The organism is Pseudomonas sp. S04, from assembly GCF_009834545.1.
GTDB lineage: Bacteria > Pseudomonadota > Gammaproteobacteria > Pseudomonadales > Pseudomonadaceae > Aquipseudomonas.
In genome coordinates, this window is the sequence record NZ_CP019427.1 from 572,092 (window position 1) to 686,972 (window position 114,881).

Consider the following 114,881-nt stretch of genomic DNA (forward strand, 5'->3'; position numbering starts at 1 on the left):
GCCGGCCTTGCGGTTCAGCACCAGGGTGTTTTTCCCGATCCAGCCCAGGCCGGCCTGCTCGGCGATGGCTTTTTCCAACACCGGTGCACTGTCGACGAAGGCGCGATAGCCGAACGGGCCGATCAGCGCCTGGATCTTTTCTGCCAGTTGCTGCACGCGCTTGCGGATCAGCTTGTGGTAGTCGCGGCCCAGGGCGTAGCGCGAGACGTAGGCTTTTTCCGGTTGGGCCAGTAGCTGCGCCATGTTGGTATCGCCTGGCAGGTAGTCCATGCGCAGCGAGACCACACGCAAGGTGCCCGGCACCAGCTCCTCGGGATGTGAGCGTTTGCTGCCGTGGGCGCCCATGTATTCCATTTCGCCGTGATAGCCAGCGGCAAGCCAGCGCTCCAGGTGCTGCTCATGCTCAGTCAGGTCCAGACCGCTGATGCCGACTTGTTGAAAGCCCAGTTCGCGGCCCCAGTCCTTGATCGATTGGGCGAGCGCGGGGAGGTCTGTAGTAATTGCAGGCATGAGACAAGAGAAACCGGAGCTGAGGTGCGTATAATTCTGCCAGACATCGGAGCCCGAAGACGCATGCCGCAGACAAATCACCCTTTACCCGACGTTCAGTCATTGGATCCCGGCCATTTGCCGAGACTTGCCGCACGTTCGGCGAACGCCCATAAAGGCCAGTTTGGCCATGTGTTGTTGATCGGCGGCGACCGCGGTTTTGGCGGCGCCATCCTGCTCAGTGCCCAGAGTGCCTTGCGCAGCGGGGCCGGGCTGGTCTCGCTGGCCACCCGCAGCGAACATGTGCCAGCGGCACTGGCCCGGTTGCCCGAAGCCATGGTGCTTGGCACCTCGTCGGCGAACCAGTTGATGGGGCTGCTGGAGCAGGCATCGGTGCTGGTGGTCGGTCCTGGGCTGGGGCAGGGCGCCTGGGGGCGCAGCCTGTTGTCGGCAGCGGCCAACGCAGCGCTGCCCCAGGTCTGGGATGCCGATGCGCTGAATCTGTTGGCCCGTGGTGGGGTCAGTCTGCCCAAGGACTGCGTGATCACCCCGCATCCAGGCGAGGCGGCACGACTATTGGGGATTTCGACAGCCGAGGTTCAGGCTGACCGGCTTAGCGTAGCGCGCGCGTTGAGCCAACGATTTGATGCAGTCACCGTATTGAAGGGCGCGGGCACTCTGATCGCCAGTCCCGATGGTCGTGTCTATCGTTGCGAGCGTGGTCATCCGGCCATGGCCACTGCAGGCCTGGGCGATGTCCTGGCCGGTTTGCTGGGGGCGTTGCTGGCCCAGGGGATGGCCGCGTTCGAGGCCGCAGCGCTGGCCGTATGGCTGCATGCCACGGCGGGCGAGCGTGAAGGTAAGTTGGGCCGAGGGCTGGCGGCCAGTGATCTGATTCCCGCCATTCGTCAGTTGCTGGAGGAGCAAGCACCGTGTCTGAAGTAACCCTGTATCTGGCCGATGAAGACGCCATGGTGGCGCTGGGCACCCGTATTGCCCAAGTGACCCAGGGGCATGGCATCGTATTTCTGGACGGCGACCTGGGGGCGGGTAAAACCACCCTGTCCCGGGGCATCATTCGCGGCCTGGGCCATGTAGGATCAGTAAAAAGCCCTACGTTCACATTGGTCGAACCCTACGAAATCGGTGAGATTCGTGCCTTCCACTTCGACCTGTACCGGCTGGTCGACCCGGAAGAGCTGGAGTACCTGGGTATTCGTGATTACCTCGAAGACGATGCGTTGTGCCTGATCGAATGGCCCCAGAAAGGTGCAGGCTTTTTGCCAAAGCCCGACCTGACCATTACCATTAGCCCGCATGACAGCGGACGTTCGCTGAGTTTGTTGCCCCAGAGCCCGCGTGGCGAGACCTGGTGTGCCGCTTTGGCATTGGAATTCAAATAAATGATGGGGTTAGGTATGCGCTTTCGCGCGTTGGTTGCTGTCGTAGGAATGCTGCTTACGGCACTGGCCGTTGACGCTGTGGCCGCGACCAAGGTCAACAGTGTTCGCCTGTGGCGGGCACCGGACAACACGCGACTGGTGTTTGACCTGTCTGGCACTGTCCAGCACAGCGTCTTTACCCTGACGGCCCCGGATCGCCTGGTGATCGACATCAACGGTGCCGTGCTCGGCGCGCCGCTGAACGTCGCCACCGCAAATACCCCGATTACCTCCATGCGTTCGGCCCAGCGTACGCCGACCGACCTGCGGGTGGTCATCGACCTGAAAAAGGCCGTGACCCCGAAAAGCTTCGTGCTACCGCCCAATGCGCAGTACGGCAACCGCCTGGTGGTCGATCTGTTCGACAACCCGGCCGACGCTGCACCGCCGCCGGCCCCGACGCCCAGCGTTGCGACCATTCCGGCGGTGCCGGTGACGCCGACGGCGCCGGCAATCAAGCTGCCACCCGCACCACCTGCGCCCCCCGGCAAGCGTGACATCATTGTGGTGATCGACGCCGGTCACGGCGGTGAAGACCCAGGCGCCTCGGGTTCACGCGGCCAGCGTGAGAAAGACGTGGTGTTGGCCATCGCCCGTGAACTGCAGCGTCAGGTCAACGGCATCAAGGGCTTTCGCGCTGAACTGACCCGCACCGGCGACTATTTCATTCCGTTGCGTGGACGTACCGAAATCGCCCGCAAGAAAGGCGCCGACCTGTTTGTCTCGATCCACGCCGACGCCGCGCCGTCGAAAGCGGCCTTCGGCGCTTCGGTATTCGCCCTGTCCGACCGTGGTGCGACTTCCGAGACCGCGCGCTGGTTGGCTGACAGCGAAAACCGTTCCGACTTGATCGGCGGTGCCGGCAACGTCAGCCTCGACGACAAGGACCGGATGCTCGCCGGGGTCCTGCTCGACCTGTCGATGACCGCGTCGCTGACCTCCAGTCTCAACGTTGGCCAGAAGGTCTTGAGCAACATCGGCCGGGTCACGCCGTTGCACAAGCAACGGGTCGAGCAGGCCGGGTTCATGGTGCTGAAATCCCCGGATATTCCGTCGATCCTGGTGGAAACCGGGTTTATCTCCAATGCCAACGAAGCCTCGAAACTGGCCGCCCCGAGCCACCAACAGGCACTTGCCCGCTCCATCAGCAGTGGCGTTCGGCAGTTCTTCCAGCAAAACCCGCCACCGGGTACCTACATTGCCTGGCTGCGCGATTCCGGGAAAATCGCCCAGGGCCCACGGGACCATACCGTGCGCCCGGGCGAGACCCTGGCGATGATAGCCGTGCGCTACCAGGTGTCTGCGGCCAGCTTGCGCAGCACCAACAACCTGCCATCCGATGAGCTGAAGATCGGCCAGCACCTGAACATTCCCGGCACCGAACTGGCGGCCAAGGAATGAACGACTCGGTGAACAGCGGCGCGCGCATCGAACTGCTCAGCCCGCGCCTGGCGAACCAGATCGCCGCTGGTGAAGTAGTCGAGCGCCCCGCCTCGGTAATCAAGGAGTTGCTGGAGAACAGCCTCGACTCCGGCGCCCGGCGCATTGATGTCGATGTCGAACAGGGTGGGGTCAAGCTGCTGCGGGTTCGCGACGATGGCCGGGGGATCCCGGCCGATGACCTGCCCCTGGCCCTGGCCCGTCACGCCACCAGCAAGATCCGCAACCTGGAAGACCTCGAGCAGGTGATGAGCCTGGGGTTTCGCGGTGAGGCCCTGGCCTCCATCAGTTCCGTGGCGCGCCTGACCCTGACGTCACGCACCCGGGATGCCGATCAGGCTTGGCAGGTCGAGACCGAAGGCCGTGACATGGCGCCCCGGGTCCAACCGGCGGCCCACCCGGTGGGCACCTCGGTGGAAGTGCGCGACCTGTTTTTCAACACCCCGGCGCGGCGCAAGTTTCTCAAGACTGAAAAGACCGAATTCGATCACCTGCAAGAAGTGATCAAGCGCTTGGCACTGGCGCGCTTTGATGTGGCCTTCCACCTGCGGCACAACGGCAAGACCATCCTCAGCCTGCACGAGGCCCATGATGATGCGGCCCGTGCGCGGCGGGTGGCAGCCATCTGCGGCTCGGGTTTCCTGGAGCAGGCATTGCCGATCGAGATCGAGCGCAATGGCTTGCATCTGTGGGGCTGGGTCGGGTTGCCGACGTTCAACCGCAGCCAGGCGGACATGCAGTATTTCTTCGTCAACGGCCGTGCGGTGCGCGACAAGCTGGTGGCCCATGCGGTGCGCCAGGCGTATCGCGACGTGCTGTTCAACGGGCGCCATCCGACTTTCGCGCTGTTTTTCGAAGTCGACCCGGCGGCGGTCGACGTCAACGTGCACCCGACCAAACACGAAGTGCGCTTTCGCGATGGGCGCATGGTTCACGACTTCCTGTATGGCACTCTGCACCGCGCCCTCGGCGATGTGCGTCCGGAAGACCAGTTGGCCGCGCCAGCGCCGGTCGCCGGCATGGTTCGTCCCACCGGGATCGAGGCCGGGGAGTTCGGTCCACAAGGGGAAATGCGTCTGGCGGCCAATGCGCTGCTTGAGCAACCCCAGGGCCAGCCGACATTCAATACCGGCGCTGCGCCGGGCTCGGGTGCCGGTGCCGGTTATCAGTACCAATACACGCCACGGCCCCAAGGTGCCGGCGTGCCGGTGGCTGAGGCCCAGGCGGCCTATCGCGAGTTTTTTGCACCCTTGCCCGAGGCGAATGCCGCGGCGTTGCCGGAGGGTCAGGACGACATTCCACCCTTGGGCTACGCCCTGGCGCAGCTCAAGGGTATCTACATTCTTGCGGAAAACGCTCAAGGCCTGGTCCTGGTGGACATGCACGCCGCCCACGAACGGATCATGTACGAGCGCCTGAAGGTGGCAATGGCCAGCGAAGGCCTGAGCGGCCAGCCGCTGCTGGTGCCCGAATCCCTGGCAGTCAGCCAGCGCGAAGCCGACTGTGCGGAAGAGCACGTCAGCTGGTTCCAGCGCCTGGGCTTCGAGCTGCAGCGCCTGGGCCCGGAAACCCTGGGTATCCGGCAGATCCCGGCGCTGCTCAAGCAGGCCGAGGCCAATCGCCTGGTGCAGGACGTTTTGGCGGACTTGATGGAGTACGGCACCAGCGACCGTATCCAGGCGCACCTCAACGAGTTGCTCGGGACCATGGCCTGCCACGGCGCGATCCGCGCCAACCGGCGCCTGGCCCTGCCGGAAATGAACGGTCTGCTGCGTGACATGGAAAACACCGAGCGCAGCGGTCAATGCAACCATGGCCGACCGACCTGGACCCAATTGGGCCTGGACGATCTGGACAAACTGTTCTTGCGCGGTCGTTGATGAGCCAGCTCCCTCCAGCGATTTTCCTGATGGGCCCGACCGCTGCGGGCAAGACCGATTTGGCCATCGAGCTGACCAAGGTGCTGCCCTGTGAGCTGATCAGCGTCGATTCGGCGCTGGTCTACCGGGGCATGGATATCGGCACGGCCAAGCCGTCAAAGGCCTTGCTGGCGGAGTTTCCCCACCGCCTGATCGATATTCTCGACCCGGCCGACGCCTATTCGGCCGCGGATTTCCGTCGCGATGCTCTCGAGGCCATGGCCGAGATCACCGCGCGCGGCAAGATCCCGCTGCTGGTGGGCGGCACCATGCTTTATTACAAGGCGTTGATCGACGGCCTGGCCGAGATGCCCGCTGCCGACCCGCAGATTCGTGCCGAGATCGAGGCAGAGGCGGCCCGCCTTGGCTGGCAGGCCCTGCACGATCAATTGGCGGTGATTGACCCCGTTTCCGCGGCCCGCATTCACCCCAACGATCCGCAGCGCCTGAGTCGGGCGCTGGAAGTCTATCGGGCCAGCGGCCAGAGCATGACCGAGCTGCGCGCACGACAATCTGCGCAAAGTACTGAAGCAGGCGCTTCGGGACGCCCACAATTGCCCTATACTGTCGCAAACTTGGCCATTGCCCCGGCAAATCGCCAGGTGCTGCATGAGCGAATTAAACAAAGATTCACACAAATGTTGGAACAGGGGTTCATTGACGAGGTCGTAGCCCTGCGTAAAAGAAGTGACCTGCATTCGGGGTTGCCGTCTATACGCGCTGTAGGCTACCGACAAGTCTGGGATTACCTGGATGGCAAGCTGACGTCAGCCGAGATGCAGGAGCGTGGAATCATTGCCACGCGCCAATTGGCGAAGCGCCAGTTCACCTGGCTGCGCAGTTGGGCTGATTTGCACTGGCTGGACAGCCTCGATTGCGACAATCTGCCACGCGCCTTGAAATACTTGGGATCGGTCTCCATATTGAGCTGAGTCCTTGCAATTGCCGTCTATCCTTGGGGGTGTGACGGCTGAAAGCTTTCTGCTTACCTATTTTTTTATTATTAAATCCTTAAAGGAGTGCGGCACATGTCAAAAGGGCATTCGCTACAAGACCCTTACTTGAATACTTTACGTAAAGAGAAAGTTGGGGTTTCCATCTACCTGGTCAACGGGATCAAACTGCAAGGCACGATCGAGTCGTTCGACCAGTTCGTCATCCTGCTGAAGAACACCGTCAGCCAGATGGTCTACAAGCACGCTATCTCTACAGTGGTACCGGTTCGTCCAATTCGTCTGCCTAGCGCAACCGAATCCGAACAGGGTGACGCTGAGCCAGGTAACGCCTGATAGGAGTCTCCTTTGTTCTTTGAGCGCCACGGTGGTGGTGAACGAGTGATCCTTGTTCACTTGGATGGACAGGACCCTGAGGCGCGCGAAGATCCGCAGGAGTTTCAGGAACTGGCTAATTCGGCGGGCGCCGAGACCGTTGCGTTTTTTAACGTGCCGCGTCATCGGCCAACCGCCAAATTCCTGATTGGCAGCGGCAAGGTCGAGGAGCTACGCGACCTGGTCCATGCCGAAAAGGCCGATCTGGTAATTTTCAATCACATCCTCACGCCCAGTCAGGAACGTAACCTCGAACGTGTTTTCGAGTGTCGCGTGATCGACCGTACCGGTCTGATTCTCGATATTTTCGCCCAGCGCGCCCGTACCCATGAAGGCAAGCTCCAGGTCGAACTGGCCCAGCTTGACCACATGAGCACCCGCCTGGTTCGTGGCTGGACTCACCTTGAGCGTCAGGGTGGCGGTATCGGCATGCGTGGCCCGGGTGAAACCCAGTTGGAAACCGACCGCCGCCTGCTGCGGGTTCGCCTGCGACAGATCAAGGGGCGGCTGGAAAAAGTGCGTAGCCAGCGCGAGCAATCGCGACGGGGTCGATCGCGTGCAGATATTCCTACCGTGTCTCTGGTGGGGTATACCAACGCCGGTAAATCCACGCTCTTCAACAACGTCACTAAATCCGACGTGTACGCGGCTGACCAGTTGTTTGCCACGCTGGACCCGACCTTGCGCCGTCTGGAACTGGACGACCTGGGGCCGATTGTCCTGGCGGACACTGTGGGTTTCATCCGCCACTTGCCGCACAAGCTGGTCGAGGCATTTCGGTCTACGCTCGAAGAGTCGAGCAACTCCGACTTGCTGTTGCACGTGATCGATGCGGCCGAACCGGATCGCATGTTGCAGATCGAGCAGGTGATGGTGGTGCTGGGCGAGATTGGGGCTCAGGACTTGCCGATCCTCGAGGTCTATAACAAACTCGATTTGCTTGAAGGCGTTGAGCCACAAATCCAGCGCGATGCCGATGGCAAGCCGCAACGGGTCTGGCTCTCGGCGCGTGATGGCAGTGGTCTGGAATTACTTGAGCAAGCGATTGCCGAGTTGCTGGGCAGTGAGTTGTTTGTGGGTACATTGCGTTTGCCGCAACGATTCGCTCGACTGCGCGCACAGTTCTTCGAGCTGGGCGCAGTACAGAAAGAAGAATACGACGAAGAAGGCATCAGTTTGCTGGACGTTCGTTTGCCACGGGTCGAACTCAATCGACTGGTGAGCCGCGAGGGAATGCAGCCGCTGGAATTCATCGAGCAACACACTTTGCAATAAAAGCCTGAAAAAGCGGTTGTGCCGCTATGACGGGCATTCTGTAGCATTGGTCGGCGCGCCGTGGGTGCGTCTTTGCTTTATCAGATGGAGAGCGCTATGGCTTGGAATGAGCCGGGTGGCAACTCGAATAATCAGGATCCTTGGGGTGGTAAGCGCCGCAATAATGGCGACCGCAAGGGGCCACCAGATCTCGACGAGGCCTTCCGAAAGCTGCAGGAAAGCCTGAATGGGTTGTTCGGTGGTGGTAAAAAACGTGGTGACGATGGCGGTAGTTCGAGCAAGGGCGGCGGTTATGGCCTGCTCGGCATCGGCCTCGTCGTGCTGGCGGCCGTGTGGCTGTACAGCGCGGTTTATGTGGTCGACGAGCAGGAGCAAGCCGTAGTGCTGCGCTTCGGCAAGTACTACGAGACCGTTGGCCCGGGCCTGAACATCTACCTCCCGCCGATCGACAAGAAGTACATGGAAAACGTCACGCGTGAGCGTGCCTATACCAAGCAGGGTCAAATGCTGACTGAAGACGAGAACATCGTCGAAGTGCCGCTGACCGTGCAGTACAAGATCAGCAACCTGCAGGACTTCGTGCTGAACGTCGATCAGCCGGAAATCAGCCTCCAGCACGCAACCGACAGTGCCCTGCGCCACGTGGTGGGTTCTACCGCCATGGACCAGGTGCTGACTGAAGGTCGTGAATTGATGGCCAGCGAAATCAAGGAGCGTCTGCAACGCTTCCTCGATACCTATCGCACCGGTATCACCGTGACCCAGGTCAACGTACAGAACGCAGCGGCACCGCGTGAAGTGCAGGAAGCCTTCGATGACGTGATCCGTGCCCGTGAAGACGAGCAGCGTTCGCGCAACCAGGCTGAAACCTATGCCAACGGCGTCGTGCCGGAAGCGCGTGGTCAGGCCCAACGCATCATCGAAGACGCCAACGGTTACCGTGACGAAACAGTCTCGCGCGCCAAGGGTGAGGCCGACCGCTTCACCAAGCTGGTGGCCGAGTACCGCAAGGCTCCGGAAGTCACTCGTGAGCGTCTGTACCTGGACACCATGCAGGAAGTCTTCAGCAACACCAGCAAGGTTCTCGTGACCGGCAACAAGAATGGCCAGAGCAATCTGCTGTACTTGCCGCTGGACAAGATGATCGACAGTGGCCGTCCTGCCAGCGCTCCGGCGACCGGTGCCGCGGCCAGCAGCAATGAAGCGAATGCGCGTGCGGCAGCAGATCTGCAGCAACAGGCACGTACCAGGGAGAGTCGCTGATGAGCAATAAATCGCTGATCGCCCTTATTGTCGGCGTTGTCGTGGCGATCGCTGCCTGGAACTGCTTCTACATCGTGGCTCAGACCGAGCGTGCGGTGTTGCTGCAGTTCGGCCGCGTGGTCCAGGCTGATGTCCAGCCAGGCCTGCATGTGAAAGTGCCCTACGTTAACCAGGTGCGTAAATTTGACGCACGCCTGATGACCCTGGATGCACCGACACAGCGTTTCCTGACGCTGGAAAAGAAAGCCGTGATGGTCGATGCGTACGCCAAGTGGCGAGTCAAGGATGCCGAGCGCTTCTACACTGCGACATCCGGCCTCAAGCAGATTGCCGACGAGCGTTTGTCCCGCCGTCTGGAATCGGGCCTGCGTGACCAGTTTGGTAAGCGCACCCTGCACGAGGTGGTGTCTGGTGAGCGTGATGCGCTGATGGCGGATATCACGGCTTCGTTGAACAAGATGGCGGAACAAGAGCTGGGCATCGAAGTTGTCGATGTTCGGGTCAAGACCATCGACCTGCCGAAGGAAGTGAACCGCAGCGTGTTCGAGCGTATGAGCACCGAGCGTGAGCGTGAAGCCCGTGAGCACCGTGCCAAGGGTAACGAGCTGGCAGAAGGCATCCGTGCCGACGCCGATCGTCAGCGCCGCGTACTGTTGGCTGAAGCCTATCGTGAATCCGAAGAGGTTCGCGGTGACGGTGATGCCCAGGCCGCTTCGATCTACTCCAAGGCCTACGGCCAGGACCAGGAGTTCTACGCGTTCTATCGTAGCCTGCGTGCCTACCGTGAAAGCTTCGCGAACAAATCCGACGTCATGGTCCTGGATCCAAGCAGCGACTTCTTCCGTTACCTGGAAAAAGCCAAGCCTTGATCCGACACTGATCCAAAAGGAACCCCGCCGGGCGGCTAAAGCCTCTCGCGGGGTGATCCTTTGGGAAAACGTGTGTATGATGCGGCAGCCGGGAAATTCCCGGCTTTTTTGCGTCTGCACGTTTGATTGCGTGCAGTCGGGTTGAACAACTCGACAGGTTTTTCGAGGAAAGTGTTTGGCGAGGCCGGATTCAGGCCGATCGCCACGTCGTCCATGCGCGTGAAATTCTGTGCATGGGCCAGACATTTTCTGCTTCACTCAAGGCCGGCCGAGGGTTGGCCGCCCGGATCAAAGGGGAATGGCGTAATGGCAACGGTAGACCGCTGGCTGCTGCCAGATGGCATCGAAGAAGTACTGCCACCAGAGGCGGCGCGCATTGAAGTGGCGCGCCGTCAGGTGTTGGATCTGTTCCAGAGCTGGGGTTACGAGTTTGTCGTGACTCCCCATATCGAGTACCTGGAATCCCTGCTGACCGGTGCGGGCCAGGACCTGGATCTGCGCACCTTCAAGGTCATCGACCCGCAGTCTGGCCGGCAGATGGGTTTTCGTGCCGACATCACGCCGCAAGTGGCGCGCATCGATGCGCACACCCTGCGCCGCGAAGGCCCGAGCCGCCTGTGCTACGCCGGCAGTGTGCTGCATGCGCAGCCCCGTGCCTTGTCGACTTCGCGCAGCCCGATCCAGCTGGGCGCCGAGTTGTACGGCGACGCCAGCCCGAGTAGCGACGTCGAAGTCATCAGCCTGATGCTGGCCATGCTGCAACTGGCCGATGTGCCGGATGTGCACATGGACCTGGGCCACGTCGGTATCTACCGCGGCCTGGCCCGTGCGGCCGGTTTGTCCGGTGAGGTCGAGCAACAGCTGTTCGACGCCTTGCAACGCAAGGCTATCGACGAGGTCATTACCTTGACCGAAGGCCTGCCTGCCGACCTGGCGGGCATGCTGCGGGCGCTGGTCGACCTGTGTGGCGGCCGTGAAGTGCTGGCTGCTGCCCGTGAGCGCCTGGCCCAGGCGCCGGCGCCGGTGCTGGCAGCGCTGGACGACTTGCTGGCGATTGCCGAGCGGCTGTCCGTGCGTTTCCCGCAGTTGCCGCTGTACTTCGACCTGGGTGAGCTGCGTGGCTACCACTACCACACCGGTGTGGTGTTCGCGGTATTCGTGCCGGGTGTTGGCCAGTCCATTGCCCAGGGCGGTCGTTACGACGACATCGGCGCCGACTTCGGTCGCGCTCGTCCGGCCACCGGCTTCTCCACCGATTTGAAAACCCTGGTGACCCTGGGGCGTGCTGAGATCGAGCTACCGTCTGGCGGTATCTGGATGCCTGACAGTACGGATGCGGCACTCTGGCAGCAGGTTTGCCAGTTGCGCAGTGAGGGTCAGCGTGTCGTCCAGGCATTGCCTGGGCAACCATTGGCCGCCGCCCGTGACGCGGACTGCGACCGGCAATTGATTCAGCAGAACGGGCTTTGGCAAGTATTGCCGCTGGCTTCTTGAGTTTTCCTGCCGGCCGCTGCCGGCACCAAGTTTGCGCGAATGAGGACAAGTGTTATGGGTAAGAATGTCGTAGTCCTGGGCACCCAATGGGGTGATGAGGGCAAAGGCAAGATCGTTGATCTGCTGACCGAACATGCTGCCGCCGTAGTGCGCTACCAAGGTGGCCACAACGCTGGCCACACGCTGGTGATCGATGGCGAAAAAACTGTCTTGCACCTGATCCCTTCGGGCGTACTGCGCGAAGGCGTGCAGTGCCTGATCGGCAACGGCGTGGTGGTTGCACCAGACGCCCTGCTGCGCGAGATCACCAAGCTGGAAGAGAAAGGCGTACCGGTGCGCGAGCGCCTGCGTGTCAGCCCTTCCTGCCCGCTGATCCTGTCGTATCACGTAGCGCTGGACCAGGCTCGTGAAAAGGCCCGTGGCGAGCTGAAGATCGGTACTACCGGTCGCGGTATCGGCCCGGCCTACGAAGACAAGGTTGCGCGTCGTGGCCTGCGTGTGGGCGACCTGCTCAACATGCCGCGCTTTGCAGACAAACTGCGTGAACTGGTGGATTACCACAACTTCATGCTGGTGGGTTACTACAAAGAGCCAGCCATCGACTTCGAAAAGACCCTGGCCGAGTGCAAGGAATACGCCGAGCTGCTCACCCCGCTGATGCTGGATGTGACTGCCGAGCTGCACGACCTGCGTCGCGCTGGCAAAGACATCATGTTCGAAGGCGCCCAGGGTTCGTTGCTGGACATCGACCACGGCACCTACCCGTACGTGACCAGCTCCAACACCACCGCTGGCGGCGTTGCTACCGGTTCGGGTGTTGGCCCGATGTTCCTGGACTACATCCTGGGCATCACCAAGGCCTACACCACGCGCGTGGGTTCGGGTCCATTCCCGACTGAGCTGTTCGACGAAGTCGGTGCGCACCTGGCCAAGCAAGGTCACGAGTTCGGCGCGACTACCGGTCGTGCTCGTCGTTGTGGCTGGTTCGACGCCGTTATCCTGCGTCGCGCTATCGATGTGAACAGCATCTCGGGTATCTGCCTGACCAAGCTGGACGTACTCGACGGTCTGGAGACCATCAATATCTGCGTCGGCTACAAAGATGCAGAAGGCAACGACATTGCTCCGACCGACGCCGACAGCTACCTGGGCCTGCAGCCTGTGTACGAAGAAGTGCCAGGTTGGACCGAATCGACCGTGGGTGCCAAAACCCTGGAAGAGCTGCCAGCCAATGCCCGTGCTTACATCAAGCGCGTTGAACAGCTGATCGGCGCGCCGATCGACATTATTTCGACCGGTCCGGACCGCAACGAAACTATCGTTCTGCGTCACCCGTTCGCTTAATAAGCTGTTGATGTAAAACACAAAGGGCCCCTGATGGGGCCCTTTGTCGTTTGTGCCTGCCGGGCGGCATGACCTTTGCTGTGAATATCCCTTCGAGCGTGCTATCAGTTTAATAGCATCCAAGTAGAGGGATTTTCTGTGTCGGCCGTTCTCTCACTGTTACAAAGCCGTTTGTTGCGGCCCGTATTCGTTACCCTTGGTATCGCCCTTTTGGTGCAGGTGCTGGTGGCGGTTGCCCTGACGCGGAGCACCGTGACCGCCCTGGAGGCGGATCTGGGCGCGCGTCTGGGCGCCGATAGCCAGAAGCTTTCGGGTGAACTGGAGCAGGCCGGACGCGAGGTCACTTCCAGTCTGGATAACCTCTCCACCAGTACCCGTCAGCGCCTGACGGCCGGTTTGTCTTCGCGACTCGAGGATGAGCAGGCACAACTGCGCGCCACCCTGGAAAAGGACCTCAAGGACTCGGCCAATGACATGGCCCAGCTCCTGGCATCGGTCGCACCGCGCGCCATGTGGGACAGCGATGTTCCGACCCTGTCCGAGTTCGCCCGGCGCGCCCAGCGCAATCCCAATGTGTTGTTTGTGGTGTACGACGATGCCACCGGCCAGCACCTGACCCGCTACCTGAACCGGGAAAACCCGATCAACAAGGCCCTTTTGGAGAAAGGCCAGGGCGAACGCGCCTTGGATAAAGTGCTGGATGCGGCGAAAAACGATCTGTCGGTGTTCTACGTCGAGGCATCGATCAACCCTAATGGCGTGGAAATCGGCAAGGTACTCATGGGGGTTTCCACGGCCTCGGTCGAGGCGGACCTGGCTGCACTCGACAAGCGCTTCTCGGCGCTGATCGCCAGCAGCGATCAGCTGGTCGGTGACAGCCTCAAGGGCGCCGCGGCTGACAGCGCTACAGCCATGCGCGCGCGCCTGCAGTCGGCGCAGGCCACTGCCAGCGAGATGCAGGCCAATACCACCGCTACCGTACAGGAAGCCGCGGCGACTCTGCGCTGGCGGATCGGCATGGCGTTGGCCCTGGTCGGCTGCGGTGTGTTGCTGCTGCTCGCGGTGGTGCTCGGGCGGCGAGTGGTCAATCGCCTGAAGTTACTGATTGCCGCGATGGATGACCTGGCGGCGGGCGAGGGCGACCTGACCAAGCGCGTGCAGATCAACAGCCAGGACGAAATCGGTGACATGGCGTCGGCGGTCAATCGGTTTGTGGATAAGTTGCAGCCGATCGTTCGCGAGGCCGGTGATGTGGCCCAGCGCACAGGTGTGGAAATCGGCGCCATGAGCCAACGTAACGCCGGGGCCGATGCCGCGGCGAAATCCCAGCGCGATGAAGTGGCAGAGAGCCTGCGGGCGCTGTCACAGATGGCGGACGAGGCGCAGGCTGAAAGTCATGCCATGCAGGCGGCCTTGCAGCAGGTGGTGGATATTCGCCAGGCGACCGATGAAAACACCCGTACCTCGGCTCAGGTCGGCAGCTTGATCGAAGCGCTGGCCGGGCAGGTGGATACGGGCGCCAAGGTGATCGAGCGGCTGGCCCAACAAAGCGAGCAGATCGAGGTGGTCCTGGAAGTGATCCACGGCATTGCCGAGCAGACCAATCTGCTGGCCCTTAATGCCGCGATCGAAGCGGCGCGGGCCGGTGAGACCGGGCGCGGTTTCGCGGTTGTGGCGGACGAAGTGCGGGCACTGGCGAGCAAGACACAAAGCTCCACCGGCGACATCCAGGCGCACATCGGTGCCCTGCAGCAGGGCGCGCGTGAAGCGGTTGCGGCGATCGGCCAGGCAGGGCGCCAGGCCAACGAAGGGTTGTTGGTATTACGCGACAATGCACGGCTGCAGCAGTCGGTGCAGGCCTCCGTCGAGCAAGTGCATGCGGCCATCGGCCTGGCGACCCAGGCGGCGGCGCACCAGGCCAAGGGCGCGCAAGCGGTGCGTGGGCGGGTCCAGACCATCCATGCCCAGGCCGAGAAGGCGGCCCAGGCGGTGGTTGAAACCACGGCCAGCGGCAAAGTGCTGGATGGCTTGGCGGCGCAGTTGAAGGCCAGCCTGGGGCAGTTCCGGGCGTAGGGCTTGCCCGCAATAGCCATCTCAGCGACTCAAATACATCCGGGTAGTCAACAGATACACCGGCAGCCCCGACACCAGAATCAGCAGCGCCGCATAGGGTGCTGCTGCCGCAAACTCGACATTCGCAGTGTGAGCCCAGACCTCGGTGGCCAGGGTGTTGAGCCCGGTCGGGCTGAGCAGCAGGGTCGCCGTCAGCTCTTTCATCGCATCGAGGAACACCAGGGCAAAGGCTGCGCCCAGCGCCGGAAAGATGATCGGCAGCGTCACTCGCACAAAGGCGCTGAACGAGGACGCGCCGAGGGTGCGGGCGGCCTCTTCGAGTTGCGGAGCGGCCTTGTTCAGGGCCGTGCGAATCGGTGCCTGGGCCAGCGGCAGGAATAGCAAGGCGTAGGCGATCAGCAGCAACCCCGAGGTCTGGTACAGCGCCGGCACATAGTGCAAGGCGAAGTAGACCAGCGTCAGGGCGATCACCAGGCCAGGCAGCGCGTGCAGTAAATACGGCAGGCGTTCAGCCCAGAGCGCCAGGCGGCCCTTGTAGCGCACCACCAGCAAGCCCACGGGCACCGCCAGCACCAGGCACAGCGCTGCGCCGCCCAGGGACAAGGCCAGCGATGACAGCAGCGCTTCGCCGATTGCCGCCATCGGGAAAGCTGCCGATGAGCCTACCGCCAGCCAGTACCCGAGCATGCCCAGGGGAATCCCGCTGCCGACAATCGCCAGCAACAGGCAGTAAAGCTGGCCTAGCGGTGCCAGGGCGCCCAGGCGAACCTGCTCGGCATGCCGCGCGGCACCCTGGCCGATCCGCACATGGCGGCCCTTGCCGCGCACCCGCAGCTCCAGCCACAACAGCACCAGGCACAGCGCCAGCAGGACGGCGGAGAGCATTGCCGCATTGGCGTTGCTGAACTCCAGTTCAAACTGTTGATAGATCGCCGTGGTGAAAGTTTGCAGGCCGATGATCGACAGGGCGCCGAATTCCACCAGCATGTGCAGGGCAATCAGCAGCGAGCCAGCCAGCAGCGAGGGCCAGAGCAGAGGCAGGGTGATCTTGAAGAACACGCCCCAGCGGTTCAGGCCCAGGGTGCGGGCCGACTCCTCCAGGGCGGGGTCGAGATTGCGCAGGGTCGCCGCCACCGGGAGGAAAATCAGCGGGTACTTGGACAGGCTCATCACCAGGATCGCCCCGCCCAGGCCTTCGAAGCTGGCACTCAGGGAGACCCAGGTGAAGCTGCTGACGAAAGCCGGGACGGCAAACGGCAAGCACAGAATCACTCCCCATACGCGCCGCCCCCGCAGGTTGCTGCGCTCCAGCAGCCAGGCCAGCGACAGGCCGACCAAGGCGCAGGCCAGCGTGACGCCGATCATCAGCAGCAGGGTGTTGCGCAGCAGGCCGAACACATAGGGCCGCCATAGCAGATGCACCGCCTGCGCCCAGCCGGCCTGCCAGGCTTTGAGGCCGACATACAGCAGTGGCAACAGGCTCAGGCAGACCAGCAGCAGCACCGGTAGCAGCAACCAGATCGAAGGCCGCTTGCGCCGGGGTACATAGGCTGCGCGCGAGGCGGAGGCGGGCAGGGAGGCGCTCATCAGTTCAAGCCAACTTCACGTTCCAGTTCCAGGGCTTCCTCGGCATTGCCCAGGTCGGCCGGGGTGACTTTCGGCGCTTGCAGTTCGTTGAACGGCTTGAGTCCGCGGTCCGACTCCATGCCTTTATGCAGCGGGTACTCGGCGGTGGTCTGGGTAATCACACGCTGGCCCTCTTCGCTGGCCATATAGGCGAGTAGTTGCTGGGCTTCTTGCGGGTGTTTGCTGGACTTGAGCACGGCGGCGCTGGAAACGGTGATCAGGCCGCCGACGTCGCCGTCGCTGAAGTAATACAGCTTCGAGTCGAGCTGGCCTTTTTCCCGTTGCAGGGCGAACCAGTAGTAGTTGTTCACCAGCACCGTGGCTACTTCACCGTTTTCCACGGCCTTGAGGGCGACCATGTTGTTGCTGTAGGTCTTGCCGAACGCCCGCAGGCCGGTCAGCCATTCTTCGGCCGCATCCATGCCGTGCACTTTGATGATCGCCACGGCCTGTTCCTGGAACGCGCCACTGGTGGGTACGAACCCGACCTTGCCTTGCCATTTCGGATCGGAGAACTCCATCACCGATTTTGGCAGGTCTTTTTCGTCGATCAGTTTCGGGTTGTAGGCCACCACGCGGACCCGGGCGGTGACGCCGATCCAGGTGCCATTGCTGGCCACGTAATCCTTGGGCAGCACTGCCAGAGTGGCATCGTCGGTCTTGGCCAGCAGGCCTTGTTCGCCCAGCTTGTTCAGTGGCGGCGACTCTTCGGTGTAGATCACGTCGGCGGGTGAGCGCTCGCCTTCCTCCACGACCTGGCTGGCAAGCTGGTTGCTGCTGCCTTTGCGTACGTTGACGTGAATCCCAGTCTTGGCTTCGAAGGCTTTGGCGACGGCATCGCCGACTTCCTTGTGCTGGCCGTTATAAAGCGTCAGGGAAACCGGATCGGCCGCCTGGGTGAGTGGGCAGGCCAGGGCCAGCCCTAGCAGCGTGAAGGTCAGGCCGCGGCGCAGGGTATTTCGAAACATCATTCGCAGGGTTCCTCACTGTCGCATTGCAAAAACTTGAAACAATGATAAACGATATTATTTCTCAAGTGCGGACGCTGATTCCTGTAGGAGCGAGCTTGCTCGCGATGGGCGTGAACGATGGCGCGTTCTGTCTGAGAACAAGTGCTGGTCTCGAGTGCATCGCGAGCAAGCTCGCTCCTACAGAAGAGGGTGGGGTGTTTTTCGGAGGCCGGAAACGCAAAAACCCGCTTTCGCGGGTTTTTGTGAGATTCAAGATCATCGACCTTGAATTTGAATTGGTGCCCAGAAGAAGACTCGAACTTCCACGACCTTGCGGTCACCAGCACCTGAAGCTGGCGTGTCTACCAATTTCACCATCTGGGCAGTATCGACAACGTTGCCGCTGTTGATGTGGCGCACTATACGGAGCGCTATTTGATCTGTAAACCCCTGATTTAATAAAATTAAATCAAACCGCTAAAATGCAAAAACCCGCTTTCGCGGGTTTTTGTGTGAGCCTTGAAATTGAACTAATCTCAAGCTCGTAATTGGTGCCCAGAAGAAGACTCGAACTTCCACGACCTTGCGGTCACCAGCACCTGAAGCTGGCGTGTCTACCAATTTCACCATCTGGGCAGTATCGGCAACGCTGTACGTCGTCGATGGCGCGCACTATACGGAGCGTCGTTTTAACTGTAAACCCCTGATATCAAAAAAACAGGGAAAACTTTACGAATGCTGCCAGGCGGTCGCATTCCGGCGGCAGGAAAGGGCATTTGGGGCCTTCAGTAGCCTGAAATTTCCCGTTTCATTACGCCTATGCCAAACTAACCCGCATATAGACAAGGTGAAAACTCTCTAATGGCCGATTGGCAGTCCCTCGATCCCGAGGCCGCTCGTGAAGCGGAAAAATATGAAAACCCTATTCCTAGCCGCGAACTGATCCTTCAGCACCTTGCTGATCGAGGTTCGCCTGCTAACCGCGAGCAACTGGTCGAAGAGTTTGGTCTGACCACAGAAGACCAGGTCGAAGCCCTGCGCCGCCGCCTGCGCGCCATGGAGCGCGACGCTCAACTGATCTACACCCGTCGTGGTACTTACGCACCGGTGGACAAGCTCGACCTGATCCTTGGCCGCATCAGCGGTCACCGTGACGGCTTCGGCTTCCTGGTGCCGGACGACGGCAGTGACGACCTGTTCATGAGCCCGGCGCAAATGCGCCTGGTGTTCGACGGCGACCGTGCCCTGGCGCGCGTGTCTGGCCTGGATCGTCGCGGGCGTCGCGAAGGCATGATCGTCGAAGTGGTGTCGCGTGCTCACGAAACCATCGTCGGCCGCTACTTCGAAGAAGGCGGCATCGGCTTTGTCGTCGCTGACAACCCGAAGATCCAGCAGGAAGTGCTGGTGACCCCGGGCCGCAACGCCAACGCGAAGGTCGGTCAATTCGTTGAAGTGAAGATTACCCATTGGCCAACCCCACGCTTCCAGCCGCAAGGCGACGTGGTCGAGGTAGTGGGTAACTACATGGCGCCGGGCATGGAAATCGATGTCGCCCTGCGCACCTACGACATTCCTCACGTCTGGCCGGAAGCGGTCCTCAAGGAAGCGGCCAAGCTCAAGCCGGAAGTCGAAGAGAAGGACAAAGAGAAGCGCATCGACCTGCGCCATCTGCCGTTCGTCACCATCGACGGCGAAGATGCCCGCGACTTCGATGACGCCGTCTACTGCGAGTCCAAGCCAGGCAAGCTGCGCCTGTTCTCCGGCGGCTGGAAGTTGTACGTGGCGATTGCCGACGTTTCCAGCTACGTGAAGATCGGCTCGGCCCTGGATAACGAGTCCCAGGTTCGCGGCAACTCGGTGTACTTCCCCGAGCGCGTGATCCCAATGCTGCCTGAGCAGCTGTCCAACGGCCTGTGCTCGCTGAATCCGCACGTCGATCGCCTGGCCATGGTTTGCGAGATGACCATCTCCAAGTCCGGCGAAATGACCGACTACTGCTTCTACGAAGCGGTGATCCACTCCCACGCCCGCCTGACCTACAACAAGGTCAGCGCGATGCTGGAAACGCCGAAACTCTCCGAGGCGCGTCAACTGCGCGGCGAGTACAACGACGTCCTGCCACACCTCAAGCAGCTCTACTCGCTGTACAAAGTGTTGCTGGCCGCTCGTCACGTGCGCGGTGCGATCGATTTCGAAACCCAGGAAACCCGGATCATCTTCGGTTCCGAGCGCAAGATCGCGGAAATTCGCCCGACTGTGCGTAACGACGCGCACAAGCTGATCGAGGAATGCATGCTGGCGGCCAACGTGGCCACCGCCGAGTTCCTCAAGAAGCACGAGATTCCTGCGTTGTATCGTGTTCACGATGGCCCGCCACCGGAGCGCCTGGAAAAACTGCGCGCCTTCCTCGGCGAGCTCGGCCTGTCCCTGCACAAAGGCAAGGATGGTCCGTCGCCGAAGGACTATCAGGCCTTGCTGGCCGGTATCAAGGATCGCCCGGATTTCCACCTGATCCAGACGGTCATGCTGCGTTCGTTGAGCCAGGCGGTGTACAGCGCGGACAATCAGGGCCACTTCGGCCTGAATTACGAAGCCTATACCCACTTCACCTCGCCGATCCGCCGCTACCCGGACCTGCTCACGCACCGGGCGATTCGCAGTGTCATCCATTCGAAGATGAACACCCCGCACGTCAAGCGTGCTGGCGCGATGAGTATTCCGAAGGCGCGTATCTATCCGTACGACGAAGCGACGCTGGAGCAACTCGGCGAGCAGTGCTCGATGAGCGAGCGCCGCGCCGACGAAGCCACTCGCGACGTGGTGAACTGGCTCAAGTGCGAGTTCATGAAAGATCGCGTGGGCGAGTCGTTCCCGGGTGTGATCACCGCCGTGACCGGTTTTGGCCTGTTCGTCGAGCTGACCGATATCTATGTCGAAGGCCTGGTCCATGTCACCGCGTTGCCGGGCGACTACTACCACTTCGACCCTGTGCACCACCGCCTGGCCGGTGAACGTACCGGCCGCAGCTTCCGCCTCGGCGACACCGTTGAAGTGCGCGTGATGCGGGTTGACCTGGACGAGCGCAAGATCGACTTCGAGATGGCGGAAAAAACCATCAGCGCACCGATCGGCCGCAAGAAGCGCGGCAGCGAAACCGCCGCTCCGGCTGCCAAGACCGCCGCAGAACCGGCGCCGGCGAAAACCGGTCGTCGTGGTCCTGCCAAGGAAAAGGCTGCCGAAGCCTACCGCCCAAGCGATGCCGCGGCGAAAAACGCCGAAGTGCGCAAGAGTCGGGAAATGAAACAGGCGTTGCTGGCCGAAGCGAAAAGCGGTGGTAAAGCGGCGTCTGGGGGAAAGACCGGACGGTCGGCGCCTGAAAAGGCCACCGGCGGCAAGCCAGCCAAACCGAGTAAACACCGTAAGGGTCCGCCAAAAGCGGGCTCGGCTCCAGCCAAAAGCGGCGGGGCACGTAAACCTAAGGCCAAGTCATGAGTCAGTTGGAAAAAATCTACGGCGTGCATGCGGTAGAAGCATTGCTGCGTCACCACCCGAAACGCGTCAAGCAGATCTGGCTGGCCGAAGGCCGCAGCGATCCGCGGGTGCAGACGCTGATCGAGCTGGCTAGCGAAAACCGCGTTGCGGTCGGCCAGGCCGAGCGTCGTGAGCTGGATGCCTGGGTCGAGGGCGTGCACCAGGGCGTGGTTGCGGATGTCAGTCCGAGCCAGGTCTGGGGTGAGGCCATGCTCGACGAGCTGTTGGACCGTACCGACGGCGCACCGCTGTTGCTGGTGCTCGACGGTGTGACCGACCCGCACAACCTCGGTGCCTGCCTGCGTTCGGCCGATGCGGCCGGTGCGCTGGCGGTGATCGTGCCGAAGGACAAGTCAGCGACCCTGACCCCGACTGTACGAAAAGTAGCCTGTGGCGCTGCGGAAGTGATTCCGTTGGTGGCCGTGACCAACCTGGCGCGCACCCTGGAAAAACTCAAGCAGCGTGGCTTGTGGGTGGTCGGAACGGCGGGCGAAGCCGAGCAGAGCCTGTATCAGCAGGACATGACCGGCCCGACGATCCTGATCATGGGCGCCGAAGGCAGCGGCATGCGTCGCCTGACCCGTGACCTGTGCGACTACCTGGTGCACTTGCCGATGACCGGCAGCGTCAGCAGCCTCAACGTGTCCGTGGCCACAGGTGTCTGCCTGTTCGAAGCCCAGCGTCAGCGCAGCGTAAAAGCTGCAGGGACCGGCAAAAAGTCCTGACCCGGTTGTGTTCCCTGTAGGAGCGAGCTTGCTCGCGATAGCGGTGCAACATTCGGCATCAATGTTGAATATTGCGCCCTCATCGCGAGCAAGCTCGCTCCTACAGGGGTTTGTGGTGTCGCGCAAATGCGCATGCGAACGAACTGTTCAAATATTCACCAATAACCTTGCACCTCTCCTGTCCCTTCTCTACAATTGCGCCCCTTGCTGTGACGGCAGGCACGCATGTGTCTATCGCAAGCAAGTCCATAAGTGTCATTCACTCCTTGTCTGACCGCTTTTGAGCGGCAGGCTACAACCCGTAAGGAGCATTCATGCGTCATTACGAAATCATCTTTTTGGTCCACCCGGATCAAAGCGAGCAAGTCGGCGGCATGGTTGAGCGTTACACCAAGCTGATCGAAGAAGACGGCGGCAAAATCCACCGTCTGGAAGATTGGGGCCGTCGTCAACTGGCCTACGCAATCAACAATGTTCACAAGGCTCACTACGTGATGCTGAACGTTGAGTGCACTGGCAAGGCCCTGGCCGAGCTGGAAGACAACTTCCGCTACAACGATGCAGTGATCCGTAACCTGGTCATCCGTCGCGAAGAAGCCGTTACCGGCCAATCCGAGATGCTCAAGGCTGAAGAAAACCGCAGTGAGCGCCGTGAGCGTCGCGACCGTCCTGAGCACGAAGGCGCCGAAAGCGCTGATAGTGATGACAGCGACAACAGCGATAACGCTGACGAGTAATCCACGGACCTTTTAAGGAGCCTATCAAATGGCACGTTTCTTCCGTCGTCGTAAATTCTGCCGCTTCACCGCTGAAGACGTGAAAGAGATCGATTACAAAGATCTCAACACTCTGAAAGCCTACGTATCCGAGACCGGCAAAATCGTTCCAAGCCGCATCACCGGTACCAAAGCACGTTATCAGCGTCAGCTGGCCACCGCTATCAAGCGCGCCCGCTTCCTGGCCCTGCTGGCCTACACCGACAGCCACGGCCGCTGAGACCGGGCAGTCGACACGTAGTAAGGGATTGAATGCATGCGTGCCATAGCTGAGTTCATCATGCGCGGCCGTATGCAGGCCACTCTCGTAGTGGCCGGATGCGCGGCATTGCCGTTGTTGTATTGGTTGGGTGCTGCCGCAGGGAGCCTGGTGCTGCTGCGGCGCGGATTGAAGGACGCCTTGGGCGTCCTTGCTCTGGGGATGCTGCCAGCCTTGATTTGGTGGCTGTATTCCGATGATCCACGGGCACTCATGGTGCTGCTGGGATCTTCGGGCCTTGCGTTGGTTTTACGCGCAAGTGAGTCCTGGAACCGCACGCTGCTGGTCAGCGTAGCGATGGGAGTGGTGTTTTCGGTGGTGCTGGGTGCGGTTTACCGTCCCCACATCGAGATGCTGGCACAGGAACTGGTCAAGATCCTGCCGCTGGCCCTCGGTGACCTCTACCAGCAATTGTCGGTAGAGGAGCGAGCGCGTCTCGCCGCCCTGATTGCACCGGTCCTGACTGGCCTGATAGCGGCCTTGTTGCAAATCGTCAGTGTGCTGAGCCTGATTGTCGGGCGCTACTGGCAGGCGTTGTTGTACAACCCCGGTGGTTTTGGTCGCGAGTTTCGCGCCATCCGAATCCCGCTGGGGCCGGCGATGTTGCTGCTGGCGTGCATGCTTCTGGGGCCGAACTTCGGTACCCAGATGGCCATGTTGACGCCGTTGTGCAGCGTACCGCTGGTGTTCGCCGGGCTGGCCTTGATTCATGGGCTGGTGGCTGAAAAGCGACTGGCCAAGTTTTGGCTGGTGGGGTTGTACGTAACGCTGTTGCTGTTTATGCAGCTGATCTATCCGTTGCTGGTGGTCCTGGCCATTGTCGACAGCCTGATTGATTTTCGCGGTCGTTTGACGCCGAAAGACGTCGATAACGCGAACGGTGAAGGTTAAAAGTTAAGAGGATTTTCACATGCAACTGATCCTTCTGGAAAAAGTCGCCAACCTGGGCAACCTGGGCGACAAAGTGAACGTTAAGGCTGGTTACGGCCGTAACTACCTGCTGCCTTACGGCAAAGCTACCGCTGCGACCGCTGCCAACCTGGCTGCGTTCGAAGAGCGTCGTGCTGAGCTGGAAAAACTGGCTGCAGACAAAAAAGCTTCGGCTGAAAGCCGCGCTGCCCAACTGGCTGAGCTGGAAGTGACTATCACTGCCACCGCCGGTGACGAAGGCAAGCTGTTCGGTTCGATCGGTACTCACGACATCGCTGATGCACTGACCGCCTCTGGCGTTGAAGTTGCAAAAAGCGAAGTTCGTCTGCCGAACGGCACCATCCGCAACGTAGGTGAATTCGACGTAGCCGTGCACCTGCACGCTGAAGTTGAAGCCACCGTACGCGTTGTCGTGGTAGCAGCTTAAGCAGCACCTAACTGACTGGCACCTCGCGTGTCAGCCAGTTAACATCGGGCACGATCCTGTTTACAGGTCGTGCCTTTTGTTTTTCTACGATCCCCTAATTCCAAGTGGCCATGAACGATATCTCCGCTCCTGAGCAATACGATCTGCAAACCGCCGCGTTGAAAGTGCCGCCCCATTCCATCGAGGCCGAACAGGCTGTACTCGGTGGTCTGATGCTGGACAACAACGCCTGGGAACGCGTGCTCGATCAGGTCTCGGACGGTGATTTCTATCGTCATGACCACCGCCTGATTTTCCGTGCGATTGCCAAGCTGGCGGACCAGAACTCACCGATCGACGTGGTGACTCTTGCCGAACAGCTCGACAAGGAAGGCCAGACCTCCCAGGTGGGCGGCCTCGGTTATCTGGGTGAGCTGGCGAAAAACACCCCGTCGGTCGCCAACATCAAGGCCTACGCCCAGATCGTTCGTGCCCGGGCAACATTGCGGCAGTTGATCGGTATCGCCACCGAAATTGCCGACAGCGCCTTCAATCCCGAAGGGCGTACGGCTGAAGAGATTCTCGACGAAGCCGAACGGCAGATCTTCCAGATCGCCGAGGCCCGGCCTAAAACCGGCGGCCCGGTGAGCGTGAATGACCTGCTGACCAAGGCCATCGATCGCATCGACACCCTGTTCAACACCGACAACGCGATCACCGGCCTGTCCACCGGCTACACCGACCTCGACGAGAAAACCAGCGGCCTGCAACCGGCTGACTTGATCATCGTCGCCGGCCGTCCGTCCATGGGTAAAACCACCTTTGCGATGAACCTGGTGGAAAACGCCGTGTTGCGCAGCGACAAGTGCGTACTGGTCTACTCCCTCGAGATGCCAGGCGAATCGCTGATCATGCGTATGTTGTCGTCCCTGGGCCGTATCGACCAGACCAAGGTCCGGGCCGGTCGCCTGGACGACGACGATTGGCCGCGCCTGACCTCGGCGGTCAACCTGCTCAACGACCGCAAGCTGTTCATCGACGATACGGCCGGTATCAGCCCTTCGGAAATGCGCGCGCGGACCCGCCGACTGGTGCGTGAGCACGGTGACGTCGCGCTGATCATGATCGACTACCTGCAGCTGATGCAGATCCCGGGGTCGGGTGGCGACAACCGGACCAACGAGATTTCCGAGATTTCCCGTTCCTTGAAGGCCCTGGCCAAGGAATTCAACTGCCCGGTAGTGGCGTTGTCCCAGCTCAACCGCTCCCTGGAGCAACGACCGAACAAACGGCCAATCAACTCCGACTTGCGGGAATCCGGAGCGATCGAGCAGGATGCCGACGTGATCATGTTCGTTTACCGAGACGAGGTGTATCACCCGGAAACCGAGCACAAGGGCATCGCCGAAATCATCATCGGCAAGCAGCGTAACGGCCCGATCGGCACCTCACGACTGGCGTTCATCGGCAAGTACACGCGCTTCGAAAACCTCGCGCCGGGCAGCTACAATTTCGACGACGAGTAAACTCTTCAGCGCCTGAGGGGCCCAATCGCGGGCAAGCCCGCTCCCACAGGGTTAGTGTGATCCCTGTGGGAGCGGGCTTGCCCGCGATTGGGTCGCCGTAATTTCCGACCATAACCGTCGGAATTGGTCAAAATTTGTGCTATATTCCGCGCCCGCGATTTTTCATCTCAACACCGGTCACCGTCATGCAAACAGCCAAGCCGTTATTTGACTATCCCAAGTACTGGGCCGAATGTTTCGGTCCTGCGCCATTCCTGCCGATGAGCAGGGAGGAGATGGATCAGCTTGGCTGGGATTCCTGCGACATCATCATCGTTACCGGTGATGCGTACGTCGACCACCCATCGTTCGGCATGGCCATCATCGGCCGGCTGCTGGAGTCCCAGGGCTTTCGCGTCGGGATCATTGCCCAGCCGAACTGGCAGTCCAAAGACGATTTCATGAAGCTCGGCGAGCCGAACCTGTTCTTCGGTGTCGCGGCCGGCAACATGGACTCGATGATCAACCGCTACACCGCCGACAAGAAGATCCGTTCCGACGACGCCTACACCCCAGGTGGCATGGCCGGCAAACGTCCGGATCGCGCAAGCCTGGTGTACAGCCAGCGCTGCAAGGAAGCCTACAAGAATGTGCCGATCGTGCTCGGTGGCATCGAAGCTTCCCTGCGCCGCATCGCCCACTACGATTACTGGCAGGACCGGGTGCGCAACTCGATCCTGATCGACGCCTGCGCCGACATCCTGCTGTACGGCAACGCCGAGCGGGCCATTGTCGAAGTCGCCCAGCGCCTGTCCTACGGACACAAGATCGAAGACATCACCGACGTGCGCGGTACTGCGTTCATTCGTCGTGACACGCCTGCAGGCTGGTACGAAGTCGATTCCACGCGCATCGACCGTCCGGGCAAGGTCGACAAGATCATCAACCCGTACGTCAACACCCAGGACACCCAAGCCTGCGCCATCGAGCAGGAAAAAGGGCCAGTCGAGGATCCGAGCGAAGCTAAAGTCGTGCAGATCCTGGCCAGCCCGCGCATGACCCGCGACAAGACCGTGATTCGCCTGCCATCGGTGGAAAAAGTCCGTGGTGACGCGGTGCTCTACGCCCACGCCAACCGGGTATTGCACCTGGAAACCAACCCGGGCAACGCCCGTGCGCTGGTGCAGAAGCATGGCGAAGTCGACGTCTGGTTCAACCCGCCGCCGATTCCGATGACCACCGAAGAAATGGACTACGTGTTCGGCATGCCCTACGCCCGTGTCCCGCACCCGGCGTACGGCAAGGAGAAGATCCCGGCCTACGACATGATCCGCTTCTCGGTCAACATCATGCGTGGCTGCTTCGGTGGCTGCACCTTCTGCTCGATTACCGAGCACGAAGGCCGGATCATCCAGAACCGTTCCGAAGAGTCGATCATTCGCGAAATCGAAGAGATCCGCGACAAAGTGCCAGGTTTCACCGGGGTCATTTCCGACCTTGGCGGGCCGACCGCGAACATGTACCGCATCGCCTGCAAGAGCCCGGAAATCGAATCCGCGTGCCGCAAACCATCCTGCGTGTTCCCGGGCATCTGCCCGAACCTCAATACCGACCACTCGTCGCTGATCCAGCTGTATCGCAGCGCACGCGCCTTGCCGGGCGTGAAGAAGATCCTGATCGCCTCGGGCCTGCGTTACGATCTGGCGGTCGAGTCGCCTGAGTACGTCAAGGAACTGGTGACCCACCACGTCGGTGGTTACCTGAAGATCGCCCCGGAACACACCGAGGAAGGTCCGCTCAATCAGATGATGAAACCGGGCATCGGCAGCTATGACAAGTTCAAGCGCATGTTCGAGAAGTACACCAAGGAAGCGGGCAAGGAGCAGTACCTGATTCCGTACTTCATCGCGGCCCACCCGGGCACCACCGACGAAGACATGATGAACCTGGCCCTGTGGCTCAAGGGCAACGGATTCCGCGCCGACCAGGTACAGGCGTTCTACCCGTCGCCGATGGCCACGGCCACCGCCATGTACCACTCGGGCAAGAACCCGCTGCGCAAGGTCACCTACAAGAGCGACGGCGTGACCATCGTCAAGAGCGAGGAGCAGCGTCGCCTGCACAAGGCGTTCTTGCGTTACCACGACCCGAAAGGCTGGCCAATGCTGCGTGAAGCGCTGACCCGCATGGGCCGCGCCGACCTGATCGGGCCGGGCAAGAACCAGTTGATCCCGCTGCACCAGCCGGCTAGCGACAGCTACCAGAGTGCCCGTCGCAAGAACTCGACGCCGGCTGGCAGCCATAAAGTGGCGGCGACGGAAAAGACCACCAAGATCCTCACCCAGCATACCGGCCTGCCGCCGCGTGCCAGTGATGGTGGCAATCCGTGGGACAAGCGTGAACAGGCCAAGGCTGCGGCGTTCGCCCGTAACCAGCAGGCGGCCAAGGAGCGTAAGGATGCGGCCAAAGGCAAGGGCCCGAAACCTGCGCGCAAGCCGGTTGTGCCGCGCTAAGCCGCGCCCCCGCTGAACAGAACGCCAACCTTCGGGTTGGCGTTCTGCATTTCAGGCTTGGGAAATGTACTGGAGCTGCTGGCCTCATCGCGGGCAAGCCCGCTTCCACAGTGTTGGAGGTTGTCTGCTTTATTGCATTCGCAGCGATCCTTGTGGGAGCGGGCTTGCCCGCGAAGAGGCCGGAACTGACAACCAATTTCTGACGGATCGCCACATTTACGTGCACCTGCGCCAAACCATTTTCCTGCAGCGCCCGATTTTGGTGCTGTACTGCCTCAAGCAACCGGAGAAAGCGCCAGCGCTGCTGTATGGCATAAGTCTTGCGCGGTGCCCGGTACGCTTTAGGCTCGCAGGAGGCACGCCGTGTCGATTCATGTCGCATTGCACCACGTCACGCACTACCGCTACGACCGCGCCGTCGAACTCGGCCCGCAGATCGTGCGCCTGCGCCCGGCGGCCCATAGCCGCACGCGGATCCTCTCTTATTCGCTGAAAGTGTTGCCCGAGCAGCACTTCATCAACTGGCAGCAAGACCCCCAGGGCAACTACCTGGCGCGCTTGGTGTTCCCGGAAAAGACTGAGCAACTGCGCATCGAAGTCGACTTGCTGGCCGAAATGGCGGTGTTCAACCCGTTCGATTTTTTCCTCGAGCCCTACGCCGAGCACATCCCGTTCGCCTACGCCGCGGATGAACGCAAGGAACTGGCGCCGTACCTCGAAACCCTGCCGCTGACCCCCAGGCTCAAGGCTTATCTGCAGGGTATCGAGCGCACACCGCTGCCGGCCGTGGATTTCCTGGTGGCCCTCAACCAGCGCCTGAGCGAAGACATCGGTTACCTGATTCGCATGGAGCCCGGGGTCCAGACCCCGGAATACACCCTGGAGCACGCATCCGGTTCATGCCGCGACTCGGCCTGGTTGCTGGTGCAGCTGCTGCGCAACCTCGGGCTGGCAGCGCGTTTTGTCTCGGGTTACCTGATCCAGCTCACGGCGGACGTGAAGAGCCTCGACGGGCCGTCCGGCACCGAAGTGGATTTCACCGACTTGCACGCCTGGTGCGAAGTCTACCTGCCGGGTGCGGGCTGGATCGGCCTGGACGCCACCTCTGGGCTGTTTGCCGGTGAAGGACATATTCCGTTGGCCTGTAGTCCCGATCCGTCCTCTGCGGCCCCAATCAGCGGCTTGGTTGAACCTTGTGAGTGTGAGTTCAGCCATGAAATGTCGGTGGAGCGGATCTGGGAAGCGCCCCGGGTCACCAAGCCCTACACCGAGGAGCAGTGGCAGGCCATCCAGACCCTGGGCCGGCAGATCGACGGCGACCTGCTGGCCGGCGATGTGCGGCTGACCATGGGCGGCGAGCCGACCTTCGTTTCGATCGACGACCCGGATGGCGCCGAATGGAACACCGCCGCGCTCGGCCCGGACAAACGTCGGCTATCTGCCGAGCTGTTCCAGCGCCTGCGCAAGCATTACGCGCCCAAAGGCCTGGTGCATTTCGGCCAGGGCAAATGGTACCCCGGCGAGCAACTGCCGCGCTGGTCGCTGAACTGCTACTGGCGGCGTGATGGCGTACCGGTCTGGCACAACAGTGCGTTGATCGCCGATGAGCAGCAGGACTACGGTGCGGATGGTGCGCTGGCCGGGCGTTTTCTGGCGAGTGTCGCCGAGCGCTTGAAATTGCCTGCGCGTTTTGTATTCCCGGCTTACGAAGATCATTTCTATTACCTGTGGCGCGAAGGCAACTTGCCGCTGAACGTCAGCGCCGAAGACCCGCGCCTGGACGAGCCGCTGGAGCGTGCGCGGCTGCGCAAGGTCTTCAGCCAGGGCCTGGACAAGGTGATTGGCCAGGTCCTGCCGCTGGCGCGCACCGCCCAGGGCGACCAGTGGCAAAGCGGGCGCTGGTACCTGCGCGATGAGCATTGCCGGTTGATTCCCGGCGATTCCCCCCTGGGCTATCGATTGCCACTGGGTTCCCAGCCTTGGGTAAAAGCCGCGGAGTATCCGTTCATTCACCCGCAGGACCCCAACCAGGACTTCCCAGCACTGCCGGGCACCGCGCAACTGGCGGTCCACGCTACGCCCGCAGAGGCCGAGGAGCGCGTGCCGGCACTCGACGAGTCGGCCGACTGGCTGACCCGCACCGCGTTCTGCGCCGAGGCTCGGGAAGGGCGCTTGTACCTGTTCATGCCGCCGCTTGCGCGGCTCGAGGATTACCTGGAGCTGGTCAGCGCCATCGAGGCCACCGCCCAGGAACTGCATTGCCCAGTGTTGCTGGAGGGTTATGAACCGCCCAGTGATCCGCGCCTGAGCAATTTCCGGGTGACCCCGGACCCAGGCGTGATCGAGGTCAACGTGCAGCCGTCCGCCACTTGGGATGAGCTGGTGGAGCGCACCGAGTTCCTTTACGAGGAAGCCCGCCAGACCCGCCTGACCAGCGAAAAATTCATGATCGACGGCCGCCACACCGGCACCGGCGGCGGTAACCATTTTGTACTGGGAGGCGCGACTCCGGCCGACTCACCCTTTCTGCGGCGTCCGGACCTGCTGCGCAGCCTGATCAGCTACTGGCACAACCACCCGTCCTTGTCCTACCTGTTTTCCGGCCTGTTCATCGGCCCGACGTCCCAGGCGCCGCGGGTCGACGAGGCGCGCAACGATGCCTTGTACGAGCTGGAAATCGCCTTCGCGCAAATGCCGCCGCCGGGTGAGGCCTGCGCTCCCTGGCTGGTGGATCGCCTGCTACGCAACCTGTTGATCGATGTCACCGGCAACACCCACCGCGCCGAGTTCTGTATCGACAAACTCTATTCGCCGGACGGTGCGACCGGGCGTTTGGGCCTGCTGGAGTTGCGGGCCTTCGAGATGCCGCCCCATGCGCGTATGAGCCTGGTCCAGCAACTGTTGCTGCGGGCCCTGGTGGCGCGCTTCTGGCGCGAGCCCTATGCGCCGGCCAAGCTGGCGCGCTGGGGGACGGAGCTGCATGACCGGTTCCTGCTGCCGCACTTTATCGAGCAGGACTTTGCCGATGTGCTGGTGGATCTCAACGCCGCCGGGTATGCGTTGCGCGCCGAATGGTTCGCCGCCCACCTGGAGTTCCGTTTTCCCAAGGTCGGCGATTATGCGGTCAGCGGCATCGAACTGGAGCTGCGCCAGGCGCTGGAGCCCTGGCATGTGCTGGGCGAGGAGGGCGCAACGGGAGGTACGGTGCGTTATGTCGACTCGTCCCTGGAACGCCTGCAGGTCAAGCTCACGGGGCTGGCTGCGCAGCGCTATGTGCTGACCTGCAATGGGGTTGCGGTGCCGCTGCAGCCGACCGGTCGGGTCGGCGAGTTTGTCGCCGGCGTGCGGTTCCGCGCCTGGCAGCCCGCCAACTGCCTGCAGCCAACCATCGGGGTGCATGCGCCCTTGGTGTTCGACCTGCTCGACACCTGGATGCAGCGCTCCCTGGGGGGCTGCCAATACCACGTTGCCCATCCGGGAGGGCGCAACTACGACAGCCTGCCGGTCAACGCCAACGAAGCCGAGAGCCGGCGCATGGCGCGGTTTTTCCGGCTTGGCCACAGCCCGGGACCCCTTCAGGTCCCGACCCTGACTATCAATGATGAGTTGCCCATGACCCTGGATTTGCGCCGGTTTGCGCAGGCCAGCCAATAACAGACCTGCCATAGTTATGCGCTAACCTGATTTTTTCCTGAGCCTGCCGAGCGTTCCATGCCTGACCTGCTAGACCGTTACCCGCTCACGGCGGGCACCTATCACGAACTGCTCGACGACAGCGGCGCCGTGCGCACGCATTGGCGGCGCCTGTTCGAGCAGGTGCAGCGCAGTTCGCCTGCACAATTGGTACAGCGCCAGGCGTTGCTGGCGCGACAGATCCAGGAAAACGGCGTCACTTACAATGTCTACGCCGACCCCAAGGGTGCCGACCGCCCCTGGGAGCTGGACCTGTTGCCCCACGTGATCGCCGCCGAGGAGTGGCAGCACCTGTCGGCCGGTATCGCCCAGCGTGCACGGCTGCTCAACGCGGTGCTGGCGGATCTGTATGGCCCGCAGCGCCTGATTGCCGAGGGCCTGCTGCCGGCGGAACTGGTGTTTGGCCATAACAATTTCCTGTGGCCGTGCCAGGGGATCCAGCCGCCTGCCGGCACCTTCCTGCACCTGTATGCAGTGGACCTGGCGCGCACCCCCGACGGGCGCTGGTGGGTCACCGCGGACCGCACCCAGGCACCGTCTGGCGCCGGTTATGCGCTGGAAAACCGCACCATCGTGTCCCGCGCGTTTCCCGAACTCTATCGCGACCTGCAGGTGCAACACCTGGCGGGGTTCTTCCGGACCCTGCAGGAAACCCTGGCCCGCCAGGCACCCAGCGCCGAGGAAGTGCCGCTGGTGGTGCTGTTGACCCCCGGGCGATTCAACGAGAGCTATTTCGAGCACCTGTACTTGGCCCGCCAACTGGGTTATCCACTGGTCGAAGGCGGTGACCTGACGGTGCGGGATGCCACCGTCTACCTCAAGACCCTGAGTGGCCTGCGCCGGGTCCACGCGATCATGCGCCGGCTCGATGATGACTTCTGCGACCCGTTGGAGCTGCGCACCGACTCGGCCCTCGGCGTTCCAGGATTGCTCGATGCGGTGCGCCAGGGCCGGGTGCTGGTGGCCAACGCCCTGGGCAGCGGTGTTTTGGAATCGCCAGGCCTGTTGGGGTTTCTACCGAAGATCAATCAATACCTGTTCGGTGAGGAACTGCTCCTGCCGTCCATTGCCACCTGGTGGTGCGGCGAACCACCGGTGCTGGAGCAAGCGCTGGCGAAACTCCCCGAGCTGCTGATCAAGCCGGCCTTTCCCTCACAGAGTTTTATCCCGGTGTTTGGCCGCGACTTGAGTGAAAAACAGCGCGTTGATCTGATACAGCGCATCCGTGCGCGACCCTATGCCTATGTGGCGCAAGAACTGGCCCAGCTGTCCCAGGCGCCAGTGTGGCAGGCCGAAACCGGCCAATTGCAGCCACGGGCCATCGGTATGCGGGTGTATGCGGTGGCCAGTCGCGACGGCTATCGGGTATTGCCCGGTGGCCTGACCCGGGTGGCCGCCGAGGCGGATGCCGAAGTGGTCTCGATGCAGCGTGGCGGTGCGAGCAAAGACACCTGGGTGCTGGGCGAGCGGGCCCCCGTCGGCGAACAATGGAAAGCCCAGCGAACCCTCGGCGTGCACGACCTGGTGCGGCGCGATCCGTACCTGCCGTCGCGGGTGGTGGAAAACCTGTTCTGGTTCGGCCGTTATTGCGAGCGCTGCGATGACAGCGCGCGTTTGCTGCGCATCATGCTTGCGCGTTATGTCGACGGCGACGATCCGCAGGCCCTGCAAGCGGCTGTCGAGCTGGGGGAAAGCCTGATGCTGCTGCCCGAGGAGGGCGAATTGCCCGAGCGCCTGCTCGCCGCCTTGCTCGGTGCCGACTGGTCGTTCAGCCTGCGCGCCAACCTGCAGCGCTTGCAGTGGGCAGCGTCCCAGGTGCGCGGCAAGCTGTCGCGCGAGAACTGGCAGGCGTTGGTGGAGTTGCAGCGCGAAGCCATGGCGCTTTCGACCGAGGCCGCGGATTTTGGCGAGTTGCTGGATTTTCTCAACCGCCTGGTGATGTCGCTGGCCGCGTTGTCAGGGTTTGCCCTGGACGACATGACCCGCGACGAAGGCTGGCGCTTCTTGATGATCGGCCGGCGCATCGAGCGTTTGCAGTTCTTGAGCAGCAGCCTTGCGGGCTTTCTGCGTGGCGCCGGGGCGTTCGATCAGGCGGGCCTGGAGTGGTTGCTCGAATTGGGTAACAGCAGCATCACCTACCGCTCCCGTTACCTGGCCGTGGCGCAGTTGATCCCGGTGCTGGACCTGTTGTTGCTCGATGAACAGAACCCCCATGCGGTGTTGTTCCAGTTGAAACTGGTGAGCCGCTCCCTGAAGCGCTTGAACCACGACTTCGCTGCGCCTGCCGAGGCGGCCTTGCCACTGTTGGTGGAGCGCCTGGCCGGGTTTGACCTTGGCTGCCTGGAAAACCCGCTTTTCGGTGACAGCAGTGTGCGCGCCGCCCTCGATGGCCTGGCGGACTTGCTGCAGGAGGTCGCCGATGTCAGCAACCAGGTGTCCGATCGCCTGGCCTTGCGGCATTTCGCCCATGTCGACGATGTCAGCCAACGTACGGTGTCCGTGTGAAAAGTGCCCGCTATCAGATTCTCCACGACACCCATTATCGCTACGACAGCCCGGTGTCCCTGGCCCAGCAGTTGGCCCATTTGTGGCCGCGGCCCTGTGCCTGGCAGCGCTGCACCGAGCAGCAGTTGTTGATCAGCCCATCACCGACGACCCGTCGCGATGAGCTGGACGTGTTCGGCAACCCGCTGACCCGCCTGGCATTCGAGCGACCCCACGATGAGTTGCAGGTCAATGCCCGGCTGACGGTCGAGGTGCTGGCCCGGGCATTGCCCGACTTCCAGCAGTCGCCGGCCTGGGAGGCGACCCGCAGCGCGCTGACCTACAGTGGCCAGTCAGTCGCCGACCAGGTGCTGCAGGCGTGTCGTTATCGCTTCGAGTCGCCGTATGTGCACTTGAAGAGCCCCTTCGTCGAATTCTCCGAAAGCTGTTTTGCGCCGGGGCGGCCGCTGATGCTGGGGGTACAGGCGTTGATGCAGAAGATCTTCAGCGAGTTCACCTTCGACGCCGAGGCCACGCAGGTCGCAACTCCGCTGGTGGAGGTGCTGGAGCGGCGGCGGGGGGTGTGCCAGGACTTTGCGCACCTGATGCTGGCGTGTGTGCGTTCCAGGGGATTGGCCGCGCGTTACGTCAGTGGCTATCTGCTGACGCAACCACCTCCCGGGCAGGCGCGGCTGATCGGCGCCGATGCGTCCCATGCCTGGGTGTCGGTGTTCTGTCCGGTAGTGGGGTGGGTGGATTTTGATCCGACCAACAATGTCCAGCCGGCGCTGGAGCACATCACCCTGGCCTGGGGCCGGGATTTTTCCGATGTGTCGCCGTTGCGTGGGGTGATTCTGGGGGGCGGCAGCCATGACCCGGAAGTGCGGGTGACGGTCTTGCCGATGGACTAGCGCGGTCCGCCGTAGGAGCTGGCTGGCCAGCTCCTACAGAAGATAGGCGGGACACTGTCCGGTGGGGCTCAGGCGTCTGGCGCCTGCTCTTTCGGTGTTTCTACAGCGTCTTCGGCAGTCACTTCGCCTTCTGCATCCTGGTTCAGTGCGCCGGCCTCTTCATCGGCAGCCGCTTTCTTGCGTTGCAACTTTTCCTCTTTCTTCTGCTCTTTGGCCAAGTCTCTTTGACGCTTGGCGAAGGAGTAATTAGGTTTAGCCATGGGCGATCCTCTGGGGTCGAAGGTGAGGTTGAGCGGCGCGTATTCTGCCTTTAAACCGGGACCAAGGGTTAATCGGGTTTTTGCCCGTCCCATTTGGGGCTGACCACCGGCTGCCAGGCATCCAGTGCATCCAGCAGATCCTGCGGCGATTCGCTCGTTTGCAGCATGTCACGGTGCTGGCCGCGAACGAAGCCTTCACCGACGACATGATCAAGAAATGCAGTGAGTTTGCTGTAGAAACCATTCACTTCCAGCAGACCCAGCGGTTTGCCGTGGTAGCCGAGCTGACCCCAGGTCCAGACTTCGAACAGTTCCTCGAAGGTGCCCAGGCCGCCGGGCAGGGCGATAAAGGCGTCGCTCAGTTCTGCCATGCGCGCCTTGCGGGCGTGCATGCCGTCGACCACTTCCAGGCGAGTCAGGCCGTTGTGGCCGATTTCCTTGTTTTTCAGGCTTTCGGGAATGATTCCGATCACTTCGCCACCGGCCGCCAGTGCGGCGTCGGCAACAATCCCCATCAAGCCGACCGCGCCACCGCCGTACACCAGCGTCAGCTTGCGCCGAGCCAGTTCCTGGCCCAGGGCAATCGCGGCCTCTCGATAGGCCGGGTCGGTACCGGTGCTGGCGCCGCAAAACACACAAACAGATGTTAAAGACATGCCTTCCTCCGTGATCAGTGACGAGCGCAGAGTAATGGCTGGCACCGGGTTGCTCCAAGATTAATCCGCGCGGCGGGCCTCATCAAATGTGCCACTGGCACCACAGGCGTAGGCGGCGAGCAAACTGCACAACAGGCTATTGAGGGACATGACGGACACTCCATTGGCGGCAACAATGGGCCGATCTTAGGCTGGCGCGGGCTGTCTGGCTGGTAGATTGTTTCGATGAGTGTCATAGCTCGAAAGTTGTATACAATTCTTGATTCAGGTCATAGGAACTTCCGGAAATTTCAGGCAGTCTTTACAAGATATGGATTTTTTAACCCTGCCTTGGAGATTCACCATGTTTGCCAAACTTGTTGCGGTATCCCTGCTGACACTGGCTAGCAGCCAACTGATGGCTGCCGAATGCAAGGTCACCGTTGATTCCACTGACCAGATGTCCTTCAACACCAAGGCCATTGAAATCGACAAGAGCTGCAAAACATTCACCGTCGAGCTGACCCACTCCGGCAGCCTGCCGAAGAACGTCATGGGCCACAACCTGGTGATCAGCACTGAAGCTGACATGCAACCGATCGCCACCGATGGCCTGGCTGCCGGCATCGACAAGAACTACCTCAAGGAAGGCGATACCCGCGTGATCGCCCACACCAAGATCATCGGTGCTGGCGAGAAAGACTCCGTGACCTTTGACGTGTCGAAACTCGACGCTGCGCAAAAATACGGCTTCTTCTGCTCGTTCCCTGGCCACATCTCGATGATGAAAGGCACCATTACCCTGAAGTAAGCCTTTTAAGCCGATAAAAAAGCGTCCCTCTGGCACTAATGCCGATCAGTTAAGCGACGCCGACCATTGTGGGAGCGAGCTTGCTCGCGATGAGCTTGAAAGCGCCGCGTGTTTATCCATTCACGCGTTATCGTTCACGTCCATCGCGAGCAAGCTCGCTCCCACATAGGTGGTCGTTTCTCCTTAACTGATCAGCATTACCCGGTGGGACGCTTTTTTTGTGCCTGGCGTTTGACCGCGCTACAGACCCTTGGTCAATCACGGAGCAAACGGCATCACCCGCTTGTGATGGGTCTTTCTATAGGTGTCACAAATGATCCGGAATGCTTCTTCACGCACCGGCTCACCGTGCAGGAAGGCATCGATCTCGGTGTAGGTGACGCCATGGGAGGCTTCGTCCGGTTTACCCGGCGACAGGTCCTCGAGGTCGGCGGTAGGGACTTTTTCCACCAGTGACTCAGGCGCGCCGAAGTGCCGGGCGATGGCCCGTACCTGGTTTTTCACCAGGCCGCTGAGGGGCGCGAGGTCACAGGCGCCGTCACCGAACTTGGTGAAAAAACCCATCACCGCTTCGGCGGCGTGGTCAGTGCCAATCACCAGGCCGTGGGCGGCACCGGCGATGGTGTACTGGGCGACCATGCGCATGCGCGCCTTGGTATTGCCCAGCACGAAATCCACCGACACCGCATGTTTGCCTTCAAAGGCCGCGACCTCACTGGCCAGTGCCTTGACTGCCGGACCGATGTTGACCGTGTGGCGCTCATCGGGCGCAATGAAGTCCACCGAAGCCTGGGCTTCGTGTTCATCGAACTGGGTTTCGTACGGCAGGCGCACGGCGATGAATTTGTAGCCCGCATCACCGCTGCGCTCGCGCAGTTCACGCATGGCGCGTTGGGCCAGCAGGCCTGCGGTCAGCGAGTCGACGCCACCACTGATGCCCAGCACCAGGCTCTTGAGCCCGGAATTGACCAGGCAGTCCTGGATGAAACCGATCCGCCGCACGATTTCCGCTTCCAGGGCAGCCTGGTCGGCGAAGGGCGGTTGGACCTTGAGCTGTTCAGCAATCTCACGCTGTACGGCTTGCATGAATTCACTCCTTGCTTGAATTGCCAGATAGGGCGGCAGGTACTTGAAACACATGTCGCAAATAGGCGACGAAATTCGGATCCTTGCAGTGGGTCTTGCCAGGCTCGTCGGAAATCTTGGCGACGGGCTGGCCGTTGCAGGCGGCCATTTTAAGCACGATGCTCATGGGTTCGACACCGGGAATGTCACAGGTCAGGTTGGTTCCGATGCCAAAGCTGACATTGATCCGCCCGCGCAACGCCCGGAAGATCTCCAGCGAGCGGGGCAGCGTCAGGCTGTCGGAGAACACCAGGGTCTTGCTCATCGGCTCGATGCCGAGCTTGTGATAGTGGGCGATGGCTTTTTCCGCCCACAGGATCGGGTCCCCGGAGTCGTGGCGCAGGCCGTCGAACAGCTTGGCGAAGTACAGGTCGAAATCGTTGAGGAATGCATCGGTGGTGATGCAGTCGGTCAGGGCAATGCCGAGCAGGCCACGGTATTCGCGGACCCAGCAATCGAGGGCGGCGCTCTGGCTGTCGATCAGCCTTGGGCCGAGTTGCTGGTGGGCCATGATCCACTCGTGGGCCATGGTGCCCAGCGGTTTCATGTCGATTTCCCGGGACAGGTGCACGTTGCTGGTGCCGACGAAGCGCCCCGGGAAGTCGTGCTTGAGCACGTTGACCACTTCTTCCTGGACCCGGTAGGAAAACCGGCGACGGGTGCCGAAATCCGCGACCTGCAACTCGGACAACTCCTCGCTGCTGGCGTTGGCACTCAGCCAGTCGAACTTGCGATACAGCTGCTCGCGGGCTTGCTCGAGCACCACTTCGCGGTAGCGATAGCGGTTGCGCACCTCGCTGACAATCGCCAGCAACGGCACCTCGAACAAAATCACATGCAGCCATGGCCCGCGCAGGCGGATGAACAATTCGCCCTGTTCGATGCCGGTGTGGATGTAGCGCAGATTGAAGCGGAACAGCCCGAGAAAACGCAGGAAGTCCGGCTTCATGAAGCTGATGCGCTCCAGGAAACCCAACTGGTCGGCACTCAGGCTCAACTCGGCCAGGCGCTCGATCTGAAAACGGATTTCCGCCAGGTAAGGGCGCAGGTCTTCGCTGTTGCGGCAGCGAAACTCCCATTCGACTTCAACGTTAGGGTAGTTGTGCAGCACCGCCTGCATCATGGTCAGCTTGTAGAAGTCGGTGTCGAGCAGGTTCTGCACGATGCGATCGGCAAACACACTCTCGCTCATAACGGGGATCTCCAGGCTGGCCGCAGCCTTTAACGCAGTTTCATTGAGTGGGCGTAGTGGCGCATATCGGCAGTGGTGATTGCCAGTGATTTTTTGGACGACGCCTATCCATTGTTGGAGCGGCCCTCATCAGTTGGCTGCCGGGGTATCGATCTGCTCCAGCATCCACTTCACAAAATCCCGGACCTTGGGCACCTCCGCCGAGTGTTCCGGGTAGGCCAGGTAATAGGCGTCACTGCTGGGCATTGCATGCTGCCAGGGAATGACCAGCTTGCCGTCGGCCAGTTCTTCTTCCACCAGGAAACGCGGCAACAGGGCCACGCCACAGCCGACTTGCGCGGCGCGGATGCACATGTAGAACGTCTCGAAGCGTGGCCCGTGGTAGCTGTGTTCGGTCTGGTAACCCTGGCTGTCGAACCAGTCGTGCCAGGCCTGGGGCCGCGAGGCATTTTGCAGCAACACCAGGTCGGTGAGCTGGGTCGGGTCCGTGAAGGGGTGCTCCGGCAGGCTGCCGGGCGCGCACACCGGGACCAGTTCTTCGCCGAACAGCTTCAGGCACTCAGTGCCCGGTCGAGAGCCCTGGCCGAAGTAGAACGCCAGGTCGGCACGGCCTTGCAGCAGGTCGTCGGCTTCCTGTTCGCTGCACAGGTCCAGATGAATCTGCGGATGGCGCAGGCGCCAACCCTTGAGGCGGGGCACCAGCCAGCGGGCACCAAAAGTAGGCGGGGTGGACACCCGCAAGACTTCTGTCTCGCCACCGTAGGAGCGCAGGTAGTGGGTCGACATTTCGACCTGGGTAAGGATTTTTCGGACTTCAACCAGGTACAGATCCCCAGCCGGGGTCATTTGCAGGCGTCGCCGGACCCGGCGAAACAGCAGGTGCTGCAACAGCTCTTCCAGTTGCGCCACCTGTTTGCTCACTGCGCTCTGAGTCAGGTTCAACTCTTCGGCGGCGCGGGTGAAGCTCAGGTGGCGGGTGACCGCTTCAAAGCACTGCAGGGCAGTGATCGATGGCAAGTGGCGTTTATTCAGCATGGGTGGTCCCTTTGTTCTTGTTGCAACGCGTTGCATGAATAAACGGAATGATATCTCGCCTAATCGTCGTTTGTTGGCTCGTCTGTGTAGCGCTACAACTACAGGCCTGATCAGCCGACTTGCTGCGGCTGCGAACTTTCCGTTTTTTGCTTGAGGAGTGACCCATGGTTGCCGCATTGCTTGATCGTTTGGGGGTAAACCCGGCCCTGTACCAGAATGGCAAACAGCCCGTGCATTCACCAGTCGATGGCAGCCAGATGGCCTCGGTGAACTGGGAAGGTGCCGCCGAAGTCGAGCAGCAGGTCAGTCGTGCCGAGCATGCATTCGAATTGTGGCGCAAGGTGCCAGCGCCGCGCCGCGGTGAGCTGGTGCGCCAGTTCGGTGAGGTCCTGCGTGAATACAAGGCCGACCTGGGCGAGCTGGTGTCCTGGGAAGCCGGCAAGATCACTCAGGAAGGTCTGGGTGAAGTGCAGGAAATGATCGACATCTGCGACTTCGCCGTCGGTTTGTCCCGCCAACTTTATGGCTTGACCATCGCCTCCGAGCGCCCGGGCCACCACATGCGTGAAACCTGGCATCCGCTGGGCGTGGTCGGGGTGATCAGTGCGTTCAACTTCCCGGTCGCGGTCTGGGCCTGGAACACCACGTTGGCGCTGGTGTGCGGCAACCCGGTGATCTGGAAGCCGTCGGAGAAAACCCCACTCACCGCACTGGCCTGCCAGGCGCTGTTCGAACGAGTGCTGAAGAATTTCAGTGATGCACCGCCCTACCTCAGCCAGGTGATCATCGGCGGCCGCGATGCCGGTGAAGCGCTGGTGGACGACCCGCGTGTAGCCCTGATCAGTGCCACCGGCAGTACCCGCATGGGCCGCGAAGTGGCGCCGAAGATCGCCGCCCGTTTCGCCCGCAGCATTCTCGAACTCGGTGGCAACAACGCGATGATCCTCGGCCCAAGCGCCGACCTGGACATGGCGGTCCGGGCCATCCTGTTCAGTGCCGTCGGCACTGCTGGCCAGCGCTGCACCACCTTGCGCCGGCTGATTGCCCACGAATCGGTCAAGGAAGAGATCGTCACCCGTCTCAAGGCCGCCTATTCCAAGGTGCGCATTGGCCATCCGCTGGAAGGCAACCTGGTCGGGCCACTGATCGACAAACACAGTTTCGACAACATGCAGGACGCCCTGGAGCAGGCCCTGAGTGAAGGCGGCCGAGTATTCGGCGGTAAGCGCCAGCTCGAGTCGCAGTTCCCCAACGCCTACTACGTCTCGCCAGCCATCGTCGAAATGCCCGAGCAAAGCGACGTGGTGTGCAGCGAAACCTTCGCGCCGATCCTCTACGTGGTCGGCTATAACGACTTCGCCGAAGCGCTGCGCCTCAACAACGCTGTACCGCAAGGCCTGTCGTCGTGCATCTTCACCACTGACGTACGTGAAGCCGAGCAGTTCATGTCGGCGGTGGGCAGCGATTGCGGGATCGCCAACGTCAACATCGGCCCGAGCGGTGCGGAAATCGGCGGCGCGTTTGGCGGCGAGAAAGAAACCGGCGGCGGCCGCGAGTCGGGCTCCGATGCGTGGCGCGGTTACATGCGACGTCAGACCAACACCGTCAACTACTCGCTGGAACTGCCGTTGGCCCAGGGCATTACGTTTGATTAAGCAGCGGCCAGCTACAAGCTGCGAGCTTCAAGCAAACTGGCTTGCGGCTTGTAGCTTGCGGCTCGTAGCTGCTCCGACAGGAGCTTGCAATGCCGTTACGCGAAGAATGCTTATGGGAAAAACTGACGCCGCAACGGCCTGACCGGGCGGCGCTCAAGGGCGAGGTGCGGGCCGATGTCTGCGTGATCGGCGCCGGCTTCACCGGCTTGTCGGCGGCCGTGCATTTGCTGGAACAGGGCAAGAGCGTCTGTGTACTTGAGGCTCAGCGCTGCGGCCAGGGCGGTTCGGGGCGCAACGTCGGGCTGGTGAACGCCGGCATGTGGATTCCCCCGGACGAGATTGAAGAGGGTTTTGGCGAAGTCGTCGGCAGCCAGCTCAATCGTATGCTCGGCGCGGCCCCCGCGCTGGTGTTCAGCCTGATCGACAAGTACCGCATCGACTGCCAGTTGCGCCGTGAGGGCACGCTGCACATGGCCCACAACCGTACTGGCGAAACCGATCTGCGCAGCCGCGAAGCGCAATGGAAACGTCGCGGCGCCCCGGTCGAACTGTTGACCGGAGCGGCCTGCGAGCAAGCCACCGGGACCAGGAAAATTGCCGCCGCGCTGCTTGATCGCCGCGCTGGCACACTCAATCCAATGGCCTACACCAGTGGCCTGGCCAAGGCCGCCGCCGACCTGGGAGGCCAGTTGTTCGACCACTCAGCGGTGACCCGGCTGGAGCGCCAGGGCCAGCTGTGGGCAGTACACACCGCCGAGGGCGCGGTTCTCGCCGAACAGGTAGTGATCGCTTCCAACGCTTACACCGAGGGTGACTGGACCGAGCTGCGGCGTAATTTTTTCCCGGGTTACTACTACCAGGTCGCCTCGGCGCCCCTGACCGAAGAAGCCGCGCAGCAGATCCTGCCAGGCGGCCAGGGCTCCTGGGACACCCGCCAGGTCCTGAGCAGCATTCGCCGTGACCAGGACGGTCGCCTGTTGCTCGGCAGCCTGGGCAATGGCAACCGCAAGCCCGCCTGGTTCCTCAAGGCCTGGGCCGATCGGGTGCAGCAACACTATTTCCCCTACCTCAAACCGGTGGACTGGGAGTGCACCTGGACCGGCTGCATCGCCTTTACCCCCGATCATCTGATGCGCCTGTTCGAGCCAGCACCCGGCCTGGTCGCCGTCACTGGCTACAACGGCCGTGGAGTGACCACCGGTACCGTGGTCGGCAAAGCCTTCGCCGACTACCTGTGCCACGGCGATCCGCAAGCCTTGCCGATTCCTTTCGCGCCCATGCAGCCAGTGCTGGGTGTGGGTTTGCGCAGTTGCCTGTACGAAACCGGGTTCTCCCTCTATCACGCGGGCCAGTGCCTGCGGATTGTCATTTAAACAAGGGAATTTGCCCTTGGGCGCGGCACTTTCGGCGGTAACGTCTAGCCTGTAATGGTGCGGGTTGTAGCAGTCCCGCACCAGCAGTGTGCAGTTCGGTGACGCGGGCTGTTACAGGTTGGTTGCACGTCGTTTCTGCTGACGGTTGCAATGGTGGCACGCGAAGGTTTCACCCTTAAAAAATAACGGTTTCACCTTCTGCGATCTAGACGGTTGCACGCCCAATGAAAATGGGCCCAAAACTGTCGAAAAAACAATAAGGCAACGACTTGCTCAAGAATAAAAAACCGATGGCACGGCCCTTGCTCTGAGCATTCAGTGAAGTTGCAGTGCCAACTAAAAAAAACCTTGGAGCACCACCTCATGTCCCAGACGTTTTACAAGAAAGGCTTTCTGGCTCTCGCAGTGGCTGCTGCGTTGGGTGTTTCTGCGTTTGCTCAGGCCGACCTCAAGATCGGTGTAGCGGGTCCGATGACGGGCGCCAACGCGGCATTTGGCGAGCAGTACATGAAGGGTGCACAGGCAGCGGCCGACGCCGTGAACGCCGCAGGCGGCGTGAATGGCGAGAAGATCGTGCTGGTCAAGGGCGATGACGCCTGCGAGCCAAAACAGGCGGTGACGGTCGCCAAGGACCTCACCAACCAGAAAGTTGCCGGCGTGGTCGGTCACTTCTGCTCCTCCTCGACCATTCCAGCCTCGGAAATCTACGACGAAGCCGGGATCATCGCGATCACCCCGGGTTCCACCAACCCACAGGTCACCGAGCGCGGCCTGAGCGCCATGTTCCGTATGTGCGGGCGTGACGACCAGCAAGGCATCGTGGCCGGCGACTACATCGTCGATGTGCTCAAGGGCAAAAAAGTCGTAGTGCTGCACGACAAGGACACCTACGGCCAGGGCCTGGCGGACGCAACCAAGGCCCAGTTGGTAAAGCGCGGCGTAACGCCGGTGCTGTATGAAGGCCTGACCCGTGGCGAAAAAGACTTCAGCGCCGTGGTCACCAAGATCCGCGCGGCCGGTGCCGACGTGGTGTATTTCGGCGGCCTGCACCCGGAAGCCGGTCCGCTGGTCAAGCAACTGCGTACCGAAGGCCTGAAAGACGTCAAGTTCATGTCCGATGACGGCATCGTCACCGACGAGTTGGTCACCACCGCTGGCGGCCCGCAATACGTCGACGGTGTGCTGATGACCTTCGGCGCCGACCCACGCATGCTGCCAGAGAGCAAGACGGTCGTGGATGCCTTCCGCAAGGCTGGCACCGAGCCTGAAGGCTACACCCTGTACGCCTACGCTTCGGTCCAGGCCCTGGCTGCAGGCTTCAACGGCGCCAAGTCGAACAAGGGCGAAGACGCCGCCAAGTGGCTCAAGGCCAACCCGGTCAAGACCGTGATGGGCGAGAAGACCTGGGACGCCAAGGGCGACCTGAAAGTCTCCGACTACGTGGTCTACCAGTGGGACAAGGACGGTAAATACCACCAGCTGGAAAAACAGAAATAACGGCACTTGATCAAGCGGACGCCACATTCCCTGTGGGAGCGGGCTTGCCCGCGATGACGGCCTGACAGTCGACAACTCTGTTGAATGATCTACCGCTATCGCTGGCAAGCCAGCTCCCACAAGGGGGCTGCGGTGGCCTGTCTGACATTACTGCGACGTAAATCTGTATTTTCCTTAGAAGAACCGCACCCCGACAAGGGTGCGGGTTCTCACTGCGTGAGATAGCGTTATGGATGGTATTTTCCTGCAGCAACTGGTCAATGGCCTGACCCTCGGGTCGGTCTATGGCCTGATCGCCATCGGCTACACAATGGTCTATGGCATCATTGGCATGATCAACTTCGCCCACGGCGAGGTTTACATGATTTCCGCTTACCTCGCGGCAATCAGTCTGGCACTGCTGGCTTACTTCGGTATCGAATCCTTCCCGCTGTTGATGCTCGGCACGTTGATCTTCACCATCATCGTTACCGGGGTGTATGGCTGGGTCATCGAGCGTGTCGCCTACAAACCGCTGCGCAACTCGACCCGCCTGGCACCGCTGATCAGTGCCATCGGTATTTCCCTGATCCTGCAAAACTATGCACAAATCAGCCAGGGCGCCCGCCAACAAGGGGTTCCGACACTGCTGACCGGTGCCTGGCGCGTGGACATCGGTGACGGGTTCGTGCAACTGACCTACACCAAGATCTTCATCCTGGTCGCGGCATTCGCCGGCATGGCGCTGCTGACCTACGTCATCAAGTACACCAAGCTCGGCCGCATGTGCCGTGCCACGCAGCAAGACCGCAAGATGGCCTCGATCCTGGGGATCAACACCGACCGGGTGATTTCCTACGTGTTCATCATCGGTGCAGCGATGGCGGCCCTGGCCGGCGTGCTGATCACCATGAACTACGGCACCTTCGACTTCTACGCAGGCTTCGTCATCGGCATCAAGGCCTTCACCGCAGCGGTCCTGGGCGGTATCGGCTCACTGCCCGGGGCGATGCTCGGCGGAATCATCCTGGGCATTTCCGAGTCGTTGTTCTCCGGTCTGGTCAACTCGGACTACAAGGACGTCTTCAGCTTCTCGCTGCTGGTACTTGTTCTGGTCTTTCGGCCCCAAGGCCTGCTCGGCCGTCCTCTTGTGTCGAAGGTGTAAGCGATGTCTTCAACCCATAAAAAATCCATTGATGTCAAAGAAAGTGTGGTCGACGCGATTCTTGCCGGCCTGATTGCCCTGATCGTCTTTGGCCCCATTGTCGGGGTCGTGCTGGATGGCTACAGCTTCAACCTGGAACCCAAGCGCGTTGCCTGGATCATTGCCGTGGTCATGGCCGGACGTTTCGCCCTGAGCCTGTTCCTGCAGTCGCCCAAGGGCCGGCGGATCCTCGAAGGTTTCGAGTCCACCGGCTCCGGCGTGCACGTGCTGGCGCCGGACTACAAGTCGCGGCTGCGCTGGATCATCCCGCTGTTGATCGTCATCGCCGTGGTCTTCCCGTTCTTCTCCAACTCCTACTTGCTGGGTGTAGTGATCCTGGGCCTGATCTACGTGCTGCTGGGCTTGGGCCTGAACATCGTGGTGGGCCTGGCTGGGCTGCTCGACCTGGGCTACGTGGCCTTCTACGCCATCGGTGCCTATGGCCTGGCGCTGGGTTATCAATACCTCGGGCTGGGTTTCTGGACGGTGCTGCCACTGGCGGCGATCACGGCCGCGTTGGCCGGCTGCATCCTCGGTTTCCCGGTGCTGCGCCTGCACGGCGACTACCTGGCCATCGTGACCCTGGGCTTTGGTGAAATCATCCGCCTGATCCTCAATAACTGGCTGTCGCTGACGGGCGGTCCGAACGGCATGGCTGCACCGCTGCCAACCTTCTTCGGCCTGGAGTTCGGCAAGCGCGCCAAAGAGGGCGGGGTGCCATTTCATGAGTTCTTCGGGATCGCCTACAACCCGGATGTGAAGTACTACTTCATCTACGCGGTGCTGTTCCTGGTGGTGCTGGCAGTGCTGTACATCAAGCATCGCCTGACCCGCATGCCGGTCGGCCGCGCCTGGGAGGCCTTGCGCGAAGATGAAATCGCCTGCCGCTCCATGGGCCTGAACCACGTGCTGGTGAAGCTCTCGGCGTTCACCATCGGTGCCTCGACCGCGGGCCTGGCCGGGGTGTTCTTTGCTACCTACCAGGGCTTCGTCAACCCGACCTCGTTCACCTTCTTTGAGTCGGCACTGATCCTGGCGATCGTGGTGCTCGGCGGCATGGGGTCGACCATCGGCGTGGTGATCGCCGCGTTCGTGCTGACCGTGGCCCCGGAGCTGCTGCGCGGCTTCGCCGAGTACCGGGTGCTGCTGTTCGGCATCCTGATGGTGTTGATGATGATCTGGCGACCGCGCGGCCTGATTCGGATCAGCCGTACCGGTGTGACTCCACGTAAAGGTGCCATTGCGTATGAAAGAGGGCAGCGCCATGAGTGAAGTCGTACTCTCGGTAGAAAAACTGATGATGCACTTCGGCGGCATCAAGGCCCTCAGTGACGTCAGCCTCAAGGTCCATCGCAATTCGATCTTTGCCCTGATCGGCCCCAACGGTGCCGGCAAGACCACCGTGTTCAACTGCCTGACCGGCTTCTACAAGGCCTCCGGCGGCAAGATCGAACTCAATACCCGTGGCCAGGCTACCAACGTCATCCAGTTGCTGGGCGAGTCCTTCAAGGCCAGCGATTTCGTCTCGCCGAAAAATTTCGCCAGCCGGCTGTACTACAAGATGTTCGGTGGCACTCACCTGGTGAACCGCGCCGGCTTGGCGCGTACGTTCCAGAACATTCGCCTGTTCAAGGAAATGTCAGTGCTGGAAAACCTGCTGGTGGCCCAGCACATGTGGGTCAACCGCAGCCTGCTGGCTGGGATCCTCAACACCAAGGGCTACCGCAAGGCCGAAAGCGATGCGCTGGACTGCGCGTTCTATTGGCTGGAAGTGGTTGACCTGGTGGACTGCGCCAACCGCTTGGCCGGTGAACTGTCCTACGGCCAGCAGCGCCGCCTGGAAATCGCCCGGGCCATGTGCACGCGGCCGCAGATCATCTGCCTCGACGAACCGGCCGCCGGTCTCAACCCTCAGGAAACCGAAGCGCTGAGCGCGATGATCCGGCTGCTGCGCGACGAGCACGATCTGACCGTGGTGCTGATTGAACACGACATGGGCATGGTAATGAGCATTTCCGACCACATCGTGGTGCTGGACCACGGCAACGTGATCGCCGAGGGCGGACCCGAAGCCATTCGCAACGACCCGAAAGTGATCGCCGCCTACCTGGGTGCCGATGAAGAGGAGCTGGTATGAGCCAACCGATTCTCGAACTCAAGGAGCTGGACGTGTTCTACGGGCCAATCCAGGCCCTGAAAAAAGTCTCGCTGCACATCAACGAAGGCGAAACCGTGAGCCTGATCGGGTCCAACGGTGCCGGTAAATCGACCCTGCTGATGTCGATCTTCGGCCAGCCCCGGGCCGCTGACGGGCAGATCATCTACCAGGGGGTGGATATCACCCACAAGTCGTCCCACTACATCGCCTCCAACGGCATCGCGCAGTCGCCGGAAGGACGGCGGGTATTCCCCGACATGACCGTCGAGGAAAACCTGCTGATGGGCACCATTCCCATCGGCGATAAGTACGCCAGCGAAGACATGCAGCGCATGTTCGAGCTGTTCCCGCGACTCAAGGAGCGTCGGACCCAGCGGGCCATGACCATGTCCGGTGGCGAGCAGCAGATGCTCGCCATTGCGCGTGCCTTGATGAGCCGGCCCAAGCTGTTGTTGCTCGATGAGCCGAGCCTGGGGCTGGCGCCGATCGTGGTGAAGCAGATCTTCGCCACCTTGCGCGAGCTGGCCAAGACCGGCATGACCATTTTCCTGGTCGAGCAGAACGCCAACCATGCCCTGCGCCTGTCGGACCGCGCCTATGTGATGGTCAACGGGCAGATCCGCCTGACCGGTACCGGCAAGGAGCTGCTGGTGAACGAAGAGGTGCGCAACGCTTACCTTGGCGGTCACTAGACCGGCAAGCGGCAAACCAACGCCCTGACGGCTCCGGCCCTCAGGGCGTTTTTTTTGTTGTTATGGAGGCTTGATCGTGGATTTTCGGGGTGAAACGGAAAATGTGGAAAACAATATTCAACAGCTGTCAAAGCGCGACATAAAGACGCTGCAAATGGCTGTTTTTCCACAGTTTTGACTTGTCCCCGTTTGCTGTGGAGCTGGCTGTGGGTAACGTGGGTGCAACTCGCTGCGGGCCTTTGTTTACGTGGCTTGCAAGCTTGTGGTTGATTTTTGTACAGCTGCTTTTGCATGGCCCTGAGCCTGGATTGTCAACCTTTTTATTGGCCGCCGGATGCAGGTGAAAATCGCCCTCGCAGCCTGTGGATAAGTCTGTGGTTAAACTCTGGAAAGACTTCGCAAAGCAGCGAATTTGCTGGCTTGAAGCCATCGCCAATTTGACCGGCCGGTCGGGTTCAACCCGGGAGGGCGACACGTGGGGCGGCCTCGGTCAAGCAAAAAACTTTTCAATCTGCCCGCAAAGCCTTGTGGATAGCGGTGCCCAGGCTTTTGCACTTGCCCCCAAAGATTGTGGACGGGGCTGTGGATAAGGTGCGTGCAGTTGGCTGCGGGCCGCGGTCCACAAGGGCTCGGCCGAGTTGGTTGTTTTTTGTCCAGAAAACCCGAGGTTGCCCCTCGGAACGTGGCCGGGCATGCTGCCGCTAGTTAATCGATTTCAAGGCTGTGGATCAGCCCAATCCAGGAGAGCACGATGTCCAACACCCTGTTTATTACCGGCGCCACATCCGGTTTTGGTGAAGCCTGCGCCCGTCGTTTTGCCGAGGCTGGCTGGAAACTGGTGCTGACGGGGCGTCGTGAAGAGCGTCTGAATGCCCTGTGCGCCGAATTGTCGAAGCAGACCGAGGTCCATGGCCTGGTGCTCGATGTGCGGGATCGCCAGGCGATGGAAGCGGCCATTGCCAACCTGCCGCCGTCCTTTGCCACGCTGCGCGGGCTGATCAACAACGCCGGCCTGGCCCTGGGCGTGGACCCGGCACCCAAGTGCGACCTCGACGATTGGGACACCATGGTCGACACCAACATCAAGGGCCTGATGTACAGCACGCGTCTGTTGTTGCCCCGCCTGATCGCCCACGGTCGTGGCGCCGGGATCATCAACCTGGGCTCCATCGCCGGCAACTACCCGTACCCGGGCAGCCACGTGTATGGCGCGAGCAAGGCTTTCGTCAAACAGTTCTCGTTGAACCTGCGGTGCGACCTGCAGGGCACTGGCGTGCGTGTCAGCAACATCGAGCCGGGCCTGTGCGAAAGCGAGTTCTCGCTGGTGCGCTTTGCTGGCGACCAGGCGCGCTACGACGCGACCTATGCCGGGGCTGAGCCGATCCAGCCGCAAGACATTGCCGACACCATCTTCTGGGTGCTCAACGCGCCGGCGCACATCAACATCAACCGCCTGGAACTGATGCCCGTGAGCCAGACCTGGGGTGGCTTTGCGATTGATCGTAACGCCAAGGGGTAAGACGCAGGCGCCGATTCGGCCAAAACAGGGCATAAGGTACACTCCTTGTTGAACCCCCACCGCATGTCGCGGTTGTCCGGGTTCACAAGGAGGCCATGTGAGTAACCGAGGTGAGCAGGCACTGCTCAAGCAATCGACCGTCCTGATGTTGGCCGTGGCGATCGCCGGGATCGTCACGGGTTTTGTTTCCGGGTCCCAATCCATCCTGTTCGATGGTTTCTTTTCGTTGATCGCGACCTTCATCAAGGTCCTGATGTTGATCACCGCCAAGCTGATCGCCAAGCAAAGCAATCAGCGTTTCCAGTTCGGTTTCTGGCACCTGGAGCCCATGGTGCTGTTGATTGAAGGCAGCTTCCTGCTGCTGATTGCGATCTACGCCTTTCTCAACGGTGTGTTCGGCATCATCAACGGTGGCCGCGAGATCGAGTTGGGCTTGGTGATCGTCTATGCGGCGGTGTTTACCGTTGTCGAGTTCGCCTATTTCTTCTACATCCGTCAGCGCAATCGCGCGCTCAAGTCCACGTTGATCCAGTTCGACAACATCAGCTGGCTGGTGGATGCAATGCTATCGGTGGGCTTGCTGGTGAGCTTTCTCACGGCGCTGCTGCTCAAGACCCAGGGGTATGGCCAGTGGGCGCTGTACGTCGACCCGCTGATCCTGATCCTGCTGGCCTTGAGCATGCTGGCTCCAGCCTGGAAGATCCTGCGCCCGGCGCTGCGCGATGTGCTGGGCATCGCCCCCGATCAACTGGATGACAAGGTGCGCCAGGTAATGGACGCGGCTAAGGCCGAGCACGGTTTTGCCGACTACGTCAGCTATGTGCAGAAACACGGGCGGGCGCGGTTTATCGAGATTCACGTGGTGTTGCCGGTGGATTACCGGCTGGAGGGCGTGGCGACGCTGGATGCCCTGCGTGAGCAGATTTCGGCGCAATTGGGCAAGCCGGATGCCGCGCGATGGCTGACCATCAGCTTTACCGCTGATCCGAAGTGGATTGCTGGCTGACGACCGAGGCGATTTGTCGCGAAAGCGGTGTTTAGCTCAACCCAGATACTCAGCCAACCCGCGATAACAGGTCGCCAGGTGGTAGGGCGTGGTCGACGGCATATCCTGGCGGCTGACGGTACCGCTGGCGTCCAGGCATTCGTGCCAGCCGCCGGCGTGCAGGAAACGTTGCTGCAAGGCTTGTAACTGGTGCAACAGCGCAGCCTGGCTGGCCGGGCGCAAGGTCAGGGCACGCAGGTATTCGGCCTGGGCCCAGATGCGCTGGGTGGCATCGCGCGGCTGTTGACCCTCCACCAGGTCGAGCATGGCGGCGACGGCCCCAGTCTGCGGCTCCACCCCCCGTTGTTCGGTGAAGGCGAAGGCGCGGTCCAGCGAAGCATGCAGCGCCGAGCCGCGCAGGGTCGGCGAGGCGTCCAGCAGGAAAAACCATTCGAACTGATGCCCCGGCTCAAACCAGTTATCCACAGCCCCCAGCGGCTTCTCCATCATCACCCCATGCTGCGGGTCGATGAAGTGCTGCTGCATGGCGGCGCACAACGCCTTGAGTGCCGCCTCGACGGCCAGGTCCTCGCGCACCGCCAGGGTGGCCAGGAAGGCTTCGGCCAGGTGCATCAGCGGGTTTTGCAGGGGGCCTGCGCCGAGTGACGACCAGTCGCGGTCCAGGCTCGCTTCGTACAGGCCGTTGCCAGTGGCGAAGTGCTGGGCCAGCACCTGCAGGGCGGCGTTGAGCACCGACTCCACCAGCGGCTCACGCACCTTGGCCCAGTAATGGGCGCAGGCGAAGAGGATGAAGGCGTGGGTGTAGAGGTCCTTGCGCTGATCCAGCGGTGCACCCTGGGGGTCGATGCTGTAGAACCAGCCGCCATGCTCGCTATCATGAAAGTGCTGTTGCAACGAACGGAACAGCGCCGCAGCCCGTTCCTCGGCCGCCGGCACTTCACCGATCAGGCTGGCGAACAGGTACAACTGGCGCGCGCAGGCCATGGCCCGATAGCGCTGGGGCGGCAATGGCTGGTGCCGGGCATCCAGGGCTTCGTAGGGCAATGCTATCTGCGCATTCCAGCCCGGACCCTGCCACAGAGGCACGATCACGCCGCGAAAATGCTGCTGCACAGTGGCAAACAGAGCGGTCAGTTCAGGCTGGGAGGCGGAGCGGGGAGCATCGGGCATTGGCTGGCGTCGTCACGGCAGGAGTGTTTGCGCGACATGGTAGCAGCTGCCCCCCTTACCCCGCGAGCAGCCAGGCCCCGGTCGCCGCCGATGCTGCACCGGCCAGGCGTACCAGCGGCGCGGCGGCTTGTGGCAACACGCGCACCAGGGCGTACCCGGCAGCATGCAGGCTGGCGGTGGCAATGACGAAGCCGCCGGCGTAGGTCCACGGGCTGGACATCTCGGGTAGCTCCAGGCCGTGGGCCACGCCGTGGAACAGGGCAAACAGGGCGGTCGCGCCAACGGCCAGGCTCAGGGCTGGTCGCACCGCGAGCGCCACCGCCAGGCCCAGCGCCAGCACCGAGGCCGCAATGCCGCTTTCCAGGGCCGGCAGGCTCAAGCCCTCGAACCCAAGAAATCCGCCCAGCAGCATGGTGCCGACGAACGTGCAGGGCAGTGCCCAGCGTGCGGCACCTTGTTGTTGCGCAGCCCACAAACCGACGGCGAGCATCGCCAGCAGGTGATCGAGGCCGCCGATGGGATGGCTGATGCCGGCCAGTAAGCCATTGTCGCCATGGCCCGGGTGAGCGAAAGCGAGGGCCGGGGTGAGCAGCAGGGCCGCGGCGGCAAATAGGCGTTTGAGTGTCATGGATAGGCTTCCTTTGCGAGTGTCTTGTGGATAACTGTCAGGCCGCGGTCAGCAGGCCCTGGCGTTCAATGAAGGCAATGATCTGTTCCAGGCCCTGGCCGGTTTTCTGATTGCTGAAGACAAAGGGTTTGCCGTTGCGCATGCGCTGGGTGTCGCTGTCCATCAGGCTCAAAGAGGCGCCCACCAGTGGGGCCAGGTCGATCTTGTTGATCACCAGCAGGTCGGACTTGCAGATCCCCGGCCCGCCCTTGCGCGGCAGCTTGTCACCCGCCGAAACATCGATCACGTAGATGGTCAGGTCGGACAGCTCGGGGCTGAAGGTCGCCGACAGGTTGTCGCCGCCGGACTCCACCAGGATCAGGTCCAGTCCCGGAAAGCGCCGGTTCAGTTGATCGACCGCCTCCAGGTTGATCGAGGCGTCTTCGCGAATCGCCGTGTGCGGGCAGCCACCGGTCTCCACGCCAATGATCCGCTCCGGGGCCAGCGCTTGGTTGCGCACCAGGAAATCGGCGTCTTCGCGGGTATAGATGTCGTTGGTCACCACCGCCAGGTTGTAGCGCTCACGCAGCGCCAGGCACAGGGCCAGGGTCAGGGCGGTTTTGCCGGAGCCGACCGGGCCGCCGATACCGACACGCAGAGGTTGTGTGTTCATGTGATTCTCCAAAATGACCGGCCCTAGGAACGGAACAGGCGGCTGTACTGGCGCTCATGGGCCATGCACGCCAGGGATAGACCGAACGCGGCGCTGCCGAGGTGTTCGGGATTGATTCGGCTGGCGTCCTGCTGCGCCTGTTGCAGCAGCGGCAGCAATTGGCTGGTCAGGCGCTGCGCCGCTTGCTGGCCCAGCGGCAGGGTTTTCATCAGCACCGCCAGCTGGTTTTCCAGCCAGCTCCACAGCCAGGCCGCCAGGGCGTCCTGCGGTGTGATGTGCCAAGCGCGGGCGGCCAGCGCCCAGCACAGGGCCAGATGGGGCTCGTGGCAGCGCTCGAGAAATGCTCGGGCAGGTGGGTCCAACTCCGGCAAGCCGCTGAGCAGTTGTTGCAGGGAGTAGCCCATCTGCCGGCTTTCCTGGTGCAGCTCGCGGGTTTCGCGGCTGGCGCGGTGCTGCTCACAGAGGCTCGACAACTGCGGCCAGTCTGCGCTGGCGGCAGCGTTGCAGTGGGCGAGCAGCAAGGGCGCCTCAAAGCGTGCGAGGTTGAGCAGCAACTGGTCGCTGATCCAGCGCCTGGCGGTCGACGGGTCGCTGACGCGGCCGTTGTCCACCGCCATTTCCAGGCCTTGGGAATAGCTGTAGCCGCCAATCGGCAACTGTGGACTGGCCAGGCGTAGCAGCGCCCAGGCGGGATTCACAGGCGTACGCCGAACTGATGCAGTTTGGGGGCGTAGTTGAAGTCTTCGTCGCCGTGGCGCGAATGGTGATGGCCGCCACCGTAGGCACCGTGCTCCGGCTGGAACGGCGCCTCGATACTGACGGTGCGGGCGCCTAACTGCTCGAGCATGGCCTTGAGCACATAGTCGTCGAGCAGGCGCAGCCAGCCATCGCCCACTTGCAGGGCGACGTGGCGATTGCCCAGGTGATAGGCCGCACGGGTCAGTTCAAAGGCGTTGGCGCAGGTGACGTGCAGCAGTTGTTCAGGGCGGGCGCAGACCCGCACGATGCGACCGTCCTCGGCCTCCAGGCATTCACCGTTGAACAGGGGGGGCTGGCCGCGCTCCAGAAACAAGCCGACATCTTCCCCCGCGGCACTAAAACAACGCAGGCGGCTTTTGCTGCGGGCCTCGAAGTTCAGGTGCAACTCGGCGGCCCAGAGGGGTTGAGGGTCGATTCTGCGATGAATCACCAGCATGGCAAACTTCCGGCAAAGGACAATGCAGGGTTTAGAGCAAGGGGCTTGCCAACAGGAATGGTTGCAGGAAATTTCCTCGGCTAGCCCGTGAATGCTAGAAAGTGGTGCGGGGCCAGGGGGGATGGTGTGGCGTGGTTTGGTGCGCGAGGGCGTGCGGACGCACCTTTTTGTCGCGCGATCAGGCGACGGGGCCCGGCGGGCTTATTCGGTGCTGCCCAGCCCCTGCCAATGCTTGAGGCCGATAAAGATGAAGCGCAATTGTTGGGTGATCTTCGCCTGCGGGGTCAGATGCTCGGGCAGTGCTTCGAGGGGAGGATCGATAATGTCGGGCAGGGTGGCGAATACACTCTTGACGATCAGGTCCGCCATCACCGACAGGCCGGCCAGGTCCAGGTGTTGCAGCTTGGGCATCAAGGCCAGGTCCGCTGCCAGGTCGGCACTGATGTTCTCGCGCAATTGGCCAATGGCCAGGCGCACCGGCAGGGAGCCACCGTACTGCTCGCGGGCCAGGAACAGGAATTGCGAGCGGTTGGCGGCCACCACGTCGAGGAAGATACGCACCGAGGCATCGATGATCCCGCCCATGACGAACTCGTTGTGGCGCACCAGGCGAATGGTCTCGCGGAAGGTCTGGCCAACTTCGCTGACCAGCACCAGGCCCAGTTGGTCCATATCGGCAAAATGCCGATAGAAGCCGGTGGGGACTATGCCGGCGGTTTTCGCTACTTCGCGCAGGCTCAGGCTGCCGAATCCTCGGCCGCACTCCATCAGGTGGCGGGCAGCGTCCATCAGGGCATTGCGGGTCTGTTGTTTCTGTTCGGCGCGGGGCAGCATCAGGCGGCTGACTTCTAATCAGGGACAGCGGCGCACTCTAGCAAATCAGCTTTGCTGGCGTCGAACTTCAGTGGCAGGAGACAGCAAGGGCGTAGCGGGGCGTTGCGGTTGACGCAAAGTCAAAGCCCGACTCCAGGGAATCGGGCTTTTTTCAGGGCCACCATGGGCTCAGCTCACTGCGCTATTGCGTTCGATGACACGGTCACCACCACCTTCGGCAACAACTTGGCCTTGTGGGGTACGGTCGTAGCCATCTTCAACCAGGCCTTTCTCTTCCAGGCGATCACGGCCGCCTTCGGCAACGGTCTGGCCTTGTGGGGTGCGGTCGTAGCCATCGGCGGCGATTTTGTTGCGTTCCAGCAGACGGTCGGAACCACCTTCGGCAACGGTCTGGCTGAACACCGAGTGTTCGGCTTTGGCTTGTGGGGTGGCTTGCTCGGCCGCTGGCAATGCAAAAGCGTTAGCGGCGAGGAGGGAAAGGGTCAGGCTCAGCAGTAATTGGCGTTTCATGGTCGGTTGCTCCGTGTGGGGGCGATAAAGTGGGTACGGAGCCAATGCTACTCTCGATAAGTCGATATAAAAGTTCATAAAGACAATGGTAATAATCAACAGAATTGATTGTTCTGCCGAGCGCCTCTAGAACGCGGGTTTGCGGGGAACGTTTCAGCAGCGGATTGGGTATTTTCGACCCGCTTGTGCGCCGTCAAAGTGCGACCCAGGTAACAGGATTCTGGCGAGTCGGTCAGGAAAAAAGCGGCTATTTAGCGCTGAATCGGGTTTTTGGTTAAACCTGCGGGCCATTTGCCAGTCGTAGTTTTCATAGTCGGTCGATTTATGGCCTAGGATTTTTATCGAGCGTCGCGGTCCGGGCGCCGAGCAGTCATCAGGAGCTTTGTGCAATGACGCGCACCCGTAAAATTCTCGCCTGGGTCTTTGCCAGTCTCGTGTTGTTGATCGCCGTGTTGGTGTTGGTCATCGCGTTCTTCGACTGGAACCGGATCAAGCCGCCGCTCAATGCCAAGGTCTCGGAGGAGTTGCATCGGCCCTTTGCGATCAATGGCAACCTGTCAGTGGTGTGGCAGCGCGAACTCGACGAGGGTGGCTGGCGCGCCTGGGTGCCATGGCCGCATGTGGTGGCCGAGGACCTGAGCCTGGGTAACCCGCACTGGTCCAAACAACCGCAGATGGTCAGCCTCAAGCGCGTCGAGCTGCGGATCTCGCCGCTGGCCCTGCTGGCGCAGCGCGTGGTGATTCCGCGCATCGATCTGACCGAGCCCAATGCCCAGCTGCAGCGCCTGGCGGATGGGCGCGCCAACTGGACCTTCACCTTCGACCCCAAGGACCCGAATGCCGAACCTTCCAGTTGGGTGGTGGATATCGGCGCGATCGGCTTCGACAAGGGCCACGTGACGCTGGACGATCAAAGCCTCAAGACCCGTCTCGACCTGCTGATCGACCCACTGGGCAAGCCAATTCCGTTCAGCGATATCGTCGGCGACAAGACCGCGAAAAAAGCCCAGGACCAGGGGGCGGCGCCGCAGGATTATGCGTTTGCCCTGCAGGTCAAAGGCCAGTACCACGGCCAGGCGCTGTCGGGCCAGGGCAAGATCGGCGGCCTGCTGGCTTTGCAGGACGCCGCCAAGCCCTTTCCACTGCAGGCCCAAGTGCGGATTGCCGATACTCGGGTCGAACTGGCCGGGACCCTGACCGATCCGCTGAACCTCGGCGCGCTGGACCTGCGCCTGAAACTGGCGGGCAGCAGCCTGGGCAACCTTTACCCATTGACCGGCATCACCCTGCCGGACTCCTCGCCCTATGCTACCGACGGTCATTTGATCGCCAACCTGCGGGCACCGGAGGGGGCGAAGTTCCGCTATGAAGACTTCAACGGCACCATCGGCGGCAGCGACATCCATGGCAACCTGGCCTACGTGGCCAGCCAGCCACGACCCAAGCTCAGCGGTGCACTGGTCTCCAATCAACTGCTGTTCGCCGACCTCGCGCCCCTGATCGGCGCCGACTCCAACGCCAAGCAAAAAGCCCGCGGCGGCGACAGCAAACAGCCGGCCGATAAGCTGCTGCCAGTGGAGGAGTTCCGCACTGAACGCTGGCGCGATATGGACGCTGATGTCGAATTCACCGGCAAGCGCATCGTCCACAGCGAGAAACTGCCATTCAATGACCTGTATGCCCACGTGATCCTCAATGACGGCCAGCTCAACCTGCAGCCACTGCGTTTTGGCGTGGCGGGCGGCAAGCTGGACGCACAGATCCGCCTCAACGGCCAGACCACGCCGCTGGAAGGCCGGGCCAAACTGAGCGCGCGGGGTTTCAAGCTCAAGCAGCTGTTCCCGACCTTTGAACCGATGAAAACCAGCTTCGGCGAACTCAATGGCGATGCCGACATAACCGGGCGGGGCAATTCGGTGGCAGCGTTGCTGGGCAGCGCCAATGGCGATCTGAAGATGCTGATCAACGACGGCGCGATCAGCCGTGAACTGATGGAGCTGGCCGGATTGAACGTGGGCAACTACCTGGTCGGCAAAATCTTTGGCGACAAGGAAGTGAAGATCAACTGTGCGGCTGCCGACTTCGGGATCAAGAGCGGTTTGGCGACCACGCGCCTGTTTGTGTTCGACACGGAGAACGCGATCATCTACATCGACGGCACGGCGAACATGGCCAGCGAACAACTGGACCTGACCATCACCCCCGAGTCCAAGGGCTGGCGGTTGATCTCCTTGCGTTCACCGCTGTACGTGCGCGGCAAGTTCATCAAGCCGGATGCCGGGGTCAAGGGCGTGCCGTTGATGCTGCGCGGCGCAGGGATGGTGGCGCTGGGGGTCATTGCCGGCCCGGCGGCCGGTTTGCTGGCGCTGGTGGCGCCCAGTGGTGGCGAACCGAATCAGTGTGCACCGTTGCTGGAGCAGATGAAGTCGGGCAAGGCGCCGAAGACCGTGAAGGACTGATCTGCGGGTTTGACGAGTGTTGGAGCCTTGTTGTGATTGGGCACAACAAGGCTGAATAGGCGAACCTACAAGTCCTTCAGCAAGTCCGCCATGTCGTCGGCATGTTCTTCTTCCTGGGCCAGGATATCTTCGAACAGGCGGCGGGTAGTGGGGTCCTTGTCACCGATGTACTGAATGATTTCGCGATAACTGTCGATGGCGATACGTTCGGCCACCAAGTCCTCGTAGACCATTTCCTTGAGGGTATTGCCGGCGATGTATTGCGCATGGGAGTTTTTCGATAGCAGGTCCGGATTGAATTCCGGTTCACCCCCCAGTTGCACGATACGCTCGGCAAGTTTGTCGGCGTGCTCGGCTTCCTGTGTGGCGTGTTCGAGGAACTCCTGGGCTGCCACCGCAGCCTTTAGGCCATCGGCCATGAAGTAGTGACGTTTGTAACGCAGCACGCAGACCAACTCAGTGGCCAACGACTCATTGAGCAGGCGCAGCACCTCCTCGCGGTCGGCGCTATAGCCTTCGGTCACGGCGCCGTTCTCGACGTGGGTGCGCGCCCGCTGGCGCAGGGTGTTGATATCAGACAACTGTTGCTCACTCATCTCTATCTCCTCGGGCGGATCACTCGGCATCACGCTCTGTTGGCGTGCTCCTTAGGTGTGAGTGATGGGCCGCGAGAAAAGTTTTATCGGATGTTGCGAGCCACGATGACGAGGTTGAGGCGGGCGCGGGGGAATGTCATAGAGTGGTCGTGAAGGCGTCATCCTGGCTGGCGATAGTCATGGCCAACGTCTTGCATCCCCTCCCGGGCTTTCCCATCGATCACAAGGATGTTTGCCCATGTCGCAAGACACTGCCACTCGCTACCCCTTGGTGCTGGTCCCGGGAATGCTCGGGTTTGTTCGCCTGGTGCTGTATCCATACTGGTACGCGATCATCCCGGCGCTGCGGCGGGGCGGGGCCAAGGTGATTGCGGTGCAGGTGTCGCCGGTCAACTCCAACGAGGTGCGCGGCGAAGAGTTGTTGCTGCAGATCGAGGCGATCCTGCGGGAAACCGGCGCCAGCAAGGTCAACCTGATCGGCCATAGCCAAGGCTCGTTGACCGCCCGCTACGCCGCCGCCAAACGCCCCGACCTGGTGGCCTCGGTGACCTCGGTGGCCGGTCCCAACCACGGCTCGGAGCTGGCGGACTACCTGCACCAGCACTACCCGCCCGAGAGCGCCAAGGGTCGGCTGCTGAGTGCCCTGTTACAAGGCGTCGCCTGGCTGATGGGATTGCTGGAGACCGGCCACCACGTGCGCCGATGGCCAGTGGATGTGCACGCCTCTCACAACTCGCTGACCAGCGCCGGGGTGGCACTGTTCAACCAATGCTATCCACAGGGCTTGCCGCAGACTTGGGGCGGGCAGGGGCCCGAGGAGGTCAATGGTGTGCGTTATTACTCGTGGTCGGGCACCCTGCAGCCGGGTATCACCGATCGTGGCGGCAACCTGATCGACGGCACCAACCGTAGTTGCCGTCTGTTTGCCCGTACCTTCGTCCGCGAGGCCGGGCACTGCGACGGCATGGTCGGGCGCTACAGCTCGCACCTGGGCACGGTCATCGGTGATGATTTCCCGCTGGATCACTTCGACATCGTCAACCAGTCGCTCGGGCTGGTGGGCAAGGGCGCGGACCCGGTGCGCCTGTTTGTCGAACATGCGCAGCGGTTGAAGGCGGCGGGCGTCTAGCCTCAGCCGATCATCTGCGGCCCAGCACCCGGGTCCAGCGTTCGCACACAATCACCCCGCCCAGGGTCAGCGCCCCACCCACCAGGTGGTACAGCGCCAGTTGTTCGTGCAGTACCACGGCGGCAATCAGTGCGGTGATCAACGGCAGCAGGTTGAAAAACTGCGTGGTCCGGCTTGGCCCCAGGCGCACCACGGCCTGCATCCAGGCCAGCGGCGCAACCATCGAGGCCAGCAGGCAGGCGTACAGCACCAGGGGCACATTGTGGAGGGTCAGGCCGGTTTTCGGCGAGGCGACGAACAGCGGAAACAGCACCACCACCGCCACCAGCACTTGCAGGTAGAGCAGCACCAGGGGCGGCAGGCGCAGTTGCCATTTTTTCAACAGGGTGCTGTAGATCGCATAGGCGAGGGTGGCGATCAGCATCATTGCATCCCCCAGGTTGAGCCCATGCTCCAGCAGCGTCGCCAGGCTACCGGACGATACCACCACCAGCACCCCGGAAAATGACAGCAGCGCTCCGACCAGCGCCCCGGCGGTCAGGCGCTGACCGAGGCTGATGATGGCCATGGCCAGTGACATCAGCGGCATCAGCGACAGGATGATGCCCATGTTGGTGGCCGAGGTCAGGCTCGCGGCGAAGTACGCCAGGCTTTGATACACCGCCATGCCGAGTACGCCGAGGACAAATATCTTGCCCAGGTTCGGGCGGATGAGCGGCCAATGCTGCAGCACTGGCTTGAGCATGAACGGGGTGAACAGCAGGCCGGCAAGCAGCCAGCGATAAAAGCCGATCTCGGCGGGGAAGATCGCCCCGGCCGACATTTTGGTGATTACGGTGTTGCCGGCCCAGATGAAAATGGCCAGCAGGGGATAAGCGTATTGCATGAGGACAACCAGAGCATTAATGAGGGGGGATTATCCGCCTGTCTGGATCAAGGCCTATACTTGCATTCAGACAACCTGCCCTTGAATCCGGACAGCATGAGCCGTAAACACATTGATCTGCTGGATTTCAGCGAACTGCCCGCCCCGGTGTACTTTCGTTATGCCGATTTCGACGCGCACCTGTATGCCGCCGCTCACCGCCACCCATGGGGCACGCTGGAGTATTCGGCCCATGGTGTGCTGCACATGGAAGTTGGCGGCAGCCGCTTCATGTCTCCGCCCCAGTATGCGATCTGGGTGCCGCCGCAGACCGAGCACAGTTTCTACAGTGATCAGCCAATCAACTATCGCGCGGTGTGCCTGGCGCCCCAGGTGTGTCGCGAGTTGCCGGCGCAGGCCTGCACGCTGGCGATCAGCGACATTCTCAAGGCGATCCTCAAGGATTTCGCCGCGCGCGATGTGAAAATCCCCGCCTTGGCTGCCGATCAGCGCCTGGCCGAAGTGCTGATAGATCAACTGCACCAGGCGCCGGTTCACAACGGCTATCTGCCCTACGCCCGCAGCGCGGCGTTGTCGGCAGTGCTTGAAGCGTTGCAGGCGGCCCCAGGTGACAACCGCACGCAGGCGCAATGGGCCGCGCACGTGCACATCAGCGAGCGGACGCTGGCGCGTCAATGTCTGCGGGAACTGGGCATGGGTTTCGGCGAGTGGCGCCAGCGCCTGCGCTTTCTGGCCTCGATCGAGGCGCTGGACAGTTCACGCAGCATCCAGGAAATCGCCTTCGATATGGGCTACAGCACGGCCTCGGCCTTTACCGCGATGTTTCAGCGCCAGGCCGGTTGTTCGCCGGAACACTATCGTCGAAACAAAGGGTTTTGAATTGTGCGATGGCGCGGGATTTAAAGATTGCGTGTTTACGCATTAGCCAGACGTTTCATACGCGTACGCGCGCGAAAGCCCCTTGGCCATAGAAAGACTCAGGCAAAGTATCGAGCTTTTACCCGAATTGAACGGGCTGTTGACGCCTGAACAGTTTTCCAGCGTGTTGGACAATGCGTTCAGCGAGCAACGAGGGGAACTGTCCGCTGCTCAGCGGGAGTTGGCCATGACCGCGCGTTATCTGAAGCAAACCGGGCGTGCCAGTGAGTACGATGCGCTGGCGCAGTCGACGACGGCCGAGGGAACTCGGTCAGATACCGCAGCAGACCTGTTTAGCTATGCGCAGCTTTTCGATCTGCCGGTGCAGCCAGGCAGAGTGATTGAAGTGGACGCGCCAACCATGGCCAATCTGCAGTTGGCACAACGAACCGTCGCCCGGAGCAAGGAGCTGCTGCCCCTGTCCGGCAATCAAAGGCCGAGCATCTGGGAAAAAGGCGGTTCGGCCATCGCCAAACTGAAAAACCTCAGGAAGATCGACCTGGCGACCGGCCAGGCCACCGCCGAACTGACCATCGGCGAGGCAGCTCAGGCCGCGATGAAAATCATGGGCGGCAACTGCTCGGAAAACTCCAAGGTGACCTTTTCGATTCTGGCCAGCCAGCCAAGATCTGCTGCGGTGCATATTGTCAGGGCCAGCGATTTTGACCACCAATACGTGCTCATCGGTGACCTGAGCAAGCCCGCCGAGTTGGTGGTCGCTGACTCCTGGCCAGAACTGCCCGCTGCACACCTGGCCCAGGAGGGTTGCTTCGGCTTTGATCCTGATCCCGTGATCAGCCTGGAGCCCGGGCCGGCGATTGCCGAGTACAGCTTTATCAATGACACGCCACCAGGTCCTCCGACGTTACCCGCGCGGGGCACCGATGACTCGACCTTGCGTTCAATCAAGGTTGCGAAGTTGCATCAGAAAGGCTCTTACGCCCAATGGACCTCATCGAATGCACTGGGCGCTACCTATCGTGAGCCCGGCGGGCAGCCGGTGTCTTTCGAACGCTTTCGCGCCGAGCTCATTGAGCGCCGAATAAAGGCTTATGAGGAATACGTACAGGCGATTGGCCCCGTCTGACGAGCTGCGAAGCCGGGACCGGGGTGGGTTAATCGCGCCCTGACGTTTGCTGCTCCTGGATGAACCTGTAACAGCTGTTGTCTACACTGCAGTTCAAGCTGCGCCCCTCGGCGCAGCAACCAGGAGAAGTCTCCATGAAGATGCTGCGTATCCCGTTGTTGATGGTCGGCTTGCTGCTCTGCTCCCAGGGTTTTGCCGCCACGGCGCAACAGAACAAAATGACCACCTGCAACGCCGACGCCACCACCAAGGCCCTCAAGGGCGACGAGCGCAAAGCCTTCATGAGCGATTGCCTCAAAGCGCAGCCGGCAGCCAATGACGCCAAGGCCCTGACCCCACAACAAGAGAAGATGAAAACCTGCAACGCCACCGCAGCCACCCAGGCGCTGACCGGCGAGGCACGTAAAACCTTCATGAGTGATTGCCTGAAGAAAAAATAAACTACCAGGGCAAATTGGCGGCCAGCGTTCAAGCCAGTGGTGCCGATCGATATCGGCCATCCGCTCGCTTCAAGGGCCGAACGCTGGCAGACTGCCAATCCTTTAACGCCGTTTGTTTTGAGGCTGTATGCCAACGTTTTCTCAGCGTCACGTGTTGCTGGTAGTCAGTTGGGTGATCATTTTTGGTGGTTTGCTGCTGGTCCTGCCCTTGCGGCTGTTGCCCAGCCTGCTGGCCGGGTTGCTGGTGTACGAACTGGTCAACATGCTCACCCCCCAACTGCAACGGCTGATCGAAGGGCGGCGTGCGCGCTGGTTGGCGGTGGCCTTGCTGGGTACGCTGGTGGTCAGTGTGCTGGCGTTGATCTTTGCCGGCGCCTTCAGCTTCCTGTTGCATGAAGCGGAAAATCCCGGGGCGTCGCTGGATAAATTCATGGGCGTGGTCGATAAGGCGCGCGGCCAGCTACCGCCGTTCGTCGACGCCTATTTGCCGGCCAGTGCCGCCGAATTCCGCGTGGCCATCGGTGAATGGCTGAGCAAACACCTGAGCGACCTGCAGCTGGTGGGCAAGGACGCGGCGCACATGTTCGTCACCTTGCTGATCGGTATGGTGCTGGGGGCAATCATTGCCCTGCAGCGGGTGCCGGACCTGACCAAGCGCAAACCCCTGGCTGCCGCGCTGTTCGACCGCCTGCACCTGCTGGTCCAGGCCTTTCGCAACATCGTTTTTGCGCAGATCAAGATTTCCCTGCTCAACACCTTCTTCACCGGGATCTTCCTGGCGGTGATCCTGCCGATGTTCGGCATTCACCTGCCGCTGACCAAGACCCTGATCGTGTTGACCTTCCTGCTTGGCTTGCTGCCGGTGATTGGCAACCTGATGTCCAACACCCTGATCACCATCGTCGGCTTATCGCTGTCGATCTGGGTGGCGATGGCGGCGCTGGGCTACCTGATTTTCATCCACAAGCTGGAGTACTTCCTCAACGCACGGATCGTCGGCGGGCAGATCAGTGCCAAGTCGTGGGAGTTGCTCCTGGCGATGCTGGTATTCGAAGCTGCGTTCGGCTTGCCGGGGGTGGTGGCAGGGCCGATTTACTACGCGTATCTCAAGAGTGAGTTGAAGCAGGCGGGGATGGTTTGATCTGCGAGATGTGGGGTGCCCGCGATGGGCATAGGTATCTACACCGCTGTGATGCGACGTTGCACCTGTGGAGTGAGAACCTGCTTGCGTAGTGACCTCGGGGCCGACCAGGAAGTAGGATTAGACCGAGTACATATCTATTCTTGCGGTAACGGCCTCCTATGGTTCCGCCTGACGGCGGCTCACTTTTGAGAAGCGCAAAAGTAAGCAAAACGCTCTTACCCCACCACTCGGTGCCTCGCTTAGGCTCGGCATGCCCGTACTCCGACATTGATTTGGGGGGCCGCCGCAATGGGCCTTCCCTGGCCCAGTGCGGCTAAACCGGCGTCCTGCCGGTTTACCCCCCAAATCAATATCGAAGTACGGCCAGCGTGGTTAACGGGGCGCCCAGGATCAAAAGCAAAGCGAGGCGGCCTTAAAGCCGACCTGATCGCTAGGGCATGCGCGGTGTGGCTTCTACTTCCTAAGACGCTGACGAAGTCAGCAATCTTTTGATCTGGCTCTGGCTCTGGCTTTTGATCCTGGGCGCCCGTTAACCACGCTGGCCGAACGCAGGCTTGAAGCCGTGGGTAACCCGGCAGGACGCCGGGTTAGCCGCCCCGCGCCATGGATGGCGCGTGGCGGCGGCCCACGGATTCAAGCCGGAGTGAGGGCACACCGAGCCCAAGCGAGGTGCCAAGTGGTGGGGCATGTACGGGACAACCACATGGGTTACAAAAAAGTACCTTTACATAGGTAACACTTTTATCGACACGTACCCGTTCTTTGCCTCTCTAGCATAGACCCGGCCTAGGATTACCGGACCGAATATCACCTCCCACACATCATCACTGATCATCTCCATTCCAATGGTCTGATGCTTAAGCACATTGGCTATATAAATCCGCAGACCTGCTCGATTAATGATTCCATTACTATCAGCCAGGTAACACTCCACGTGGCTCGCATACCCCATTTCAGGCAACTTTTCCGGGTAAGTCCGAGTCGAGGGTGAATAGCAGGAAGCAGGCGTTTTCTGGTCAAGCGCCTCGTGCCCCCGCTCATAATTGTAGTGCTGCATAAAGCGGTCAAACTGTCTCTGCTGAGCCTCCCAAGGAATGGCGGGCGGTTGAGGCAAGGTACTTTTCAGCGTTCGGTGCATGCGTTCGTGACGCCCATTCTGGTCCGGACGGCCAGGCTCAATTCGCTCAGGAATAATCCCTAGTCGCAGCCACCATATCGACAGCTGCGACAGCCCGGCACGGCCGGTACTGGCAAATGGCACACCATTGTCAGTTCGAATACGCTCCGGCAACCCGTACTCGCGGAAAACTCGCTCAAAGGTCTGTTGGGTCTCCTTCAGATTGGTACTGGACATACTCTGGCAGGCCAGTAGAAAACGGCTGGCGTGATCCATGATCGTCAGTGGATAGCACCAAACTCCGGCGCCCGTCAGAAACTGGCCCTTGTAGTCCGCGCTAAAGAGCTGATTAGGTTTTTCTGCCTTGCTCAAAGGTTTGGGATAGACCGCGACACGCCGTCGTACACGCTGCGGCGTAATTAAGTCGGCTGCTTTAAGGGTGTTGTAGATGGTCGTTTTTGACGGCGGATCCTGATCGGGAAAGCGCTTGAGCAAGTCATTTTGGATCTTCTTAGGCCCTGGAGTTGTTTCTCCGATAGACCGAAGCTCGATGATTGCCTGCCTAACAGCGACAGGCACCACGTAGCTCTGGTTGTGCCGGCAACGGCTGCGTTCCTCAAGCCCACTAGGCCCTTCAGCTTTGTATCGCTCGACCCATTTATAGCCAGTCTTTCGACTGATCTCGTAGTCACTGCACAGCTTGCTGAAGGTGTGTTTGTCCGCCAGATAGGCAGCGATGAACATCACTTTTCGATCCATAGGTTTCAGCTCTCTCCAGGGCATGGTCAGATCCTCGCGAAATCGACCCTGCTAGTTAAAAACTGTTACCTATGTGCGTGAACTGATTTGTAACCCATGTGGGTGAGTCATACCGGTAAAAGCGTTTTGCTTACTTTTGCGCTGTTCAAAAGTGAGCCGCCGTCAGGCGGAACCATAGGAGGCCGTTACCGCAAAAATGGATATGTACTCGACCTAATCCAACACCCCGGCCAGCCCACAGGCCGCTACAAAGTTGTGTAGATACCTATGCCGCGATGGGCGCAATGGGCGCGCCGCGGTATCGGATCAATCCATCGAACCGTAACGCTTCGCCGCTTCAATCGCCAGGCCGCTGCCGATGCTGCCAAAGATGTTGCCTTCGACATGGCGGGCGTTCGGCAGCATGGCCGAGACGCTGTTGCGCAGGGCCGGAATCCCGCTCGAACCGCCAGTGAAGAACACCGTGTCCACCTGGTCGACGCTGACATTGGCGTCCAGCAACAGTTGGCTGACACTGTTGCGCACGCGCTCCAGCAGCCCATCGATGGCTGACTCGAACAACGCTCGGCTCAGCTCCACGCTCAACCCCGGCTCGATGCGGTCCAGCGGCACGTGGCGGCTGTCGGCATGGGTCAGCTGGATCTTGGTTTCTTCCACTTCCATCGCCAGCCAGTGCCCGGCGCGCTGCTCGATCAGTTTGAACAGGCGGTCGATGCCACCGGTGTCCTCGATGTCATAGCGCATGCTGCCCAACGCCAGCTGGGATTTCTGCGAGTACACCGAGTTGATGGTGTGCCAGGTTGCCAGGTTCATGTGCTGGCTGGTGGGCATGTAGGCGCCGCTTTTCATCCGGCTGCCGTAGCCGAACAGCGGCATCACGCCTTGCAGGCTCAGTTGTTTGTCGAAGTCGGTCCCGCCGACGTGCACGCCGCCGGTGGCGAGGATGTCGTCCTGGCGCTGGTCCAGGCCTCGGCGCTCGGGTGACAGGCGCACCAGCGAGAAGTCGGAGGTACCGCCGCCGATGTCGACAATCAGCACCAGCTCTTCACGCTCGATGGTCGACTCATAGTCGAAGGCAGCCGCGATCGGCTCGTACTGGAACGACACTTCCTTGAAGCCAATGGCGCGTGCCACATCCACCAGGGTGTCTTCGGCTTCCTTGTCGGCCATCGGGTCGTCATCGACGAAGAACACCGGCCGGCCCAGCACCACTTCTTCGAATTCCCGACCGGCGGCGGTCTCGGCACGCAGCTTCAACTGGCCGATGAACAGGCCCAGCAGGTCCTTGAACGGCATCGCCGTGCCCAGGACGCTGGTGTCGTGCTTGATCAGCTTGGAACCCAGGAGGCTCTTGAGGGAACGCATCAGGCGCCCTTCGTAGCCTTCCAGGTACTCGTGCAGCGCCAGGCGGCCGTACACCGGGCGGCGTTCCTCGATGTTGAAGAACACCACCGAAGGCAGGGTGATCTTGTCGTCCTCCAGCGCGATGAGCGTTTCCATGCCAGGGCGCAGCCAGCCGACAGTGGAGTTGGACGTGCCGAAGTCGATACCGCAGGCACGAGCTGGAGATGCGTTTTTCATGTCTTTCTGGTTCCGGTTAAAAAACGGCCGCGCAGTGTATGTCAGTGCGACGCAGAATCGAAGGCCGACTATCCGCTAAATCTCAGCTTTAAGTGCCTTGAAAGACTATCCTTGCTCCCCAAACTTACAGGCATGGCTTGGCAGCCACTGCGCGATCAACGGATTCGCCCGGCTGCCGATAAACTTCTGCTGCGCTGTCCGGTCACAACCTTGAGATCGGTCAAGCCCGCTGCGCCCCGGTGGTGCATGCTGGCAGACGGCGCGATATCGATAACGGATGGTGATTCCCGCGATGGACTTCAAAGACTATTACAAGATTCTCGGTGTCGAACCGACCGCTGACGATAAGACGATCAAGGCCGCCTATCGCAAGCTGGCGCGTAAATATCACCCTGACGTCAGCAAGGAAAAAGACGCCGAAGCCAAATTCAAGGACGCCTCGGAAGCCTATGAAGCGCTGAAAAGTGCCGACAAGCGCGCCGAGTACGACGACTTGCGCCGTTATGGCCAGCATGGGCAGCCGTTCCAGGGGCCGCCTGGCTGGCAGAGCCGTGGCGGTTTTGGCGGCGCGCAGGACAGCGGCGACTTCTCGGACTTCTTCAGTTCGATCTTCGGTAACCGTGGCCCAGGCTTCGGTGGTGCACAGTCTGGCCGCAGCGCCGGTCGGCGAGGGCAGGACGTGGAAATGGAACTGGCGGTCTTTCTCGAAGAGACCCTGTCGAACGAGTCGAAGAAGATCAGCTTCCAGGTGCCGCAATACAACGCGGCTGGCCAGCACGTTAGCAACACGGCCAAGAGCCTCAACGTGAAGATCCCCGCCGGCGTGACCGACGGCGAGCGCATCCGCCTCAAGGGCCAGGGCGCACCGGGAATCGGTGGCGGCGCCAATGGCGACCTGTACCTGACGATTCGTTTTGCGCCGCACCCAAAATTCGACGTCGAAGGCGAGAACCTGATCATCACCTTGCCGCTAGCGCCGTGGGAGCTGGCCTTGGGTGCCGAAGTGGCGGTGCCGACCCTGACCGGCAAGATCAACCTCAAGGTCCCGGCCGGCAGCCAGAACGGCCAGCGCATGCGCGCCAAAGGCCATGGCCTGCTGAACAAGGCCGGCGAGCGCGGGTACCTGTTCGTGCAGCTCAAGGCCGTGATGCCCAAGACCTGCGACGAGGAGGTCAAGGCGCTGTGGCAGGAACTGGCGAGCAAAGCCGCGTTCAACCCGCGTGAGCACTTCTGATCGAGCACATTCGAGTTCCAGAACCTGGAGTAACTGACAATGAGCAGTCCCCTGATCGTTCAACTGGACATGGCGCAATTCTGTGAGGCGACCGATCTACCGGACGTCTACGTGATCGAAATCGTCGAGCACGGCATCCTCGAACCTCAGGGCGCCCAGCCCAAGGACTGGCGTTTCAACGACTATGAACTGGCGGTCGCCAAGCGCGCCGCCAAGTTGCGCCACGACCTGGAACTGGAGTGGGAAGGCGTCGCCCTGGCGCTCGACCTGCTCGAAGAAGTGCAGCAACTGCGCGCCGAAAACCAGATGCTCAAGCAACGCCTGGCGCGGTTGGTGGTGGAGTAAGTGTTCTATTCTCTTCGCGTTCTGATACTGCCTTGAATCATCGACAAACTGACTTTTTGCACACTGCGCTGCCTGGGGTTTCCGCTGAGGTCGTAAGTTACGGAATATTCGCGGGTGGCGCCACTTGGTAGTGTTCTCGGCGGCGGAACGGGTGCGAGTAGAGGCTCATAGGGGGGGCTGTTCCAGATCTGACGGGAACTACTAGGTTCTCCAGGTTGCTGGTCGGGACTAAGAATACCTACTTGCCCACCGGTATCATTAAAGCGGGGTAACTGTCTCTTTGGTGGAATCGGCGGAGGAGCTTCACTCCGAGTTGCGTGATCAGGAAAGTTGCGAGTGGTTTCACCCGAGTGCTTCCTGACCAATGGCGGCGTAGTTTCGGGCGCAGCCCCGCCAGGGAAGTTTGGATTGCTAATGCCCGTTTGCATTTGGTTGGCAGGTGAGGCGGGGGGAGTATCCGTAGAAGCTAGTAAAGGGGTTACGCTAGAGGTGCTGGAGGTCCTAGCCAGTGAGGTACGGCGGTTGGAGAGAAAATCCAGCAACTTAATATGCCCCGTCGGATCCGAAAAGTTCACCGGATCCCCCTCGCAATACGTATACGCATTCAACCCACCTCGTCCAAACGGGCTCCAACTGTCTGGGCTATGAAAACGCATCAGTATCGGGTTGTAAGCGCGGTAGCCATTGCCTAGCAAGTACCAGCCCAGTCGCGCTTCGCGCAGTTCACCGTTAAAACCCAGCCCCGTCGTAACTGCCTGTTGTCCGGACTGCTGGCCGTAAGGAGGGTAAGCGATAGGGTTGGTCCGATCCGCCGTAATCTCAGCGATGATCGAGCGCTTGTTATCGGTGGCCAGCAGCAGGGTTCGTGCCTGGCGCGAGCCGTCGCTACTGTCAGATCGAGAGTGGGTCATGACCGGCCTTCCTTGTGAAGAGGTGCGACGCGAATCAATTTTACCGATAACGCATAACGCGGGTAACTAGCAGAACTGCTAGTAAAGCGTCACCCTTGCCACCGAAATGCACCCGTCATATCAAATCGGACCGTTCGTCGAAGGTGCTCGACATGCAAATACTACCAGGGCACCACCTCAGAACAGGAAGTAATGCTGCGCCATTGATAATGGTATCTGTCGGCTTATTGCGCGGCGCATCCGGGCGGGTGGTATATAAGTACTTTCGGTATTCGGATAGTCGAAGATTAGCTCGTTGTTTGGCAGGTTTCCTTGCAGCTATTTGGTTTATTTATCGGCTCGGCTTTTTAGTAAGTTTGGTGCTCTTGAAAATAACGTGAGTGGATCAGACGATGGCTGAGTTAAATAAACCGTTTGCAAGTAGTGCTGAAACTGCGCTCGCTGAGGATAAAGGGCCTCACTATGATTATGTAAAGAATAAACTGCCTGCTTGGCTTTTGCAGGCAACACCACAAAGACGCAGGGAACTGCGCGATGCCGGGTTGGCTAGGCCCAGCCGGCACGAAGCTGCAACCCAGGATCACCAGGCTGCTTTCAAACGTAGCAGTCGGCAGAGTTACGCTACGCAAAATACGCTCGATCAGATGCTGGTCAACCTGCAGGACGTCAAGGCCTTTTCCCGCCCACTCCTGACGGCTGCAATTATGCAGAAGTTCAACGTCTCGGTGGATGTTGATAATACGCTGTTATCCTACGCGGTCTCGAACCCCGAACCCTTTGCCGACGATATTCGATTAACCAGCAGTCTGCTGGATGCGGCCCTGCATAACTTTACCGAGGCTGACGAAGATGACACTTATGCTGCAACGCGCAGCAGTAATAGTGTGCTGCTGCTTTCACCGCAAGGAAGGTTGCCATTTACCGTTGAACAATTTGCCGCGTTGTCTCGACAGTTGGACTTGGGTGCCAAGTATCAGGCGCATATCAAGAGCGCACTGGGTATCGCCGAGGTCGTGGCTGAAGGTGTCTTGAAGGCCAGGGTCATACTGAGTCAACAACATGCGTTCAGTGCGGCCATCGATCTTGCGCGAATGCAGGGTGATATCGACAGGGTCACACCCGATTCAACTATTTATGACCTGCTCATCCGGGTCCGGGACAACCCTCACGACCTGACTCTGGATGGCAAGCCTGTGCAATTCAACGGGCTGAAACTGCTCGGGGAAACCGGGTTGATCGGCGTGGTACTTATTGGGCCGGACCGCATTAGCAGTGAATCGGTGCAGCGCCTGGTTGTGTACATTCCGCATGACCCGATCAGCCCGATCAAGGAGTACCCATCGGCGCAGCATTTCCACAGCGAGTTGCGTGATCGATTGCGTGACCCTGGCTATCAGGAATTTTTCAGTCGGTTTGTCAGGCAGGAAGACAAGGCGCGTTTTTTCAGGCGGTTGAATGATCGGCTGACGCCGCTTAAACCGCAGCCCAACGGCCGTGTTTATATAAGAACTCCAGATCCTGAGGCCAGGATCCATATGGAGGAAACGCCGGTTTTAGGGGCGCTTTGGGTTTTTCTCTTCGACCAGCAACTGAACAAGCTCCTCAACGATGCAGCGTTTGTCGCAGTGTCCACGGCAGATGTTGATGCGCAGGCGCGTACTGACAAACTGCTCGGTTATCTGGGTACGGCGCTGGCGGTCCTCAATGTCGTTGCGTTGTTTGTCCCGCCCCTGGGTGTGGCGATGATGGCTGTGATGGCGACGCAACTGACCTATGAGGTGGTAGAAGGCGTCGAGGCATTGGCGCAGGGCGATACGGATGAGGGTTTTATCTATCTGATGGATGTTGCACAAAACCTCGCTCAGCTAGCGCTCCTGGCCGCGGTTGGTGCTGAGGGCGCAGAACCAGTTACCCCCCTCAAGCGCTCGCCGTTTGTCGATAGTTTGCAACAGGTCACCTTGCCGGATGGAGAGACTCGGTTGTGGAAACCCGATCTAAAACCCTACGAGCACACGGGAGCATTGCCGGCAGGTCTGAAGCCCGATGACTTGGGGTTGCTGCATCACGATGGCCAGGCGTTCCTGGTCCTGGGAGATAAGTGCTACAGGGTGAAAATGGACCCTGTCAGCGGCCAGTACCGGGTCGTGCATCCTGTCAGGGCAAATGCCTATGGGCCTGAACTCAACCACAACGGTTTCGGTGCCTGGAGCCATGAAGTGGAGCAGCCTCGGACCTGGCAGGGCCGCGAATTGATGCAGCGGATAGGGCATGGTGTCCGCGAGTTCAGTGACGCCGAGCTTGAACAGATTCGCCATGTCAGCGGCATCGATGAGGGCGTCTTGCGTCGAATGCACGTCGAGAACGAACCACCTGCACCGATGCTGGCCGATACGATCAGTCGATTTCAGGCGTACAGGCAGGTCGAGGAATTTATCGCCGATATGAAGAGCGCCTCATCCAGCGCTTCTGCAACCGATCATTCGATCAATCAGTTGCATGTCCTGACGCGGTATGGCACGTGGCCGGACACGGTATCGGTACGGATCATCGATGCGCAGGCGAAGACCCTCTGGGAATACGTCAATCCCCAGGGTGTACAGGGCAAAGTGCGGATCGTGCAGATCCATGATGCGCAGGTTCGAGGGGGGCGACTGCTGAAAACGCTCCTGGAAAGTCTCACTGAAAGTGAAACCGATGTTGTGCTTGGCCAAGCGCCTGGGGCCCCGCGGGAAGTTCTGGAAAAACGCATCGAGAGACTGCGCGAGCGCATTGCTCGTGTTGCCGAAAGCCATAAGGTCGAGTTCTTCAATGATATCTACAACGCCAGGACCGACAGCAGCGATCCACGGCTCAGTCTGATCAAGTCGCGCTTTTCCAACGTACCCACGAGCGTGATTGAACAGTTGCTGGCCGAAGCCAGCCCTGGTGAGCGTCAGCAAATGGCCAAATGGGACTTTGCCGACAAGTTGCAAACCAAGCCCATACCCCTGCGCCTGGCGGAAGAACTGCGCTGGATCCAGCGCGAGGTGCGTCTGTCACGAACCTACGAGGGTTTTTACCTGGACGATTTGATGGGGCAGGACGCAGAGACGCTGGTACTCAACTCACTGAAAAAGCTGCCAGGCTGGTCGGATGATTTGCGCATTGAGGTTCGAGACGGCTCGTTCAGCGGTGCGCTGCGGGCCAGTGTCGGTCCCCAGAGTGCTGAAAGCTCAAAGGTGCTGGTGCGTAATGACCAAGGGCGGTACGAGGCCCGAGATCAGAATAATGAGCATTTGCACGGGGCCGATGATCTTTATGCTGCTCTTCAGCATGCCTTGCCGGATACCCAGCGCAAAGCGCTAGGCTTGCCTCATGTGGGGCAGGGGCCAGAGTTGAAGGCGTTGATCAGGCAGCACCTACTGACGCGCGGTGAGTTGCGCTCGTTACTGGGGATGCAACCGATCAATCCCGGATTCAGGGCGCCCCAGCGCTGGATCGATGGCCGCCTGGGTTATCCACTGTCCGGGCGCGGGGCGGGTTTTCATCCCGTGCCGGTATCGGACGAGGCCAGAGTGCTCAAGCTGTTTCCCAGCTTCACTGATGGTCAGATTGAGGGTTTTCTGGAGTTGTTGGGAGCCGCGCGGGAAGTGTATCTGGTCAATTTTGAGGCGGAGCATCAACAGTTGCTGAGCTGGTCTGAGCAATGGCTGGCGACTCCGTCGACGCGTGTCTTGCCAGATGGCAGTGTTGTCGCCGTCGAGCAGTATGAAAAACAAGTGGTCGCTGAGTTGCTCAAGCGTAGCTGGCAAAGACAGTCACTCAAATACTCGCGCTATGGTGTTCGTCGGGGGTATGAACTGAGGCTGCGAGGTCGAGCGGTTGGGGCGCTGCCTGCTCTGGAAGTGGACTTTAGTCATGTGAATTTTCTGGACCTCAGTGGCATGGACCTGATGGCGGCTCCCAACGAGTTTCTCGAATCGTTTCCCTTGGTTCAACGCTTGGAACTGCAGGCCAACCGTCTTGTAGACATCCCCGCGCAACTGGATGAAATGCCCAGTCTTGCCTATTTGGACCTGTCCGGTAACCGCATCAGGTTAACCACCGGCGAAGCGGATTCACTGGCTCGGATGAGGGGGCTCAGAGAGCTGAATCTAAACCACAACCCGTTGGAGCGAGTGCCTGATCTAAGCCAGATGACAGAGTTGGGCGTGGTTCGCTTGCAGGGCACCGGAATCAGTCAATGGCCAGTCGGGCTGGCCGATCCACCCCGCCTGGGCATGGTCGATTTGCGCGATAACCAGCTCACCTCGTTTCCCGAATGGGCGGTGAATCCACCTGCGCAGCAGTCGGCGGCCATCAATCGGGTATTGCGAGTCACTGAACTGAATGGCAATCCTCTTTCCGACCAGGGCATCACGCAGTATGGGGAGATTCTGGCGCGTATCTACCTGGACAACGATGAGGCCGGATTAGCGCCGGTTCCCCCTGATTCGCCGGCTGATCGTGGTGCTGCCGGCGGCACCCTGGCGCCCTCGGCGCAGCGTGTAGAGCGCTGGATGCGCGATACGCCAGCGCTGGAGCAGAATGTCAGAAGGACGCAATGGGCACTCCTCGACAGTGAAGCCCTCGCTAGGGAAGCCGCCGCAGGAGAGGCTGGAGGGTCGGTCAGTGAAAGCGAGGAGTTTTTCCGCTTGCTGGAAAAACTGCATGCGACGGCCGAGTACAAAAAAGCCTACCCCGACCTCAAGGCTCGGGTTTGGGCGGTGCTGGATGCGGCCGAAGAAAACGCAGTGCTGCGTCGTGAACTGTTCCAGTTGGCAGGAGAGCCAGAAACCTGCAGCGATCGTGCTGCGCTGATGTTCAGCCAGCTGGAAATCAAGGTCCTGACTCACAAGGCCCTGGCGCGCGTCGGCGATAGCGGCGCAGGTCTTCAATTGCTCAAACTGGCCCAAGGCCTGTTTCGTCTGGATGAGGTGGAAGCGTTTGCGCTCAAGGACATTAACGAGCGTATCAAGACCATAGTCCGTTCCGATAAATCGACGCACGAAAAGGGCCGCCAGCTGTTGTTGATGGACCAAATCGAAGTGCGGCTTTCCTATCGGGTCAACCTCAGGGACAGGCTGGACCTGCCAGGGCAGCCTACGAAGGCAGAATACGCGGGTTCGCAATACGTGCCTCGCGCCAAGCTGCAGGAAGCAGAACAGTATGTGCACAGCCTCAAGGACTCGAAGGCCGAGATTGAATCGATCGCGCACCGTGATTTCTGGGGGCAGTACCTCAAAGAAAAATATCGCTCCAGGTTCGATCTGGCCTATGAGTCAATCCTTGAACGCCTGGAGCAATTGGACATCGCCCGCACTTCGATGACCAGTGATGCCTACAACACTCAGTCCAAGGCACTGGCCGTCGAGGCCAGGGTTGTCGAGCAACGGCTCATCGACCTGCTGACACCCGAGGAAATACTCAGCCTGGAAAATGGCGGTAATGCTGCTTAGCGGATAGCTCCAACCCCGAATGTTGCCTGCGGCAGCCTTCGGGGTTTTGCGTAGTCAGAACAGGAAATACCGCTGCGCCATCGGCAACACATCCGCCGGCTCACACCACAACAGTTCGCCATCGGCCTTGACCTGATAGGTCTGCGGATCGACGTCGATGCTGGGTAGGTAGTCGTTATGGATCAGGTCGGTCTTGCACACGCTGCGGCAACCCTTGACCACGGCGATGGTCTTCTTCAAGCCCAATGCCTGCGCCAGTCCTGCTTCCTCTGCGGCCTGGCTGATGAAGGTCAGGCTGGTGGCGTGCAACGAGCCACCGTAGCTTGCGAACATCGGGCGGTAGTGCACCGGTTGCGGCGTCGGAATCGAGGCGTTGGCGTCGCCCATGAGGCTGGCGGCAATCGCCCCACCCTTGAGAATCAGGCTGGGCTTGACCCCGAAAAACGCCGGGCGCCAGAGCACCAGGTCGGCCCATTTCCCCACTTCGATCGAACCCACTTCGTGGCTGATGCCGTGGGTGATCGCCGGGTTGATCGTATATTTGGCGAGGTAGCGCTTGGCGCGGAAGTTGTCGTTGCCCTCGCCATCGCCCGGCAGTGGGCCGCGCTGCTGCTTCATCTTGTCGGCGGTCTGCCAGGTTCGGATGATGACTTCGCCGACCCGGCCCATGGCCTGGCTGTCGGAGCTGATCATCGAGAACGCCCCGAGGTCGTGCAGGATGTCCTCGGCGGCGATGGTTTCACGACGGATACGGCTTTCGGCGAAGGCCACGTCCTCGGCAATGCTTGGGTCCAGGTGATGGCAGACCATCAGCATGTCCAGGTGTTCGTCGATGGTGTTGCGGGTGAACGGCCGGGTCGGGTTGGTCGAACTCGGCAGCACGTTGGCAAAACCGCAGGCCTTGATGATGTCCGGGGCGTGACCGCCACCCGCGCCTTCGGTGTGATAGGTGTGGATGGTGCGGCCCTTGAAGGCGGCGAGGGTGGTTTCGACAAAACCCGATTCATTGAGGGTGTCGGTGTGGATCGCCACCTGCACGTCGTACTGGTCGGCCACAGTCAGGCAGTTGTCGATGCTGGCCGGGGTGGTGCCCCAGTCTTCGTGCAGCTTGAGGCCAATGGCGCCGGCCTTGACCTGCTCGATCAACGGTCCCGGCAGGCTGGCGTTGCCCTTGCCGGTGAGGCCGATGTTCATGGGAAAGGCGTCCGCGGCCTGGAGCATGCGCGCCAGGTGCCAGGGCCCGGAGGTGCAGGTGGTGGCGTTGGTGCCGGTGGCAGGACCGGTGCCGCCACCGATCATGGTGGTAACGCCGCTCATCAAGGCTTCTTCGATCTGCTGCGGGCAAATGAAGTGGATATGCGTGTCGATGCCGCCAGCGGTGAGGATCATGCCTTCGCCGGCAATCACTTCGGTCCCGGCGCCGATGGCCATGCTCACGTCGGGCTGGATATCCGGGTTGCCGGCCTTGCCAATGGCGGCGATGCGCCCATCCTTGAGGCCGACATCGGCCTTGACGATGCCCCAGTGGTCGAGGATCAGCGCGTTGGTGATCACCGTGTCGACGACGTCGGCCGCCAGCAACTGGCTCTGCCCCTGGCCGTCGCGGATCACCTTGCCGCCACCGAACTTCACTTCTTCGCCATAGGTGGTGAAGTCCTTCTCGACCTCGATCCACAACTCGGTGTCGGCCAGGCGGACCTTGTCACCGACGGTGGGGCCGAACATGTCGGCGTAGGCCTGACGGGAGATTTTCATTCGTTCGCCTTGAGATTCAGGAAAATTTGAAGTCGTTCGCTGCGCTCACTGTCGCGGGCAAGCCCGCTCCCACAGGGGAATGCGATCACTTGTGGGAGCGGGCTCGCCCGCGAAGAGGCCAGTGCAGACGCCGTAAAATTTAAAGGTCCCCCATGATCCGTCCGGCAAACCCGAACACCCGGCGATGCCCGGCCAGGTCCACCAGTTCCACATCGCGGCTCTGCCCCGGCTCGAAGCGCACCGCGGTACCGGCCGGGATGTTCAGGCGCATGCCGCGGGTGGCGGCGCGGTCGAAAGCCAGGGCGTCATTGGTTTCGAAAAAGTGATAGTGCGAACCGACCTGGATCGGCCGGTCGCCACTGTTGGCCACGGTCAGGCTCAGGGTTCGCCGGCCGACGTTGAGCTCGATCTCGCCGGGCTGGATCCGGTATTCGCCAGGAATCATGCAGGTTGTCCCAGGGTCTTGAAGTAGATGGCGGTCGGCGCGTAGTGGCCGTCCGGGCTTTGGCAGTAGTTGGGCAGTTCGCCGACGCGGGTATAGCCCAGTGACTGGTAGAAGGTTTCCGCGGCCGAGCCGGCTTCGGTATCCAGGTACAACAGGCCGCGCTGGTGCTGGCGCGCGGCAAGTTCCAGGGCATTCATCAACTGCTGGCCGAGGCCGCGTCGACGGGCCTGGTGCAGGACCTGGAGTTTTTGCACTTCGGCGCGATTGCGCCCGTTGGCTTTCTGGCACAAGCCAAGTTGCACACTGGCCAGGACCCTTTCTTCCTGGACCACCACCCACAAGAGCAGGCTGCCGTTCTCCAGGTCGACCTGGACGGCGTTGAGGTAGGCGCGGGCCTGGGCGTCATCGATGTCGGCCAGAAAGCCGATCGAGGCCCCGTGCTGCACGGCGTCGAACAGCAAGTCGTGCAAGCCCTGGCGGTAGTGGGCAAAGCTTTCCGGGTTGACCCGGCGTAGTTGGGCGGCGTTCATCGTGGCTTACTCCTTGTGGGCCTGGGGTGGCTCCGAGCCTGGGTTGAGGGTCAATTGCATGAACGTCAGGTCGAGCCAGCGACCGAACTTGGTGCCCACCTGCGGCATCTGTCCGGTGGTGATGAAGCCGGCCCGCTCATGCAGACGGATCGACGCCGCGTTGCCGCTCTCGATGGCCGCCACCATCACGTGTTTGCCAGCGTCCCTGGCGCGCACCACCAGTGCTTCCATCAGGCGCGGACCGAGGCCGTTGCCGCGTTGGTCGTTGCGCACGTACACCGAGTGTTCCACGGTGTGGCGAAACCCATCGAAGGGCCGCCAGTCACCGAAAGAGGCGTAGCCGAGCACCTGCTCGTCGGCAGCGGCGATCACCAGGATCGGGTAGCCTTGGGCGTGGCGGGCGCTGAACCAGGCTTGGCGATTGGCCAGGTCGACCGCCTGTTCGTTCCAGATCGCGGTGGTGTTGAGCACAGCGTCGTTGTAGATGTCGCGAATCGCCGGCAGGTCGGCGGGCACGGCATCGCGGATGTGATACGGCATGGCGCGACCTCAGGCGATAGGTTGATGGACGGTGACCAGTTTGGTGCCATCGGGAAAGGTGGCTTCGACCTGGATCTGCGGGATCATTTCCGGGATGCCGGGCATCACCTGTTCGCGCTGCAGCAGGGTGGTGCCCAAGTGCATCAGCTCGGCGACGCTCTGGCCGTCCCGCGCGCCTTCGAGCAGCGCTGCGCTGATATACGCCATGGCCTCCGGGTAATTGAGTTTGACGCCGCGGGCCAACCGCCGCTCGGCCACCAGGCCGGCAGTGAAGATCAGCAGCTTGTCTTTTTCGCGTGGGGTCAGGTCCATCGTGGAAATCCATCTGGGCAGAAAAAAAGAGCATTCGTAAGGTCGACCCGAACCCGTTGTCGGTGTTCAGGTATTCCATATTCGCGGCGCCAGCGCCTCGCGGCCGAGCAGGGCCGGGCGCAGCAGTGTCCATAAATCAATCAGCCAACCCCGCGCCAGCAAGGTTTCACTGGCCAGGCAGCGGGCAACCAGCAGCCCGGGAAGTTGGGTCAAATCCCCGCGTACCGGGTTGGGCAATGAGCGACAGGCCTGCAGCAGTTCGCTGTCGATCTCGCCCGTCACCAGCAAGGTGGCAAATACCGGCTGGCCGTCCAGGCCAATCGGCGAGTCGAGCAAACCGTCAGCGCCGACAATGCGCTGGCGTTCGTGCCAGAGCAACTGGCCGTCGCGGCGGATCTCCAGTTGCGCTTGAAAGTGCCCATGCTCGAAGCGTTCGCCGCTGGCCGGGCGACCCAGTGCCACCACGTCCCAATAGAACAATCGCGCATCGCCCTGCAGTTCGATCGAGGTCTTGAGCTCGGCCTGGGCGGCGCTGAAGACGATGGTTTCCTGGGGCAGCCATTCCAGTGTGGCACCGGTGGCAACCTGCAAGTCGAGCTGCTGATAGGCGGGGCTGGCGGCGCGATACCACTTGGCGGCGCCGGGGCTGGTCAACTGCGCCCAGGCGTTGGGTCCGACGCTCGCGCGGACCTCCAGGCGATCGCCACCGGCAATCCCTCCGGGTGGGTGGACGATGATGTGCTGGCACACTTCGGGGCCTTCGGCGTACAGGTGTTTTTGCACCCGCAGCGGACCCTGATGGCGGCGCAGGGTCGGCCGCGTGCTGGCGCCGAAACGGGCGTAGCCGAGCTCAAGCTCGGCATGCCAGCTGGGTGTGAATGCGTTGTGTTGGGCAGTGGCAGTCATATTTTCTGATTATCGTCAGGACGCTAAAGACTAGATCGTTACCAGGCCGCGTACACCCTCGGCTTCCATGTTTTCGCCGCGACCTTGCTGGACGATCTCGCCTCGCGACATCACCAGGTACTGATCGGCCAGCTCGGCAGCGAAGTCGTAGAACTGTTCCACCAGCAGGATCGCCATGTCACCGCGTGCCGCAAGCTGCTTGATCACCGCGCCGATCTCCTTGATCACCGAGGGCTGGATGCCTTCGGTGGGTTCATCGAGGATCAGCAGGCGTGGCCGGCTGGCCAGCGCACGGCCGATGGCCAACTGTTGCTGCTGGCCACCGGAGAGGTCACCGCCACGGCGTAGCTTCATTTGCAGCAGCACCGGGAACAGCTCGTAGATGAAGCCCGGTACTTCCCGGGCTTCGGCGCCGGGGAAACGCGACAGCCCCATCAACAGGTTTTCTTCGACGCTCAGCCGGGGGAAGATTTCCCGGCCCTGGGGAACATAGGCGATACCAGCATGAACCCGCTGGTGCGGCTTGAGCCCACTGATGGTCTTGCCCTCCCAGTTCACCGCGCCCTCCTTGGCCGGCAGCAGGCCCATCAGGCATTTGAGCAGGGTGGTCTTGCCCACGCCGTTGCGCCCGAGCAGGCAGGTGACTTCGCCAACCTTCACCTCGAAGCTGAGGCCGCGCAGGATGTGGCTACCGCCGTAGTACTGGTGCAATTTATCGACTTGCAGCATGTTCAAATTCTCCTCAATTCCCTGTGGAGCGGGCGCTCGCTCCTACAGAGAGCAATCCACACCTGCGTTCAGCGCCCGAGATAAACCTCGATCACCCGCTCGTTGTCCTGCACCTGCGCCAGTGACCCCTCGGCCAGCACGCTGCCCTGGTGCAATACGGTGACGTGGTCGGCGATCGAACCGACGAAGCCCATGTCGTGCTCCACCACCATCAATGAATGTTTACCGGCCAGGCGCTTGAACAGCTCGGCGGTGAACTCGGTCTCGGCGTCGGTCATGCCCGCTACCGGTTCATCGAGCAACAGCAATTGCGGGTCTTGCATCAGCAGCATGCCGATTTCCAGGAATTGTTTTTGCCCGTGGGACAACAGGCCGGCGGGGCGATTGACCGAGGCGGTCAGGCGAATGGTGTCCAGCACCTCACTGATCCGGTCGCGCTGCTCGCCATTGAGTCGGGCGCGCAAACTGGCCCATACCGACTTGTCGGTCTTTTGCGCCAGCTCCAGGTTCTCGAACACGCTCAGGGCTTCGAACACCGTGGGTTTCTGGAACTTGCGGCCGATCCCGGCCTGGGCGATCTGCACTTCGCTCATGCGGGTCAGGTCCAGGGTCTCGCCGAACCAGGCCTTGCCGTGGCTGGGGCGGGTCTTGCCGGTGATCACATCCATCAGGGTGGTCTTGCCAGCCCCGTTGGGACCGATGATGCAGCGCAGTTCACCGACGCCGATGTACAGGTTGAGACTGTTCAACGCCTTGAAACCATCGAAGCTGACGCTGATGTCCTCCAGGGTGAGGAGGGTGCCGTGGCGGGTGTTCAGGCCTTTTCCGGCGCGCTGCCCGAGGCCGATGGCATCGCGGCTGCTGCCGGCATCCTTGTTCGGTTCCAGGATCGGTTCGAGCATGAATTCGGCGGTCGCAGTGACTCTCATTGTTCACCTCTTTTTCTCAGCAGGCCGATCACGCCCTTGGGCAGGTACAGGGTGACGATGATGAACAGCGCACCGAGGAAGAACAGCCAGTATTCGGGAAAGGCCACGGTGAACCAGCTCTTCATGCCGTTGACCACGCCGGCGCCCAGCAGCGGGCCGATTAGCGTGCCGCGTCCGCCCAGGGCGACCCAGACGGCGGCTTCGATGGAGTTGGTCGGGGACATTTCGCTGGGGTTGATGATGCCCACCTGGGGCACGTAGAGCGCACCGGCCAGACCGCAGAGCACCGCGCTCAAGACCCAGACAAACAGCTTGAACCCGCGTGGGTCGTAGCCGCAGAACATCAGCCGGTTTTCCGCGTCGCGCAGGGCGGTCAGCACTCGGCCGAACTTGCTTTGCGCCAGCCGCCAGCCGATGAACAGGCTGGCCACCAGCAGCAGTACGGTGGCACTGAACAGCACCGCGCGGGTGCCAGGTTCGGTGATGCCGAAGCCGAGGATGGTGCGAAAGTTGGTGAAGCCGTTGTTGCCGCCAAATCCGGTCTCGTTGCGGAAAAACAGGAGCATGCCGGCGAAGGTCAGGGCCTGGGTCATGATCGAGAAATACACGCCCTTGATCCGCGAGCGAAAGGCGAAGAAGCCGAACACCAGCGCCAGCAAGCCGGGGGCCAGCACCACCAGGCACAGGGTCCAGAGAAAGCTGCTGGTGCCGGTCCAGAACCACGGCAGCTCAGTCCAGGAGAGGAAGGTCATGAACGCCGGCAAGCCGTCCCCCGAGGCCTGGCGCATCAGGTACATGCCCATGGCGTAGCCACCGAGGGCGAAGAACAGGCCGTGGCCCAGGGACAGCAGGCCGGCGTAACCCCAGACCAGGTCCAGGGCGAGGGCGACGATGGCGTAGCAGAGGATCTTGCCGACCAGGGTCAGGGTGTAGGCCGAGACATGCAGGGCGTTGTCGGCGGGCAGCAGCGACAACAGCGGTAGCGCCAGTAGCGACAACACCAGTAGCGTACCGACGGCAATCGTCACCTTGGGCCCGGCCTTGCGGGTGGCGGTAATGAGCAGGGGCTGGTTCATCAGTCGATTACCCGTCCTTTGAGTGCGAAGAGGCCTTGCGGGCGTTTCTGGATGAACAGGATGATCAGCGCGAGGATCAGGATCTTGCCCAGCACCGCACCGATCTGCGGCTCGAGGATCTTGTTGGCGATCCCCAGGCCAAAGGCGGCGAAGACGCTCCCGGCCAGTTGGCCGACGCCACCGAGCACCACCACCAGGAAGGAGTCGATGATGTAGCTCTGGCCGAGGTCCGGGCCGACGTTGCCGATCTGGCTCAGCGCGACGCCGCCGAGCCCGGCGATCCCGGAGCCGAGGCCAAAGGCGAGCATGTCCACGCGCCCGGTGGGCACGCCGCAGCAGGCGGCCATGTTGCGATTCTGGGTGACGGCGCGCACGTTCAAACCCAGGCGGGTCTTGTTCAGCAGCAGCCAGGTGAGCACCACCACAAACAGCGCAAAGGCGATGATCACGATACGGTTGTACGGCAGCACCAGGTTGGGCAGGACCTGGATTCCGCCCGAAAGCCAGCCCGGGTTGGCGACCTCGACGTTCTGCGCGCCGAACAGCAGCCGGACCAGTTGAATCAGCATCAGGCTGATGCCCCAGGTGGCGAGCAGGGTCTCCAGCGGGCGGCCGTAAAGGTGGCGGATCACCGTACGCTCGAGTGCCATGCCGATGCCGGCGGTGACAAAAAACGCCACCGGCAAGGCCAGTAGCGGATAGAACTCGATGGCGTTGGGGGCGAAGCGCTGGAGCAGCATTTGCACCATGTAGGTGGAGTAGGCGCCGAGCATCAGCATTTCGCCGTGGGCCATGTTGATCACCCCCAGCAGGCCGAAGGTGATCGCCAGTCCCAAGGCCGCCAGCAGCAGGATCGAGCCCAGCGACATGCCGCTGAATGCCTGGCCGAGCAACTCGCCCACCAGCAGTTTGCGCTTGACCTGGCCGAGACTGGTTTGCGCTGCGGTGAGGACCGCGGCATCGGCCTCGACTCCAGGTTGGAGCAGGCTTTCCAGGCGGGTGCGGGCCAGTGGGTCGCCGGTTTCACCGAGCAGGCGCACTGCGGCCAGGCGCACGGCCGGGTCACTGTCGACCAGTTGCAGGTTGGCCAGGGCCAGGCTCAGGGCCGCGTGCACCGGTTCATCCGCTTCGCCAGCCAGTTGCTGGCCGAGGAATTTCAATTGCGCCGGCTTGGCGCTTTTCTGCAGTTGTTGCGCCGCACCGAGTCGCACCCGGGGATCGACGGCGAGCAGTTGCTGGCTGGCCACGGCGGTGTCGATCAGACCCCGCAGGCGATTGTTCAGGCGCAGGGTCTTGGCTTGGCCGTCGACGGTCACTACGCCTTGCTGCAAGGCATCGATCAATTCGACGCGCGCCGGATCGGGCTGCGCGGCCCAGGCTTCGAGCAGCCGGGCTTGCTGCGCCGGATTGGCGGCGACGAAGTCTTCGGCATCGCCGGCGTGGCTGGCCAGAGGCAGCAGTAGCGCTGCGAGTGTAAGGAACAGGCGAAAAAGCGACATGGTGATGTCCTGAATAGCAGCGACTACCCCTGTAGGAGCCGAGCTTGCTCGCGATAGCGGTGCATCAGACACACTGCCATCGTGAGCAAGCCGCAAGCGGGCACCCGCTCCCACAGGATTCTATTGGTCCGCTCAGTTGCTCTTGACCGCGTAATCCGGCTTCTTGTCGTTGCCGGCAATGAACGGGCTCCAGGGCTCGGCGCGGATCGGTCCTTCGGTCTGCCAGACCACGTTGAACTGACCGTCGGCCTGGATCTCGCCGATCATCACCGGCTTGTGCAGGTGGTGGTTGGTCTTGTCCATGGTCAGGGTGTAGCCCGACGGTGCAGCGAAGGTCTGGCCGGCCAGGGCTTCACGGACCTTGTCGACATCGGTGGACTTGGCTTTCTCGGCGGCTTGCGCCCACATGTGGATGCCGACGTACGTGGCTTCCATCGGGTCGTTGGTGACGGCCTTGTCGGCGCCCGGCAGGTTGTGTTTCTTGGCGTAGGCCTTCCAGTCTGCGACGAACTTCTGGTTGACCGGGTTCTCCACCGACTCGAAGTAGTTCCACGCCGCGAGGTTGCCCACCAATGGCTTGGTGTCGATGCCGCGCAGTTCTTCCTCGCCTACCGAGAATGCGACGACGGGCACGTCGGTGGCCTTCAAGCCCTGGTTGGCGAGCTCCTTGTAGAACGGCACGTTGGAGTCGCCGTTGACCGTGGAGATGACGGCGGTCTTGCCGCCGGCCGAGAACTTCTTGATGTTGGCGACGATGGTCTGGTAATCGCTGTGGCCGAACGGCGTGTAGACCTCTTCGATGTCCTTGTCGGCCACGCCTTTGGCGTGCAGGAACGAGCGCAGGATTTTGTTGGTGGTGCGCGGATAGACGTAGTCGGTGCCCAGCAGGAAGTAGCGCTTGGCGCTGCCGCCTTCTTCGCTCATCAGGTATTCCACGGCGGGGATCGCCTGTTGGTTCGGCGCGGCACCGGTGTAGAACACGTTCGGCGACATCTCCTCGCCTTCGTATTGCACCGGATAGAACAGCAGGCCATTGAGCTCTTCGAACACTGGCAATACCGACTTACGCGACACCGAGGTCCAGCAACCGAATACCACGGCCACCTTGTCCTGGGTCAGCAGTTGCCGGCCCTTTTCGGCGAATAGTGGCCAGTTCGACGCTGGGTCGACGACCACCGGCTCCAGCAGCTTGCCATTGACGCCGCCCTTGGCGTTGATTTCGTCGATGGTCATCAACGCCATGTCTTTGAGCGAGGTTTCAGAGATCGCCATGGTCCCGGACAGGGAATGCAGGATGCCAACCTTGATGGTCTCGGCGGCCTGGACTGTCCAGGTCATGCCCATCGCGGCAATGCTTGCCGAAAGTGTGAAAGCCTTGATCAAGCTGCGACGCTTCATTGTGCGATCTCCATGAACTCATGAGTTTTCTTGGTTGGCAGATGCGAACTACTGAAGGCTCATTAGCAAGGGCTGTGCCCAGTCGGAGAAAGGCAGGTAAATGTCGTGCTAGAGCGCTGGCGTTGGCTGGCAATGCACCAGGAAGGGACAATCGGCGGGCGTTGGTGCAGGGGCATGCGCCAGCTTGGCGCATGGGTGGCGGTGCCGGGACCCCAGGTGGGGGCTCCCGTCAGCTTATCGAGGGGGTTTACTGCTTGATGCACGTCTCCATGCCGTTGCCACCGCCTTCATACTCCGGGCCGTAGTAATACTTGCTGAAAGATACGCGGCCATCGGCGGCCGTTTTAACTTGCGCGATTCCCACGCCGTAATCTTTCAGGGCCGGGTCAGTGTGGGCAAAGTAGATCGCCAGCGACTTCCTGTGCGCGGCGGCGAAGCCGTTGTAGAAGGAGTTGTCGGCCAGGGTCAGGGTGAAACTGTAGGCACCATACGGACCGGTACTTTGCTCGGGGTTGAGCTGCATATCGACGGTGCCTTTGTACTCCCCTATATGACTGTCCATGCCAGTACATTGATATTTTCCCGAATAGTCAGTGCCGGTGAACGGCGGCTGGGCTGCCAGTGCGGGCAGTGAAACGAAGGCGAGGGAGGCTAGGATCTTCTTTATCAAGTTGACCTCTTTCAATTCTTTGTAGGAATTGTACGGATTGAAAAGTAGGAAGTTTCCCGCAACTAATGTTGTCTGGTTAGTGGGTGCTTAAGTTGCGGCAGCGGGAGTATGCCGAGGATTAGGCGGCGGCTCAAAACCAACCCAAGACAAGACTTTTCAAGTTGTTCAACGGTATTTCAAGCACCCTTGAAATACCGTTGCTCCGTCCCTGGCGATGTTCAGGAAGAAGAGGAGGCCGCTGCAGTCTGCCGGCTCACGCGCGCTAGCAGGAAACGGTCCAGCACCCACATCACCACCAGCGAAGCACCCACCAGCGGGAACAGCACGGCCAGCACCAGCATGATCAGCACCCCGGTTTTCCAGGTCGGCAGGCCATGGCGCAACGGTGGTACCCCGACTTTGCCCTGGGGCCGGCGCTTCCACCAGATCACCACGCCACTGACGGCGCTGAGCAGGATCATCAGGCAGATCAGCAGCACGATGAGCTGGTTGAGCACGCCGAACATCTTGCCTTCGTGCAGCATTACCCCCATTTCCGTGGCGCGGGCGACGTTGCCATAGTGTTCCCAGCGCACATCGGCCAGGACCTTGCCGCTGTACTGATCGACGTGCAGGGTGGCGTCGTTGCGCGGGTCGTCGGCGAACACGGCGATGGTGAACACACCGCTGGCGCTGGTAGGCAAGGTGATGCTGTAGCCCGGCTCGACCCGGCCTTGCTCGGCGATGTCCTGCACCGCCTGCAGGCTGATGCCCGGTGCTGCCGGCGCGCTGCTGGCGCCGTTGTGGGCCATGTGTTCGGCGTGGTCGCCGGACATCGGCATCGGCGTATTTTCCATGGCCCAGGGCACGGTCTGGCGGGCCGCGGTGTTGAGGCTGCGCGCTTGCTCGTCGGACTTGGGGACGTTGTCCCACATGGCGGCCGGGAACTGGTTCCAGAGTTCGGCGTAGGATTTGCCCCAGAAACCGGTCCAGGTCATACCGCTGAGCAGCATGACCAGCAGCAATGCCGCCCCCCAGAAGCCGGTGACGGCGTGCAGGTCACGCCACAGCACCCGACCACGACTGTTCAGGCGAGGCCAGAGAATGCCGGCGCCGCCCTTGCCACGAGGCCACCAGAGGTAGACCCCGGACACCACCAGCACGATGCCCCAGCCGGCCGCCATCTCGATCAGGCGATCGCCGAGGGTGCCGATCATCAGTTCGCCGTGAATCGCGCGGGCGATGGCTTGCAGGTTGTACTTGGCATCCTGCTCGCCGAGGATGTCGCCGTGATAGGGGTCGACGAATACGTTGAGTTCGTTGCCCTGGTTGTGCAGCACAAATTGCGCGCTGCGCTCGGCATTGATCGCTGGCAGGTACTGGGTGACCTGGCCCTGTGGATACGCCGTTTGCACCCTGCGTAGCAGGTCATCGGCACTGAGGGTGTGATGGCCGGCCGGGACATTCAGCAGGTTGCCGTACATCAGGGGATCGAGTTGTGGCTTGAACAGGTAAATGGTGCCGGTCAGTGCCAGCATCACCATGAAAGGGGCGACGAACAGCCCGGCATAAAAATGCCAGCGCCAGGCCAGGTTGTAGAAGGACACTTTGGGTTGGCTCATCAATAGCACTCCGCTCGGCTATGAATCTTTTATAGGTGTTGTGTGGCTGCTGGTTCTGCAGCAACTGGCGCGGGCAGCGCCAGTTGCTACAGGCATGGCGTCCTTGCGAAGCGTTTTAGAAACTCATGTCCACTTTGGTCCAGAACGTGCGCCCCGGTTCATTGATCGCTTGTGGATCACTGGCCGGGTAGCCGAACCCGGCGTTGCCGGCCAGGTTCAAATGCTCGGCGTAGTCCTTGCCGAACAGGTTGTCGATGCCGCTGCTGACCTTCCAGTGCTGGTCGATGCGGTAGGCGCCATTGAGGGAGAACACCGCGAAGCCGGGGCTCTTGTCGTAGTCCTTGCCCACCACGTTGCCTTTGTTCTGGTCGATGCGGTTTTGCGCGGCGACTACCCGCCACAAGGCACCGGCGCTCCAGTTGTCTTCGCTGTAGGTCAGGCCGAAACGCGCGTCCAGCGGCGGCATTTGCGGCAGGGCGGTGTCGTGGGTGGTGTCTTTGCCCCAGGCGTAGGCCAGGGTGGCGTCGGCTTTCCAGTGGGATGTCAGGTTGTAGGCTGCACCCAGTTCACCACCCATGATGCGGGCGTTGATGTTCTCGGCCCGCGAGCTGGTGCCCATGGGCGTGGGGGTGTAGTCGAACAGGATGTAGTCGTGCACTTGGCCGATGTAGGCCGAGGCCCAGGCTTCGAGGTCCTGGGTCTTGTATTGCAGGCCGACGTCGAGCTGGGTGGTTTTCTCCGGCTGGATCGAGTCGAAGGCGTTGAGCGACCCCGCGGGACCGGACTTGGGCGAAAACAGCTCCCAGTAATCCGGGAAACGCTCAGCGTGGCCCAGGCCTGCGTACAGGGTGGTCGGGCTGTCCGCCAGGTCGTGTTCGTAGCGCACGAAGCCGCTGGGCAAGGTATCGGCGCGGGTGTCGTCGGCCGTCGGGTTGGGCTTGCTCATCATTCCGGAGCCGATGCTCTGGCGAAAATCCTTGGCCGAGGCACGGTCCAGGCGTGCGCCAGTGATCAGGCGATTGCGGTCGGCGGCGTACCAGGTCAGTTCACCGAACAGGCCGTAATTGTGGAAGTCCGCATCCTTGTTGCGTGGCACGTCCTTGTAGGTGTCGATGCCCATGGCGCTGCGCTGGCGGTGTTCGTTGGTCTGTGCGTCGACACCGCTGACCAGTTGCAGGTCGGCCCAGCGCCAGGTGGCCTTGACCCGCGCACCGAGGGTCCGGCGGTCGACGTTGGAGGCCATGGGGCCGGCCATCATCCCGGTGCCGGAGGGCGTGCGCAGGGTGTAGTTGTCCATCACGTGGTCGGCGTAGTTGTAGTAGACCTGGGCCTCGAGTTTTTCCAGCACTTCGCTGAGGTCCGACTGCACGAAACGCAGGCCCAGGCTTTCGCGCTTGAACTGCGAGCCGTCCATGCCGCGTCCGGCATAACGCGCTTCACCGTCGCCCTTGCCAGCGGTCAACTCCAGCAAGGTGTCGGTGTTCGGGGTCCAGCCGACGGCGACGTCGCCGTTCCACTTGTCATAGCGCGACGGCACGCTGTCGTTGTTGCCGTCCTTATAGTCATCGGAGTGGGCAGTGTTGCCGATCACCCGTACGTAGCCCTGTGGGCCACCCGCAGCGGCATCCAGCACTTTGTCGAAGCGCCCGTTGGAGCCGCCCAGCACGCTGGCATTCACCCGGCTGCCGAGTTCGCCGAAACTTTCCGGTTCGCGATCGAAGAGGATCGTGCCAGCCGAGGCGCCGGGGCCCCAGAGCACGGTTTGTGGGCCCTTGATCACCGTGAGCGTGTCGTAGGTTTCCGGGGAGATGTACGAGGTGGGTGCGTCCATGCGGCCAGGGCAGGCGCCCAGCAGCATGCTGCCGTTGGTGAGGATGTTCAGCCGCGAGCCGAACATGCCGCGCAGCACCGGGTCGCCATTGGTGCCTCCGTTGCGCACCAGGGCGAAGCCGGGAATGGTCTTCAAGTAATCGCCACCGTCGCTGGCCGGCACCGGTTGGCGCGGGTCCTTGGGGTTGGTGACGATGGTCAGGGGCGAGCTGGGGGCAATGCCCGTAATCACGGTGGGGCTCAGCTCTTCGGCGTGCTGGCTGTGATCAACGGCCGTCTCGGCGGCGCCGGCCAATGGCGTGAGCAGGGCGCCGCACAGCAGCGCGGTGGCTTGTTTGAGGCGAACGCGCAAGGTATTAGGGGCGAAAGTTGCCTGGGCAGCGCTCAGGCGTGGGGCAGCAGAAAACCTGGACATAACAGTTCCATCAATCAGTCGTAAACACACGGCCAGCAGCCTGTGGCTGTCGAGTTCAACAGTTGGCCGTGTCAGTGGGGATGTGGGTGTTTACGCATTGATGGGTGGGGCGCGGGTGCGGGCGCCGGGGAAGACGGTCAGCCGGGCATGACCCAGGCGAGGTGATGAGGTGATGAAACCTTGCGCCAGAGGCGGGTCGAAAGTCGCCAGGGCCAGGCTGCCTGGCAGTGCCGGGCAATTGAAGAGCAGGTTGCAGTAGCCGCACTTTTCCCAGATTGCATGGTGATCGGCCTGGGGCGCGCAGTGTTCGGCAGGCGCTTGGGCCTCATGCTCGGCATGGGCTCCGGGCGCCATGTCCATGCTCATGTCCATCGACATGTTCATGGACATTGGGGCGCGCTGATCCATCGGCATCGACTGAGAAATCAGTGGGCCGATAAAGATCAACAGCATGGCAAACAGACTGACCCAACTGCCACGCGCGACCGTCAAGCTGGTCTTGCGTGGAGTTGTGCGCCTGCGGCCGGGTGAGCGCTGCGCGTTCACGGGCGGTGGTGCTGCCGGTTACTGGGCGTGCTGGTGCGTGTCGGTGCCAGCGGGCGGTTGTTTCTGCACCGCGACGTCCACGGTGAGGTTGCCGGCCTTCTCGAAATGCAGGGTCAACGGGAAGCGCTTGCCGTCGCTCAGCAGGCTGCGGTCCTTAAGCTCCATGAGCATCACGTGGTAGGCCATTGGCGCGAACGTGATGGTGCCGCCGGCGGGAATCTCGACGCTGGGCACCTGCTGCATTTTCATCAGGTCTTTTTGCATCAGGTGTTCGTGCAACTCGGCTTTGCCCGAGATAGGCGAGTCCACACTGAGCAGTCGGTCAGCGGTTTTGCCATTGTTGTGAATGACAAAGTAGGCCGCCACGGTCGGGGCATTGGGCGGCAGCTCTTGTGACCAGGGGTGGGCGATGTCCAGCTCACCGGCCTTGTATTCATGGGCATTGGCAAAGCAGGCAGGCAACAGCAATGCGGCGAGCAGCAACGTGTGCTTCACCAGGGATGGTTTTGACATGGCAGTTCTCCGAAACGATTAAAACGCAGGGTAGTTGCGAATCGAATCAGACCAGGGGAGAGGCCCGGGGGTTGAGACTGGGCCATTGCTGGCGCGGTGTCGGCGAGTCGAGGGTCGGCGCCGGCAGGCTGCGATTGGCTTCGAACCGGGCGAAGTACAGCTGCGGCGTATGCCCGGGCAATGCCACCAGGGGCGCTGAACCCGAGCAGCACCAGCAGTGCTGCATGTTGGAGTGTTGCTCGCCGGGCGGGGTTTTCTGCTCAAGGTTACCCAGGGAGATGGCGACCATGCGGGTGCCACTGGACGAGCAGAAACTGCCCCACATCAACTGCTCGGTCGGCGACTGGCCGGACGCTTTGGCCATGGCGCTGGACATCGGCATGGCGAGCATGTTGAACAGCACTGCGAAGCAGGCGATCCAGGCAATTGCTAGCCGTTGTCGGGACATGGTCAGATCCGGTGAAGTGGGAGATCAGGCGGCGTATTTAGCCTGATCGGGGTGGATAAGTAAAAAGCTGTCGTGCGGTGTGGTGTCGCAGTGTCATCAGGCAGCTGTCGCGTGAAGCTTGAGGCCCAGGGCCTTCATCACCTTCATGATAGTCGCGAATTCCGGATTGCCAGTGCTGCCGAGTGCCTTGTACAGGCTTTCACGGCCCAACCCGGTGTCGCGGGCGATCTGTGTCATGCCTTTGGCGCGCGCAATGTCATTGAGCGCGCAACGGATCAATACACCGTCGCCTGCATCCTCTTCAAAGCAGGCGTCCAGGTAGGCCGCCATTTCCTCAGGTGTCTTGAGGTATTGGGCGACGTCGAAACGGCTAAATTGTTCAGCCATGGCTTACTCCTCGCTACCGATGTTTCGCGCCATCGACTGCGCGCGCTGGATGTCGCGTTTTTGCGTCGACTTGTCCCCTCCCGCCAACAACAGATAAACCACTCGATGTTTGCGGGTGAAGTACATTCGATAGCCAGGCCCGTAATGGACACGCATTTCATAAACAGCCTCACCCACAGGTTCACAATCACCGAAGTTGCCATGTTCCGCAGCTCGAAGCCTCGCCAGCAGGCGAGCCTTGCCGATGGTGTCCTTGATTGAGCCAAGCCAGTCGGAAAATAGGTCTGACTGTTCGAAGTCGATCATGGCTGATCGTATTCCTTGGGATACAGGTTGGCAAGCAGCACTTTCTCCAGGGCGAACGGCTGGTGCCGAGTAATCTTGGGTCGTGTGCTCGAAGTATTGAGGTGTTTACGAAGAGTTGACGCAATGTAGAGCAGGCGTGTCGGGTTACACCAGACAGCGCTTTCTGGTTGTCTTGCCTGCTTTTTCTTGCTTGCCGTTGGTGGTCAGGAACCGTCTGACAACGACAGTGCCTTCAATACCTGCTCCACAGTGACAAATTCCCGATCCGCCGCTGGCAACACTGGACGCTTGAGAATCAGCACCGGCACCCCACGCTCGCGGGCTACTTCGAGTTTTGGTTCGGTGGCGCTGCTGCCGCTGTTCTTGCTGATCAGGACGTCGATCTGCCGACGCTGGAACAGCGCGCGTTCGTCTTCGAGGTGGAATGGGCCGCGGGCTCCGAGCACTTCGCAGCGCGGGTTGCCGGGGTAAACCTCGAGCGCGCGCAAGGTCCAGAACTGCCCGGCCGGGATTTCGTCCAGGTGTTGTAGCGGCTCGCGGCCCAAGGTGAACAGCGGGCGTTGGAACGGCTTGAGGGCTGCACTCAGTTCGGCCCAGTCGCTGACTTCGCGCCAGTCATCGCCGGCTTGCGCCTGCCACGCTGGCCGGCGCAGCGCCCAGCATGGGATAGCGCTGAGTCGCGCGGCAGTGACGGCGTTCTGGCTGATCTGTGCGGCGTAGGGGTGGGTGGCGTCGAGCAGCAGGTCGATGCCTTGTTCCTGGATGAAACGGGCCAGGCCTTCGGCGCCGCCATAACCGCCGACGCGCACCTGGCACGTCAGGTCGCTGGGTACCCGGCCGACACCGGCCAGGCTGTAGATGTGCTGCGCGCCAAGCGTGCGAGCGATCGCCAGGGCTTCGGTGATACCGCCGAGCAACAACAGCCGTTTCATGGCAAGACTCCCGCTTGACCGACAATGCCGCCCTGGCGGTCGATGGCAAATACTTCGACCTGGACCTGGGCCGGCACCACGCTGCGGGCGAACGCCAGGGCGTGCTGGCACACCGCGTCACCCAGGGCGATGCCGGCGGCGCTGGCCATCGCCAGGGCCTGCTGACTGGTGTTGGCTTGGCGAATCTGCTGCTGCAGTGCGGCGTCGGCGCCCACCGCAGCGGCCCATTCGGCCAGTTGCCCAAGGTCGATGCTCGAATGTCGACTGTGCAGGTCCATGTGGCCGGCGGCGAGCTTGCTGATCTTGCCGAAGCCACCACACAGGCTGAGTTTATCCACAGGCACTTTGCGCAGGTGCTTGAGCACCGCACCGACAAAATCGCCCATTTCGATCAGGGCGATTTCCGGCAGGTTGTAGACCCGGCGCATGGTGTCTTCGCTGGCGTTGCCGGTGCAGGCGGCGATGTGCAGGTAGCCGTTGGTCTTGGCGACGTCGATGCCCTGGTGGATCGAGGCGATGTACGCCGCGCAGGAAAACGGCCGGACGATGCCGCTGGTGCCGAGAATCGACAGGCCACCGAGAATGCCCAGGCGCGGGTTCATGGTCTTCAGCGCCAGGGCTTCACCGTCCTGGACGTTGACCGTCACCGCAAAACCGCCGGCATAACCGAGCTCCAGGGCCAGGGCGCCGAGGTGGTCGCTGATCATCTTGCGCGGCACCGGATTGATCGCCGGCTCGCCGACGCCCAGCACCAGGCCTGGGCGGGTCACGGTGCCGACGCCAAGCCCGGCACTGAAGCGAATGCCGGGCTCGGCGGTCAGGCGCACCTGGCTGTAGAGCAAGGCACCGTGGGTCACGTCCGGGTCGTCGCCGGCATCCTTGATCGTGCCAGCCTCGGCGCCGTCAGCCAGGAGCCGGCAGAACTCCAGGCGCATCTGCACCTGCTTGCCCTTGGGCAGGACGATCTGCACCGCGTCACTGCTGCCGCCGCCCAGCAGCAAGCGCGCCGCCGCGAGGCTGGTGGCGGTGGCGCAACTGCCGGTGGTCAGGCCGCTGCGCAGGGGGGCGGGTTGTTCGCCGGTTTCGTCACGCATCGAGGGGTTTGACCAGATCCAGCAAGGTAATCGGCAGCGCCTGGCGCCAGGTGTCGAACTCGCCCAATGGCTGGGCCTGGGCGATGTGCAGCCGGGTCAGTTCGCCGCCGTGCCGCTCACGCCAGGCCAGCAAGGTCATTTCGCTTTGCAGGGTGACGGCGTTGGCAACCAGTCGGCCGCCGGGTTTGAGTTGCGCCCAGCACGTTTCGAGCACGCCGGCACGAGTCACGCCGCCGCCAATGAATATCGCGTCCGGGCGTTCGAGTCCGGCCAGCGCTTGTGGTGCGCTGCCGCGAATCAGCTGCAGGCCGGGGACGCCGAGGGTGTCGCGGTTGCGCTCGATCAGTAGCTGGCGGCCTGGGTCCGCCTCGATGGCAAAGGCGCGGCAACTGGGGTGGGCGCGCATCCATTCGATACCGATCGAGCCTGAGCCTGCGCCGACATCCCACAACAATTCGCCGGGTATCGGCGCCAGGTGGGCCAGGGTCACGGCCCGCACGTCGCGCTTGGTCAATTGGCCGTCGTGGGCGAAGGCCGAGTCCGGCAGGCCGGCCAGACGCGACAGGCGCGCAGCAGTCGGTTCGGCGATGCACTCGATGGCCAGCACATTGAGGTCGGCGACCGCGGGATCGTCCCATTCGCTGGCAAGGCCGTCGATCCGCCGCTCCTGCTCGCCGCCCAGGTGTTCCAGCACGCTGATCCGGCTCGGGCCGAAGCCCCGTTCACGCAGCAGCGCGGCCAATGCAGCCGGGCTGTGTCGGTCGTTGCTCAGCACCAACAGGCGTACCCCACTGAACAATTGGCCGTTGAGCGCGGCCAGTGGCCGGGCCACCAGCGACAGGCAGACCGCCTCTTGCAGTGGCCAGCCGAGGCGGGCGGCTGCCAGGGAGCAGGACGACGGCGCGGGCAGGATCAGCATCTCTTCGCTGGGCACCTGACGCGCCAGGCTGGCGCCGACGCCGAAAAACATCGGGTCACCACTGGCCAACACACAGACCGGTGCGCCGCGTTGCACCAGGAGCGGCTCCAGGGAGAACGGGCTTGGCCACAGTTGGCGCTCGCCACGGATGCACACCGGCAGCAGATCGAGCTGGCGCTGGCCGCCGATAATCCGTGCGGCCCCCAGCAATGCACGCCGGGCCTGCTTGCCCAGTCCCTTGAAGCCGTCTTCTCCGATGCCTACGACTGTCAGCCAGGGGGCCATCTATATTCCTCAAACATGAAGGTTCCGACGGGCAGGCTTTTCATGCCGTCGGACAAAGCAGGCATAATACCGCGCCTTCGCCCGCGAAGTGCTTCTACCTCTTGAGTCGGTCGCCCCCTTGAACGAACGTCCGTTGCATCCTGCCTTACGCCCCTCGGCCTGTCCGGGGTTGCTGCGTATCGTCCAGGCGCTGGATGGCGGGATCTGCCGGATCAAGCTGAGCGGCGGCTCGATCAGTGCCGCCCAGGCCCTTGCGGTAGCCACGGCTGCCGAGGAATTTGCCGGCGGGGTGATCGAGGCGACCAACCGCGCCAATTTGCAGATTCGCGGCATTACCGGCGAGCACTCGCGGCTGATCGAGCGCCTGCTGGCGGCCGGACTCGGTCCGCGCTCGGCGGCGGGTGACGATGTACGCAACCTGATGCTCAGTCCGGCCGCCGGCATCGACCGCGCCATGGTGCTGGATACCCGGGCGCTGGCGGCGCAGATCCTCGCGACCCTGGAGAGCAACCCGGGCCTGCATGACCTGTCCGCCAAGTTCGCCGTGCAACTGGATGGCGGGGAGGCGCTGGCCATGCTCGAGCACCCCCATGACCTGTGGTTGAGTGCGTTCGAGCGCGAGGGTGAGACCTGGTTGGCCTTTGGCCTGGCCGGATGCCCGACGGACACCGCCGCGGGTGCCGTGCGGCTCGACGACGGCCACTGCCTGGTGGTGGCGGTGCTGGAGCTGTTTCTCGCACTGGCGCGGCCGGAGCAGACTCGCATGCGCCACTTGTTGGCCGAACGTTCCTTGGACTCGCTGCTGGTGCTGCTCGGTGAACGGCTGCCGCTGCAGCGACTCGATACCTGGCAGCGCACGCCGGCACCGTCGGGGCGGCACCTGGGTACTTATCCACAGCGTCAGCCGGGCCTGGTCCATGTAGGGGCCGTGCCGCCGTTGGGACGGCTGACCTCGGAAATGCTCCAAGGCGCGGCGCTACTGTGTGAGCAATACGGTGATGCCAGTCTGCGCCTGACACCCTGGCAGAGTCTGTTGCTGCCCAACATCCGCGAGCAGGACGCGCCCGCCCTCAGCCAACAGTTGCAAGCGCTGGGGTTCCTGTTGAGCGCCGATCAGGCCCTGGCCCACGTGCTGGCCTGCACCGGTTCCACCGGTTGTGCCAAGGGCCTGGCCGACACCAAGCGCGACGGCCAGCGCCTGGCCGCACTGCGCCAATCAGCTGGCGCGCCAGTGCAGGTGCACTTATCCGGTTGCCCGCGTTCCTGCGCCGCCGCCCATACGGCGCCCGTGACCTTGCTGGCGGTCAGCCCCGGTCACTACGACCTCTATTTTCGCGATGCAGGGCAGGCCGGTTTCGGCGCCCTGCAAGCACGTAACCTCACTATTGAAGCGGCGGGTGCACTGCTTGATGCCCGCCCACGGAGCCCCCTTGATGCTTGATTACATCCGCGACGGTCAGGAGATCTATCGCAACTCCTTCGCGATCATTCGCGCCGAGGCGAACCTGGACCGTATTCCGGCCGATCTGGAAAAACTCGCGGTGCGGGTGATCCACGCCTGCGGCATGGTCGAGGCCATCGATGGCCTGCAGTTTTCCGCCGGGGCGGGCAAGGCCGGGCGTGATGCGCTGGCGGCCGGTGCACCGATTCTGTGTGACGCGCGGATGGTCTCCGAGGGCGTGACCCGGGCCCGCTTGCCAGCCAACAACCCAGTGATCTGTACCCTGCGCGACGACAGCGTGGCCGAGTTGGCGCGCGAACTGGGCAACACCCGTTCCGCTGCGGCGCTGGAGTTGTGGCGTCCGCACCTGGAAGGCAGCGTGGTGGTGATCGGCAACGCCCCGACCGCGTTGTTCTACCTGCTGGAAATGCTCGACGCCGGCGCACCCAAGCCGGCGCTGATTCTCGGCTTCCCGGTGGGGTTTGTCGGCGCCGCCGAATCCAAGGCCATGCTCGCGGCGGACAGCCGAGGCGTGCCCTTCGTGATCATGCAAGGCCGGCTGGGCGGTAGCGCCATGGCCGCCGCCGCGGTCAATGCCCTCGCCACGGAGATTGAATGATGCAGCAACCTGGACGCTTGATCGGCCTGGGCGTGGGCCCCGGTGACCCGGAACTGATTACCGTCAAGGCCCTGCGCCTGCTGCGCGAGTCGCCCGTGGTGGCGTACTTCGTGGCCAAGGGCAAGAAAGGCAATGCCTTCGGCATCATCGAAGCCCACCTGCAAGAAGCGCAAAACCTGTTGCCGCTGGTGTACCCGGTGACCACCGAAGCGTTGCCAGCGCCGCTGTCCTACGAAGAAATCATCAGTGATTTCTACGACGGCGCTGCCCAGGCGGTGGCCGCGCACCTGGACGCCGGCCGCGACGTGGCGGTGATCTGCGAAGGCGATCCGTTCTTCTACGGCTCTTACATGTACCTGCACGACCGTCTGGCCACGCGCTATGAAGCCGAAGTGGTGCCAGGTGTGTGCTCGATGCTCGGTGGCGCTTCGGTGCTTGGCGCGCCGTTGGTGTATCGCAACCAGAGCCTGTCGGTGCTGTCCGGCGTGCTGCCCCACGAAGACCTCAAGCGCCGCCTGGCCGATGCGGACGCGGCGGTGATCATGAAGCTTGGCCGTAACTTCCCGAAAGTGCGCCAAGTGCTCGAGGAGCTGGGACTGGCCGAGCGAGCGCTGTATGTCGAGCGGGCGACCATGGCCAATCAGAAGATTGTGCCGCTGGATCAGGTCGAGCCGATGTCCTCGCCGTACTTCTCGCTGATTATCGTTCCTGGCGAAAGGTGGCAAGGCTGATGACCCATTCCACGCCAGCCATTGTCATTCTCGGCCAGGGTAGCCTGGCCACTGCGCGTCGCCTGCAGCAGGTGTATCCCGCTGCCTTGATCCACGGTCTCGGTGGGCGGGTAGACGGCGCAGACCGGGTGTATCGGGAGTTCGGCGCGACCCTGCGCGAACTCTATCAACAGGGCACGCCGATCATTGCCCTGTGTGCGGCCGGTATCGTGATCCGCACCCTGGCACCGTTGCTGCTGGAGAAAGGTGTCGAGCCGCCGGTGCTGGCGGTGGCGGAAGACGGCAGCGCAGTAGTGCCGCTGCTGGGTGGTCTCGGCGGGGTGAATGGCATGGCCCGGGAGATTGCCGCGGCATTCGAGGTGGCGCCAGCGATCACCACCAGCGGTGAGTTGCGCTTCGGCACCTGCTTGCTCAATCCACCCAGCGGTTATGCGTTGGGTGATCTGGAGGCGGGTAAACGTTTTGTCTCCGATCTGCTGGCCGGTCACTCCGTGCGCGTCGAAGGTGCCGCGCCCTGGCTGACGCAAGCCCAACTGCCGGAGGATCCGCAGGCCCAGCATTCGATCCACGTCGGCAGTGCCGAGCGTGTGGCGACAGTCAACGAGTTGTTGATCTATCCGCGCAGCATCGCGGTGATCGTGGTCAGCGCCGCAGAGGATCTGCCAGAGCGGATTCGCGCGGCCTTGCAGGAGGCGCAACTCGCGCTGCCGGCCCTGGCCTGCCTAGTGGCGCCGCAGGCACAGATGGCCTGCCCGGTGTTGCGTGAAGCCGCGCTGGCGTTGGCCGTACCGCTGCGATTTGTCGCCTCGGCGATCGACCTTGAAACCCTGGCGCGCAGCGCCGTGCCAGAGGGGCGTCTGATCGCCAGCACCCAGGAGCTGATGATTGCCGTGGCCGAACAGCCGCTGCAGGTGAATCTGATCGGCCGTCCCCGTGGGCGTCTGGCGGTGATTGGCCTCGGCCCTGGCGCCGCCGAACTGATGGTGCCAGCGGTGAAAGCCGAACTGGCGCGAGCCACCGATGTGCTCGGCTATGAAACCTACGTACGCATGGCCGGACCGTTTCGTCAGGACCAGGTGCAGCACTGCACCGACAACCGCGAAGAGATGCAACGGGCCCGGCACGCCTTTGAACTGGCCGCCCAGGGGCGTTCGGTGATCGTGGTGTCGTCCGGTGATCCGGGAGTGTTCGCCATGGCGGCGGCGGTGCTTGAGGCGTTGCACGAGTCGGATGACCCGGCGTGGCATAACGTCGACCTGCAAATCCTGCCCGGGGTCTCTGCTTCGCTGGCCACCGCTGCCCAGGCCGGAGCACCGCTGGGGCATGACTTCTGCGTGATGTCGCTGTCCGACAACCTGAAGCCCTGGTCGATCATCGAGAAGCGCCTGGACCTGGCAGCGGAGGCCGATCTGGCGCTGGCGTTCTACAACCCGATTTCCCGCTCGCGCCCCTGGCAGTTGGGGCGCGCGCTGGAGATTGTCGCCCAGCATCGCGCACCTGCAACGCCGGTAGTCCTGGGCCGGGATATCGGCCGCCCCGGCCAGACCCTGCGCATCACCACCCTCGGTGCGCTGACTCCTGATCAAGTCGACATGCGCACCATGGTGCTGGTCGGTTCGTCCACGACCTGCACTTTTCCACGTAGCGACGGCGGTGAGTGGGTCTATACGCCACGTTGGTATGGTGAAAAGCCTGGCACTTGAATAATAACGCCCCTTCTTAGGGGCGTTATTGTTTTACCCCTGTTAACGGATTTGTGAAGTTTGTATTGGGGGCGGATAACCGTGGCCGTATAACGCTGAATAAATCACAGCTTGAAGTCATTCTCTCGGTCTGCTGTTTCGCGGTGCCGAAGCGCTCGATGCGGCGTCAAGGCATGGACTGGAACTGGCCATGGAGTTTTCTGGCGAGCGTGTCTCGCTGTCACCGGCAGAGCTGATGGTGGGGCTTGAGCCGGGCCTCAGGGCACCAGGTAACCCTTGACCCCGGTAAAGATGATTTGCGCCGCCAGTGCACAGACAAACAGCCCCATCAGGCGGCTGACGATCTGCAAACCCTGGTCACCGAGAATCCGCTCGATGCGATTGGAAAGGTACAGCACCACGCCCACAGTGAGACTGGCCAGGGCAATACTCATGATCGCGGTGAGTTTATCGTCCCAGTGCGGTTGGCCGACGCCCATCACCAGCAAGGCACCGATGGTGCCGGGACCGACGGTCAGCGGGATGGTCAGCGGGACGATGGTCACATCCTGCTGCACGTTGTCGGTCTGCACCGCGGATTTGCCTTGGGCCATGCCCAATGCCGAGATGAACAGTACGCTGCCGGCGCCGATGCGAAAGGCGTCTACGGTGATGCCGAACACGTTGAAAATCACCCGGCCGAACAGGTACAGCAAAATGCTGGAAATCAGGGTCGCGAGGGCGACTTTCCACGCCAGGCGCCGACGCTCCTTGTTGGAATAGCCGCGGGTCAGGCTGATGAAGCACGACAGCACGAAGAACGGGCTATAGAGCACCAACATTTTCAGGTAAACGCTGAATAGCACGTGGAGCATGGTTTTGGCTCGCGGCGGGAGAGTGTTGGGGGAGTCTATCAGTCGGTCTATGGGTTGTGGGAGATGGCTGGGAGATCAATGATTATTTTGTCGGTACGTAGTTAGTTATTTTGTTTAGGTAGTTCGATGCTTGGGTGACAGTTGTTATTGGAAAGTTACAGGTTGCAGTTTGTGATTTTCCTTGTTCCTGTTTATGGTCGCTTTGCAGTCTCATGAAGAGGCTGGAATTATAATCAAGGAGCTGGTCATGAATGTTGTTGATGGTGTGTATGGAATGACTGCCGTCGGATGTGTTGAACGTATCAGGAGTTATGAGATAGCGAACTCCTCGACTCTACGCTCCCGCAGTTTTGCTTTGCCGGAAGTTGAGGCGCCGGAAAAAGCTGCTGTTGTCGGGGAGGGTGTTTTGTCTTTTACCGGTAATCTCGCTGGGCAAAATATCGACGATGTCATGCACGCGTTTCTTTTTGCAACGCTGGCGTCGAACAAAGCATTTCCGCGCGAGGAGCAGGGTAAGGAGTGGTACTACCATTTTGTCCAGGTCATGACCGATGCCGGTTGGCTGCCCACCCAGAAGTTTTATAACGACATCAATATCGGGGGTAACTCGGTGCGCATGGATGAATTGGTCCTGGAGATCCTTGGGGCTGTCGTGGGCGGGATTGCCTTGCCGGGTTCTACCTCCGCACTGATGCTGAAAGTGGCAAGTTCCGCCATCAACGCACTGAAAAAGCGCGAAACCGCGCTGACCCTGTATGAGCGCAACATGCTTGAAAATGGCGTAGGCGGTACCGCGGCCGGAACCTGTACGGAAATCAATGGTGAAGTGACACTGGCCTTGGGGACCGTGCGGTTTATTCGCAAGAATACTTCGAGCCAGGTTATGTTTGCCGACTGGGATTCTCGCGATGTGAAACTGTATCGCGGTGAGTCGGTATTCAGGAAAGTGCCGGCAATTGTCGAGGTGACCCGCGAGGTCATTCTAGAGAAGTTAGGTATCAACGCAAAAACCAAGATCTCCAACTACCAAATTTAACGGAATAAAAATAAAAGGGGAGCCATGCAGTGGCTGCCCTTTTAGTTTTGGGGGTTTGCTATGGAACAGCATTACATGGTGTATGCAGTAAGGGATGCGGTTGTTGCATTGCCCGGAGCCAATGGCCTGGCCACGTGTTCTGATGTCGTCAAATCGTGCCTGTTGGCCCAACTGGTGGCTAATAAAAAAATGCAGATGAAGGCGGCTGTCGATTGGTACGACGCCTATCTGCAGGTGGTCGATGATTTTTGGATACGCTCGCTCAAGGCGCAGCAGCATTTTTCCCTGGGACCCCAGAGTGGCAGTTCCCCCTTGGAGTGGGCAGCCGGGATGATGACCAATTGCAAAGATCGTTCGGGGCAGGTTTTTGCCGCTTTCCTGCCCCATATAGCGCACTTGAACAGCTCCGTTGCAGCCATTGGCGAGCTGCCTGGAAACGCCAGTCCAGCCCTGCAGGACGTGCGTCTGTTGGCGATCCTGGCGCTGACGCCAACCTCGATCATCAGCCTGTATATCGTCTTCCAGACTCGCCAGGTGCTGAGCGCAAACCCCTGGTCGCAGGCATTTTGCGTTGAGGAGGTGGTGGGCCCTGTATGCATTCGCCAGGCGCGGGCGAATCTTTCCGAACTCCTTTATGCACGGGCTCGTGAGGCGGTTGACCTGAAACTCAGGGATAAACTGAGCGACAACCTTGCGAAGCTGGGTGAAATCACCGATGTCACCTGTAAACCCTTCACGGTGGAGGGCCGCTCATGATCGATACCACTGCACAAGCCGCCGTGGTGGGTGGCAGCCTGATCGCCTTTGCCGGTGATTTACCGGAGTCCCATCGGGAAGACATTTACCTCAGTACCCTGTACGCGCAAAGGGCGACCCGCGCGGCAGTTGCCGATGGCCTGGAAGGCGACTGGTTTGAGTATTACCGCAACACGCTCAAGTTCATCGGCTGGGATGTGCCAAAACCTGCGAGACTGCCGGGGACCTCCGCTGACACGATGAGCCAGCTAGCCATCCAGCAGATTTCAAATCGCCTGGGTGCGGTTTTTTCCAGTCCCATCAGTCGGGCCATCGATGCTCTGGAGCGCAACTCACAGGCGCTCGAGTTGTTCGAGTCCAGCAGCCTGAACCAGGAGGTGGGGGTCTTTCAGTTGATTCCCTGCATCGCCAACGGCCCGAACAAGATCGACCTGGGTCTCTACCACCGACAGTTCAGGCTGTATCGAAGCGCTCCGCAGTTTCTATTCGCGCAAGAACAGGTGCGAGAGAGCAGGGAGCAGATGGCGTTGCTGACCTTCAATACGCTTTACTACGCGCTGTTTCGCGAGAAAGTTAAAAAAGCGGTCCTGGAGCAATCACTCACGTCCATCCGCGGGCTGTCGATTTGACTGGGACGCAGCGAGGGGATTGATCAGACGGGCGATGTGTTGCGATTGTGCTGATCGCGCTGGACCACCCAGTACTCGACCAGCTCACGCAGTTGCGACAGCTCCACCGGCTTGGCCATGTGCCCGTCCATGCCGGCCTGGCGTGCGCGCTCCTTGTGTTCGGCGAGGATGTGCGCGGTCAGTGCTACCACTGGGGTCCGAGTGCGTTGGTTGCCGACTTCCCAGGCGCGTAATTGCTGGGTGGCGGAAAAACCGTCGAGGATCGGCATTTCGCAATCCATCAACACCAGGTCATAACGCTGGGCCTTCATCGCCTTCAAGGCTTCTTCGCCGTTGCTGGCGGTATCCGGTTGCAGGTTGAGTTTGCCCAGCATGCCGCGAATCACTTTGGTCGAGATGCTGTTGTCTTCGGCGACCAGGATGCGGAAGTCGCTGGGCACACTGACCTCCAGGGGTTGGTTGCCGGGCAGGGACGGGGAGACGGCCTGACCTTTGTTGCGTTGGGTCAACTCGTCGGCCAGGGTGGTCTTGAGCGTATATCCGGCCACGGGCTTGGCCAGGATGCGCTTGATCCCGGCGTTGCGCGCGATGATCTTGCTCGGGGCGTTGCTGATACCGGTGAGCATGATCAGCAGGATGTCGTGATTCAGGCTCGGGTCTTCCTTGATCTTGGCGGCCAGCTGCATGCCGGTCATGCCGGGCATGTTCTGGTCCAGCAGGACCACGTCGAAATAATCGCGCAGGTGCGCCTTGGTACGCAGCAAGGCCAGGGCTTCCTTGCCGGAAGGCACGGCACTGACATTCAGGCCCCAAGCCGTGCATTGCTGCACCAGGACCTTGCGGCAGGTGTCGTTGTCGTCCACCACCAGCACCCGTGCGCCTTGCAGCGGGCTGTCGAGGTCGGAGGTCGGGTGTTCGAGACGGTCCGGGTCCAGGGGCAAGGTCAGCCACAGTGTATTGCCCTGATTGCTGCCGCACTTGATGCCGAACTCGCCGTGCATCAACAGGATCAACTGGCGGGCAATCACCAGGCCCAGGTTGCCGCCCAGGGGTGTCGCGGAGAGGAAGTTCTTGCTGTGCAGTTCTGCGTGCATCAAGGCTTCACGTTCTTGCGCCTCCATGGGCAGCCCGCTGTCCTGCACGGCGATGCGCAGGCGCGGTTTGCTGCTGCGCTCATCGAGGGCGACAACGATCAGGATCTCGCCTTCCTCGGTTTTTTTCAGTGCGTTTTCCAGCAGGCTCAGCAGGGTCTGGCGCAGGCGTGTCGGGTCGCCGCTGATCACGCGTGGCACCTGGGGCTGGATGAAGCTGATGAGCTCGACGTTCTGCTGCTCGGCCTTGGCGCGGAAGATGCTCAGGCAGTCGTCGACCAGGGCGTTGAGGTCGAACTGCACGTCATCCAGCTCGATTTGCCCGGACTCCAGCTTGGAGATGTCGAGGATCTCGTTGATCAGCGTCAGCAGTTCGTTGCCGGCGCTGTGGATGGTCTGCACGTAGTCGCGCTGCTTGACTGACAGTGGCGTGCCCAGCAGTAGTTCGGTCATGCCCAGTACGCCATTCATCGGGGTGCGAATTTCATGGCTGATTTTCGCCAGGAACTCGGCCTTGGCGTTGATTTCGGCATTGCTGGCGGCCAGGTCGCGGCTGATGCTGAAGCGGTTCTCGATGATGCTGCGCTGGCGCTCGGTCAGCGCAATCCCCATCAGCAGGCCGCTCAGTCCGATAAAGGCCAACAAGGCGGTGATCAGGCTTTGCGGGGCGACCACTGTCAGGCCCAGCAGCGCCGGCAAGATGATCAGCGTGCCGAGGTTGAACACCACCATCGCGATGACGAAGAAGCGGGCCGGTCGGTAGCCCTGCTGCCAGTGGTAGGCGCTGACCAGGAGCATGCTCAGGCCGGCCAGCGCGACCAGTGCATAGGTCATCAGGTTCAGCGGCAAGGTCTCGACGAACAGCAACAACAGGCTGCACAGGACAATGAACAGGATATCGCCCATCAGCAGCTTGTTCAGCGGGTGCGGGCCCAGCGGGGTAAAGAACCGATAGGTGAACATCAGCCCGCACGGCGCCGTCAGTAACAGGGCCAGGTAGGCGTCGGGGGTTTGCAGGGCATGCCAGTCGGGTAGCCATGGGCCGGCCAGGTTCAACAGCAGGAGCATGCCCAGCATCAGCAGGCCTTCACACGCCGCGAGCCACAGGCAGGTTTGCGAGCGGGTGAAGGCATAGCGCGTGAGGTTGTGCAGGATCAGCATGGCGATGCAACCGAACAACAGGCCGTAGATCAGCGTCTGGGTCTGGTTGGCGGCAGACATGACCGCTGATTGCAGGGTGATGTAGGGCCGCAACTGGTGTTCGGACACCAAGCGTAGATATACGTCGAGTGGTTGCTGGACCTGCGGCAGCGGCACCATGAAGTCGGTGCTGGGCAGCGGGCGGGTACTCAGTGCCTGGTCGTTGCCACTGTGGGTCTGCTCGATCAGCGTGTCGCCGTCCAGCACATAGAGGTCCAGGTGCACCAGGTCGGGGGCGAAGATGCGCAGCAGTTGTTCGTGTTTGCCAGGATTGAGCCGAAAGCGCAGCCACAGCGCGCCATCGGGGTCGGCGGCGGTGATCTGGTCCAGTTCAATCGGGCTGAATTGATTGGTGTAGCGGGCCGAGCGGATGTCGGTCAGTTGCAGGCTGCCGTGTTCGTCGAGCAATACCGCCCAGCCACTGCCTTGCGTGGCCTGGGCCGGGAGCATGCAGAGCAGGGTCAGTAGGGTGACGGTCAAGCCAATGGCAATCCTGAGCCAGCGCACGGCGGAATCCCTTCTTAGGTTGATGCCAGATTACAACTATGCGCGGGCCTGGAACAGGGCGGCAAGGACCAGCGGCCCTTGCCTGGCCGAACGGCTGGCTTATTACTGGTTTTCGCCACGCTCGCGGGCAATGGCGCGGTAGCCAATGTCCTTGCGATAGAAGCAGCCGGTCCAATTGATCTTGGCAGCCAGTTGGTAGGCTTGCTGCTGGGCGGCATCGACGCTGGCGCCCATCGCCGTGGCGCAGAGCACCCGGCCACCGGCAGTCACGACGTTACCGTCCTTGAGCGCAGTGCCGGCGTGGAAGACTTTGCCTTCCAGTGTGGCGGCTGCATCCAGGCCCTGGATCACATCATCCTTGGCGTAGTCAGCTGGATAGCCACCCGCAGCCAGGACGATGCCGACGCTTGGGCGTGGATCCCACTGGGCTTCGACCTTGTCCAGCGCTTGGGCCAGTGCCGCTTCGACCAGCAGCACCAGGCTCGACTGCAGGCGCAGCATCACCGGTTGGGTCTCAGGGTCGCCGAAACGGCAGTTGAATTCGATGACCTTCGGATTGCCGGCCTTGTCGATCATCAGGCCTGCATACAGGAAGCCGGTGTAGACGTTGCCTTCGGCCGCCATGCCCTTCACGGTCGGCCAGATCACCAGGTCCATGACCCGCTGATGCACTTCGCTGGTGACCACTGGCGCCGGGGAGTAGGCCCCCATGCCGCCGGTGTTCGGACCGGTGTCGCCATCGCCCACACGCTTGTGGTCCTGGCTGGTGGCCATCGGCAGGACGTTCTTGCCGTCGACCATGACGATGAAGCTGGCTTCTTCGCCGTCGAGGAACTCTTCGATCACCACGCGCGAACCGGCGTCACCGAAGGCATTGCCGGCGAGCATGTCGCGCACCGCGTCTTCGGCTTCCTGCAGGGTCATGGCGACGATCACGCCTTTACCGGCAGCCAGGCCGTCGGCCTTGATCACGATCGGCGCACCTTTTTCACGCAAGTAAGCCAGGGCTGGCTCGATCTCGGTGAAGTTCTGGTAATCGGCAGTCGGGATCTTGTGGCGCGCCAGGAAGTCCTTGGTGAAGGCCTTGGAGCCTTCCAGCTGGGCCGCGCCGGCGGTTGGGCCGAAGCAATCCAGGCCACGGGAGCGGAACAGGTCAACCACGCCAGCCACCAGCGGGACTTCCGGGCCGACGATGGTCAGGGCGACGTTCTGCTCGGCAAAGTCTGCCAGTTGTTCAAGGGCCAGGACGTCGATCGCGACGTTTTCGCACTTGGCTTCAATGGCGGTACCGGCGTTGCCGGGTGCCACGAAAACCTTCTGCACACGCGGATCCTGAGCCACTTTCCAGGCCAGGGCGTGTTCACGGCCACCGCTGCCAATGATCAAAACATTCATTTCAAAAACCTCGGATGACGCTAATTCTGTGGAGCACCGCAGGGGCGCTTTTCTGTGGGAGCTGGCTTGCCAGCGATAGCATCACTGCGGTCCATCTGAAAAACCGAGGTGTCTGCATCGCGGGCAAGCCCGCTCCCACAGGGAATCGGTTAATCAGTGACGGAAGTGGCGCATGCCGGTGAAGACCATCGCGATGCCGGCTTCATCGGCCGCTGCGATCACTTCTGCATCACGCATCGAGCCACCTGGCTGGATCACCGCGGTCACGCCGGCCTTGGCTGCGTTGTCCAGGCCGTCGCGGAACGGGAAGAACGCGTCGGAAGCCATCACCGAACCGACTACCTGCAAGCCGGCGTGTTCAGCCTTGATCGCAGCGATACGGGCCGAGTTCACACGGCTCATCTGGCCAGCGCCGACCCCGATGGTCTGGCGGTTCTTGGCGTAGACGATGGCGTTGGACTTGACGTACTTGGCCACTTTCCAGGCGAAGATCAGGTCGTTGATCTCGTGTTCGGTCGGTGCGCGCTGAGTCACGACTTTCAAGTCGTCGGCGCCGATCATGCCGATGTCGCGGCTCTGTACCAGCAGGCCGCCGTTGACGCGCTTGTAGTCCCAGGCAGCGGCACGCTCAGCCGACCACTCGCCGCAGGCCAGCAGGCGCACATTGGCCTTGGCCGCAACGATGGCGCGGGCCTCGGCGCTGACGCTCGGGGCGATGATCACTTCGACGAACTGACGCTCGACGATGGCTTTGGCGGTTTCAGCATCCAGTTCGCGGTTGAACGCGATGATGCCGCCGAAGGCCGATTCGGTGTCGGTGGCGTAGGCCAGCTCGTAGGCCTGGCGAATACCGCCTTCGGCGTCCGGGCTGACCGCTACGCCGCACGGGTTGGCGTGCTTGACGATCACGCAGGCTGGCTTGACGAAGCTCTTCACGCACTCCAGCGCGGCGTCGGTATCGGCCACGTTGTTGTACGACAGTTCCTTGCCCTGCAGTTGGGTCGCAGTGGCGATCCCGACTTCGGCAGGCGTCGCTTCTACGTAGAACGCCGCGCTCTGGTGCGGGTTCTCGCCGTAACGCATTTCCTGGGCCTTGACGAACTGGCTGTTGAAGGTGCGCGGGAATTCGCTGCGACCTTCGGTGCTGAGGGTGTCAGCCGCCTGATTCACGGTGCCCATGTAGTTGGCGATCATGCCGTCGTAGGCGGCGGTGTGTTCAAACGCCTTGAGCATCAGGTCGAAACGCTGGGCGTAGGTCAGGCCGCCGGCCTTGAGGTTTTCCAGGACGCTGGCGTAATCGCTGGCATTCACCACGATCGCTACGTCTTTGTGGTTTTTGGCTGCCGAACGGACCATGGTCGGGCCGCCGATGTCGATGTTCTCGATCGCGGTCGGCAGGTCGCAGCCCGGCTTGTTGATGGTGGCTTGGAACGGGTACAGGTTGACCGCCACCAGATCGATCGGCTTGATGCCGTGCTCGTTCATGATCGCGTCGTCGATACCGCGACGACCGAGGATCCCACCGTGGATTTTCGGGTGCAGGGTCTTCACCCGACCGTCCATCATTTCGGCAAAACCGGTGTAATCCGCGACTTCCACAGCGGCTACGCCATTGTCCTGCAGCAGCTTGAACGTCCCACCGGTGGAGAGGATCTCAACCCCAAGGGCTTCAAGCTCCTTGGCGAATTCGAGGATCCCGGTCTTGTCGGAAACGCTGATCAAGGCGCGGCGGATCGGCAGGCGGGTAGTCTGGTCGGTCATCTCAATTTCCATCAAAAGCAAAGGAAGTCAGCAAAAAAGGCGACCGGTTTTACGCGGGCGCCTTTCTGGTTTGATTAAATGCTTACAGCAAATCGTACTGCTTGAGTTTCTTGCGCAGGGTGCCGCGGTTCAGTCCCAGCAGCTCACTGGCCTTGGTCTGGTTACCCTTGACGTAGTTCATCACGCTTTCGAGCAGGGGAGCCTCGACTTCGGAGAGCACCAGGTTGTACACATCCGTGACGGCAGCGCCCTCAAGGTGGGCGAAATAATTGTGCAGCGCCTTCTCGACACTCCCGCGAAGGGTCTGGCCTTCTTCGCTCGGCGTATTGAGGTGCTGTTTCAAATTCACGTTGTCGCTCACGGGTGTTGTTCCACTCACTAAAGTCTCGGTCATCATCGTCATGCGGCCACCCCTTCTCCGTCCCCTGTCAGGCTCTTATAACGCTCGGCAAAAAACTCCCGGACGTTGGCGCATTGTGTTTCCGTTCCATCCAAACGATTGAAGTGGGCGCGAAATTCCCTGGCGCCCGGCAAGGTTGCGAGATACCAGCCGACATGCTTGCGCGCAATGCGTACGCCCATGACGTCTCCATAAAAAGCATGGAGTGCGGCCAGATGCTCAAGCAGAATACGTTCCACTTCGCTCAGCTGCGGAGCCGGCAGTTTTTCGCCGGTACGCAGGAAATGCTCGATCTCACGAAAAATCCATGGCCGCCCCTGGGCAGCCCGGCCTATCAGCAGGCCATCGGCACCGGTCGCGTCAAGCACGTGCCGGGCCTTCTCGGGCGAGTCGATGTCGCCATTGGCGAACACCGGAATCGACACCGCCTGCTTGATCGCGGCAATGGTGTCGTACTCGGCGTCCCCGGTGTACAGGTCGGCACGGGTGCGCCCGTGCACCGCCAGCGCCGTGATCCCGGCCTGCTCGGCGATCTTCGCCACGGTCAGGCCGTTCTTGTTTGCCCGGTCCCAGCCGGTGCGGATCTTCAAGGTGACCGGCACATCAACCGCAGCCACCACGGCCTGCAGGATCTCGGTCACCAGTGCTTCATCTTTCAACAGGGCGGACCCGGCGGCCTTGTTGCAGACCTTCTTTGCCGGACAGCCCATGTTGATATCAATAATCTGTGCGCCCAGCTCGACGTTGGCCCGGGCCGCGTCCGCCAGCATCTGTGCATCACCACCGGCGATCTGTACCGAGCGAGGCTCGGGATCACCTTCGTGGACCATGCGCAGGCGCGACTTGCGGGTGTTCCACAAGCTCATGTCGCTGGTTACCATTTCCGAAACTACTAACCCTGCGCCCAGTCGCTTGCACAGCTGACGAAAGGGCTGGTCGGTGACGCCCGCCATCGGGGCGAGAATCAAGCCGTTGTGCAATGTATATGGGCCGATGCGTACCGCCGACATAGGACTTCCCTGTTGTGGGGTCGGATCATGAGAGTTCGAAAAAGGGTTGGCATGATACCCGCTCTCGATGACTGGTTAAAGGCTGAATTGGATAAAATCTGAACAGTTACTTTGTTATTGCCAGTAGTTTGGTGCGCCTCGCCAGCCGTCAGAAAGCCACCGTCAAAGGCAGGACACTGAACCGATTCACTCGGGCGAGTGAAAGCTGAGGCTGTAATTCACGGCCTTGGAGCCGGGGTCGAGGATGTCCAGGGCGATGTGGATCGGCGTTTGTGGCGGCATCTCCGCCAGGCCGGCAAGGTCGCCATTGAGGTATTCCCCCGGCTTGAATCGCCGACTGGCGATCAGGTGGCCGTTGAGGTCGGCAAATCGCAACTCCAGCAGCGGGAACGGCTGGGAGAACGGCGCACGGTTATAGATGATGGCGTCCACCACCAGGGCGCCGCTGAAGTCCGGGTGGCTGCGCACCACCAGGTTACTGCTCTTGATTTTGGCGATGTCGACCTTGGACGGCACATTGCAGCCAATCTGTGGGCACAGTTGCTGGAACCAGGGGCGGTACTGGTCCTGGCGGGCCAGTTCGTCGAAGTGGTAGGCGATGTACTGGCCGGCCAGGGCGCCGCCCGCCAGCAGCACCATCAAGCCCCAGAACAGGCGTCGGCCCCAGGGCGAGCGGCGCTTTTGCCAGTCCAGTTGCAACGGGTCGTCGACCAGGTCCTGCAGCACTTCATCATGGCGGGCGGACTCGTTGCGCGGGCGTTTCTTGCGCGGCGGTTCGATAACCTGGGGCTGATCTTCCAGCTCGTCGTCATCGGTGGCGGACAGCCGTTCGTGGCGCTGGTCCGGCCTGGCGTCCTCTTCCACAGGCTCAAGGCGCAGTTGCGGAGCCTCGGGTTCGTCGTCATCAAGATCGACCAGCGACAGCGAAGGCTCGGTGCGTGAGGAGGTGTGGGGTTCGTCGAGATCGTCGATCGAGACGTTGCCTGTTGCCGGGCTGTCGTCGTTGGTCAAGGCGCGTTCGGCGGCAGACTCGCTGAACAGGCTGTCGGACCAGGGTTCTTCGCTTTCGCCGCTGTCGCGCCGGGCACTGAGCGAGTCTTCCCGAGGCTTGCGCTCCTGGCCGAACTCCTTGGTCGGCTGGATTTCCCGCTGCTCCAGCCGGGCCAGTTCCTCGTCGAGGTCGAGGTGGTCCAGGTCAAGCTCGGCGGCGGTCCACTGCTTCTGGCTGATCGCTCGTTGCTCGGGAGCAGGTATGACCGGCGGCGGGGTAAGCGGGGCTGCTTGCTGACCCTGGCGTTGCTCGAGCAACTGGCGGGCGGCGTTGAACACTTGCAGGCACGAGCCGCAACGAACCACCCCGCGAGCCACGCTCAATTGAGTGTGGCTGACGCGAAAACTGGTCTGACAGTGCGGGCATTGAGTGACGAAGCTGTCGGTCATGCGGCCATCCGGAGTCTGCAAGCGCTCATTCTAGCGCCGACGGCCGGTAATACGCACCCAGCCGTCGCGATTGGCGATCGGGTCGAGATCAAAGTCCTGGGCATAAGCACCAGCGACCTCGTCACCTTGCTCGGCAAGGATCCCCGACAGCGCCAGGCGTCCGCCGGACTTGACCAGGCTGGACAGTTGCGGTGCCAGTGAAACCAGGGGGCCGGCCAGAATGTTGGCGACCAGCACATCGGCCTGCACCGGTGGCAGATCTTGTGGCAGGTACAGTGGGAACAGCTCTTCGGCAATGTTGTTGCGCCCGGCGTTGTCGCGCGATGCTTCCAGCGCTTGCACGTCGATATCGGTGCCGACCGCTTGTTTCGCGCCGAGCAGCAGGGCGGCAATGGCCAGGATCCCCGAGCCGCAGCCGAAGTCCAGCACGTTGCAATCTTGCAGGTCCTGGCCGTCGAGCCACTCCAGGCACAGCGCGGTGGTCGGGTGAGTACCGGTGCCAAACGCCAGGCCCGGATCCAACAGCAGGTTTACCGCGTCGGGCTCGGGGGCGGCGTGCCAGCTTGGCACGATCCACAGGCGTTGGCCGAACTGCATCGGCTGGAAGCCATCCATCCAGCTGCGTTCCCAGTCCTGGTCTTCGATCACTTCGCTGTGATGCTCGGGCAGCGGGCCGCCGGTCAGCAGCTGAAGGTGAGCCAGCACCGGGCCAGGCTCGGTGCCACCTTCAAACAGGGCCAGCAGGTGAGTGTGCGACCACAGCGGGGTGGTGTTCAGTTCCGGCTCGAAGATCGGCTGATCTTCGGCGTCCATGAAGGTCACCGAGACGGCGCCCACTTCAAGGAAAGCGTCTTCGTAGGTTTCGGCTTGTTCTGGGCTGATGGCGAGACGGACTTGCAGCCAAGGCATGGCGGGCACCTTTGAAAAATATTGATTGCAGCCTAGCGGTCTGCGAGAAGCCCGCAAGTTTACGCGAGCGCGAAGGTTTTGTGGGAGTGGGGTGTGAGCTGGGGCGAGGGAGCTTGCTTGCGTGGCGGCCTCTGGGGGGGTGTTGGATTAGGCGGAGTACATATCCATTTTTGCGGTAACGGCCACCTATGGTTCCGCTTTTACAGCGGCTCACTTTTGGAGGAGCCCAAAAGTAAGCAAAAGGCTCTTGCCCCACCACTTGGCACCTCGCTTGGGCTCGGTGTGCCCTCACTCCGGCTTGAATCCGTGGGCCGCCGCCACGCGCCATCCATGGCGCGGGGCGGCTAACCCGGCGTCCTGCCGGGTTACCCACGGCTTCAAGCCTGCGTTCGGCCAGCGTGGTTAACGGGGCGCCCAGGATCAAAAGCCAAAGCCAGAGCCAGAGCCAGAGCCAGATCAAAAGATTGCTGACTTCGTCAGCGTCTTGGGAAGTAGAAGCGACACCGCGCATGCCCTAGCGATCAGGTCGGCTTTCAGGCCGCCTCGCTTTGTTTTTGATCCTGGGCGCCCGTTAACCACGCTGGCCGTACTCCGATATTGATTTGGGGGGTAAACCGGCAGGACGCCGGTTTAGCCGCACTGGGCCAGGGAGGGCCCATTGCGGCGGCCCCCCAAATCAATGTCGGAGTACGGGCATGCCGAGCCTAAGCGAGGCACCGAGTGGTGGGGTAAGAGCGTTTTGCTTACTTTTGCGCTGTTCAAAAGTGAGCCGCCGTCAGGCGGAACCATAGGAGGCCGTTACCGAAGAAATGGATATGTACTCGGACCAGGATCCAGCATCCTGGTCGGCCCAGAGGTCACTACGCAAGCAGGTGC

General features: G+C 61.5%; 99 protein-coding genes and 2 tRNA genes (1 of these 101 running past the window's edge). 49 read left to right on the forward strand and 52 right to left on the reverse strand.

Annotated elements, in window-relative coordinates:
• A protein-coding gene (gene queG, locus PspS04_RS02440; protein ID WP_159993443.1) for a tRNA epoxyqueuosine(34) reductase QueG crosses the window boundary here: on the reverse strand, positions 1–510 show its 5' end (the start). It extends 561 nt beyond the left edge of the window; the window shows 510 of its 1,071 coding nt (coding positions 1–510); the start codon lies at positions 508–510; the stop codon falls past the left edge of the window.
• 63 nt (positions 511–573) lie between these two features.
• On the opposite strand from queG, the gene PspS04_RS02445 reads away from it, so the two are divergent.
• From PspS04_RS02445 to PspS04_RS02500, 12 genes are all read left to right on the forward strand, one after another.
• A complete protein-coding gene (locus PspS04_RS02445) occupies positions 574–1,434 on the forward strand; it encodes an NAD(P)H-hydrate dehydratase (RefSeq protein WP_159993445.1) in 861 nt (286 codons plus the stop codon).
• Entirely contained in the window at positions 1,422–1,892 is a 471-nt protein-coding gene (gene tsaE / locus PspS04_RS02450; RefSeq protein WP_095169577.1) for a tRNA (adenosine(37)-N6)-threonylcarbamoyltransferase complex ATPase subunit type 1 TsaE, read from the forward strand. The genes PspS04_RS02445 and tsaE overlap by 13 nt, the downstream gene beginning before the upstream one ends.
• Before the next feature lie 3 nt (positions 1,893–1,895).
• On the forward strand, positions 1,896–3,332 hold the full coding sequence (locus PspS04_RS02455; protein ID WP_202982087.1) for an N-acetylmuramoyl-L-alanine amidase: 1,437 nt from the start codon (positions 1,896–1,898) through the stop codon (positions 3,330–3,332).
• Positions 3,329–5,251, forward strand: coding sequence for a DNA mismatch repair endonuclease MutL (gene mutL, locus PspS04_RS02460; RefSeq protein ID WP_159993449.1), 1,923 nt, complete (start codon positions 3,329–3,331; stop codon positions 5,249–5,251). Before PspS04_RS02455 ends, mutL begins: the two co-directional genes overlap by 4 nt.
• The gene (gene miaA, locus PspS04_RS02465) at positions 5,251–6,222 is read left to right on the forward strand and encodes a tRNA (adenosine(37)-N6)-dimethylallyltransferase MiaA (protein ID WP_095169574.1); all 972 of its coding nucleotides are present in this window, start codon (positions 5,251–5,253) and stop codon (positions 6,220–6,222) included. Before mutL ends, miaA begins: the two co-directional genes overlap by 1 nt.
• A gap of 96 nt (positions 6,223–6,318) precedes the next feature.
• Complete coding sequence (hfq, locus tag PspS04_RS02470) at positions 6,319–6,579, forward strand: RNA chaperone Hfq (protein ID WP_010221594.1); 261 nt, start codon at positions 6,319–6,321, stop codon at positions 6,577–6,579.
• 12 nt (positions 6,580–6,591) lie between these two features.
• Positions 6,592–7,893, forward strand: a complete 1,302-nt coding sequence (gene hflX, locus PspS04_RS02475; protein WP_095169573.1) for a ribosome rescue GTPase HflX — start codon at positions 6,592–6,594, stop codon at positions 7,891–7,893.
• 96 nt (positions 7,894–7,989) lie between these two features.
• Positions 7,990–9,156 carry an FtsH protease activity modulator HflK gene (hflK, locus tag PspS04_RS02480; RefSeq protein WP_095169572.1) on the forward strand — a complete coding sequence of 389 codons (1,167 nt, stop codon included), beginning with the start codon at positions 7,990–7,992 and terminating at the stop codon, positions 9,154–9,156.
• Positions 9,156–10,025, forward strand: coding sequence for a protease modulator HflC (hflC, locus tag PspS04_RS02485; RefSeq protein WP_095169571.1), 870 nt, complete (start codon positions 9,156–9,158; stop codon positions 10,023–10,025). Before hflK ends, hflC begins: the two co-directional genes overlap by 1 nt.
• A gap of 306 nt (positions 10,026–10,331) precedes the next feature.
• Entirely contained in the window at positions 10,332–11,519 is a 1,188-nt protein-coding gene (locus PspS04_RS02490; RefSeq protein ID WP_095169570.1) for an ATP phosphoribosyltransferase regulatory subunit, read from the forward strand.
• Positions 11,520–11,573: 54 nt separating this feature from the next.
• Entirely contained in the window at positions 11,574–12,863 is a 1,290-nt protein-coding gene (locus tag PspS04_RS02495; RefSeq protein WP_095169569.1) for an adenylosuccinate synthase, read from the forward strand.
• A 138-nt stretch (positions 12,864–13,001) separates the two neighbouring features.
• Complete coding sequence (locus tag PspS04_RS02500; RefSeq protein WP_159993451.1) at positions 13,002–14,936, forward strand: methyl-accepting chemotaxis protein; 1,935 nt, start codon at positions 13,002–13,004, stop codon at positions 14,934–14,936.
• Positions 14,937–14,957: 21 nt separating this feature from the next.
• On the opposite strand, the gene PspS04_RS02505 is transcribed toward PspS04_RS02500, so the two are convergent.
• From PspS04_RS02505 to PspS04_RS02520, 4 genes are all read right to left on the reverse strand, one after another.
• On the reverse strand, positions 14,958–16,523 hold the full coding sequence (locus PspS04_RS02505) for an ABC transporter permease (protein ID WP_159993453.1): 1,566 nt from the start codon (positions 16,521–16,523) through the stop codon (positions 14,958–14,960).
• On the reverse strand, positions 16,523–17,533 hold the full coding sequence (locus tag PspS04_RS02510; RefSeq protein ID WP_095169566.1) for an extracellular solute-binding protein: 1,011 nt from the start codon (positions 17,531–17,533) through the stop codon (positions 16,523–16,525). Before PspS04_RS02510 ends, PspS04_RS02505 begins: the two co-directional genes overlap by 1 nt.
• Positions 17,534–17,809: 276 nt before the next feature.
• Positions 17,810–17,896 (reverse strand) — tRNA-Leu (locus PspS04_RS02515).
• Between the two features lie 165 nt (positions 17,897–18,061).
• Positions 18,062–18,148: transfer RNA gene (locus PspS04_RS02520), tRNA-Leu, on the reverse strand.
• Between the two features lie 225 nt (positions 18,149–18,373).
• On the opposite strand from PspS04_RS02520, the gene rnr reads away from it, so the two are divergent.
• From rnr to PspS04_RS02575, 11 genes are all read left to right on the forward strand, one after another.
• A complete protein-coding gene (rnr, locus tag PspS04_RS02525; protein WP_159993455.1) occupies positions 18,374–21,004 on the forward strand; it encodes a ribonuclease R in 2,631 nt (876 codons plus the stop codon).
• Entirely contained in the window at positions 21,001–21,768 is a 768-nt protein-coding gene (gene rlmB, locus PspS04_RS02530; protein ID WP_159993457.1) for a 23S rRNA (guanosine(2251)-2'-O)-methyltransferase RlmB, read from the forward strand. The genes rnr and rlmB overlap by 4 nt, the downstream gene beginning before the upstream one ends.
• A gap of 314 nt (positions 21,769–22,082) precedes the next feature.
• Positions 22,083–22,505: a 30S ribosomal protein S6 gene (rpsF, locus tag PspS04_RS02535; protein ID WP_003217491.1), complete on the forward strand. Its 423-nt coding sequence runs from the start codon at positions 22,083–22,085 to the stop codon at positions 22,503–22,505.
• 28 nt (positions 22,506–22,533) lie between these two features.
• A complete protein-coding gene (gene rpsR, locus PspS04_RS02540; protein WP_002551829.1) occupies positions 22,534–22,764 on the forward strand; it encodes a 30S ribosomal protein S18 in 231 nt (76 codons plus the stop codon).
• Between the two features lie 36 nt (positions 22,765–22,800).
• A complete protein-coding gene (locus PspS04_RS02545) occupies positions 22,801–23,694 on the forward strand; it encodes a hypothetical protein (protein ID WP_095169563.1) in 894 nt (297 codons plus the stop codon).
• A 19-nt stretch (positions 23,695–23,713) separates the two neighbouring features.
• On the forward strand, positions 23,714–24,160 hold the full coding sequence (rplI, locus tag PspS04_RS02550; RefSeq protein WP_095169562.1) for a 50S ribosomal protein L9: 447 nt from the start codon (positions 23,714–23,716) through the stop codon (positions 24,158–24,160).
• A gap of 110 nt (positions 24,161–24,270) precedes the next feature.
• Positions 24,271–25,665: a replicative DNA helicase gene (gene dnaB, locus PspS04_RS02555; protein WP_017336265.1), complete on the forward strand. Its 1,395-nt coding sequence runs from the start codon at positions 24,271–24,273 to the stop codon at positions 25,663–25,665.
• Between the two features lie 185 nt (positions 25,666–25,850).
• The gene (locus PspS04_RS02560) at positions 25,851–28,157 is read left to right on the forward strand and encodes a YgiQ family radical SAM protein (RefSeq protein WP_095169561.1); all 2,307 of its coding nucleotides are present in this window, start codon (positions 25,851–25,853) and stop codon (positions 28,155–28,157) included.
• Positions 28,158–28,520: 363 nt separating this feature from the next.
• Positions 28,521–31,811: a transglutaminase family protein gene (locus PspS04_RS02565; RefSeq protein WP_159993459.1), complete on the forward strand. Its 3,291-nt coding sequence runs from the start codon at positions 28,521–28,523 to the stop codon at positions 31,809–31,811.
• 57 nt (positions 31,812–31,868) lie between these two features.
• Positions 31,869–34,355 (forward strand): circularly permuted type 2 ATP-grasp protein, encoded by a 2,487-nt coding sequence (locus PspS04_RS02570; protein WP_159993461.1) that lies wholly within the window; start codon positions 31,869–31,871, stop codon positions 34,353–34,355.
• Positions 34,352–35,245 (forward strand): transglutaminase family protein, encoded by an 894-nt coding sequence (locus PspS04_RS02575; RefSeq protein ID WP_159993463.1) that lies wholly within the window; start codon positions 34,352–34,354, stop codon positions 35,243–35,245. Before PspS04_RS02570 ends, PspS04_RS02575 begins: the two co-directional genes overlap by 4 nt.
• A gap of 68 nt (positions 35,246–35,313) precedes the next feature.
• On the opposite strand, the gene PspS04_RS02580 is transcribed toward PspS04_RS02575, so the two are convergent.
• Together PspS04_RS02580 and PspS04_RS02585 are read right to left on the reverse strand one after the other, a co-directional pair.
• Positions 35,314–35,505, reverse strand: coding sequence for a hypothetical protein (locus PspS04_RS02580; protein WP_095169557.1), 192 nt, complete (start codon positions 35,503–35,505; stop codon positions 35,314–35,316).
• Between the two features lie 68 nt (positions 35,506–35,573).
• Positions 35,574–36,161: a TIGR00730 family Rossman fold protein gene (locus tag PspS04_RS02585; protein WP_095169556.1), complete on the reverse strand. Its 588-nt coding sequence runs from the start codon at positions 36,159–36,161 to the stop codon at positions 35,574–35,576.
• Between the two features lie 343 nt (positions 36,162–36,504).
• On the opposite strand from PspS04_RS02585, the gene azu reads away from it, so the two are divergent.
• Positions 36,505–36,951, forward strand: a complete 447-nt coding sequence (gene azu / locus PspS04_RS02590; RefSeq protein ID WP_095169555.1) for an azurin — start codon at positions 36,505–36,507, stop codon at positions 36,949–36,951.
• Positions 36,952–37,209: 258 nt separating this feature from the next.
• On the opposite strand, the gene nadE is transcribed toward azu, so the two are convergent.
• The 3 genes from nadE to PspS04_RS02605 form a co-directional block, all read right to left on the reverse strand.
• A complete protein-coding gene (gene nadE, locus PspS04_RS02595) occupies positions 37,210–38,037 on the reverse strand; it encodes an ammonia-dependent NAD(+) synthetase (RefSeq protein ID WP_159993465.1) in 828 nt (275 codons plus the stop codon).
• Positions 38,038–38,041: 4 nt separating this feature from the next.
• Positions 38,042–39,268, reverse strand: a complete 1,227-nt coding sequence (gene pncB, locus PspS04_RS02600; protein WP_095169553.1) for a nicotinate phosphoribosyltransferase — start codon at positions 39,266–39,268, stop codon at positions 38,042–38,044.
• Positions 39,269–39,397: 129 nt separating this feature from the next.
• The gene (locus PspS04_RS02605; protein WP_159993467.1) at positions 39,398–40,303 is read right to left on the reverse strand and encodes a LysR family transcriptional regulator; all 906 of its coding nucleotides are present in this window, start codon (positions 40,301–40,303) and stop codon (positions 39,398–39,400) included.
• 164 nt (positions 40,304–40,467) lie between these two features.
• On the opposite strand from PspS04_RS02605, the gene amaB reads away from it, so the two are divergent.
• The 9 genes from amaB to PspS04_RS02650 all read left to right on the forward strand — a co-directional run bounded on the left by amaB (position 40,468) and on the right by PspS04_RS02650 (position 51,386).
• A complete protein-coding gene (gene amaB, locus PspS04_RS02610; protein ID WP_095169551.1) occupies positions 40,468–41,958 on the forward strand; it encodes an L-piperidine-6-carboxylate dehydrogenase in 1,491 nt (496 codons plus the stop codon).
• An 89-nt stretch (positions 41,959–42,047) separates the two neighbouring features.
• Entirely contained in the window at positions 42,048–43,331 is a 1,284-nt protein-coding gene (amaA, locus tag PspS04_RS02615) for an L-pipecolate oxidase (RefSeq protein WP_095169550.1), read from the forward strand.
• Positions 43,332–43,694: 363 nt separating this feature from the next.
• Positions 43,695–44,828: a branched-chain amino acid ABC transporter substrate-binding protein gene (locus tag PspS04_RS02620; protein WP_095169549.1), complete on the forward strand. Its 1,134-nt coding sequence runs from the start codon at positions 43,695–43,697 to the stop codon at positions 44,826–44,828.
• A gap of 229 nt (positions 44,829–45,057) precedes the next feature.
• Complete coding sequence (locus tag PspS04_RS02625; RefSeq protein WP_095169548.1) at positions 45,058–45,972, forward strand: ABC transporter permease subunit; 915 nt, start codon at positions 45,058–45,060, stop codon at positions 45,970–45,972.
• Between the two features lie 3 nt (positions 45,973–45,975).
• Positions 45,976–47,283 (forward strand): high-affinity branched-chain amino acid ABC transporter permease LivM, encoded by a 1,308-nt coding sequence (gene livM / locus PspS04_RS02630; RefSeq protein WP_095169547.1) that lies wholly within the window; start codon positions 45,976–45,978, stop codon positions 47,281–47,283.
• Positions 47,276–48,148, forward strand: a complete 873-nt coding sequence (locus PspS04_RS02635) for an ATP-binding cassette domain-containing protein (protein WP_095169546.1) — start codon at positions 47,276–47,278, stop codon at positions 48,146–48,148. Before livM ends, PspS04_RS02635 begins: the two co-directional genes overlap by 8 nt.
• Positions 48,145–48,861: an ABC transporter ATP-binding protein gene (locus PspS04_RS02640; RefSeq protein WP_095169545.1), complete on the forward strand. Its 717-nt coding sequence runs from the start codon at positions 48,145–48,147 to the stop codon at positions 48,859–48,861. Before PspS04_RS02635 ends, PspS04_RS02640 begins: the two co-directional genes overlap by 4 nt.
• A gap of 751 nt (positions 48,862–49,612) precedes the next feature.
• A complete protein-coding gene (locus PspS04_RS02645) occupies positions 49,613–50,380 on the forward strand; it encodes an SDR family oxidoreductase (RefSeq protein WP_095169544.1) in 768 nt (255 codons plus the stop codon).
• A gap of 97 nt (positions 50,381–50,477) precedes the next feature.
• Positions 50,478–51,386, forward strand: coding sequence for a cation diffusion facilitator family transporter (locus PspS04_RS02650; protein WP_095169543.1), 909 nt, complete (start codon positions 50,478–50,480; stop codon positions 51,384–51,386).
• Positions 51,387–51,422: 36 nt separating this feature from the next.
• On the opposite strand, the gene PspS04_RS02655 is transcribed toward PspS04_RS02650, so the two are convergent.
• The 7 genes from PspS04_RS02655 to PspS04_RS02685 all read right to left on the reverse strand — a co-directional run bounded on the left by PspS04_RS02655 (position 51,423) and on the right by PspS04_RS02685 (position 56,375).
• On the reverse strand, positions 51,423–52,556 hold the full coding sequence (locus PspS04_RS02655; protein WP_159993469.1) for an AGE family epimerase/isomerase: 1,134 nt from the start codon (positions 52,554–52,556) through the stop codon (positions 51,423–51,425).
• Between the two features lie 55 nt (positions 52,557–52,611).
• Positions 52,612–53,184, reverse strand: coding sequence for a HupE/UreJ family protein (locus tag PspS04_RS02660; RefSeq protein ID WP_095169541.1), 573 nt, complete (start codon positions 53,182–53,184; stop codon positions 52,612–52,614).
• A 37-nt stretch (positions 53,185–53,221) separates the two neighbouring features.
• On the reverse strand, positions 53,222–53,836 hold the full coding sequence (gene ureG, locus PspS04_RS02665) for an urease accessory protein UreG (protein WP_095169540.1): 615 nt from the start codon (positions 53,834–53,836) through the stop codon (positions 53,222–53,224).
• A gap of 23 nt (positions 53,837–53,859) precedes the next feature.
• Positions 53,860–54,534: an urease accessory protein UreF gene (locus tag PspS04_RS02670; protein ID WP_159993471.1), complete on the reverse strand. Its 675-nt coding sequence runs from the start codon at positions 54,532–54,534 to the stop codon at positions 53,860–53,862.
• A complete protein-coding gene (gene ureE / locus PspS04_RS02675) occupies positions 54,531–55,031 on the reverse strand; it encodes an urease accessory protein UreE (protein WP_159993473.1) in 501 nt (166 codons plus the stop codon). The genes PspS04_RS02670 and ureE overlap by 4 nt, the downstream gene beginning before the upstream one ends.
• A gap of 201 nt (positions 55,032–55,232) precedes the next feature.
• Positions 55,233–55,865: a TetR family transcriptional regulator gene (locus tag PspS04_RS02680; protein ID WP_095169537.1), complete on the reverse strand. Its 633-nt coding sequence runs from the start codon at positions 55,863–55,865 to the stop codon at positions 55,233–55,235.
• Positions 55,866–56,033: 168 nt separating this feature from the next.
• The gene (locus PspS04_RS02685) at positions 56,034–56,375 is read right to left on the reverse strand and encodes a hypothetical protein (RefSeq protein ID WP_095169536.1); all 342 of its coding nucleotides are present in this window, start codon (positions 56,373–56,375) and stop codon (positions 56,034–56,036) included.
• A gap of 389 nt (positions 56,376–56,764) precedes the next feature.
• Between PspS04_RS02685 and PspS04_RS02690 the strand changes: the two genes are divergently transcribed.
• A complete protein-coding gene (locus PspS04_RS02690) occupies positions 56,765–58,834 on the forward strand; it encodes an AsmA family protein (RefSeq protein WP_159993475.1) in 2,070 nt (689 codons plus the stop codon).
• Between the two features lie 65 nt (positions 58,835–58,899).
• On the opposite strand, the gene PspS04_RS02695 is transcribed toward PspS04_RS02690, so the two are convergent.
• The gene (locus PspS04_RS02695) at positions 58,900–59,430 is read right to left on the reverse strand and encodes a ferritin-like domain-containing protein (protein ID WP_095169534.1); all 531 of its coding nucleotides are present in this window, start codon (positions 59,428–59,430) and stop codon (positions 58,900–58,902) included.
• 238 nt (positions 59,431–59,668) lie between these two features.
• On the opposite strand from PspS04_RS02695, the gene PspS04_RS02700 reads away from it, so the two are divergent.
• Entirely contained in the window at positions 59,669–60,559 is an 891-nt protein-coding gene (locus PspS04_RS02700; protein WP_159993477.1) for an esterase/lipase family protein, read from the forward strand.
• 10 nt (positions 60,560–60,569) lie between these two features.
• Here PspS04_RS02700 and PspS04_RS02705 read toward each other — a convergent pair whose 3' ends face one another.
• The gene (locus tag PspS04_RS02705; RefSeq protein WP_159993479.1) at positions 60,570–61,445 is read right to left on the reverse strand and encodes a DMT family transporter; all 876 of its coding nucleotides are present in this window, start codon (positions 61,443–61,445) and stop codon (positions 60,570–60,572) included.
• A 96-nt stretch (positions 61,446–61,541) separates the two neighbouring features.
• Here PspS04_RS02705 and PspS04_RS02710 point away from each other — a divergent pair, with 96 nt between their 5' ends.
• The 4 genes from PspS04_RS02710 to PspS04_RS02725 all read left to right on the forward strand — a co-directional run bounded on the left by PspS04_RS02710 (position 61,542) and on the right by PspS04_RS02725 (position 65,031).
• A complete protein-coding gene (locus tag PspS04_RS02710) occupies positions 61,542–62,324 on the forward strand; it encodes an AraC family transcriptional regulator (RefSeq protein ID WP_095169531.1) in 783 nt (260 codons plus the stop codon).
• 220 nt (positions 62,325–62,544) lie between these two features.
• On the forward strand, positions 62,545–63,450 hold the full coding sequence (locus PspS04_RS02715; protein ID WP_159993481.1) for a hypothetical protein: 906 nt from the start codon (positions 62,545–62,547) through the stop codon (positions 63,448–63,450).
• Positions 63,451–63,584: 134 nt separating this feature from the next.
• Complete coding sequence (locus PspS04_RS02720) at positions 63,585–63,890, forward strand: PsiF family protein (RefSeq protein WP_095169529.1); 306 nt, start codon at positions 63,585–63,587, stop codon at positions 63,888–63,890.
• 127 nt (positions 63,891–64,017) lie between these two features.
• Complete coding sequence (locus tag PspS04_RS02725) at positions 64,018–65,031, forward strand: AI-2E family transporter (protein ID WP_095169528.1); 1,014 nt, start codon at positions 64,018–64,020, stop codon at positions 65,029–65,031.
• Positions 65,032–65,758: 727 nt separating this feature from the next.
• Here the strand turns inward: PspS04_RS02725 and PspS04_RS02730 are convergent.
• Both PspS04_RS02730 and PspS04_RS02735 read right to left on the reverse strand, forming a co-directional pair.
• Complete coding sequence (locus PspS04_RS02730; protein ID WP_159993483.1) at positions 65,759–66,934, reverse strand: integrase core domain-containing protein; 1,176 nt, start codon at positions 66,932–66,934, stop codon at positions 65,759–65,761.
• A gap of 282 nt (positions 66,935–67,216) precedes the next feature.
• Positions 67,217–68,491 (reverse strand): Hsp70 family protein, encoded by a 1,275-nt coding sequence (locus PspS04_RS02735; RefSeq protein ID WP_159993485.1) that lies wholly within the window; start codon positions 68,489–68,491, stop codon positions 67,217–67,219.
• A gap of 292 nt (positions 68,492–68,783) precedes the next feature.
• Here PspS04_RS02735 and PspS04_RS02740 point away from each other — a divergent pair, with 292 nt between their 5' ends.
• Both PspS04_RS02740 and PspS04_RS02745 read left to right on the forward strand, forming a co-directional pair.
• Entirely contained in the window at positions 68,784–69,725 is a 942-nt protein-coding gene (locus PspS04_RS02740) for a DnaJ C-terminal domain-containing protein (protein WP_159993487.1), read from the forward strand.
• 39 nt (positions 69,726–69,764) lie between these two features.
• Positions 69,765–70,070: a chaperone modulator CbpM gene (locus PspS04_RS02745; protein ID WP_095171081.1), complete on the forward strand. Its 306-nt coding sequence runs from the start codon at positions 69,765–69,767 to the stop codon at positions 70,068–70,070.
• Positions 70,071–70,075: 5 nt separating this feature from the next.
• Here the strand turns inward: PspS04_RS02745 and PspS04_RS27560 are convergent, their stop codons facing one another.
• The gene (locus tag PspS04_RS27560) at positions 70,076–70,981 is read right to left on the reverse strand and encodes an RHS repeat-associated core domain-containing protein (protein WP_159993489.1); all 906 of its coding nucleotides are present in this window, start codon (positions 70,979–70,981) and stop codon (positions 70,076–70,078) included.
• A 392-nt stretch (positions 70,982–71,373) separates the two neighbouring features.
• On the opposite strand from PspS04_RS27560, the gene PspS04_RS02755 reads away from it, so the two are divergent.
• The gene (locus PspS04_RS02755; RefSeq protein WP_159993491.1) at positions 71,374–76,458 is read left to right on the forward strand and encodes an NEL-type E3 ubiquitin ligase domain-containing protein; all 5,085 of its coding nucleotides are present in this window, start codon (positions 71,374–71,376) and stop codon (positions 76,456–76,458) included.
• Between the two features lie 54 nt (positions 76,459–76,512).
• Here PspS04_RS02755 and ureC read toward each other — a convergent pair whose 3' ends face one another.
• The 22 genes from ureC to cbiE form a co-directional block, all read right to left on the reverse strand.
• Entirely contained in the window at positions 76,513–78,213 is a 1,701-nt protein-coding gene (ureC, locus tag PspS04_RS02760) for an urease subunit alpha (protein WP_159993493.1), read from the reverse strand.
• Positions 78,214–78,352: 139 nt separating this feature from the next.
• The gene (locus tag PspS04_RS02765) at positions 78,353–78,658 is read right to left on the reverse strand and encodes an urease subunit beta (RefSeq protein WP_095171089.1); all 306 of its coding nucleotides are present in this window, start codon (positions 78,656–78,658) and stop codon (positions 78,353–78,355) included.
• A complete protein-coding gene (locus PspS04_RS02770; RefSeq protein ID WP_159993495.1) occupies positions 78,655–79,188 on the reverse strand; it encodes a GNAT family N-acetyltransferase in 534 nt (177 codons plus the stop codon). The genes PspS04_RS02765 and PspS04_RS02770 overlap by 4 nt, the downstream gene beginning before the upstream one ends.
• Positions 79,189–79,194: 6 nt before the next feature.
• On the reverse strand, positions 79,195–79,728 hold the full coding sequence (locus tag PspS04_RS02775; RefSeq protein WP_159993497.1) for a GNAT family N-acetyltransferase: 534 nt from the start codon (positions 79,726–79,728) through the stop codon (positions 79,195–79,197).
• A 9-nt stretch (positions 79,729–79,737) separates the two neighbouring features.
• Positions 79,738–80,040, reverse strand: a complete 303-nt coding sequence (locus PspS04_RS02780; protein ID WP_159993499.1) for an urease subunit gamma — start codon at positions 80,038–80,040, stop codon at positions 79,738–79,740.
• Positions 80,041–80,106: 66 nt separating this feature from the next.
• Positions 80,107–80,946, reverse strand: a complete 840-nt coding sequence (locus PspS04_RS02785) for an urease accessory protein UreD (RefSeq protein WP_159993501.1) — start codon at positions 80,944–80,946, stop codon at positions 80,107–80,109.
• Positions 80,947–80,976: 30 nt separating this feature from the next.
• Positions 80,977–81,675, reverse strand: a complete 699-nt coding sequence (urtE, locus tag PspS04_RS02790; RefSeq protein WP_159993503.1) for an urea ABC transporter ATP-binding subunit UrtE — start codon at positions 81,673–81,675, stop codon at positions 80,977–80,979.
• Between the two features lie 68 nt (positions 81,676–81,743).
• On the reverse strand, positions 81,744–82,604 hold the full coding sequence (gene urtD / locus PspS04_RS02795) for an urea ABC transporter ATP-binding protein UrtD (RefSeq protein WP_159993505.1): 861 nt from the start codon (positions 82,602–82,604) through the stop codon (positions 81,744–81,746).
• Entirely contained in the window at positions 82,601–83,680 is a 1,080-nt protein-coding gene (gene urtC, locus PspS04_RS02800; RefSeq protein WP_159993507.1) for an urea ABC transporter permease subunit UrtC, read from the reverse strand. The genes urtD and urtC overlap by 4 nt, the downstream gene beginning before the upstream one ends.
• Positions 83,680–85,179 carry an urea ABC transporter permease subunit UrtB gene (gene urtB, locus PspS04_RS02805; protein WP_174244561.1) on the reverse strand — a complete coding sequence of 500 codons (1,500 nt, stop codon included), beginning with the start codon at positions 85,177–85,179 and terminating at the stop codon, positions 83,680–83,682. Before urtB ends, urtC begins: the two co-directional genes overlap by 1 nt.
• A 132-nt stretch (positions 85,180–85,311) precedes the next feature.
• The gene (gene urtA, locus PspS04_RS02810; RefSeq protein WP_095171104.1) at positions 85,312–86,577 is read right to left on the reverse strand and encodes an urea ABC transporter substrate-binding protein; all 1,266 of its coding nucleotides are present in this window, start codon (positions 86,575–86,577) and stop codon (positions 85,312–85,314) included.
• Positions 86,578–86,824: 247 nt separating this feature from the next.
• Positions 86,825–87,139, reverse strand: a complete 315-nt coding sequence (locus PspS04_RS02815; RefSeq protein WP_237234958.1) for a hypothetical protein — start codon at positions 87,137–87,139, stop codon at positions 86,825–86,827.
• 326 nt (positions 87,140–87,465) lie between these two features.
• Complete coding sequence (locus PspS04_RS02820; RefSeq protein WP_159993511.1) at positions 87,466–88,848, reverse strand: PepSY-associated TM helix domain-containing protein; 1,383 nt, start codon at positions 88,846–88,848, stop codon at positions 87,466–87,468.
• Positions 88,849–88,963: 115 nt separating this feature from the next.
• On the reverse strand, positions 88,964–91,093 hold the full coding sequence (locus PspS04_RS02825) for a TonB-dependent copper receptor (protein WP_159993513.1): 2,130 nt from the start codon (positions 91,091–91,093) through the stop codon (positions 88,964–88,966).
• 90 nt (positions 91,094–91,183) lie between these two features.
• Positions 91,184–91,585: a DUF2946 domain-containing protein gene (locus PspS04_RS02830; protein ID WP_257792316.1), complete on the reverse strand. Its 402-nt coding sequence runs from the start codon at positions 91,583–91,585 to the stop codon at positions 91,184–91,186.
• Positions 91,586–91,657: 72 nt separating this feature from the next.
• Complete coding sequence (locus tag PspS04_RS02835) at positions 91,658–92,137, reverse strand: copper chaperone PCu(A)C (RefSeq protein WP_095171161.1); 480 nt, start codon at positions 92,135–92,137, stop codon at positions 91,658–91,660.
• A gap of 61 nt (positions 92,138–92,198) precedes the next feature.
• On the reverse strand, positions 92,199–92,600 hold the full coding sequence (locus PspS04_RS02840) for a DUF2946 domain-containing protein (protein WP_095171109.1): 402 nt from the start codon (positions 92,598–92,600) through the stop codon (positions 92,199–92,201).
• 96 nt (positions 92,601–92,696) lie between these two features.
• Positions 92,697–92,987 (reverse strand): addiction module antidote protein, encoded by a 291-nt coding sequence (locus PspS04_RS02845; RefSeq protein ID WP_095171111.1) that lies wholly within the window; start codon positions 92,985–92,987, stop codon positions 92,697–92,699.
• Positions 92,988–92,990: 3 nt separating this feature from the next.
• Positions 92,991–93,293, reverse strand: coding sequence for a type II toxin-antitoxin system RelE/ParE family toxin (locus PspS04_RS02850; RefSeq protein WP_159993515.1), 303 nt, complete (start codon positions 93,291–93,293; stop codon positions 92,991–92,993).
• Positions 93,294–93,496: 203 nt separating this feature from the next.
• Positions 93,497–94,225: a cobalt-precorrin-6A reductase gene (locus PspS04_RS02855; protein ID WP_159993517.1), complete on the reverse strand. Its 729-nt coding sequence runs from the start codon at positions 94,223–94,225 to the stop codon at positions 93,497–93,499.
• Complete coding sequence (locus PspS04_RS02860) at positions 94,222–95,319, reverse strand: cobalt-precorrin-5B (C(1))-methyltransferase (protein WP_159993519.1); 1,098 nt, start codon at positions 95,317–95,319, stop codon at positions 94,222–94,224. The genes PspS04_RS02855 and PspS04_RS02860 overlap by 4 nt, the downstream gene beginning before the upstream one ends.
• Positions 95,312–96,523, reverse strand: coding sequence for a precorrin-6y C5,15-methyltransferase (decarboxylating) subunit CbiE (gene cbiE, locus PspS04_RS02865; RefSeq protein ID WP_159993521.1), 1,212 nt, complete (start codon positions 96,521–96,523; stop codon positions 95,312–95,314). Before cbiE ends, PspS04_RS02860 begins: the two co-directional genes overlap by 8 nt.
• A 133-nt stretch (positions 96,524–96,656) precedes the next feature.
• Here cbiE and cobG point away from each other — a divergent pair, with 133 nt between their 5' ends.
• Genes cobG through cobJ form a run of 4 tightly spaced genes read left to right on the forward strand, consistent with a single transcriptional unit; the run spans position 96,657 to position 101,017 of the window.
• Positions 96,657–97,964 (forward strand): precorrin-3B synthase, encoded by a 1,308-nt coding sequence (cobG, locus tag PspS04_RS02870; RefSeq protein WP_237234959.1) that lies wholly within the window; start codon positions 96,657–96,659, stop codon positions 97,962–97,964.
• The gene (locus PspS04_RS02875) at positions 97,957–98,583 is read left to right on the forward strand and encodes a precorrin-8X methylmutase (protein ID WP_095171133.1); all 627 of its coding nucleotides are present in this window, start codon (positions 97,957–97,959) and stop codon (positions 98,581–98,583) included. Before cobG ends, PspS04_RS02875 begins: the two co-directional genes overlap by 8 nt.
• The gene (locus PspS04_RS02880; RefSeq protein ID WP_095171163.1) at positions 98,583–99,314 is read left to right on the forward strand and encodes a precorrin-2 C(20)-methyltransferase; all 732 of its coding nucleotides are present in this window, start codon (positions 98,583–98,585) and stop codon (positions 99,312–99,314) included. Before PspS04_RS02875 ends, PspS04_RS02880 begins: the two co-directional genes overlap by 1 nt.
• Entirely contained in the window at positions 99,314–101,017 is a 1,704-nt protein-coding gene (gene cobJ, locus PspS04_RS02885; protein WP_159993525.1) for a precorrin-3B C(17)-methyltransferase, read from the forward strand. Before PspS04_RS02880 ends, cobJ begins: the two co-directional genes overlap by 1 nt.
• 257 nt (positions 101,018–101,274) lie before the next feature.
• Here cobJ and PspS04_RS02890 read toward each other — a convergent pair whose 3' ends face one another.
• On the reverse strand, positions 101,275–101,871 hold the full coding sequence (locus PspS04_RS02890) for a MarC family protein (protein WP_095171137.1): 597 nt from the start codon (positions 101,869–101,871) through the stop codon (positions 101,275–101,277).
• A gap of 247 nt (positions 101,872–102,118) precedes the next feature.
• On the opposite strand from PspS04_RS02890, the gene PspS04_RS02895 reads away from it, so the two are divergent.
• Genes PspS04_RS02895 through PspS04_RS02905 form a run of 3 tightly spaced genes read left to right on the forward strand, consistent with a single transcriptional unit; the run spans position 102,119 to position 104,292 of the window.
• On the forward strand, positions 102,119–102,907 hold the full coding sequence (locus PspS04_RS02895; RefSeq protein ID WP_237234960.1) for a hypothetical protein: 789 nt from the start codon (positions 102,119–102,121) through the stop codon (positions 102,905–102,907).
• A gap of 60 nt (positions 102,908–102,967) precedes the next feature.
• Entirely contained in the window at positions 102,968–103,663 is a 696-nt protein-coding gene (locus tag PspS04_RS02900; RefSeq protein ID WP_159993527.1) for a hypothetical protein, read from the forward strand.
• On the forward strand, positions 103,660–104,292 hold the full coding sequence (locus PspS04_RS02905; RefSeq protein ID WP_159993529.1) for a hypothetical protein: 633 nt from the start codon (positions 103,660–103,662) through the stop codon (positions 104,290–104,292). Before PspS04_RS02900 ends, PspS04_RS02905 begins: the two co-directional genes overlap by 4 nt.
• 23 nt (positions 104,293–104,315) lie before the next feature.
• Here PspS04_RS02905 and PspS04_RS02910 read toward each other — a convergent pair whose 3' ends face one another.
• The 7 genes from PspS04_RS02910 to prmA form a co-directional block, all read right to left on the reverse strand.
• On the reverse strand, positions 104,316–107,090 hold the full coding sequence (locus tag PspS04_RS02910; RefSeq protein ID WP_159993531.1) for a hybrid sensor histidine kinase/response regulator: 2,775 nt from the start codon (positions 107,088–107,090) through the stop codon (positions 104,316–104,318).
• Positions 107,091–107,192: 102 nt separating this feature from the next.
• Complete coding sequence (gene purD, locus PspS04_RS02915; protein ID WP_159993533.1) at positions 107,193–108,485, reverse strand: phosphoribosylamine--glycine ligase; 1,293 nt, start codon at positions 108,483–108,485, stop codon at positions 107,193–107,195.
• Between the two features lie 153 nt (positions 108,486–108,638).
• Positions 108,639–110,246 carry a bifunctional phosphoribosylaminoimidazolecarboxamide formyltransferase/IMP cyclohydrolase gene (gene purH, locus PspS04_RS02920; RefSeq protein WP_159993535.1) on the reverse strand — a complete coding sequence of 536 codons (1,608 nt, stop codon included), beginning with the start codon at positions 110,244–110,246 and terminating at the stop codon, positions 108,639–108,641.
• An 82-nt stretch (positions 110,247–110,328) separates the two neighbouring features.
• Positions 110,329–110,649, reverse strand: a complete 321-nt coding sequence (fis, locus tag PspS04_RS02925) for a DNA-binding transcriptional regulator Fis (protein ID WP_003186237.1) — start codon at positions 110,647–110,649, stop codon at positions 110,329–110,331.
• Positions 110,646–111,656 (reverse strand): tRNA dihydrouridine synthase DusB, encoded by a 1,011-nt coding sequence (gene dusB, locus PspS04_RS02930; RefSeq protein ID WP_095171147.1) that lies wholly within the window; start codon positions 111,654–111,656, stop codon positions 110,646–110,648. The genes fis and dusB overlap by 4 nt, the downstream gene beginning before the upstream one ends.
• A 186-nt stretch (positions 111,657–111,842) precedes the next feature.
• On the reverse strand, positions 111,843–113,096 hold the full coding sequence (locus PspS04_RS02935) for a DUF3426 domain-containing protein (RefSeq protein WP_159993537.1): 1,254 nt from the start codon (positions 113,094–113,096) through the stop codon (positions 111,843–111,845).
• Between the two features lie 30 nt (positions 113,097–113,126).
• Positions 113,127–114,005, reverse strand: coding sequence for a 50S ribosomal protein L11 methyltransferase (prmA, locus tag PspS04_RS02940; RefSeq protein WP_159993539.1), 879 nt, complete (start codon positions 114,003–114,005; stop codon positions 113,127–113,129).
• Between the last annotated feature and the right edge of the window lie 876 nt (positions 114,006–114,881).

What these genes read in the sequence shown, in the direction of transcription:
- PspS04_RS02445 (WP_159993445.1), top strand. Translation starts at nt 574, where the DNA reads ATGCCGCAGACAAATCACCCTTTACCCGACGTTCAGTCATTGGATCCC.
- PspS04_RS02455 (WP_202982087.1), top strand. Translation starts at nt 1,896, where the DNA reads ATGGGGTTAGGTATGCGCTTTCGCGCGTTGGTTGCTGTCGTAGGAATG.
- mutL (WP_159993449.1), top strand. Translation starts at nt 3,329, where the DNA reads ATGAACGACTCGGTGAACAGCGGCGCGCGCATCGAACTGCTCAGCCCG.
- miaA (WP_095169574.1), top strand. Translation starts at nt 5,251, where the DNA reads ATGAGCCAGCTCCCTCCAGCGATTTTCCTGATGGGCCCGACCGCTGCG.
- hfq (WP_010221594.1), top strand. Translation starts at nt 6,319, where the DNA reads ATGTCAAAAGGGCATTCGCTACAAGACCCTTACTTGAATACTTTACGT.
- hflK (WP_095169572.1), top strand. Translation starts at nt 7,990, where the DNA reads ATGGCTTGGAATGAGCCGGGTGGCAACTCGAATAATCAGGATCCTTGG.
- hflC (WP_095169571.1), top strand. Translation starts at nt 9,156, where the DNA reads ATGAGCAATAAATCGCTGATCGCCCTTATTGTCGGCGTTGTCGTGGCG.
- PspS04_RS02490 (WP_095169570.1), top strand. Translation starts at nt 10,332, where the DNA reads ATGGCAACGGTAGACCGCTGGCTGCTGCCAGATGGCATCGAAGAAGTA.
- PspS04_RS02495 (WP_095169569.1), top strand. Translation starts at nt 11,574, where the DNA reads ATGGGTAAGAATGTCGTAGTCCTGGGCACCCAATGGGGTGATGAGGGC.
- PspS04_RS02505 (WP_159993453.1), bottom strand. Translation starts at nt 16,523, where the DNA reads ATGAGCGCCTCCCTGCCCGCCTCCGCCTCGCGCGCAGCCTATGTACCC.
- PspS04_RS02510 (WP_095169566.1), bottom strand. Translation starts at nt 17,533, where the DNA reads ATGATGTTTCGAAATACCCTGCGCCGCGGCCTGACCTTCACGCTGCTA.
- rnr (WP_159993455.1), top strand. Translation starts at nt 18,374, where the DNA reads ATGGCCGATTGGCAGTCCCTCGATCCCGAGGCCGCTCGTGAAGCGGAA.
- rlmB (WP_159993457.1), top strand. Translation starts at nt 21,001, where the DNA reads ATGAGTCAGTTGGAAAAAATCTACGGCGTGCATGCGGTAGAAGCATTG.
- rpsF (WP_003217491.1), top strand. Translation starts at nt 22,083, where the DNA reads ATGCGTCATTACGAAATCATCTTTTTGGTCCACCCGGATCAAAGCGAG.
- rpsR (WP_002551829.1), top strand. Translation starts at nt 22,534, where the DNA reads ATGGCACGTTTCTTCCGTCGTCGTAAATTCTGCCGCTTCACCGCTGAA.
- PspS04_RS02545 (WP_095169563.1), top strand. Translation starts at nt 22,801, where the DNA reads ATGCGTGCCATAGCTGAGTTCATCATGCGCGGCCGTATGCAGGCCACT.
- rplI (WP_095169562.1), top strand. Translation starts at nt 23,714, where the DNA reads ATGCAACTGATCCTTCTGGAAAAAGTCGCCAACCTGGGCAACCTGGGC.
- dnaB (WP_017336265.1), top strand. Translation starts at nt 24,271, where the DNA reads ATGAACGATATCTCCGCTCCTGAGCAATACGATCTGCAAACCGCCGCG.
- PspS04_RS02560 (WP_095169561.1), top strand. Translation starts at nt 25,851, where the DNA reads ATGCAAACAGCCAAGCCGTTATTTGACTATCCCAAGTACTGGGCCGAA.
- PspS04_RS02570 (WP_159993461.1), top strand. Translation starts at nt 31,869, where the DNA reads ATGCCTGACCTGCTAGACCGTTACCCGCTCACGGCGGGCACCTATCAC.
- PspS04_RS02580 (WP_095169557.1), bottom strand. Translation starts at nt 35,505, where the DNA reads ATGGCTAAACCTAATTACTCCTTCGCCAAGCGTCAAAGAGACTTGGCC.
- PspS04_RS02585 (WP_095169556.1), bottom strand. Translation starts at nt 36,161, where the DNA reads ATGTCTTTAACATCTGTTTGTGTGTTTTGCGGCGCCAGCACCGGTACC.
- azu (WP_095169555.1), top strand. Translation starts at nt 36,505, where the DNA reads ATGTTTGCCAAACTTGTTGCGGTATCCCTGCTGACACTGGCTAGCAGC.
- nadE (WP_159993465.1), bottom strand. Translation starts at nt 38,037, where the DNA reads ATGCAAGCCGTACAGCGTGAGATTGCTGAACAGCTCAAGGTCCAACCG.
- pncB (WP_095169553.1), bottom strand. Translation starts at nt 39,268, where the DNA reads ATGAGCGAGAGTGTGTTTGCCGATCGCATCGTGCAGAACCTGCTCGAC.
- PspS04_RS02605 (WP_159993467.1), bottom strand. Translation starts at nt 40,303, where the DNA reads ATGCTGAATAAACGCCACTTGCCATCGATCACTGCCCTGCAGTGCTTT.
- amaB (WP_095169551.1), top strand. Translation starts at nt 40,468, where the DNA reads ATGGTTGCCGCATTGCTTGATCGTTTGGGGGTAAACCCGGCCCTGTAC.
- amaA (WP_095169550.1), top strand. Translation starts at nt 42,048, where the DNA reads ATGCCGTTACGCGAAGAATGCTTATGGGAAAAACTGACGCCGCAACGG.
- PspS04_RS02620 (WP_095169549.1), top strand. Translation starts at nt 43,695, where the DNA reads ATGTCCCAGACGTTTTACAAGAAAGGCTTTCTGGCTCTCGCAGTGGCT.
- PspS04_RS02625 (WP_095169548.1), top strand. Translation starts at nt 45,058, where the DNA reads ATGGATGGTATTTTCCTGCAGCAACTGGTCAATGGCCTGACCCTCGGG.
- livM (WP_095169547.1), top strand. Translation starts at nt 45,976, where the DNA reads ATGTCTTCAACCCATAAAAAATCCATTGATGTCAAAGAAAGTGTGGTC.
- PspS04_RS02635 (WP_095169546.1), top strand. Translation starts at nt 47,276, where the DNA reads ATGAGTGAAGTCGTACTCTCGGTAGAAAAACTGATGATGCACTTCGGC.
- PspS04_RS02640 (WP_095169545.1), top strand. Translation starts at nt 48,145, where the DNA reads ATGAGCCAACCGATTCTCGAACTCAAGGAGCTGGACGTGTTCTACGGG.
- PspS04_RS02645 (WP_095169544.1), top strand. Translation starts at nt 49,613, where the DNA reads ATGTCCAACACCCTGTTTATTACCGGCGCCACATCCGGTTTTGGTGAA.
- PspS04_RS02655 (WP_159993469.1), bottom strand. Translation starts at nt 52,556, where the DNA reads ATGCCCGATGCTCCCCGCTCCGCCTCCCAGCCTGAACTGACCGCTCTG.
- PspS04_RS02660 (WP_095169541.1), bottom strand. Translation starts at nt 53,184, where the DNA reads ATGACACTCAAACGCCTATTTGCCGCCGCGGCCCTGCTGCTCACCCCG.
- ureG (WP_095169540.1), bottom strand. Translation starts at nt 53,836, where the DNA reads ATGAACACACAACCTCTGCGTGTCGGTATCGGCGGCCCGGTCGGCTCC.
- ureE (WP_159993473.1), bottom strand. Translation starts at nt 55,031, where the DNA reads ATGCTGGTGATTCATCGCAGAATCGACCCTCAACCCCTCTGGGCCGCC.
- PspS04_RS02680 (WP_095169537.1), bottom strand. Translation starts at nt 55,865, where the DNA reads ATGCTGCCCCGCGCCGAACAGAAACAACAGACCCGCAATGCCCTGATG.
- PspS04_RS02685 (WP_095169536.1), bottom strand. Translation starts at nt 56,375, where the DNA reads ATGAAACGCCAATTACTGCTGAGCCTGACCCTTTCCCTCCTCGCCGCT.
- PspS04_RS02690 (WP_159993475.1), top strand. Translation starts at nt 56,765, where the DNA reads ATGACGCGCACCCGTAAAATTCTCGCCTGGGTCTTTGCCAGTCTCGTG.
- PspS04_RS02695 (WP_095169534.1), bottom strand. Translation starts at nt 59,430, where the DNA reads ATGAGTGAGCAACAGTTGTCTGATATCAACACCCTGCGCCAGCGGGCG.
- PspS04_RS02700 (WP_159993477.1), top strand. Translation starts at nt 59,669, where the DNA reads ATGTCGCAAGACACTGCCACTCGCTACCCCTTGGTGCTGGTCCCGGGA.
- PspS04_RS02705 (WP_159993479.1), bottom strand. Translation starts at nt 61,445, where the DNA reads ATGCAATACGCTTATCCCCTGCTGGCCATTTTCATCTGGGCCGGCAAC.
- PspS04_RS02710 (WP_095169531.1), top strand. Translation starts at nt 61,542, where the DNA reads ATGAGCCGTAAACACATTGATCTGCTGGATTTCAGCGAACTGCCCGCC.
- PspS04_RS02720 (WP_095169529.1), top strand. Translation starts at nt 63,585, where the DNA reads ATGAAGATGCTGCGTATCCCGTTGTTGATGGTCGGCTTGCTGCTCTGC.
- PspS04_RS02725 (WP_095169528.1), top strand. Translation starts at nt 64,018, where the DNA reads ATGCCAACGTTTTCTCAGCGTCACGTGTTGCTGGTAGTCAGTTGGGTG.
- PspS04_RS02730 (WP_159993483.1), bottom strand. Translation starts at nt 66,934, where the DNA reads ATGCCCTGGAGAGAGCTGAAACCTATGGATCGAAAAGTGATGTTCATC.
- PspS04_RS02735 (WP_159993485.1), bottom strand. Translation starts at nt 68,491, where the DNA reads ATGAAAAACGCATCTCCAGCTCGTGCCTGCGGTATCGACTTCGGCACG.
- PspS04_RS02740 (WP_159993487.1), top strand. Translation starts at nt 68,784, where the DNA reads ATGGACTTCAAAGACTATTACAAGATTCTCGGTGTCGAACCGACCGCT.
- PspS04_RS02745 (WP_095171081.1), top strand. Translation starts at nt 69,765, where the DNA reads ATGAGCAGTCCCCTGATCGTTCAACTGGACATGGCGCAATTCTGTGAG.
- PspS04_RS27560 (WP_159993489.1), bottom strand. Translation starts at nt 70,981, where the DNA reads ATGACCCACTCTCGATCTGACAGTAGCGACGGCTCGCGCCAGGCACGA.
- PspS04_RS02755 (WP_159993491.1), top strand. Translation starts at nt 71,374, where the DNA reads ATGGCTGAGTTAAATAAACCGTTTGCAAGTAGTGCTGAAACTGCGCTC.
- ureC (WP_159993493.1), bottom strand. Translation starts at nt 78,213, where the DNA reads ATGAAAATCTCCCGTCAGGCCTACGCCGACATGTTCGGCCCCACCGTC.
- PspS04_RS02765 (WP_095171089.1), bottom strand. Translation starts at nt 78,658, where the DNA reads ATGATTCCTGGCGAATACCGGATCCAGCCCGGCGAGATCGAGCTCAAC.
- PspS04_RS02770 (WP_159993495.1), bottom strand. Translation starts at nt 79,188, where the DNA reads ATGAACGCCGCCCAACTACGCCGGGTCAACCCGGAAAGCTTTGCCCAC.
- PspS04_RS02775 (WP_159993497.1), bottom strand. Translation starts at nt 79,728, where the DNA reads ATGCCGTATCACATCCGCGATGCCGTGCCCGCCGACCTGCCGGCGATT.
- PspS04_RS02780 (WP_159993499.1), bottom strand. Translation starts at nt 80,040, where the DNA reads ATGGACCTGACCCCACGCGAAAAAGACAAGCTGCTGATCTTCACTGCC.
- PspS04_RS02785 (WP_159993501.1), bottom strand. Translation starts at nt 80,946, where the DNA reads ATGACTGCCACTGCCCAACACAACGCATTCACACCCAGCTGGCATGCC.
- urtE (WP_159993503.1), bottom strand. Translation starts at nt 81,675, where the DNA reads ATGCTGCAAGTCGATAAATTGCACCAGTACTACGGCGGTAGCCACATC.
- urtD (WP_159993505.1), bottom strand. Translation starts at nt 82,604, where the DNA reads ATGAGAGTCACTGCGACCGCCGAATTCATGCTCGAACCGATCCTGGAA.
- urtC (WP_159993507.1), bottom strand. Translation starts at nt 83,680, where the DNA reads ATGAACCAGCCCCTGCTCATTACCGCCACCCGCAAGGCCGGGCCCAAG.
- urtB (WP_174244561.1), bottom strand. Translation starts at nt 85,179, where the DNA reads ATGTCGCTTTTTCGCCTGTTCCTTACACTCGCAGCGCTACTGCTGCCT.
- urtA (WP_095171104.1), bottom strand. Translation starts at nt 86,577, where the DNA reads ATGAAGCGTCGCAGCTTGATCAAGGCTTTCACACTTTCGGCAAGCATT.
- PspS04_RS02815 (WP_237234958.1), bottom strand. Translation starts at nt 87,139, where the DNA reads ATGGACAGTCATATAGGGGAGTACAAAGGCACCGTCGATATGCAGCTC.
- PspS04_RS02820 (WP_159993511.1), bottom strand. Translation starts at nt 88,848, where the DNA reads ATGAGCCAACCCAAAGTGTCCTTCTACAACCTGGCCTGGCGCTGGCAT.
- PspS04_RS02825 (WP_159993513.1), bottom strand. Translation starts at nt 91,093, where the DNA reads ATGTCCAGGTTTTCTGCTGCCCCACGCCTGAGCGCTGCCCAGGCAACT.
- PspS04_RS02840 (WP_095171109.1), bottom strand. Translation starts at nt 92,600, where the DNA reads ATGTCCCGACAACGGCTAGCAATTGCCTGGATCGCCTGCTTCGCAGTG.
- PspS04_RS02845 (WP_095171111.1), bottom strand. Translation starts at nt 92,987, where the DNA reads ATGGCTGAACAATTTAGCCGTTTCGACGTCGCCCAATACCTCAAGACA.
- PspS04_RS02850 (WP_159993515.1), bottom strand. Translation starts at nt 93,293, where the DNA reads ATGATCGACTTCGAACAGTCAGACCTATTTTCCGACTGGCTTGGCTCA.
- PspS04_RS02855 (WP_159993517.1), bottom strand. Translation starts at nt 94,225, where the DNA reads ATGAAACGGCTGTTGTTGCTCGGCGGTATCACCGAAGCCCTGGCGATC.
- PspS04_RS02860 (WP_159993519.1), bottom strand. Translation starts at nt 95,319, where the DNA reads ATGCGTGACGAAACCGGCGAACAACCCGCCCCCCTGCGCAGCGGCCTG.
- cbiE (WP_159993521.1), bottom strand. Translation starts at nt 96,523, where the DNA reads ATGGCCCCCTGGCTGACAGTCGTAGGCATCGGAGAAGACGGCTTCAAG.
- PspS04_RS02875 (WP_095171133.1), top strand. Translation starts at nt 97,957, where the DNA reads ATGCTTGATTACATCCGCGACGGTCAGGAGATCTATCGCAACTCCTTC.
- PspS04_RS02880 (WP_095171163.1), top strand. Translation starts at nt 98,583, where the DNA reads ATGCAGCAACCTGGACGCTTGATCGGCCTGGGCGTGGGCCCCGGTGAC.
- cobJ (WP_159993525.1), top strand. Translation starts at nt 99,314, where the DNA reads ATGACCCATTCCACGCCAGCCATTGTCATTCTCGGCCAGGGTAGCCTG.
- PspS04_RS02890 (WP_095171137.1), bottom strand. Translation starts at nt 101,871, where the DNA reads ATGCTCCACGTGCTATTCAGCGTTTACCTGAAAATGTTGGTGCTCTAT.
- PspS04_RS02895 (WP_237234960.1), top strand. Translation starts at nt 102,119, where the DNA reads ATGAATGTTGTTGATGGTGTGTATGGAATGACTGCCGTCGGATGTGTT.
- PspS04_RS02900 (WP_159993527.1), top strand. Translation starts at nt 102,968, where the DNA reads ATGGAACAGCATTACATGGTGTATGCAGTAAGGGATGCGGTTGTTGCA.
- PspS04_RS02905 (WP_159993529.1), top strand. Translation starts at nt 103,660, where the DNA reads ATGATCGATACCACTGCACAAGCCGCCGTGGTGGGTGGCAGCCTGATC.
- purD (WP_159993533.1), bottom strand. Translation starts at nt 108,485, where the DNA reads ATGAATGTTTTGATCATTGGCAGCGGTGGCCGTGAACACGCCCTGGCC.
- purH (WP_159993535.1), bottom strand. Translation starts at nt 110,246, where the DNA reads ATGACCGACCAGACTACCCGCCTGCCGATCCGCCGCGCCTTGATCAGC.
- fis (WP_003186237.1), bottom strand. Translation starts at nt 110,649, where the DNA reads ATGACGATGATGACCGAGACTTTAGTGAGTGGAACAACACCCGTGAGC.
- dusB (WP_095171147.1), bottom strand. Translation starts at nt 111,656, where the DNA reads ATGTCGGCGGTACGCATCGGCCCATATACATTGCACAACGGCTTGATT.
- PspS04_RS02935 (WP_159993537.1), bottom strand. Translation starts at nt 113,096, where the DNA reads ATGACCGACAGCTTCGTCACTCAATGCCCGCACTGTCAGACCAGTTTT.
- prmA (WP_159993539.1), bottom strand. Translation starts at nt 114,005, where the DNA reads ATGCCTTGGCTGCAAGTCCGTCTCGCCATCAGCCCAGAACAAGCCGAA.